This window comes from Metabacillus sp. 84 (assembly GCF_050107715.1).
Taxonomy (GTDB): Bacteria; Bacillota; Bacilli; order Bacillales; family Bacillaceae; genus Metabacillus_B.
The window spans coordinates 1-87,850 of record NZ_JBNILN010000014.1; the positions used below are offsets into that span (position 1 = coordinate 1).

An 87,850-nucleotide genomic window follows, 5' to 3' on the forward strand; every position below is an offset into this window, starting at 1 on the left:
GCACGCCGCCAGCGTTCGTCCTGAGCCAGGATCAAACTCTCCAAAAAGTAGTTTGACTAGCTCTTGTTTAAAACTTTAGAATTAACGTTGGCACTTCGATTTGTTTAGTTTTCAAAGATCATTTTTTGCACCGCCTCGTTTAGCGGCTTTAATAATATAACATGATGTTCCATCGCAGTCAACAAATTCTTTAAATGTTTTTTTAAACACATTTAGTTGTTTACAGCGACGCAAATAAATATACCACGCTGAAATATCAGCGTCAATACTCTTTTAAATTTTCGTGCCCTTCTTAAAATGGGGTGCCTATTTTCCCCTTGGGGGATCTCCGTACTCCCGCTTTCAATGGGCGTCCAGAACCTACACAGTCCTTTTCACTTTCCTGTATGTTCAGATGGCTGTATTCATTCATATAAACCTTATCCGAAAATCTGATTTGATTCATGGAATTCCTGTCCTTCGCATATCTATAAGACAAGACTGATACTGGACAAGGAGGCCTGCTGGCATGAATCGAATTTACGTCTTCCGGGCAAAAAAAATTAAGCAAGTCTTTATAATAGCGATAGCCGCTCTATTTACCGCCGGAATTTTATATGTAGAAAATGTTGTTCAATACCCCGTATTTTCCTCTGTCACCGGACCAAAGGCCATTTACAAAGGAGAAGCCGGCAGCAAAAAGATTGCGCTGACTTTTGATATCAGCTGGGGTGATGAAAAAGCCCTGCCCATTCTGGATACACTGAAAAGAAACCATGTAACGAACGCTACATTCTTTATTTCCGCTTCCTGGGCTGAGCGCCACCCGGGCATTGTAAAACGCATGGTTAAGGATGGGCATCAGATCGGAAGTATGGGCTACTCTTATAAAAACTATACGAATCTAAAGCCTGAAGAAATCAGGAGAGATTTGATGCTTGCACAAAAAACGTTCGATCAGCTGAATGTAAAAAAGATTCAATACCTGCGTCCTCCGACTGGACACTTCAATAAGCAAGTATTAGATATTGCTTCTGCTTACGGACTGTCCGTTGTCCACTACAGCATCGATTCGAACGACTGGACTAATCCCGGGGTGAGTAAAATTGTAGAAAATGTTACGGGCAACCTCGGCGGAGGCGACATCATTTTGCTGCACGCTTCTGATTCTGCTAAGCAAACGAAAGATGCTATCCCTAAAATTCTTAAAAATGTAACAGAGAAAGGCTACCGAAATGTAACCGTCAATGAGCTCGTAGCCAATACAGAATCCCGGTCCAAAGAAGTGAACTAGCTTTATCCTTTCCTCAGCTGCTCAGGCTGGGGCTTTTTATTGGACCGCATTCCGATACGAAACAGCAGTATTGCACAGCTTTCAGCCCTCCGCGGTTTTCCGCCGCTCCGTCTTCCTGGCAGCAGACCCGCTGAAGCGCGGAAGCATAATCAGCTGAAAAGCATTGCAGCACAGTAAGGATATAAGCATAAAGTACAGCCAGTTTTGATCATTTTCCCTAAGGGCAGGGAACCATTCAACAGCTGTTCCGACGAAAATAAAAAACAGCGCGGGAATAAAAGCTCCTTTATTTGTATCTTTTTGCTTAATATAAGCGATGATAAGGCTTACAAAAAAGAATCCGGCAGCCGGCCAAATATATGGAAGAACCGGTCCTGATTCTCCGAATGCCTGATAACGGAAATAAATTAAATCAAATAGAACAAACACAATTAAAACCATCTGAACCGGATTCCAAAGTGACCCAAAGATTCCCATTCCAAAGCGATGCAGCGTCAAATATGCAAAGAAGCCCATCTGGCTGATTATACTGAACATCATTCCCACTCCGACAAACCATACTAAGGAAGCGAGGACTTCATCTATTTGCCCTGATGCAAGCAGACCAGACTGCTGCTCCCAATTAATGATCATGCCGGATGCTATAGCTGCAGCCGCTCCCACGAGCAAGCCGGAAAAGAAAAAACGTACCCAGTCCCTGCTTTTCATTAACGCTCCCCCATCCCATTTCTCTGCTTTGATTTTATCAAGCCTCCTTTAAAATTGCTATACAGGGAATTTTTTTCAGTCATAAAAAAAAGCCTGTGCCCCATATTAAGGATAGGAACTTGTGAAAGGAGCCCTTTAATCATGAAACAATTTATCCTGCTCCTCACGATTAGTGCGCTTGCTATCGGTTTGAATGGCTGTGCTCCTAAAGCGGAGGGCGCAAGTGAAATGGATTATGAAAAGACGAAAAAAATGGTTGTCGATATATTAAAAACAGATGAAGGCAAAACCGCTCTGCAGGAAGTTTTAAAAGATGAAGAAATGAAACAGGCTCTCGTCATGGACCAGAAGATGGTATCAGAAACGATCAAAAAAACCCTTACATCCAAAGAAGGCGCAAAATTTTGGACAAAGATCTTTGAAGACCCTCAATTTTCAGAGGCCTTCGCCATGAGCCTGCAGAAGGAACATGAAAAGGTAATCAAGCAATTGATGGCAGATCCAGACTATCAAAAGATGATGATTGAAATCCTTCAAAATCCCGAAATGGAAAAACAAATTGGGACCGTAATCCAAAGCCAGGAATCAAGGAAGTACATTCAGGAAGTCATTACTGAAACCCTATCAAGCCCGCTTTATAAAACAAAAATGCAGGACGCTCTTTTGAAGGCAGCGCAGGAAATGGGACAGCAGCAGCAAGGCGGCGGCTCAAGCGGCGGCGGCCAGGAGCAGGGCGGATCATCTGGGGGTGGAGGAGAATCCGGCGGCTCTGGAGGTCAGTAAATCAGAAAAAACGCCCAATCAGTGATCGGGCGTTTTTTTCATTAGCTAATACTTGTCGGCACCAGGCTGGCCACCTTTTCTGCCATTGTTTCGTAAATTTTCCCAGTCGGATGATCTTGTGCATAAACCGAAGGAGCGAAGTCCTTTTCATTCCAATCCGGCTGGCGGAGAGGAATCCGTCCAAGAATCGGCACCTGCAATTCTTCTGCAAGCTTATCGCCTCCACCTTTGCCGAATACATATTCCTTCTCCCCGGTTGTCTGACTCTCAAAATACGCCATATTTTCTACTACTCCAATGACTTCATGGTCTGTGCGCAATGCCATCGCACCTGCACGGGCTGCAACAAATGCTGCAGTCGGATGCGGAGTGGATACGATGATTTCTTTGCAGGCCGGAAGCATCGAGTGAACGTCAAGCGCTACATCCCCTGTTCCAGGAGGCAAGTCAAGAAGCAGATAATCCAAATCTCCCCACTCAACCTCCTGGAAGAAGTTGTTCAGCATCTTGCCGAGCATCGGGCCTCTCCAAATAACCGGTGCATTATCTTCTACAAAAAAGCCCATTGAAATAACTTTTACTCCAAACCGTTCTACCGGAATGATGGAATCTCCCCGAAGGACCGGCCGATTGGTAATCCCCATCATATCAGGCACGCTGAAGCCGTATATATCGGCATCAATAAGCCCGACCTTTTTCCCCATTCGGGCAAGTGCCACTGCAAGGTTAACTGATACCGTGGATTTGCCTACGCCGCCTTTTCCGCTGGCTATCGCGATATACGTTGGTTCTTTTCCTCCAGCCATGAGACCTGCTGAAGACTCCTGCTTTGGCTGGAGAGATGCGACAACTTCCTGCGGCAGCTCTTCAAAACGCAAGCCGACAGTTTCCGCTCCAGCCTCCTTCAGTCTGGCGACAAGTTCCTGCTGGAGCTTCATTTGCTCTGGAGTATTAAGCTTGGCAATGGCGACTTTCAGACTGACATGGTTTTTTTCCGCCTTCACCTTCACTTCTTTAATCCCATTTACATCTTTCAGCGGTATATGTAAAAAAGGCTCTTGGATTTGTTCTGCTATCTGTCTCAATTTTTCTTCCTGCAACATGTGCTTCACCCTCTTTGAATTCGTTTACAACAGTATAACATATCCAGTAAATTTGGACTGGATTCCTGATCTGCATCGACGCATCCTCAGCCTGCCGTCCGCCCCGCTTCCCTAGCGGAAAAAGAACCTCCTTTACTCAGGAGGCTCCGTTTTATCCGTATAATATCTTAAAATCCCTTTATATACCGATCCGGCCACTTTATCTAAATAGTCAGGGTCAGAAAAGAGCTTCTCCTCTTCTCCATTTGATAAGAACCCGACTTCCACGAGGGCACCGGGTTTATTTGTGTATTTCACTAAATAGATGCCATGGATCGTCTTTGCTTTTCGATCGGTGTTTTCAAGATTGCTCCTCAGTTCATCCTGAATAAATTTTGCCATTCTGGCGTTTTCTTCGAACTTGCCGTCATAGAAGGTTTGTGCGCCTCGCCATTGTCTTTGCGGCAAAGCATTTAAGTGCAGACTTAAATACATATCAGCTGAAGATGAATTGATCATTTCCACCCGGTTGCGGAGATCCTCCGCCTTTTTCCTGCTATATCCTTTTGTGCCGATGGAAGACAGATCGATATCCGTTTCTCTCGTTAAAAGAACAAGGGCTCCCTGCTCCTGCAGATAATCCCTGGTTCGTTTGGCAATTTCGAGGGTCACATCTTTTTCCAGAAGTTTTGTGCCGACGGCCCCTCCATCCGGTCCGCCGTGACCCGGATCCAGGTAAATGACTTTACCGGCTAATGGCAAATTCCAGGACTCCCAGGAATCATCGTTTGCAAATTGAAATTGAAACAGCAGCAGCAATACAATAAATCCCGCTGCAAAAGCGATCCACCTCAGCTTAATTCTTTTCACGCCTCTTCCTCCCCGCCGCCCTTTCCTACTTCACTATATGGGACAGGGTCAGGGATTATGATTAATGGAGGCGTAATTTATACCGCTTCTGCCCTCTTAAAAACCCCTCTTTCCACCAATGCTGCATAAAGCACTCCGAGGCTATGTAAAGAGATTCATGGCAGATGACGCTCTCGTTTGGACAGCCCCAGCTGATGATGTAGTCATAAAAATCAGCTGTCAGCCTTGTTTCTTCTTTGCCGGACCGGTTTTGGACACAGGTCATGGATTCTCCTCTGAAACCAAATTTGCTGTACTTGGCTCCAAGTAAAAAGGATTCGATTGCAAAATCGGCACACCCTTCTTCAATGCTCCATTTCGATAACAATCCATAATGAAAGAAGGTGGCAAAGTGGATGTGGATCCCTTTTTTTAATTCCTTCACCGACACCTCTTTCAGCATGCTCCGTTCATACTTCATCTGCTTTTCCCGTCTTTTATCTTTAAGAAAAACCATGTTGCTCATCATGCGGCCCCCTTTACAGGTAGTATCTGCTTACAAGGCGCCGGCATTCATTGAGTGCAATAAAAAACCCGCCTCAGGCGGGTCAAAGTTCAAGGTCAGTATCTTTTAAATCAGTAATGAACATATGGCCGGGAGCATGGGTAATCATGAAATCGGGCTTTGATGCGATGGCAGCTGCCTGGGGGGTGACGCCGCACGCCCAGAATACAGGAATTTCATCTGCTTTAATCGTAACCCTGTCCCCGAAATCAGGATTATTCACATCAAGAATGCCAATCTGCTCCGGGTTCCCTATATGAACAGGAGCGCCATGCGACTTAGGCGATCTCGCTGTAATCTGCACAGCAGCTGCGGCTTGGTTTGCAGGAATTGGACGCATGCTGACAACCATCGTTCCCTTAAATAGGCCGCTTTGCCGGCATGGAAGATTTGTATGGAACATCGGCACGTTTACCCCCTCTTCAATATGCCGTACCGGGATCTCGTGAGCAAGAAGCGCTCTTTCAAATGTGAAGCTGCAGCCAAGCAGAAAAGCAACGAAATCTTCCTCCCACAGGTCTGTAATCGAATCTGGTTCGGATACGAGAATTCCTCTTTCATACACTCTGTATTTTGGCAAATCGGTTCTCAAATCCGCTCCAGGTGCCGTTAATTCCGGAATAAAGGAGCCGGCATCCGTCACATCCAAAACAGGGCAGGCTTTTTCATTTCTCTGGCAGAACAGCAAAAAATCAAAAGCCAGCTGCCTTTTTAAAACAACCAGGTTCGTTTGTACATACCCATCTGCAAGACCGGCGGTGGAGCGTGTCCATCTGTTTTCCCTGATCGCTTTGCGAAGCTCTTCAAGTGTTCCTCCCATGCTTATCACCTCCTACTCAATGTAACGAATTAAAGGACGTTTCTCAACAGTTCACTCCGTCCTTCCGCAGATCTCTTCTCCCGGTTTTGCCCAAACGAGATGAAGAGAGCCCAGCATATAACTCTCAATCCTTACCGTTTCAAGAGGGCTTTCCTCAATCAGCCCGATAATATCTCTATCGATATGGCAGCCCGTTCTTTTCTCCAGCCATCTATCCGCCATTTGCTGCAGACGCGCGCACATCTTATTTTTACTGATCCCGTGCTCAAAAAGAAGGACTTGCCCCTCATCCTTACACCAATGCGCTAAACGATGCAAAACCTTTTCAGGGTTAGGATAGGCGCATAGCGATAATGTAGAAACGACGGTATCATAGGCCCTCTCTTCAAAAACGAGCTCTTCTGCATTTCCTGTAATCAACTCCACTTCGAGACCTTGCTCTAAAGCTTCCGCCCTTGCTTTCTCAATCATGGCCGGGCTGAAATCACAAGCCGTTATCCCGGAAGCGTTATGGTAATACCTAAAATTCGCTCCCGCTCCGACGGATACCTCCAATACATTTCCGTGAACAAACTCGAAGAGCCTTTCCCGCAGCTTATGATCTCTCGTATTTTTCTTCAGCCTCTTGCTGTAAGCTTTAGCTTGTTTGTTGAACAGCTTTATTTGGTGATTGCGATCCATGCCCAGTCCCCCTTTTTTTCAGCCCCTTATCGTCCGGTCTCCGTTGAATACGGGGTTCAATACCCGCTTTCATTCATCTATATGTTTTCAGGAAATGTTGAAGTCTCTCTGAAGTGAATTGCGCGGACTGACGAATGCCTAACATTCAGGAAACACATAAGTGATCTATTGCAATTTGCTATTCACCGACAGACGGAAGCAGCCTCTCCAGTATGAATGTGATGAGAAATCGATTGAGTTGGAATGGATTTGATTATTGACTTAATCACTAGAGGAGATGTATTTTAGTAACCAGCACCACTAAAGTGCAGAACTAAGGTTTTTAGGAAGCTCAGGAAATAGTACACACGGGATGACGGTTTATATGAATGGAAATCAATTTCGTGTACTTACATATGTGACTGGGGTCTCATTTTATATCCTGAAAATTTTTAAATAGGGTGGAGAATAATTTATATAGAGGTGGAGTCACATTCCTAAAATTGACAATACATTAGCTATTCTATGGATGCTTCGTTCTGGTGAAAAAATCACAGCAAAACAGATTTCAGAAAAGCTAGAAATGAATATAAGGACTGTGTATCGATATATTGATACACTTTCAATAAGCGGCGTACCTATAATCTCAGAATCAGGACATAACGGTGGATATACTTTATTAGACAATTATATTGAAGCTCCTCTATTTTTTGATTATGAAGAGCAAATCTCACTTTATCATGCTGCTGTTTTTGCAGAAGAAGCCGGATATTATGGTGGTGAAGCTCTAAACAGGGCTATTTCAAAGCTAAGGAATTATTCAAATCAGGAGCAGGAAACGAAGATAAACCATCATTTAAACAGTCTTGAGGTTATAAGCCGATTAAATTCTCTTTCCAGGGATCCTTTCTTGAGTGAGTTGGAGAAAGCCGTAGCTGATGCACATACTGTAAAGATTCAATACAATAAAAATGCCGAAGAAAAATCAGCGTACAGAATATTCGATCCGTATAGAATTATCTATTGGAATAATAAGTGGTATGTGATTGGATTTTGTCATCTTAGAAATGAAATCCGCAGTTTTAGAGTAGATCGAATTCAAAGTCTGATGCTGACCGAAAACAAATTTAACCGGCCGGAAAATTTTTCAGCACGTGACTTTTTCATGAAAAACCTTCTTCCAGCTATAGAAGATAAGGAAGCAATCATTTCTTTAGTTATGAATGGAAATACAAGGACGTTGGATGATATTTGCCAACATTGGTTTTTAGGGCATTATTTACAAGAACGGACTTCAAATCAAGCGGTATTTCTTCTTGATAAAGATACAATCCATCAATATGTCCCTTATTTACTTTTACCGTACGGTAAATCTATCCAAGTTATTGAGCCAATAAGTCTTAAGAAAAGAATTATTGAAGTTCTATCGGAATTAATAAAATTTCATCAAGTATGAAAACTTCCCTGACGCTAACTGTCAGGGAAGTTTTATTATAATAAGCTATATCAATTGTGATTGGAGTGTTATTGGATGCACACAAAAAAAGCGTTTCTATATGTATTTAATACAATGTCGGACTGGGAATATGGATATTTAATCGCTGAACTAAATTCAGGAAGATATTTCAAAAAAGATTTAGCACCTTTAAAAGTAATTACAGTAGGAGCTAATAAAGAAATGATTGCTACTATGGGAGGACTGAGCATAAAACCAGATCTTTCACTTGATGAATGCACTCTTGAGAGTAAAGATCTTTTAATCTTGCCAGGAGGGACTACTTGGAGTGAAGAAATTCATAAGCCTGTCTTAGAAAGAATTGGCGAAGCTTTAAAGCTTGGCACAATTGTTGCTGCAATTTGCGGTGCAATTGAGGCCCTTGCGAATATGGGATACTTAGATACTAGAAAGCATACAAGCAACAATCTGGAATTCACTAAAATGGTATGTCCCGACTATAAAGGGGAAAAGTTCTTTGAATTCGGTTCTGCGGTATCTGATGCAAATTTAGTTACTGCATCAGGAATAGCGCCCCTCGAATTTGCAATGGAGGTACTGAAAAAAATAGATGTATTTACACCGGATGCATTACAATCATGGTATAGCCTAAATAAGACACATAAACCTGAATACTTCTTCCAGTTAATGAACTCAATAAGTAAATGAAGGTACTGAAAAGCTCAAATTCTCTATTCAGATTTGAAGAGATGCCGGGCTTTTTAATTTGGAATTTCCTTATCGTTTTAAATCTGCATTTTCCTGACGCTGCCCTCATTTGAGTTGAAATCACTTGATTGGGCTGCCAATCAATGGATATGTATTAACAGATAAAAACACAGGTTCGTCATGGTACAACGCGAGTCACTCAAATATAGCCTGGAATCACCTTGACATCTCCCCAGCCATTACCGTTGTCGTAAGTATGTAACGTACATCGAATCAAAGAAGCGAAAGGAAAGACAGCGGAGAAGTATATGAGATTTTATCTCGGGGTATTCATTTCCATCTTCAGACATGAAAAAACCCTCCTCGCTCCATAGGAGCAAAGAGGGTAAACATTGATATACCAAGTATATTAACGTTTTGAGAACTGAGGTGCACGGCGTGCGCCTTTAAGTCCGTATTTTTTACGCTCTTTCAGAGGTGAGTTAATTTACCATTATTTAACAATTGATAAACCGTATTAAATCAACGTTTTCCCCATTTTATGTCCTGCGGGGTTGTTACTGATTTTTCGCAAAGGGTATTCAAGGGGTATTCAAAAGGTAGCTGAAATAAAATACGCTGGCAGGCTATATAAAGGAAATTTTTCAGCTCTAATATATCATCCAATATTAATACATAGTTTCTATTAGATCCGTGTTTGCTATTATGTAGAGTATAGGATCGTTAACCATACGCTCTATCCACTACACTTCCTCCATTTCAAACTTCCAATTAGTGGATTGAACCTCCTTTTACTTTTCCCTGTTCTAGAATGAATAATACTGATGCCAATTTTATAATTACAATAAAAAAAGGAGTGACTACTTATGAAGTATTTGATGATTGATACAAATATATATATTGATATGATTGTAGCTAGAAACCAATCCCATAAACCTGAGTCATATAATCATTTAATGAGTTTTTTAAATTATGGCGAAATTCGACTAATTGTTCCTAAAATTGTAAAAACAGAAGTATTTAGACACCTTGAAAATGAAATTGATAAAATCGAAAAAGTAATCAATGGAATTAAAAGTAATATTAACAGTCTTTACTGGGTAAACAAAATTGAAGAGATAGAACAATTCAACGAAAAACTTAAACCAGTTAGAATGGGAATAAATAATTTATACGATGAATTTGAAAAAAATAAAAAGAGATACAAGGAAGACTCAAAGGATTTATTTAACAAACTATTCCAACATCAAAACACAATTATAATAGATGAGACAGAGAATATAGTTTTTAAGGCTACTCAACGTAGAATACATAAGTTACGGCCTTTTCATTATGGAAAAGACAAGGATTCAATAGCTGACTCAATTATAATTGAAACATTAATTAACATCGAAGATTTAATGACTTTTAATAATGACGATAGAATATATTTCCTGTCACGAAATACCAAAGATTTTTCTGCGGAGGATAATAATAACCTATTACATAAGGATATTAGTTCAAGCCTAGGATCAAAACAAATCCATGATCAAATTCATTACAGAATATTATTTACAAGAACATTATTAGTGGATTTTAAAGACGAAACAGAACACGTTGGGCTGATTGAAGAATTAAAAGCAGAAGAAAAATGGGAACAAGATAGACAAATCCATGAGAGTGAAGACTTTGAAATAGAAATAAGGAGAGAAGCCGGAGGTCTGTCATCATTAAATGCAGATTTTGAAGAAAGAATAGGAGAGCTTAATGAAATTCAAGATTTGTTAGATAATCTTGAAAATTTTAAGGTAGAGCTTGTAGGTGAATATGAGACCTATTCTGAACTCTATTTCTCATTATATGAGGAGTTAGGTAATAGACATTTCGAAGAAATAATGAATTTAATATCCAATTTCAATCGTCAAAAGCTTTTACTAGAATTTGATACAGAAGGTTGCAAAGATGAAGCTGATCTTGTGAATGAAATCTTTTCACTTGTTCATAAGTTTTGTTACAACAGTGATGAAATCCAAATTGATGAAATGATTAAATATCAAGACTTTTTTGGATTGAATAATACTTTAGCAGAGTTTAAAGGTTTTGATGGTTCCCAATTTAGAATTGATATAAATGGTGGTTTAAATCCTAATGATGCGGGAACAGATTTGATTTTCATTGAATTTTATATGAATAATCGGAAAATTGAAGATGGTAGGATTACTTTAAATTATGGATATCTGGAGTTTGATGAAGATGGTAATGTAGGGGATGCGTTAGATGAGAGTATAGATATAGAGATTACAAGTGTCATTGGAAAAATTGAATGTGTTAAAAATGAAATTATAAGGGGAATTGTCGAGAATACAAAAGTATTAAAAAGGATAATTGATGGACTTGGTATAGAGATAGATGTTTAAACATATAGTTCTATTAAAATGATTCTTAGTTTTGAAAAGGGATGGATTTAGTTTAAAGATTCTTACTTATACCCTCCGTTCTTCTGATTTGTAATTCTTGATATCATATACGGCCGCATCACCCTAATAAAAAAAGATATATTTTATATTTTCTAAAAATTAAAATTATATAGAATAATTTGAATAAAATGCAATGGATAATTTTAAAAAATATTGTGATGCTTCTGTAAGGGGCTAGGAGGAAATAGCTTGTACGATCAAAAAATAAAACTATTTAATTTTAAATATATTATTGTTACTTCGGAAACTCAGAATGTTCCCGATACGTTATTTAATAGATTTGACAACAATATTATAGAATCTATTCATTTTTTAGAAACTATTGCTAAATTACCAGTTGAATTTAACGAACTAATACAGGAATGGCCTTTAACAGCCACAGGATTTAACCATAATATTATATATCTAAATGAAAGGCAGCTAACTCCACAACTATTATCCTCATTTTATCCCTACATATATGGTGCCTTTTTTATTTTAGATGAAGTAAGGATAAAGACAATTAAACTAATTAGACAGTACACTAGACTTCCGGTTATAAGCAATAAGAAAATAACAATGACGATAGAATACAATGGAGATTTAATTTCAAATTTATATAGTTATTGGAGCAAATCAACGAAAGAAATATTTGATAATGTTTCTAACGAAAACGAGTTACAAGATTACTTTAATTTAGAAAGATTGAATTCAATCAATGGTTACTCAACCTTGTCTACCAATTTCATTAGACCATTGCATAATACGATAAATCGTCTGAGAGGGCTAAATCAGGATCTAAATAATGGATTATATACCCCAGAACCTTTGAGTCCAGAAAATTATGATAAAAAGGAAGCAGAAGCTGATGAGGAAATAGTAAGAGCTTTAAAGCAACTGATAATAGAGAAATATGTAACTTTGACAGTTGGCTTTTTTGCTGAAGGTAGTTTTGACAGCAATGATGAGCGAATACTTTCTAATTTTGGAGTGAGAAAAGAAGAAATTAAAGATTTATACGAACAAAAGGATGAATCTAATTATCATAAAATTGTGTCTAGAATCTCATCTAACTTTGAATCGCTTAAATTTAAGACAAATATGGTACTTTGTTTCCCATCTATAAATTACCATCTATTAATGAAAATTAATGGAATGGCAGGAAAAAATAAATTACCCAAAAAGATATTACGGTTATTATATAATTCGTCTTCTTATTATCAGTCGTTTGATTCAACTATACTTGATGGTGCTAGTGATAACCGAAAAGATTTTAATTTTGCTACATTTTATTATACTAGCTCACAAAGGGCTAAAGAACTTGCACTCATTAGTAGTCTACACACAATTTTTTCATTGGGTAAGCAAATCCCCTTTATTCGAACACGAAATGTACCTTCTCAGGAATTCTACAGAAAAACCTATGCTCTTTCTCGGTACTCGGAAAAAATGGAAGAGAGAAATAAGATCTCAGACTTTGTAAGAACTTTTAAAAAATTGAGCTCCATTATAACGGATGTGGTTCCTGATGAGCAGTGGGAGATAATTTTAAATCATGGAAATCATATAAAAGTTCTGTCGGATATGCCAGTTGAATGGGCAAATTATAGAGGGCTGCCATTATGCGTTGAAAAGAAATTTAGTAGAGTTCCAATCACACCAGGAAATGGATTAATTTCTCACTCCTATGTATTAAATAATGAGTATGTGATCTCAAAGGATAATTTAAGTATCCTAATAGTAAATACGTTAAATAAAAATGACCAGCTATATCCTTTAGGGATTGGTCTAAAAAGAGAAGTAGATAAATATTTGAAACTGATTGATAGAAATTGTGTTTACAAAGAAGCATCAACTAAGGATGACTTTATTTCTATAATAGAAGAAATTCAACCTGTAATTCTGATATTTTATGGTCACGGTTCATATGATGCTATTGAAGATATAGGCAAACTACATATAAGTAATGAGTATATTACATCTGTGGAAATTGAAAAAATTGAACATAATCCACTCATCACAATACTAGGTGCGTGTGAAACACAAGTTCTTCATGGTACCCATATGAACACAGCTTCACTATTTTTAGGAAATCTATCTGTATCCGTATTGGGAACTTTTTTTCCTATTGATGGATTGAAAGCTTTTAGTTTTATTAGTGGTCTTATCAGAAACTTAGTTAACACTTTGAATGGCACTGCTCCAGCAAACTATTTTAAGCAATGGAATGATATAATTTTACAAACTTATAGGGCTCATTATTTATTAGAGCCTATTCATTCTATGGATTCGTATTTGATTAAACGAGGTAGTCGCTTAAAAAACTATATTGAAGACCCGCTAGCGGAATTTATGCAATTGTCTGACGATAGAAAAATTTATGATTTTGTAGAGCGATTACGAAATAGAGATGTTATTTATAAAGAAATATTCTCCAAACATAACAAATTAGAGGTTGCTTATCAAAGTATATTAAAAAATAATTTATTACTCCCAGATTCGTTATTTTATTCATCTCTTGGCTCACCAGAAATAATTAAAATAAAAAGAGAAAAAACAAGTGAGATAATCTAAGATTTCTAATATGAGTATTAGGATTGCTTTGGTAAAAAAAGTTCAGTCGATTGATTTAAGAAGCTGATGGGGTGCAATAAGGTCCATACCTCTTCGTAGCCATGCAACCAGAGTTTGAACACAACTAAACCACAAGGACCATCCGGCCGGAACTGTACGCGTTTCATGACATTTTGGACAACGTAAGCAAGAATAAGACAAGCTCGCATCTTAAAAGCTACAAAAGTTCGCTGAATGACCTACTTTCTCTTATGGATTAATCTTTCTCGGGTATGCTGGTGGTAGATACACTTTTCTCGCAGGGCAACATTTAAGACTGCTTTGTCAAAGTGGATGCATCCCGTAAGGGTATACAGCAACTCATGCATCCAAAACGACCCGGACAGCCTGGAAGCAGGCGTTTTGGCCTCCGCACAGAAAAAGCTCTTGCTGAAAGGACTTTCGATTTAAGACCTGACGAACTCACTCATGTGAGTTCGTTTTTTTGTCAGCAGATGCCCATCTCATGTGAACAGGACCGTACGGCATGTGATATACCATGCGACGGAAACCGATGCGTATGACGTGCCGCATCCCGTGCCGTATGTCATGCTGGATACGATAAGCATTTTCCTGCACACCGAATCGGCACGGGATATGCATTGCACGGCATTACGTATCTCATGCGTACGCCGTGCGCAATGCGGTGCCGCATCTCATGATAAACCCGGTATGTGCACGGCATGTCATACCGTATGCGTATGCGGTGCGGGATGTCGTGATAGAGGAAGATGGTTGCGCACGTCGTGTCATATGGCGTACCGCATGACATGTGAGAATGATGGCGCATGGGACGCACTGGTTTATCGGATGCCGATTTCATGCGTACGCCATGCGATATGGTATACGTCATAGAATGCGCACCGCATTTCACATCAAAGACAGCTCCGGGATGACGGTCTTTTTTTTGGCCAGCAGAGGCACTTGACCGTAAGACCAGAGCGCCGGACAGCGTTTCTGAGTGCAGCGCGCGCCATCGGGGCGGGTCCCGCGCCCGTCGGTGGTTCTTCCCGCCTTCTCTCGCTATCGCTCGTATAACCGCTCCGGGCTTCCCGCCCCGTTGTCACGCAGAAAAGCTGTTAAATCAAGGGCAGCAAGGCTTTTCGAGCGGGTCCCGCGTCGGTCGGTGGTTCTTCCTGACTCTCTCGCTTTCGCTCGTATAACCGCTCCCTCCTTCCCCCTCGAAAAGCCTTAAAATCCTTGTGCCCGACGAGCGCGGAGCCTTCCTCCGCTCGGTGGTTTTTCCTGCCTTTTTTGCTCGCACGTTGTGCGTACAAGAATCGACTTTTTGACATACAACCGCCTCGCGTCGTCCGCGCTGTCGGACTCCAGGATCCCTTTTCTGAGTGTCTCTCCTGATGACCCGCTCCCTGTTCAGTCCGCGTCTCGACCGTCTTTTCTGGCAGCTTCCCCCTACCTGATTTTCTGGCAGCTCCTGACCGCCTGTGAGCGCCAAATCCCGGCACGAAAACTCCTGCCCTATTCAGGCCCTCCGCTCTCGCAGTCGGGCTGAAATCGGGCCGGGAGGTGCCTCGGAACTCGTCATACGCTGCTGCGCTGATTGGCTGACCGATGGAACTCGGCCGACCGCATAACGGCGCGGTTTATCGACACGTGAGTTCCTCGGGAACTCGGCACGATGTCCGCCCCGATGTGGCACAACGCCAGTCGCCGCAATGGATTGAGGATGGTTTGATGTACGCGGCGGAATTGCGGTGCGGTACGGGGGAAAGAGCATAAGGGGGACGTATGACAAGCTACGCTTGTCAGTCAGCATAGCTGACCGTCCCCCTTACTGCGTCGGCTTCGCCTCCTTGCCCCTGCGCTTACGCTTGGGGTGCTCATTCGAAATCGGCTCCCGCCGCTTTCTAGTCTGATAAATCCTCTCCTGCAGAAAAGCAGCGACAAATCGTTGTCGCTGCTTTCCTTCCGGTAAAGGTCTATTGAAGGATCGGTGCGTTCCCCTCAAAGCTCGCGCTTCGAGTGTACACACACTAGAGAAAAGTCTGTACGCACACCGGTCTGAAGGACGGCTAATTTGGCAGTATATATCCATTGCTATTCATCCCAGATAATTTGACATAAATGAATATGCGATAAGCAATGCTGTTTTTATTATTCGATAAATCAGGCTATTCTTTGATATACTTCTGTTCATTTAAACTCTACAAAATGTCGAAATTTGACTAATGAATGAAGTAGGAAACTTATTCCACCACCCTTACAATAAATACGGCGAGATGAATTATCTTGTACGACTGCAAGTTGGAAAGGGAAATGAACAAGTGCAAGTAAAACTATGGCAGAAGTGGATGAGTTATCTATTGGCTTTTACTCTCATTCTCACTTCCATTCCGTTAACCGCTTTAGCTGAAGTGGTTAATTCCAAAGAGGGAAAAAACGTAAAGGAGCTGTCGGTTTCTGGTGAACCAAATGATCAAATTCCAGAGCCGAAGGAGCCTCCTGTAGGAGAGTTAGTTGAACAACGGACAGAAACGACGAAAGTTTTTTACAAGGGAGACGGGGAATACACAAAAGAAGTCTACTTGGAACCGATCCATAAAAAAGAAGAGGGAAAAAAGCATTTAGAAGAAATATCTGCTGAATTGGAACAGCCTTCTGCAGGGGAGAATGAAATTGAAACAGAAAACACCCCTATTGAAACAACGTTTCTAAAAGAAATCCAGAATGGAACGTATGCTACTTTTGCCATCGGGAAAAACCAATTGACGTATACTCTTCTAGAAGCTTCGGGTGAGGGCATGGATGCCATCCGTCCACAGGATGCAGAAGCCCAAATTAAAGAAGAGACAAATAAAATTACACATCATAATATTTATCCTGACATTGATTTGCAGAATTTAACCTTTGATCAAAACACGAAGGAAGATCTCGTCTTACACCGTTTCAATGGATATCATCAATTTAAATTTATGTTGACGACGGACATGGAAGCCATGGAAAAGGAAGATGGATCTATCCAATTTTTAGATGAGAAAAAACGCAGCGTCTTCATCCTGCCAAAACCTTTTATGACAGACTCAAACTATGATGATAAAAAAGGGGAAATGGCACGGTCCGATCAGGTGGACTATCAGCTTGAAAAAGCAGAAAAAGGATATGTCCTCACAGTGGCTGCGGATAAAAAGTGGCTAGAAAGTGAAGACAGGGTATACCCTGTCTATATTGATCCTACAACTTCTGTAACGGCCTCCAATGACACCTTTGCCATGAGTGCCTATCCCACGACCAATTATTATTCAGCCTCAAGTAAATGGGATTCAGGCCAAAACCAGTATGTTCTAAAAGTTGGGTACTATGATGGAACAACCGGAACGAACTATGCCTTTTTAAATCATAGCTCTAATCCTTTCAAAGATATGAACGTGACAAGTGCAACCTTTAATGCTTACGTTACTCATTCCTATTCTGCTTCAACTCCTACTACCATATGGCTTGATAAAGTGAACAGTGCTTGGACTGCATCTTCGTTAACCTGGAACAACAAACCGAGTTCCACAAATATTTCCTCTGATAGCGTTGGAAGAGATCAGTGGGCTCAGTTTAATGTAACAGACACAGTAAAAGCATGGGCAGCGGGAACTGCCAGCAATTACGGATTTAAGCTCCATGCTAATGGAAATGGAAAAGAGTACTGGAAAAAGATTGTTTCTTCCACAAATTCAGAAAATAAACCGTATCTTTCTGTGAATTACACCATTCCTAAAGCTGGTAAACCTGTTGGGGAGGCGTATTCAAACGGGGATGGAACAGGATATGTAGACCTTGAGTGGCCAGCTGTAAAAGGAGCGACCAGTTACAAAATCTGGCTGTTCAATGGGGTCGACTACGAATATTTTAATGTAGGAAACACGACTAAATGGTCTACACGGGGACAGCGTATCTGGCCGAATGCAACAGATATCCAAAACGGCAAATTTGATATCTATCCACCCAATCCGAATGGTGCCGGTACCGAATTGGCTGTAGATCCAAGACCTGTGTATGTGAACTCAAAAGGGAGTTATCCAAACAACCAAAATTACTGGTTTCGAGTGAGTGCAGTCTTCCCTCAGGGTGAAGGGGAAACATCGGACGCTTATACACCGACTCTTCCCAAACTAACGAAACCGGACGTGCCGGCAGCTGCTTCTTTCTCGAATGGAAATGGAACAGGATATATTGATGTAAACTGGGAGTCAGTCCCTAATGCATCAGGATATAAAGTTTGGCTATTTAACGGAAAAGAGCATGAGGCTTTTGATGCCGGCAATGTAACCTCTTGGACAACAAAAGGGAAAAGGATCTGGCCAAAAGACGGGGACTATCGTCTCGAACATTCAGGTGGCGGCACGGAATTGCCAATCGACCCTTCTGCCAACTATCAATTAGCAAACGGGAGCTATGGGCATGCGACGAACTATTACATTCGCGTCAGTGCCTATAACGCTCAGGGAGAAACCGTTTATTCTGATGTGACACGGTCTTATATCACATCATTGAATAAACCGAATGCACCTGCCGGGGTAGCTTATACGAATCTTAAAGACAGCAACTCCGGTTATGTAAAATTAAATTGGGAAAAGATTGAAGGGGCTACTGGATATAAAGTCTGGCTTTTTAACGGGGAAACGTATGAAGGCTTTGACGCAGGAAATTCGACTACTTGGACCACACAAAACCGGGGAATATGGCCTCATGCTGGAGATGGCAGCCATAAGTTATACCACGATGTAAAAGGAAGCGAGCTGGCAATCGACCCTTCTCCCATCTACAAATTAGCAGCAAAAGGCTATGAAAAATATAAAAATTATTGGTTCCGCTTGAGTGCGTACGATGAAAAAGGAGAAACGGTCTACTCCAGTGACACCTTCCGTCCCATTATCGGACAGCCGGTAGAGTTTTTAGGGACTGAAGAATATTGGTCGTTTGCAGAAATTCCAAATGGACAGGTGAACATCGCAACCGGGAACCTCATTGTCGATGAAGGCGATTTCTCCATATCCGGAAGAGGACCTGGACTCGGTTTACAAAGAACGTATAACAGCCTTATGAGCAAGACCGGTATGTTTGGGATGGGATGGCATGCCGATGCAGAAATGAATATGGTGACGTCAGGAAGTGAGGTTCGTTTTACAGATGAGGATGGAACTCTCCATACCTTTACGAAAAAGTCAGATGGAACCTTTCAAGCTCCTACAGGTGTCTATCTTGAGCTCGAGGAAAACGCGAGCGAGTACATTCTAACGTCTAAAGACCAATCAAAAGCGCATTTCTCCAAAACCAGCGGTCAGTTGATCAAGCAAGTAGACGGTCATGCGAATACGACCTCCTATACGTATTCAAGCGGACGTCTTTCAAAGATTACAGATGCTTCTGGGCGAACTTTAAACTTTGCCTACAATACAAACGGAAACGTCACTTCCGTAACAGGCCCTGAGAATCGAAACGTTCGCTATGAATATTCAGGGGACAAGCTCGTTAAAGTCACCCAAACAGCTGGAGAGGTGACTGCCTACGAATATGATGAAAGCCATCAGTTAACCGGTGTGCTTGAACCAACCCACACAGCAGAAAAACCTGTTAAAAATCGCTATGTGTACTCAGGTGGGAAAGTCATCGAAGCCTATGATGCCAAAAACCATAAATATGCACTAACTTATGACGCTCCTAAACGGAAAGTGATGTATACGGAACCAAATGGGAAGAAAACTTCCTATCTGTATAATGAAGCGGCCAACCCTATTGAAGTCATAGAGGATACAGAAGGCCTGCAAATAAAGACCACATCTGTTTTTGAAGGCAACAATTTGGTGGAATCGGTAGACCCGAATGATCAAGGGTCTTCTCAACCAACAGAGACCTTCCAATATGACAGCAACGGGAACGTCACCTCTTCCCAAGATGCCTACGGGACAGAGAGTTATACCTATAACCAAAACAATGATGTCACCTCAGTTATCGATACAGAAAACGATGAAACCACTATTTCCTATGACGGACTGGATGCCGTTTCCGAAACGGATCAAGCGGGGAAAAGCTCCTCCGTATCGCGTTACGACTCGTACGGGAATGTCATTGAATCCAGTCATGAGCTTGTTTCAGGCACGAATCTGCTTGCCAATCCGAGTTTTGAAGCAGGGGTCGCCTCATGGAAGCTCCTCGGAAGCAGAGATTCCGGAACCATGTCTGAGGACGCTCAGTCAGCTGTCAATGGGCTTTTGGGAAGAAAAGCCGTGAAACTCAGCTCTCGTTCTACTTCAAGCGGAACGGAACATGGGTATGTTTCCGCAACGCAAGAGCTCTCCGTTCAGGGGAACACGGCTTATACATTAAGTGGCCATATCAAAACCCAGCTGTCTAAAGCTCATGCATTCTATAATGTAGAATTTTTCGATGCACAGAAATCCAGACTGGGCTGGGCATACAATCGTTATAGCCAGTTGACAGGCACGCAGCCTTGGACTGAACGTCAGCTTACGTTTACGACGCCGGAAGGAACGTCTTCCATACGGATCTATCTGGAAGTTGATCATAAAGATCCGAATACTTCGGGAGAGGCATGGTTTGACGGGCTGCATCTTGAAAAAGGAGAAGCGTCTTCCAGTTACAACCCGGTCGTAAACAGCAGCTTCGAATCAGGTGCAGCCAGCTGGACAGGTTCAGGAGGAAGTGTTGACACTACTACCGGATTTGATGGCTCCAGCTCTCTGAAGGTTGTCCGAACCTCCGCTGCACAGGCAGTTTCTCAATACAAGCAAACCATTACCATCGGTCAGCCAGCAGGAAGCACCCCGTTCTCCTTTACCCTGACCGGCTTGTCAAAAGCAGATCAGGTGAATGGAACGCCCGGGAACGGAAATTATTCTTTAATCGCCAAGGTGTACTACACAGATGGAACAACAGGCAGCTACACAGCTGATTTCCCAGCCGGAACCCGGGAGTGGAACCGCGGTGCGGTGACGGTGCCAAAATCAAAACCGGTCGATCGCGTGGAGGTCCTTTCCTCCTTTGGCGGAAACACCACTGGTACCGCATGGTTTGATGCCATCCGTTTAATCAAAGGAAGTGTCATTGCCAAAAGCAAGTATGATGCAGCCGGCAACAATGAGACCGAGACTGAAGATGAAACAGGGAATAAGGCGATCATGCAATACGATTCATTCGGGAATGCCGTAAAGGAAACCAATCCGAAAGGCTACAGCAAATCCTTCACGTACGACCTGTCGGATCAGCTGAAGAAACTGCAGCTCCAAAACGGCACTGATGTCAGCTATGAGTATGATGATAATGGAAACATGCTTTCCAAGGCTATCACTTCTTCTGGAGGGGTCAAGCAGACCTTTAGCTACCAATACGATGAATTGGGGCAGCTGTTCGAAACCAAGGGCCCATTGCAAGATGTGACGCGGAATGAATATGATCCAAATGGAAACAAAATCAAAACGACGCTTCCGAATGGAACCATTGTCAACTGGACGTACGACGGGACGAACCGGGTCAAATCTATTGGCTATAATGGCACCCCTGTTTATGAATACAGCTATGACCGGAACGGGAACGAATTGTCCGTAAAAGATCTGGCATCCGAGGGAACGAAAACCCGTACTTTTGACAAAGCCAACCGGGTAACGTCCCTTACCGACCGGGGCAGCAGCCAAACCTGGACCTATCCAACCGAAACCGATAAACTGAAGTCATTCCAGTTCACGCATGGCGGATTTACTCAGACGAACACCTTCGAGTACAATCAAAAGGATCAGAATACCGAAGTTAAGGACGGAACCAGCACCTACCGTTTCGACTATGACGAGCAAGAAAACGTTGGGACCTTTATTACAGGAAACGGAGCCGGGGCTTCTTTCCAATACGACTCGACAGGTCTGGTACAACAAATCCACGTCGGTCTGCAGGACGGAACGTCGATCTTAAGCGAAAGCTATACCTATGACGCCAATGGAAACCGGACGAAAATTGAATCCGGCAACGGGTCCAATGTAAACTATCAATATGATGAACTCGATCAGCTGACGAAGGAAACTTACTCCAATGGAACGGTCAAAGAGTACAACTATGACGGATTCGGGAACCGCATCTCGATCAAAGAAACAAACGGCGGACAAACCTCCACCGTCGATGCTCAGTACAACCTGGCCAATCAGCTGACCCGTTTCGGCTCGGAAGCGATCACTATGACCTTAACGGAAACCGAACCCAGGATGCCCGATATCAGTACACCTGGGACAGCCGCGATCAGCTGACCGCCGTCACGAAAAAAGGCGAATCCCAACCGTTTGCCACTTACAAATACAACGAAGGCGGCAAACGCATCCAAAAAACCGTGAACGGAACCGTCACGAACTATTTCTACGACGGGGACAGCCTGAACGTCCTCTACGAAACCAACGGCAGCAACCAAGTCGTCCGTTCCTACACCTATTCAGAAGGTGGCCAGCTGCTTTCAATGAAGAAAGGGTCAAACCAATACTTCTATCACTACAATGCCCGCGGGGACGTCATCGCGTTAACAGACGCCCAGAGTAATATTGTGGCATCCTATGAGTACGATGCATGGGGAAAAGTACTGAAAGAAGTAGAACAAGATTCAGTAAAGAACAACCCTTACCGGTATGCAGGGTATCAGTATGATAAAGAAACAGGCATGTATTATCTGATTGCCCGGTATTATGAGCCGAAACACGGTGTATTTTTAGCCTTAGATCCATATCCCGGGGATGATAACGATCTGCTTACTCAAAATGGGTACAATTATGCCAATAACAACCCTGTGATAATGATAGACCCTGATGGCTGGATGTCAAAAAACCAGGATCATGGAGGAGCAGGCGGTGGAGGAGCTTTTGGATGGGCTAGGACGCCAAAAAGTGTTCCGTCAAATATGAATCCAAATATTAAAAGTTCTTCATCTAGTTATAGAAATGTAACTAATAATAATTCTATTCATAATAGGCAAACAAATATCACTAAATCTAGTTTTGAAAGAAGCCTAATTAATCAAGGTTGGAAAAAATCAAAATCTAAAGATGGAAAAGTAACAATACTAACAAAAAACGGGTCTAAATATATCACTAGAAGCTTCTCAAAATCTGGTGGTCCTACAGCAGAATTCATTCCAAAAGGAAAGAAAAAACCCACACTCAAAATTAGATTGAAATGATGGAGGAAGAAAAATGGACACTAATTTACTATTCGTGAAGAACTATAAAGAGTTTTTCGAACTTAAGAAAATGGTAACCGACACCTTTCTCATAGAAAATAATCTTCCTTACAAAGTTTTTCAACCCCAATTTAGTTCTTTTTTGTTCGAAGAATTCGATTGGTGCATGAGTAATGAATTTTGGAAAACCATCCGAAAAATAGCAGATATTACAGATGAATCGTATATTATTTCTGCAGTTCTAGACCCTGATCCAATAGAGTATTTTTTTAAAGAGTTTAATTATTATAACTGGATCAAAATACCAAAGGATCTTCCAGATGATAGTTACGAGGAAACGTTAGAATTAGGTCCAAAAGAAAGTCCAGCAGACGCAATACTATACAATTCTTTTACTATAGTTTGGTTATCTCCCTCAAAGAAATGGGGAATTTGGGGAGATAGAGAATATGGAGTTTCTGTCATGGGTTTTCAGAATGAGGAAGTGAAAAAGAGTTTAATGCCATTTTTGTATTCCTGGCGTTCATTAGACGAAACGGTACTTTCGCGCATCGGAATAAATTTTAGGAACCAAAAAACCCACCAAGAGTTCGGTGAAATTTTAAAACTAAATTATTCTTAAAATTAAATATAAATCGAACAGTAGCTTCATAATAGGAGAAAATATATTTAAGGATTCAGCTTCACGCTAGCAACACTGTTTATCGAAATCATCAAAGCAAACTTCTAGAACAGGAGAAGGTTAGCCTTCTCTTTTTTTGTGAACTAAAGTAGACAAAATAAACAGGTTAATTGTCAAAATATTAAGAACTCAGAAAAATCATGGAATAGGTATGAAAAGCGACAAAAAGAACATGCAAAAAAGGGGCGATACACTTTTAGAGTTTTATCTAGGACAAAACCAGGTCGACAAGCAAGAAGGTATGAGCAAAAATGGATAAATAGATTAGGTGGGCCAAACAACTTTTTAGAAAACAAGAGAAATGAGATTAGCCGAAAAAAATGGAGGAAGTATAAAATATAATTTGAAACAGGTGAAAAAAATGGAAAAAATACTTTTAGGTGCTGTTACGATCAATTTTCCTGATGAAACTATTTCTTACTTTTATATATCGCAAGATTTCGTCTCAGTTCTAAATGCAGAAACTAATTTCAATGCTTTAAAAGACATTAGAAGTATTTTGAGAAATCGTCTGGAAGCAAGAGTGTATAAGAGACTAGATTTTGACTCCGAAAGCGATTCTGTAGTGATAACAACGTCTAAAGGCGAACTTATTCTAAAAGTTGCCATCTTAATTAACCAACTTGCAAATATAGAGATTTCTAATCAAGAAGTTGAAAAAGCAAAAAGTCTAATAAACACTTACAAAAGACCAAAAAAGCAAAAATGGAAAGAAGGTACCGTTTTTACTGTACCTATGAAAAACAATTCATTTGTGCTCGCTCAAGTCTTAGAAAAAATAAATAGTTTTACAGCGTTTTGCGCATTTTATAATAATAGTTATACGGAATTGCCCAATGTTCATGATGAACTTTCAAGATTAAAGCCTAGCCTATTAATTACTATATTCACAGACAACTTAGATAATCATGTGTACAAAGTAATCGATCATTTCTCCCCTATTGCTGTGGTTCCAGACAATGAAACAACCGAAGTGATACGTCTTTCATATTTTTACAGTTCCATATTAATAGAATTTGCTGAAGCTATGAATGGTATAAGACAATTCGAGCCCCATCATGAGGAGATATTGGAGATGCAGCAAGAACATTGAGGAACGTATTTTGTGACATGGGGACAGGTTCCTCTAGTAAAGCTCTAAAGAGAGAAATTCTCTGCGGGGCTTTTCTTTATGTATATAAGTTAAGCATTGGCCTTGAGAAAAGAAGGACAGGGACCCCGCCCTTAAGTTTGAGTACAACTAGAATTAGGTGACATTGATATATAGTTCTAAATAGACCTAGTTTTGTCACCCAGCATTGATCCAAGACTTCACCATTAGCTTTTATATACTTCGGTACATTAGACGGTGATTATGATTACACTCAACTGAAAAGTCCTTGTTCGGGCGGAAGTAAGGAATAACCCTCCTACATTCAAATTTCAGATGGTCCTACATACACATGGGAATGCATACGGACGCAAAATTTGATGATGAGATGTATCACTATTTAACTGGTTTAATTGCAAAAGTTTCTGGAAAAGATTTAAAACAGAAACTCTATAGCCATTCCATCTGTACAGGAAAGTATCCCTGTTTGATAAGCTCTTTCTATACATTTTCACCAATAATTCGGATAATTTCTTTCACCTCTTTTCCCAAGCTCTCCCCCTAAGTTGTTATCATTTACCAAAATCAAAACAAGTATAAAGAGGTATTATAGAAAATTAAGGGGTAGAAAAGATGGCGGAATCAGGAGTTATTGATAGAAAAGGCTAAAAATGATTAAGAAATATCTTAGAAAGGAACGGTAACAGTGCCTCAAGAGGTAATTGACAAAAATATGATTCATCCAAAAATTAAACACTTAAATGATAAACAAATTCAAAAATTGATAGAGAGATACTACAAGGAAGAAAGAATACAGTCCCTTATTGATGAATACAAGATAGACATAAGACCAAACGGGCTCGTAACGTTATTCCCGCCTATCATTTCAGAAAAAGTCTGTCCTTACTGCATGTCACACCTAGTAGAAAAACGCCGTTCTAGAAGCACGACAAGATCGCAAGAATGTTTGGAGTGTGGGCATTATGAAGGGCAGGCTACATGCATGTGCGATAATTGCTTCCAAATGCGAAAAAAAGAAATAGAAAACGAGAAGTGTATAAAATGCGAAAAAATAAAAGTGGCTTATGATCCTGAAAAGTTTAAAGCCATTACGGAGGAAAGTTTAACGAAAAAGCAACGTCTCTATCTGGCAAGTGTACTGAGGGCAGCGGTAAGCGAAGATTTTGGCTACATAAATCCTCTCAATGAATTTGCCGAGGTTATTTCGCCGACTCCAACATTAGCAATAGAGATGGTTACGGAGTTATTAGATTACCATATCATTATTCCTTATAGTGGTTCGACTTTGACTGCGTATAAAGAATCAAATCTTTTACCGAATATTTACAATGCTTTTAGTGTTTACTATTTATTGAATGTTGAATCTCCCAAAGAAAAGGAACATCTTATCCACTGTTTGTTGAATCCTGAACCAGCCATTTTTATAGAGGATCAGGAGTTTCGGTATGTAACATGGAAACGCATTGCCCGTGAAGAATGCATGCAATACTTAATTCACAGTCTAAAAAAAGTGGGTTTTGAATTTAATCCTGGCAAAAAAACGATTGCAGTTGTGAATGGGCTTCTTGATTACTTTTCAACATCCCAGATTTTCGGAATTATATTTCGGTCAATGGCTAACGGAACGAAATTATATCAGGAAAAAAAAATAGAAAAAGAAAACGCAGCGAATTTCGTCATCAATCAATGTCAAACATATGGAGAACGAGCCATAGCGGAAGGATGGGATCTCACCCGATACAGAAGGGATTTTGATCTTCCACAAACTAAAATCAGTGAAATTTTTTATGATCGTTTGTTACAAATTGGATCTTTGGGCTTTGATCAGGTACCTACAAAAGACATCTGAAGCTAAAGAACTAAAAAAATTTCCTCACTCTGGAGTTCTGCGTGAAAAGGCATTAAGGAAGGCCTTTTTTTAAAAGGCTCTTTTCGCATAGGTTGTTGCTATTTTGCCCAGCTTATAGGAGGTGTAGATTCATTGCTCAAAAGGCTGGAAAAGGTCTTGTTAAAGCAAAAGAAATTGATGCAGTTATCGGAAGCTATATTGACCCGTCTTCATTGTTATGCACAGATGCAGCCAAAGCAGATAGACCATATGCTCCTCAACGCTTGCCAAAATTCCATTACTGTCTCTTACGTAGGTATAAAAAACAGCCATTCCAATTAGAAACGGCTGTTGTATTTAATCTCTTATTTACCTAAAAATCCACCTTCTGATTTGATAATTTGACCAGTAATCCATTCAGAGTCATTACTAGCCAAAAAGCAAATTAGTTTTGCAGCATCTGAAGGAACACCTACTCTACCCATTGGGAATAGATTTGATAAATGAGCTTTAATATCTTCATCCATCCAACCCGTATCAGTAGGACCAGGGTTAACAGAATTCACTGTTATTCCAATAGGAGCTAAACCTACCGATAATGGCTCAGTAATGGCAATAATGGCTCCTTTAGTGGCAATGTAAGCTAAGTTGTTAGGGTCTGGTCCACCTGAAACTAAGTTAATAATCCTGCCACCTTTTTGTCCTGAGAAGGTTTTTTCATACCTTTTTGCAAATTCTGTGCTTAATAAGATAGTGCCATAATTATTCACCTGATAATGTTGGTGAAGAATGTCAGCATTTAAACTTTTAAAGTCTGATGGCGATTCGTAAGTTGCATTATTTACAAGAATTGAGGGAGTCCCCATAGTTCTCTCTACTTCATTTAGTAGTTTCACTGAAGAGTCGGGTTCTGATAAATTCAATTCCATGTGGTAGCATCTAGTGCCTATAATGGCTAGTTTATCAGCTAAAAGCTTTGGAAACTCTAGTTCAATTCCATTTCCTTCATTCTCATCGAAAGGACTCCAATGAGTAAAGAAAATATCTGCACCAGCCTCTGCTAAAGACAAACAAACGGCTGCTCCAATTCCATTAGCTCGACTTGCTCCAGTCACAATCGCTATTTTACCTTTGAGATTTGTCAATATATACCCTCCAATAAGTAAAGTTAAATTAAGAGTAGATTATAGACATACTTTACTAATATTAGAGAGTTGCCATAAACAAATTCTCCTTCCTTACCTTTTATTAAGGCTTAGTATTATTTCATCACTATTATATAAGACAAGGAATATAAATACTCTTTATTTAATCCAATTAGCAACAATGCTTACGAAAAGAGCCTTTTTATAAAACGATGTAGCCAGAATAAATGAGCACGGTTTGTCAGAAATCATTCGGATTTAAGGTTGTGTATGATTTAGGAAAATGAAAAACATAACTTATATAAATTGCAGTTAGTGGAGGTGTAATAATGTCTGGTTCAAACGGAGATTTTCACACTAAAAATGAAATAAAAAAACTTTCACACAATCAAAAGAGGGTGAAACACATGACCACAGTCCAAAGTTGGGAAACTGGTTTAGGGGTTCGTATTCCTAGCCAATTCGCAAAAGACCTTTCCATACAAAACGGTTCTCAAATTGAACTTGAACTCTTAGAACGCGGATTGATCATGCGCCCTACCATAAATAAACCAACGTTGGATGATTTGTTAGCACAAACGAAAGGAAAACCAAATCCACACTTAGATTATGACTTTGGACTTCCAAAGGGGAAGGAATTTAATTAAGTACACTCGGCATCTCAAGTCGCGACACAAAAAATTTAGAGGTGAAAAGTATCTATTGTATTGTTTTAACCTATAGGCATATAATCGGAAATCGGACTGTTTACAGTCAGACAGTCAACAAAAGATATGTAATAACAGCCCAAGTTAAATCACAGGTAGGAAGACGGGTATAGCAGGCACGAAACATCAGGAATACAGATCAGAATTACCATAATTGCTCATTTCGCACTTGTACTAACAGGAGCGATCTTTTATCAGGTCGCTTCTGTTTTTTAACTGTTTTTTAACACAATAGAACAGTCTCTGCAAAGGCAATTAGGCCATTACCGGTGTCGTATGTGTGTAACGTACAGTGAATAGCGGATCAATCTGATAATGGAACGTCGTAATCGCTCTATTTTGCTGTTGAAGTTGCTGGATTACCTCTGTGATCTCTTGGTTCGCTTCATCCGTCCCATGAGTGTTGACCTGATCTATCGATGCGCCCGTAGGGGTCAACACGGCCAAATCAACTTTACTTCCATTTCCCATCACCGTTCCATCAAACGGCAGACGGATTTGAAATTCAAATGTGTTCTGATCAGCTGGATGAACGTTATAAATCTTGTAATCATAATGAATCTCGTATACATGTTGACTCCCTACTTTCGCCAGCAATTGAAGCGGGGTCTTTATAAGTGCTGAACGAAGTAGCAACCGGGCTATATCCTGAGAGGTCTCCAGTGTATTACCAGAGGTTGCAGCCTCTACCACGTTGTCTGTGCCTGTCATTAGTTCAGAAGCGAGATACGGCCTGAATTCAAGTCCTTCCGACTTAATTAGAGCCATATGTACGTCTGACAATGAGTTACCGTTCGGAACATAATAATCATCCACCAATGGTCCATCTGTCATAATCGTGGTAAACACCGTAACCATGTCATGATTCCCACCATTAAAACGAGAATGGTCACGTACTAAAACTGTTGCTTGCTGAGAAATCAAATTCACCAAACCAATCACTCCTTATTTGTTACGTGGTAAAAGGAGACTGAAAATATGCAAAATGGTTAACTTTACCATATATAGCATAACTTATATGTAAAAAAAAGTAAACTGTTTAATAGATTGCAATGTTCCTGGTTTGTTCCTTTTTAGGGTCAAAATGTTCCTTTTTACCCCCGAAATGTTCCTTATTTGGACCAAAACAGGCCGGATTTCGAAGAAATGCGCAGCGAACCGGCCCGGTCTGGGCTGCCCGGAGTCACGCCAAAAAGGGTCAGATGCTACCATTTGTTCCTTTTTCACCCCGAATGTTCCTGCATTGCTCCTGGTTTTTCACGCCAAAAAGGAACGACTAAATCCTTATACATCAAGGGCTCAGAGAAACGTGTTCCTTTGTTCCTTCTTTTTTTAATCAAAGACTAGAAAAAATAAATATATATAGATGCATGTTACGCATATAAAGGTTTCCCGAAAAAACCAGGAACTAAGGAACATATCTCGATTCTAAACCATTATTGGCCTTTTAGTTTCCGTTTAATCGGAGATACCCTATGACTTCTTGAGAGCTATTCACCGCGTAAGTCCATAATTATTCAAGTGGTTTGCCCAATTGGTTTCTCAACTCGCTCGGCGTGAACCTCAATCTATATGATGTGACTCGTACATTTGTAAAACTAATCGAACATTCCTCTAAAATTTGTCTACTGGTTAAAAGCAAAATAAAGAGCAGTGAAAATATCGTACACTGCTTTTTCTCTAGCATATAGGTTGTTCAAGCACTGTCACTTTTATTGGTAGTGAAACACCCACTTTTAGAGCTCGCATTTTTGGCAGCGAAACGCCCTCTTTTAAAAATCACCTTTTCGGTTTCATAACAGGATAATTACATTCTCTTTAGATTATTATGATTTCCCTGCATTATTCAGTCAAGAGAAAAAACAAGTGTTAGTTAAAAAGAATTGCGCTCTGTAAGCATCTAAAACAACTGTAATGTATCTTTCCACTTCAATTCAAATTTAGTCTGTGAATATACCGTGCTCTTACGGATATACTTCGATCTTTCTCTCTGCACCGGGCCGCTGAATCAAAGCATTTTTGTTCACAAAAAAAGCTGGGCTAAACCAACCCGGCTTTTTCAGTATTTTTATTTACGGATATTGTTTATTTATGTTCCAGCCTTTTGTACGTAAGATACCGCCTGCCAGCGATTAATTTGTTTTAAATATAGTGTCACTTTTTATATTTACACATAAATTTTACTACATCCTCACGATCTACCAGCACCTTTCCTTCCAGCTCGATAACCGGTAATCCAAGCTTCTCTAATTTTTGCAAATAACAGAATGAAATGCCTATAAATTCACAGCATTGCTTTTTGGTCATGAATCTCCTCACTCCGCTATCCCGTTTAGCAGCTTCAAATGCCTCTTGACTAAGTTCATAAAAAAATTCGAAATATTTACCTTTAAACTCTTCTGAGACCTCCAGAGGAATGAATCCATCCATTCGTTTATCTCACCTCCCCCTATTATCTATCTTTACTTATTAAGTAATTTATTTGCTAACTTTATTATACAATAAATACCATTTATATACAATACTTTAGTTAGAAATATATTTACTTAGTAAATTAAATATGTGATAATAATTATATAAACTTAAAGGCGAGGTAACCTTAATGGACGCAAAAGAATTTGGCGCCAAACTTAAAGACATCCGGAAAGAGAAAAAACTAACACTGCTTGATTTAAAGGCGCGTACTGGCTACTCTGATTCATATTTATCACAAATTGAGAATGGCTATAAAGATTTGCCTAAACCTCCACTGTTAAAAAAGATCGCTGAAGGATTAGATGTATCCTACATCTACCTGATGAACTTAGCAGGTTATTCGGATTCATACGTAGGTGAAGACGACCTTTTTAAAGAAGAAAGATTCTTGAATAAAAGAAAAAACGTTAATGTGAAGCTCCCTTGCACTGAGGAATTGATATCACCAAATGGAGAGCAAAGTATTAGAGAATTATCAGACGACGAATTAAGAAGAAGATTATTTGACCTTAGCGATCTTCTAAATCTCAAGGTTGACTTGTATTATAAAAATGCTTATTTAACAGATGAGAAACGCAGAAAAGTTAAACTTATGCTTGAGTTAATCCTTGAATAAAGCACCTTCCTTTTCCTGTATATAGCCTGCCAGCGTATTGGAAAGGGACCTAATATGGCAAATATTAAAAAGTATACGAAGAAAGACGGTACAACCGCATATATGTTTAATGTGTATCTCGGCAAGGATCCGCTCACAGGTAAGAAAAAACGCACCACTCGGCGAGGATTCAAAACAAAAAAAGAAGCAAATATTGCGCTATCTAAATTAATGGTGGAAGTTAATGAGCTCGGGCTCCGTCAAAATGATCGAGTGACCTTTAAGGAAGTTTTTGAGGAATGGTTTAAGCAGCATCAGAAGGAAGTAAAGCCAACTACGGCGTACGCAATGGAGAGTAAATTCAGCCGGAGAATTCTCCCACTCTTCGGTCCAATTAAAATGAAAGATATTTCCCGTTCGCAATGTCAAAAAGCCATTAATACATGGGCCGAGGAGCTTAAGACCTTCAACGATTACAAGATCCAAGCAAACCAGGTCTTTCGTTATGCTATGAAAATGGATATTATAAAGCGCAACCCAATGGATTATGTCACGTTGCCTAAATTAAAGCATGAGTTGGAATATGATTCAGAACTTGAAGAGAGAAAGTATTACTACACACGAGAAGAGCTCAGGAACTTCCTGGAGGCGATTAAGGACGATGATATGTGTTATGCCATGTTTCGAGTTCTCGCCTTCACAGGGGCACGCAAGGGGGAGCTGTGTGCTCTGCATTGGTCCGACGTGGACTTTCATCACAAGAAAATCAGTTTGAAAAAGACACTTATTCACACTGGAGGCAAGAAGCAGCTTCAGACCTCGAAAACAAAGGCCTCTCGGCGAGTTGTTCGAGTGGATGATGAAACCCTAGCGATTTTGAAAAAATGGCGCAGCAGGCAAATACAGCGCTACCTGACGTTACAACTTGCCGATTGCTTTGAATCTGATGAAAAACAGCCTGTCTTCACAATCTATAACCAATCAAAACATAAAATGGATTATTGCCGACTGGCATTTTTGAACGAAAAGCTTGAGAGTATTTATCAAAAAAATCCGGATCTGCCTCAAATAAATGTTCACGCATTCAGGCATACACATGCCAGTTTGCTATTTGCAGCCGGTGCTTCCATCAAAGATGTACAAGCCCAGCTAGGTCACACAGATATTAAAACCACAATGGATATTTACACTCACGTGACTGAGGAAGCGAAAGAAAAAACTGCGGAAATGTTCCAGAAATATATGAAATTTTAGCTCGGGGTATTCAAGGGGTATTCAATTCCATCTCCGGACATGAAAAAACCCTCCTCGCTCCACTGGAGCAAAGAGGGTAAACATTGATATACGGGGTATATTAACGTTTTGAGAACTGAGGTGCACGGCGTGCGCCTTTAAGTCCGTATTTTTTACGCTCTTTCATACGTGCGTCACGAGTAAGAAGTCCTGCGCGCTTAAGAGTTGCACGGAATTCCGGATCTGCTTGAAGCAATGCACGAGAGATACCGTGGCGGATTGCGCCTGCCTGGCCTGCAAATCCACCGCCGTTTACGTTCACTAGTACATCGTAAGAAGAACCAGTTTCAGTCAAGTTAAGCGGCTGTTTTACGTCCTCGATTAGAGCTGCGAATGGGATGTATTCTGTAATGTCGCGTTTGTTAACAACGATTTTGCCTTCGCCGGGAATTAGGCGTACACGAGCAACGGAGCTCTTGCGGCGGCCAGTACCGTAATATTGAACCTGTGCCAAATTGATAACCTCCTTAATAATTAACCGCGAAGTTCGTAAACTTCAGGCTGTTGTGCTTGGTGTGGATGCTCTGCACCCGCGTAAACGTGCAATTTCTTGAAGATCTGACGGCCAAGGGAATTCTTTGGAAGCATTCCTTTGATCGCAAGTTCAAGCATTTTTTCAGCGTAGTTTGTACGCATTTCAAGAGCTGTTCTTGATTTAAGTCCGCCAGGGAATTGGCTGTGACGGTAGTAAATTTTATCAGTCAATTTCTTACCAGTCAGTTCAATTTTCTCAGCGTTGATGATGATCACGTGATCTCCAGTGTCTACATGTGGTGTAAAAGTCGGCTTGTGTTTGCCGCGAAGAATAGATGCAACTTCAGTAGAAAGACGGCCTAGAGTCTTGCCGGCTGCATCTACTACGTACCACTTACGGTCAACTTCGCTAGCTTTCGCCATATACGTTGTACGCATTAAATTTTCCCTCCTAATATCTTTCCATAAACGTTAGTTCCATTTTTATTTCAAAACACGATGAGCTTTCCGGGGCTTTATCGTGGGGATGAAATACATACCATATGATAGTTTATCTCAGTAATACCGCAATGTCAAGACAATGTTACACCTGGTTTAGTTGTCATAGAAAACTTTATACAGATACAATCCATGCCCCGGTGCGGTTTTCCCAGTTATCCTGCGATCCCCCGAGAGAATCATTCCAGGAATTTCCTCAGGATCGGTTAATCCGGTACCTGCGTCGATCAGCGTGCCCATGATAATCCGGACCATGTTATACAGAAAGCCATTGCCCCTTATGGACATAGTGAGCCGGGTGCCTTCTTCTGAAAATTCAATGGTGTCTATCGTCCGGACACGGTCCACTACCTCGGTTTTGGCTGAGCAGAATGCAGTGAAATCATGTGTCCCAAGTAAATGCTCTGCCGCCGCTCTCATCGCTTCAATGTTTAAAGGATGAGGATAGTGATACGCATAGTTTCTAAGAAACACATTCTGGACGGCAGAACGGTCTATCACGTACCGGTATTCCTTCCCTGTGGCTCCAAACCTTGCGTGGAAGCTCTCAGTTGTTTCTAAGGCCTCCAGGACCCTTATATCCTTTGCCAGAATGGTGTTGAGGGCCTTAGGCCATTTCTCCGCCGGAATGACGAGTGGTGTGTCAAAATGGATAACCTGCCCATATGCATGCACCTTTGCATCCGTCCGTCCGGAGGCAGAAACTTTGACCGCTTCCCCTTTATGGAGCTTCCCTAATGCCTGCTCCAGCTCTTCCTGTACAGTCCGGCCATTGGGCTGAACCTGATATCCGCTGAAATCCGTACCGTCGTATGCAATGATCATCTTTATTCTCATAGCGTGCCGCCTAGGATCGGAACAGAAGGAGCAGAATGGTAAGGACGAGCAGCAGGACCATCAGGAACGAATCCTGCCTGTCCCATTTCAGCTGTCTGTACTTGGTGCGGCCTTCTCCACCCTGATATCCTCTTGCTTCCATTGCAGTGGCCAGCTCTTCCGCTCTTTTAAAAGCACTGATAAAGAGAGGAACGAGCAGTGGCACAATAGACTGAACTCGCTTTGCGATCGGTCCGGAGGAAAAGTCTACCCCGCGCGCCATCTGAGCCTTCATAATTTTGTCCGTTTCATCCGTCAGTGTCGGAATAAACCGTAAGGCTATGGACATCATCAGGGCAAGCTCATGAACAGGGAGCTTCATTTTTTTGAACGGATCCAAAAGATTCTCCATCCCGTCAGTCACCTCAATGGGGGTTGTTGTCAAGGTCAGAAGCGTTGTCATCAGGATGAGATACAAAAAGCGAAGCGAGATGAATATCCCTTGCCTCAAGCCCCCTTCATGCACAGACAGGAAGGAAAACTGGAAAAGGACCGGGCCTTCCTTTGTCAGGAAAATATGCAAAACAAAGGTGAAAAGAATAATCCATAGAATCGGCTTTAGTCCTGATGCAAGAAACCTTGGCGGAAGTTTTGAGAGCGACACAACGAAAAGGGTAAACAGCCCTAATATCGCATAGGTAAGAATGTTGTTCGCTAAAAAGACAATGAATACAAAGAGAAATACGAGCAGGAGTTTCGAACGCGGATCAAGTTTATGAACAAATGAATGTCCTGGAACGTATTTTCCGATAATAATGCCGTTCACTGGCCTCCCTCCTTTATATAAAAGGATTGAATGGCCCGAACCGTTTCCTCCATAGTAAGAGGATTGCCTTCAAGCTGGATGCCTAGCTTTGACTCAACAGCATGTTTAAACTGGACGGTCTCCGGAAGCCTTAATCCTGTTTCCCTCACTTTTTCAGAGGAAGCAAATACCTCTTGGGGCTTTCCTTTTAGCTTAACGGTTCCTTGATGAAGGACGATCAATTCATCAGCATAACCAGCTGCGTCCTCCATGCTGTGCGTGACAAGAATGGTCGTCAGCCCCTTATCCATATGAAGCTGATAAAACATGTTCATAATATCATGGCGGCCCCTGGGATCGAGTCCCGCCGTAGGCTCGTCCAAAACAATGACCTCCGGCTCCATTGCCAGCACTCCCGCTATTGCCGCTCTTCTCATCTGGCCTCCGCTTAAATCAAAGGGAGAACGTTCAAGAACTTCTTCCGGCAGGCCGACCATTTTGGCCATATGTCTGGCTTTTACCCTTGCTTCTTCTTCCGGCATGCCGAAATTCATAGGACCAAACATGATATCTTTTTCTACCGTTTCTTCAAAAAGCTGATGCTCTGGAAACTGAAATACAATTCCAACTTTTTTCCTTACGGCTTGTAATTTCTTAGCTTTCTCATTGGCCTGAATGGTTCGTTCCCCGAGGGTGATCGAACCGGATGTTGGCTTTAACAGCCCGTTTAGATGCAGCAGAAGCGTCGACTTCCCGGAGCCGGTGTGGCCGATGATCGCCGTATAGGAACCAGATTGAATGTGCATATCGATATCATAGATGGCACGTTTTTCAAAAGGGGTACGCGGATTGTACGTATGTTCTAAGCTTTTCGCTGTAATGTCCATAGCTCATCCACCAATCCTTGTTCTGTGAGGTGATTTTTCTGCAGCGGAATGCCCGCTTTTCGCAGTTCACGGCTCAGTTTATATGAAAACGGGAGATCGAGTCCAATCCGGGACAGCTCCTCTCCCATAGAGAAAATAGTTTCAGGTGTTCCCTCTTTCAGCTTCCTTCCCTTGTTCATCACAATGATGCGGTCTGCTTTCGAGGCCTCTTCCAGATCATGGGTAATGGAGATGACGGTAACGGCGCTTTGTTCATTCAAAAGGCGGACAGTGTGCATGACATCGCTTCGTCCGGCAGGGTCAAGCATAGAGGTTGCTTCGTCCAGAATCATAATCTGCGGTTTCACGGCCAGTACGCCTGCAATGGCAACACGCTGCTTTTGACCGCCTGACAGATGGTGCGGCTCTTGATCGAGAAAAGCATCCATCTTAACTTGCTTTGTTGCCCAATCCACCCGTTTAATCATCTCATCCCGGGGGATTCCGTTGTTTTCCAGACCAAAAGCCACATCATCCTTGACTGTAGTTCCCACAAACTGATTATCGGGGTTTTGAAAGACCATGCCGACTTTTTTTCGAACATCCCATATTGTATGTTCTGAAAGCTCGGTCCCATCAATGCTGACTTTTCCTTTAGAAGGCAGCAGCAATCCGTTCAGGATCCGGGCAAGGGTCGATTTTCCTGAACCGTTATGGCCTACAACAGCGAGCCATTCCCCTTCATAGATGCTCATGCTCACCTCATCTAAAGCAGGTTTTTCACGTTCCGGATAGGAAAAGGTTACATGTTCCACTCTTGCAATCTCTTTACGCATAGCCTGCTCCTCTCAACTCTTTTCTAAAAATCGCTGTAAATAAAAAAAAACTCTACTAACTGGGATTGGCGGACAGAATCTGTCCGCCATGTTCTCAGTCGTATTCGGCTCCTTACAGCGTTACTGCTGTCTATCCGCCTATGAAGACCATGATGCTTCGGTCTCCATCGTAAAAAAGGGCAAATCAGCTTAAAGCTGTCCCGCCCTCTTTACATTACTTACACAAGCTCAATGATGACCATTGGAGCTCCGTCTCCGCGACGAGGTCCAAGTTTCATGATGCGAGTGTATCCGCCTTGACGTTCACCATAACGGCCTGCGATATCAGAGAAAAGTTTTTCCAAAGCATATACAGCTTTTTCTTTATCTTTTCCGTTTTTATCTTGACCTGCTGGTACCATTTCAGCAATTTCGTTGCGAACGAATGAAGCTGCCTGGCGGCGCGCATGAAGATCTCCGCGTTTTCCTAGAGTAATCATTTTATCAACAACGGAACGCAATTCTTTTGCACGAGCTTCAGTCGTTTCGATGCGCTCGTTGATAATTAGATCAGTAGCCAAGTCACGAAGCATTGCTTTACGTTGTGAGCTAGTGCGGCCCAATTTTCTGTATGACATGTGATGTCCCCTCCTTTGAATAGGCTTTGCGTGTGTTTAACACACAAATGACTAGCGAACCGGTCAGTCGTCTTTGCGAAGACCCAATCCAAGTTCATCTAGTTTCGCTTTAACTTCTTCAAGAGATTTGCGTCCAAGGTTGCGAACTTTCATCATATCTTCCTCTGTTTTGTTCGCAAGTTCCTGAACCGTATTGATTCCGGCACGTTTCAGACAGTTGTAGGAACGTACGGAGAGATCCAATTCTTCAATTGTCATCTCTAATACTTTCTCTTTTTGGTCTTCTTCTTTTTCAACCATAATCTCAGCATTTTGAGCTTCATCAGTCAAGCCGACAAAAATGTTCAGATGTTCAGTCAAAATTTTGGCGCCTAAGGCAACTGCCTCTTTAGGTCCATTGCTTCCGTCAGTCCAGACGTCAAGTGTAAGCTTATCAAAGTTAGCCACTTGTCCTACCCTGGTATTTTCTACTTGGTAGGATACGCGGGCAACCGGTGTATAGATAGAATCGATCGGGATGACTCCGATAGGCTGATCTTCGCGCTTGTTAGCATCAGCAGGAGTATATCCGCGTCCTCTTCTTGCAGTCAATCTCATTCGAAGCGTGGCATCTTTCGCCAGCGTTGCGATGTGAAGGTCAGGGTTCAGGATTTCAATATCGCTGTCATGAGTGATATCGGCTGCTGTAACAGCACCTTCTCCTTGAATATCAATCTCAAGTGTTTTTTCTTCTTCGGAATAGATTTTAAGAGCAAGCTTCTTAACGTTTAAGATAATAGAAGTAACATCTTCTACGACGCCTTCAATCGTCGAAAATTCATGCAGGACACCGTCGATTTGGATCGATGTTACAGCAGCACCTGGGAGTGAGGACAACAAAATACGACGTAAGGAGTTACCCAAAGTTGTACCATATCCGCGCTCGAGTGGTTCGACGACGAATTTGCCGTACTTGGCATCTTCGCTGATTTCAACCGTTTCGATTTTTGGTTTTTCAATCTCAATCATTCAATAAAACCCTCCTTCAAAACGTCGAAACCCCGGTTAGAGATTTAGCAGCTAAACCCAACCGAAATTCCCCATTGTAATGTCCCGATTGTGCACAGCAGCAGAATTGGGAAATTCTGCTTTCAATTATATACTGTATCATAACCCATTATAGACAGGGATACGAAATCTATACAGAAAATTTACACACGACGGCGTTTTGGCGGACGGCATCCATTATGAGGAACTGGAGTAACATCTCTGATTGCAGTTACTTCTAGACCAGCAGCTTGAAGAGCACGGATTGCAGCTTCACGGCCGGCACCAGGACCTTTAACGGTTACTTCCAAAGTTTTCAAACCATGTTCGATGGAAGTTTTTGCTGCAGTTTCAGCAGCCATTTGGGCAGCAAAAGGAGTAGATTTACGTGAACCTCTGAATCCTAAAGCACCTGCGCTTGACCAAGATACCGCGTTTCCGTGAGTATCAGTGATCGTAACGATTGTATTGTTAAACGTTGAGCGGATATGAGCAATACCAGCTTCAATATTCTTTTTTACACGGCGTTTACGAGTGTTTGTTTTACGTTGTGCCATAGAGCTTTAACCTCCTTTACCTTATTTCTTTTTGTTCGCAACAGTACGGCGTGGGCCTTTACGTGTACGAGCATTGTTTTTAGTGTTTTGTCCGCGAACAGGTAAACCGCGGCGGTGGCGAAGACCACGGAAGCTTCCGATTTCGATAAGACGCTTGATGTTAAGGGAGATTTCGCGGCGAAGGTCTCCTTCTACTTTCAGCTTATCAATTACTTCACGGATTTTTCCAAGTTCTTCTTCGGTAAGATCGCGTACACGAGTATCCTCAGAAACTCCAGCTTCAGCAAGAACCTTCTGAGCAGTTGTACGGCCAATCCCGAAAATGTAAGTTAATGAAATTACAACGCGCTTTTCGCGTGGAATATCTACACCAGCAATACGAGCCATTTGTCAGTGCACCTCCTTATGTTTTATCCTTGTTTTTGTTTATGCTTTGGATTCTCACAAATAACCATGACTTTTCCTTTTCTGCGAATAACTTTACATTTTTCGCAAATCGGTTTCACGGACGGTCTAACCTTCATGTGTTTTCCAACCTCCTTGATAGTTCGGAGTGCTTTTATTTAAAACGGTACGTAATTCTGCCACGGGTCAAATCGTACGGAGATAATTCTACCGTAACTTTGTCTCCAGGTAAAATACGAATGAAATGCATGCGGATCTTTCCTGAGACATGCGCCAAGACTGTATGACCGTTCTCAAGTTCTACTTTAAACATCGCATTAGGCAGCGTCTCTTGGACAGTACCTTCAACTTCAATTACATCATCTTTAGCCATTAAGTTGTTCTCCCTTCTTCAAATCAGCAACCTGACAAACTGGCAATTCCATATAGCCGGCAGCTATAGAAGGATTGCCGCTTTATTTACACTGCTCTGAACTTCCGGAGATACGCAATTAAAGAACTTAAAGTGGTGGATGTGTTCTGGGGAGAATGAAACTTCCGTTTGTCTCCATCTGCCACTATAACGAGACTCAAACTTCCGGAGTTCTGCTTCCGTCTGCAGTCTGTTAAAGCGTCATCGCCTTTTTTTGCATTTAAGCTTTTGTTAGGATTTCATAACCAGTTTCAGTGATGGCAATCGTATGCTCAAAATGAGCGCACTTTTTACCATCGACAGTTACAACCGTCCAGTTATCCTGAAGGGTTCTAACGTATCTTGAACCCGCGTTGACCATCGGTTCAATTGCCAGAACCATGCCGGGTTTCAGCCTAGGCCCTTTGCCTGGCGGTCCAAAGTGAGGAATTTGCGGATCTTCATGAAGTTCCTGTCCTACACCATGCCCAACATATTCTCTGACGATTGAAAATCCTTCGCCTTCTGCATAGAGCTGGATAGCATGAGAGATGTTTGATAAACGATCTCCAGGCTTAGCTTCATTCAGCCCTCTATATAAAGACTCTTCTGTAACGTCCAGCAGCTTTTGCGTTTCTTCGGAAATGGCGCCTACCGGATATGTCCAGGCTGAGTCACCGTGATAGCCATTATACTTAGCACCGATATCGATGCTGATAATGTCTCCTTCATTTAACACCCGGTCGCCCGGAATGCCGTGAACGAGCTCTTCGTTGACAGAAGCACATATGCTTCCGCGGAATCCATTATACCCTTTGAAGGAAGGAATTGCATGATGCATGCGTATAAACTTTTCGGCAATACTATCCAATTCTTTCGTCGTAATACCGGGCTGGATATGTTTTTTTAATTCCTGATGGGTCAGTGCAACGATCCGGCCAGCTTCCTTCATGATTTCAATCTCACGCGGAGTCTTGCAGATGATCATTCAGCTGATCCCCCAAGCAGGGCTTTGATATCTGTAAACACTTTACGGATATCCTGCTGCCCGTCGATCTGTCTTACATAGCCTTTCTGGCTATAGTAGTCTAGAAGCGGCTTGCTTTGTTTCACGTTAACTTCCAAACGGTTAGAAACCGTTTCTTCGTTGTCATCGGCGCGCTGATAAAGCTCTCCGCCACATTTGTCGCAAACACCCTCTTTTGCAGGAGGATTAAAGACTAAGTGGTAAGTAGCTCCGCAATCTTTGCATATGCGGCGGCCGGTCAATCGTTCCATAAGGATGCTCTTATCCACATCGATATTAATCACGTGGTCAAGCTTTTTGCCAAGATCAGAGAGAATCGTTTCCAGTGCCTCTGCCTGTGCTACGGTACGGGGAAAACCATCAAGCAAGAAACCTTTTTCACAATCATCTTTGCCCAATCTTTCGCGAACAATACCGATTGTCACTTCGTCAGGTACAAGCTCGCCCTTATCCATGAAGGATTTTGCCTGAAGACCTAATTCCGTTTCTTCCTTTATTGCTGCTCGGAACATATCTCCAGTTGAGATATGAGGGATTTGATATTCTTCTGTGATTTGTTCTGCCTGAGTTCCTTTACCGGCACCGGGCAGACCCATTAATACTAGATTCATCCGATTTCCCCCTCAGTCTCTATATAAAGGGAATGGGCGCAGCTGCGTCCCATTACCTTACTGTTTAATAAAGCCTTTGTAATTACGTTTTACAAGCTGGCTTTCCAGCCCTTTCATTGTCTCAAGCGCAACTCCGATTACAATCAGCAAGCTTGTTCCGCCAATCTGTGCGGATTGGGGAAGACCGGCAAATGCAATAAACAGAGTAGGAAGAGTGGCAATGACTGCAAGGAAAATAGCGCCGACAAATGTTAAACGGTACAAAACCTTTGTTAAATATTCCTGTGTGCTTTTTCCGGGACGAATCCCTGGAACATATCCGCCCTGCTTCTTTAAGTTATCGGCCATCTGTTCAGGATTAACCTGGACGAACGCATAGAAATACGTGAAGGCGACAATCAAAGCAACGTAGATGGTGGCTCCAATCGGATGAGTTGTTGTGAGATTGGTCGTGATCCAGCTCGTCACAGCATTTTCTCCGAAGAAATTAGCGATCGTCGGCGGTGTAATCAGGAATGATACCGCGAAGATTACAGGAATTACGCCTGCAGGATTCACTTTCAGCGGAAGGTGAGTGGACTGGCCGCCACCTTGCGGACCTGAACCTGATGCCCTTTTAGCGTATTGAATAGGGATTTTGCGAAGTGCCTGCTGCACGAAGATTGTTCCGACAATAATAGCCAGGACGGCAATCACAAGCAGGATCAGGATCACTATTCGCAAGAACAGCTGATCTCCCGCATCAGTAAATAACTGAGCATAAATCTGGTTGAGAGTAGTAGGAATTGCTGCAACAATTCCGGCAAATATGATGATGGAGATACCGTTCCCCACACCCTTTGCCGTGATCTGCTCCCCAAGCCACATCAAGAAAGCAGTACCTGCTGTTAGGACCACTGCTATCAGGAGATAGGAAGGTACACCAGCGTTCTCAATCAATGTGCCGCCAAGCAGGTTGTTAAACCCGATCGACATACCAATTGCCTGGATGAAACCAAGAACAATGGTGAAATATCTCGTAAATTGAGCCAATTTACGTCTTCCAACTTCACCTTGCTTAGACCACTCCGTGAACTTCGGTACTACATCCATTTGAAGGAGCTGAACAATAATGGAGGCGGTGATATACGGCATAATTCCCATTGCAAGAATGGAGTAATTAAACAGTGCTCCCCCGCCAAATGTGTTCAAGACTCCGAAAACGCTCATTTGATCCTGGGCAGCAAGGGCTTCCGTGTTGACTCCAGGAACAGGGATGAATGTCCCGATACGAAATACGATAAGCATTAAAAGAGTGAATATAATTTTGTTTCTTATATCACTCACGCGCATGAAATTGGAGATTGTTTTAAACATTAGATCACCTCAGCTGTACCGCCGGCAGCTTCAATTGCTTCTTTCGCGGAAGAGGAGAATTTGTTCGCTTTTACAGTGAGTTTCTTCTCGATGCTGCCTTCGCCAAGAATCTTCACGCCGGCTTTTGTGCTGCTAAGCACGCCAGTTTCAAGAAGAAGCTCAGGAGTAACTTCTGCACCATCCTCGAAACGGTTCAGTCTGTCAAGGTTAACAACCGCGTACTCTTTGCGGTTGATATTCTTGAATCCGCGTTTAGGCAAACGTCTGAATAGTGGAGTTTGACCACCCTCGAATCCAGGACGAACACCTCCGCCAGAACGGGCGTTTTGACCTTTATGACCTTTACCAGCGGTTTTACCGTTGCCAGATCCGATTCCACGGCCTAAACGATTGCGTTCGCGGCGTGAACCTTCTGCTGGTTTCAATTCATGAAGTTTCATCAGGACACCTCCTTATTTATCGAACAAATACGATTATTGTTCTTTTACTGATACCAAGTGTGATACTTTGTTGATCATGCCGCGGATAGCCGCGTTGTCTTCGTGTACCACTGTTTGGTGCATTTTGCGCAAGCCAAGTGTTTTAACTGTTACACGCTGGTTTTCAGGACGTCCGATAACACTGCGAGTAAGGGTGATCGCTAATTTGTTTGCCATTATCTTTCCCCCCTTATCCTAACAGTTCTTCTACAGATTTTCCACGAAGCTTAGCAACTTCTTCAGCTTTCTTAAGTTGCTTTAAGCCTTCAAGTGTCGCACGAACCATGTTGATTGGTGTGTTGGAGCCCAGGGATTTAGATAGGATGTCACCTACACCTGCAAGCTCAAGCACTGCACGAACTGGTCCGCCTGCGATAACTCCGGTACCTTCTGAAGCAGGCTTCAGCAGAATGTTGCCGGCTCCGAAACGTCCGATCACTTCGTGTGGAATGGATGTACCTACCATTGGTACAGTAACTAGGTTCTTTTTCGCATCTTCAATTGCTTTACGGATTGCTTCTGGCACCTCTTGCGCTTTACCTGTACCGAATCCAACTCGGCCATTCTTGTCGCCTACAACAACAAGTGCAGCAAAACGGAAGCGACGACCACCTTTAACAACCTTAGCAACGCGGTTTACGGTAACTACACGTTCTTCAAACTCTGATTTAACTGAGTCATTACGACGCATACTGTGTTTCCCTCCTTTTCCTATTAAAATTCAAGTCCAGCTTCGCGGGCAGCGTCAGCAAGAGCTTTGATACGACCGTGGTAAAGGTATCCTCCACGATCAAATACGATAGATTTATGACCTTTATCAACAGCACGCTTTGCAACAAGCTCTCCAACTTTTTGAGCTGCATCAAGGTTTGCAGTAGATTCAAGATTTAAATCTTTCTCCATGGAAGAAGCACTAACGATGGTTACACCGTTTGTATCGTCGATCAGTTGAGCATAAATATGTTTATTTGAACGGAACACATTCAGACGAGGTCTTTCAGCTGTCCCGAATAGCTTTGAACGTACGCGGGCATGTCTTCTTTTACGCACAGAATTTTTGCTAGCTTTAGTGATCATCAGGGTCACTCCTTTCTTAGCCATTAAGCGGCATTACTTCGCAGTTTTACCTTCTTTACGGCGTACAAATTCACCTTCATAGCGAATACCTTTGCCTTTGTAAGGCTCAGGCGGACGAGTAGCACGGATGTTAGAAGCGATAGCTCCTACGCGCTCTTTGTCTGTACCTTTAACGATAACTTTCGTTTGAGTAGGCACTTCGATTTCGATTCCTTGTTCTGGTGTAATCTCAACAGGGTGAGAGTAGCCAACGTTCAGGATCAGTTTGTTTCCTGATTTAGAAGCACGGTAACCTACACCGACAAGCTCCAAGCCTTTTTCAAACCCTTTGGAAACACCTTCTACCATGTTTCCGATGATGCTGCGGGTTGTACCGTGAAGGGCACGGTGATCTTTATGATCGGAAGGACGGCTGACCGTTAGTACGTTTTCCTCGATGGAAATCGTAATGTCCGGGTGGAATGTGCGAGTCAATTCCCCTTTAGGACCTTTAACGGTAACCGTGTTCTCGTTCATTTTGATTGTAACATCAGATGGGATCTCAAGCAGTTTTTTACCGACACGAGACATAATTTACACCTCCATTCTTATTAACTTATTACCAAACGTATGCTAGTACTTCTCCGCCAGCTTGTTTAGCACGGGCTTCTTTGTCAGTGATGACACCTTGAGAAGTTGAGATGATTGCGATTCCAAGGCCGTTAAGTACGCGAGGTACTTCAGTCGCTTTCGCATAAACGCGAAGACCAGGCTTACTGATTCTTTTTAGACCAGTGATAACGCGCTCGTTGTTTGAACCGTATTTAAGGAAGATGCGGATAACACCTTGTTTGTTGTCTTCGACGTATTCTACGTCACGGACAAAACCTTCACGCTTCAAGATTTCAGCAATCTCTTTTTTGATTTTTGAAGCAGGAACTTCCAGCTTCTCATGACGTACCATATTCGCATTACGGATGCGAGTAAGCAAATCTGCAATCGGATCTGTCATAACCATTGTTAAATTACCTCCTTCCCGTTATGGGGTATTACCAGCTAGCTTTCTTAACGCCAGGAATTTGTCCTTTATAAGCAAGTTCACGGAAACAAATACGGCAAAGTTTAAATTTGCGAATCACAGAATGTGGACGTCCGCAGCGTTCGCAGCGAGTATATGCCTGAACGTTAAACTTTGGAGAGCGTTTTTGTTTCGCGATCATAGATTTTTTGGCCACGATTTCGCCTCCCTTTACGATTATTTTTGGAATGGCATTCCAAACTGGGTAAGTAGTTCACGAGCTTCTTCGTCTGTATTAGCAGTTGTAACAATAACGATATCCATACCGCGAACCTTAGTAACTTGATCGTAATCAATTTCAGGGAAGATCAATTGCTCTTTAACACCTAGAGTGTAGTTGCCGCGTCCGTCGAAAGACTTTTTGGAAATTCCGCGGAAGTCACGTACACGTGGTAAAGAAACAGATACCAATTTGTCCAGGAATTCGTACATGCGCTCGCCGCGAAGTGTTACTTTCGCACCGATCGGCATGCCTTCACGAAGACGGAAACCGGCGATTGATTTTTTCGCACGGGTGATAACCGGCTTTTGACCAGCGATCGCAGTAAGCTCTTCAACAGCGTTGTCCAAAGATTTGGAGTTTGCTACTGCTTCACCCACACCCATGTTAATCACGATTTTTTCAAGTTTAGGAACTTGCATTACGGATTTATAGCTAAACTTGCTCATTAGAGCAGGAGTTACTTCTTTTACAAACTTTTCTTTAAGGCGGTTCATATGATAGACCTCCCTTCCTTAGTTACTATTTATCTAGAGATTCACCAGATTTTTTTGCAACACGTATTCTTTTGCCGTCAACCATTTTAGAACCTACACGAGTTGGTTCTCCGCTTTTAGGGTCAATCAGCATTACGTTGGATACATGGATTGGCGACTCTTGGCTGACGATTCCGCCTTGAGTGTTTGTTTGTGTTGGTTTAGAGTGTTTTTTTACAACATTCACACCTTCAACCAGCACACGGTCTTTCTTAGGGTAAGCTTCAAGCACTTTACCTTGCTTGCCTTTATCCTTACCAGAGATAACCATTACATTATCACCTTTTTTAACATGCATCTTGTCCGCACCTCCTTAGTAAGGCAATAAATTTTAATTAAAGAACTTCTGGAGCCAGGGAAACAATCTTCATAAAGCTGTTTTCACGCAGCTCACGAGCAACTGGTCCGAAAATACGCGTTCCGCGCGGGCTTTTGTCATCACGGATGATTACACAAGCATTTTCATCGAAACGAATGTAAGAACCGTCAGTACGGCGTGCACCGCTCTTTGTACGAACGATAACAGCCTTAACTACGTCTCCTTTTTTAACAACGCCTCCTGGTGTTGCTTGTTTAACCGTACACACGATTACATCACCAATGTTAGCTGTTTTACGTCCGGATCCGCCAAGGACTTTAATTGTTAGTACTTCACGTGCTCCAGAGTTGTCAGCAACTTTTAAGCGAGATTCTTGTTGAATCATTCACGTTACCTCCCTTCGGAATTCACTATCCGAACATTTATTAGATAATAACAGCTTCTTCAACGATTTCTACAAGACGGAAACGTTTTGTCGCAGATTGCGGACGAGTTTCCATGATTCTTACGATATCGCCAATTTTAGCTTGGTTTTCTTCGTCATGCGCTTTGAACTTCTTAGAGTACTTTACTCGTTTGCCGTATAGAGAATGAGTTTTGTAAGTTTCAACTAGAACAGTGATGGTTTTATCCATTTTGTCGGATACAACACGGCCAGTGTATACCTTACGCTGGTTGCGTTCACTCATTTTGCAAACCTCCTCTCGGGTTTATCGATTATTAGAAGCGATCTCTCTCTCGCGGATTACAGTTTTCATACGAGCGATTGCTTTACGTACTTCACGGATGCGAGCAGTGTTTTCAAGCTGGCCGGTAGCAAGCTGGAAACGAAGGTTGAAAAGCTCTTCTTTAAGGGATTTTACTTTTTGTTCGATTTCGGCAGTGGTTAAATCACGGATATCATTAGCTTTCATTTGATTCACCACCAATTTCCTCGCGTCTCACGAATTTTGTTTTAATCGGCAGTTTGTGAGATGCAAGACGCAATGCTTCACGAGCAACTTCTTCAGGTACACCTGCAATCTCAAACAATACTTTACCTGGTTTAACTACAGCGACCCATCCCTCAGGAGCACCTTTACCGGAACCCATTCGGACTTCTAGAGGCTTAGCAGTATAAGGTTTGGAAGGGAAAATTTTGATCCATACTTTACCGCCACGTTTCATGTAACGAGTCATCGCGATACGAGCTGCCTCGATTTGACGGTTTGTGATCCAAGATGCTTCCAAAGCTTGAATGCCGTATTCACCAAAGTGTACTTCCGCACCGCCTTTTGCACGGCCGCGCATTTTTCCGCGATGCTCTCTGCGATACTTAACACGTTTAGGCAATAACATATTATTTTCCTCCTTCCTCAGATTTCTTCTTAACAGGAAGAACTTCTCCACGATAGATCCATACTTTGACACCTAGTTTACCGTAAGTAGTGTCTGCTTCTGCTGTACCGTAATCGATGTCAGCGCGAAGTGTGTGAAGTGGAACAGTTCCTTCACTATAATGCTCAGAGCGAGCGATGTCAGCTCCGCCAAGACGGCCTGAAACCATTGTTTTAATTCCTTGTGCACCAGCGCGCATTGTGCGTTGAAGTGCCTGCTTTTGAGCACGGCGGAAAGAAATACGGTTTTCCAGCTGACGAGCGATGTTATCAGCTACAAGTTTAGCATCAAGATCTGCTCTTTTAATTTCAAGGATGTTGATGTGCACGCGTTTACCAGTGAGTGAGTTAAGAGCTTTACGAAGCGCTTCAACTTCAGTACCACCTTTACCGATAACCATTCCTGGCTTAGCAGTGTGGACTGTTACGTTAATGCGGTTAGCAGCACGCTCAATTTCCACTTTGGAAACAGATGCATCATTCAGGCGTTTGTTGATGTATTCACGAACTTTGATATCTTCGTGTAAAAGATCAGCGTAGTCTTTGCCTGCGTACCATTTTGATTCCCAATCACGAATCACACCGACACGGAGACCGACTGGATTTACCTTTTGACCCACAGCTTATCCCTCCTTCTTTTCTGATACGATAATAGTGATATGACTCGTACGTTTGTTAATCGCACTTGCACGGCCCATTGCACGCGGACGGAATCTTTTCAAAGTCGGTCCTTCGTCAACGAATGCCTGTGAAATGACAAGGCTGTTAATGTCCATTTCATAGTTGTGCTCAGCGTTAGCAACTGCAGAGTTTAATACTTTTTCAATAACCGGAGAAGCTGCCTTCGGAGTGTGACGAAGGATTGCAACTGCTTCACCGACTTGCTTTCCTCGAATTAAGTCCATTACCAAACGTGCTTTACGAGGAGCAATACGAACTGTTCTAGCGACAGCTTTAGCTTGCATTTAAATGCCTCCTCTCATTAGCGTCTTGTTTTTTTATCGTCGTTACCGTGGCCTTTGTAAGTACGAGAAGGTGCGAATTCACCTAACTTGTGGCCAACCATGTCTTCCGTTACATAAACAGGAACGTGTTTGCGTCCATCATAGACTGCGATCGTGTGACCAATGAATTGAGGGAAGATTGTAGAACGGCGAGACCAAGTTTTAATAACTTGTTTCTTTTCAGTTTCATTCAATTTTTCCACTTTAACCATCAAGTGATCATCCACGAAAGGTCCTTTTTTCAAGCTGCGACCCATGCGAGTACCTCCCTTCGTGATTGCGCTACGGTTCGGTCGAACCGTAGTTCAACCCCGTTATTTTTTACGACGACGTACGATAAACTTATCGGATTTGCTGCTCTTTTTACGTGTTTTAGCTCCAAGAGTCGGTTTGCCCCAAGGAGACATAGGTGATTTACGTCCAATTGGTGAACGTCCTTCACCACCACCGTGAGGGTGATCGTTAGGGTTCATTACAGATCCGCGGACTGTTGGGCGTTTGCCTAACCAGCGTGAACGTCCTGCTTTACCAATGTTGATCAGTTCGTGCTGCTCGTTGCCGACCTGGCCGATTGTAGCACGGCAAGTAGCAAGAATCATGCGAACCTCACCGGAATTCAAACGGACAAGTACGTATTTGCCTTCTTTACCAAGGACCTGTGCAGATGTTCCTGCAGAACGTACAAGCTGTCCGCCTTTTCCAGGCTTAAGCTCGATGTTGTGTACCACTGTACCAACTGGAATGTTTTGAAGTGGAAGAGCGTTACCCACTTTAATGTCAGCTTCTGTGCCGGACATGATTTCCATTCCAACTTTAATGTTTTTAGGAGCAAGAATGTATCTCTTTTCTCCATCTGCATAGTGAATCAATGCAATGTTTGCAGAGCGGTTTGGATCATACTCGATTGTAGCAACGCGGCCTGGTATACCATCTTTGTCGCGTTTGAAATCAATAATACGATATTGGCGCTTATGGCCACCGCCATGATGACGAACCGTGATTTTACCTTGGTTGTTGCGTCCAGCTTTTTTGCTTAACGGAGCAAGCAAGGATTTTTCCGGCTTATCAGTAGTGATCTCTGCAAAATCAGATACTGTCATACCACGTCGACCGTTGGAGGTCGGTTTGTATTTTTTAATCGCCATCTCAATTTCCCTCCTTCACTTATATAGTATTAAACTTCAAAAAGTTCGATTTCTTTAGAGTCAGCAGTCAATGTAATGATAGCTTTTCTTCTGCGATTTGTAAGTCCGCTGTAACGGCCAACACGTCTGAATTTACCTTTGTAATTCATAACGTTGACTTTCGCTACTTTCACACCGAAAATTGCTTCTACAGCATCTTTAACTTCCGTTTTATTAGCTCTTACGTCTACTTCAAACGTGTATTTTCTGTCAGCCATAATGTCAGTAGAATTTTCAGTGATCACGGGGCGCTTAATAATATCACGAGGATCTTTCATTATGCAAGCACCTCCTCTACTTTTTGCACCGCAGCTTTCGTCATCACAAGCTTTTCATGATTCAGTACATCAAGAACGTTGATGCTGTCAGCTGCAACAACAGTGATTCCCTGGATGTTACGTGTAGAAAGATCGACTTTCTCGTTAACATCAGCAGTAACAATCAATGCTTTTTTCTCAACAGAAATAGCTTTAAGAATGTTAACCATTTCTCTTGTTTTTACAGCATCCAGTGTCAGATCTTCAAGAACAACAAAATTGCTGTCCTGTACTTTAGATGACAAAGCAGATTTGATAGCCAAACGGCGCACTTTTTTAGGTAGTTTGTAAGCGTAAGAACGAGGTGTCGGTCCGAAAACTACTCCTCCTCCGCGCCATTGCGGTGAACGGATAGACCCTTGACGGGCACGTCCTGTTCCTTTTTGGCGCCAAGGTTTGCGTCCTCCGCCACGAACTTCAGAACGATTTTTTACTTTAGCATTTCCTTGTCTTAAGGAAGCTCTTTGCATGATAACCGCTTCGAAAAGAACAGCTTGGTTTGGCTCGATACCGAAGATCGAATCATTCAGTTCGATTTCACCAGCGTTATTTCCGCTTTGGTTTAACATAGTAACTTTTGGCATGATCCATTTCCTCCTTTCCCGGAAAAGTTATTTGGATTTTACTGCAGCTTTTACAGTAACTAAAGATTTTCTTGGACCCGGTACGTTACCTTTGATCAAAAGAAGATTGCGTTCTGCATCCACTTTAACGATCTCAAGGTTTTGTACTGTAACGCGCTCTCCACCCATACGTCCAGGGAGAAGTTTGTTCTTGAATACACGGTTTGGAGCAACAGGACCCATTGAACCCGGGCGGCGATGGTAGCGTGAACCGTGGGACATTGGTCCGCGGGACTGTCCGTGGCGTTTAATGGCACCTTGGAACCCTTTACCTTTTGAAATACCTGTTACATCTACTGTGTCTCCAGCAGTGAATAATTCAACTTTGACTTCCTGACCAACTTCGTAGTCTGCTGCGCTTACTCCACGAAATTCCTTAATGAAGCGCTTAGGCGCAGTATTTGCTTTTGCAACGTGACCTTTTGCCGGTCTGTTTACAAGCTTTTCACGTTTGTCATCAAAACCAACCTGAACTGCTTCGTAACCGTCGATTTCAGCCGTTTTCACTTGAAGAACTACGTTTGGAGCAGCCTCTACAACTGTTACCGGGATTAAATCGCCGTTTTCAGCAAACACCTGCGTCATACCGATTTTTCTACCTAAGATTCCTTTGGTCATTCGTCACACCTCCTATTTTTTTCTTCTATATAATATTGAACATTAAAGTTTGATTTCGATATCGACACCGGATGGTAAATCCAAACGCATTAACGCATCAACAGTTTGTGGTGTTGGGTTAATGATGTCGATTAGACGTTTGTGCGTACGCATCTCGAATTGCTCACGAGAGTCTTTGTACTTATGCACCGCACGAAGAATTGTGTAGATAGACTTTTCAGTCGGTAGCGGGATCGGACCAGATACGTTAGCACCTGAACGTTTCGCTGTTTCTACGATTTTTTCGGCAGATTGATCAAGAATCCTGTGATCATATGCTTTCAAACGAATACGAATTTTTTGTTTTGCCATTATTTTCCCTCCTTTTCGCCTACTTATTATAGACAGTTCTCAGTGAGAATTTCCCTCACACACTCGCCATGGCAAAGCGGCCGGGTGTGTCAGCAACCTCTCACATCATCGCAGTCAAAGACCAACATTCACTATTATATAAAAAATGAGCGTCAGTTGCAAGAAGAAATATAAATTTCTTCGTCTTTTACGCACCTCAAATATTATAACTTTTTTTAGGCAAAAAAACAAGGGCTGCTTTAAACTAACCAATTGTTCTTAATGAATTAGCATATAAATAGAAGAGCATAAAAAAAACGAGCGATTTCTCGCTCGTTTTTAGTAAGCAATTACTCAGTGATTGTAGCAACTACTCCGGCACCTACAGTACGTCCACCCTCACGGATAGAGAACTTAGTACCTTCTTCGATTGCGATTGGAGCGATTAGTTCAACAGTCATTTCGATGTTGTCTCCAGGCATAACCATTTCTACACCTTCAGGAAGGTTGCAGATACCAGTTACATCAGTTGTACGGAAGTAGAACTGAGGACGGTAGTTAGTGAAGAATGGAGTGTGACGTCCACCCTCTTCTTTAGAAAGTACATAAACTTCTGCTTTGAACTTTGTGTGTGGAGTGATTGTTCCTGGCTTAGCAAGAACTTGTCCACGTTGGATATCTTCACGAGCTACTCCACGAAGAAGTGCGCCGATGTTGTCTCCAGCTTCAGCATAGTCAAGAAGTTTACGGAACATTTCAACACCTGTAACAGTTGTTGATTTTGGCTCTTCAGCAAGACCGATGATTTCGATAACGTCACCGACTTTAACTTGTCCACGCTCAACACGTCCAGTTGCAACAGTTCCACGGCCAGTGATTGAGAATACATCCTCAACAGGCATCATGAATGGTTTTTCGATATCACGCTCAGGAGTTGGGATGTATTCGTCAACTGCGTTCATCAGTTCAACGATTTTCTCTTCCCACTCAGCTTCTCCTTCAAGAGCTTTAAGAGCAGAACCTTTGATTACTGGAATGTCGTCGCCAGGGAAATCGTACTCAGAAAGAAGGTCACGAACTTCCATTTCAACTAGTTCTAGCAATTCTTCGTCATCAACCATGTCACATTTGTTCATGAATACAACAAGGTAAGGTACACCTACTTGACGAGAAAGAAGGATGTGCTCACGAGTTTGAGGCATTGGGCCGTCAGCAGCAGATACTACTAGGATTCCGCCGTCCATTTGAGCAGCACCAGTGATCATGTTTTTAACATAGTCAGCATGTCCCGGGCAGTCAACGTGTGCATAGTGGCGTGTATCAGTTTCGTACTCAACGTGTGCAGTTGAGATTGTGATTCCGCGCTCGCGCTCTTCTGGAGCAGCATCGATCATATCATATGCCATCGCTGCACCTTTACCGCTGCGTTTAGCAAGTACAGTAGTGATTGCAGCTGTTAGAGTTGTTTTACCGTGGTCAACGTGTCCAATTGTACCGATATTGGCATGTGTTTTGGAACGGTCGAATTTTTCTTTACCCATTCGAAATGCCTCCTTAGAAAATTGAGTTAGTTATATTGATTCAGAAAGCAGGCAGGACCCGCCTTCTGAGCTTACATAAGTAGTTATACTTGAATAAAAGGGTAAAATCAATTACTCACCTTTATTTTTTTTGATGATTTCTTCTGAAATGGATTTTGGAACCTCTTCGTAGTGGTCGAAGTGCATAGTGAATGTTCCGCGTCCTTGTGTATTGGAACGCAACGCAGTTGCATAGCCAAACATTTCGGAAAGAGGAACCATTGCACGGACAACTTGAGCGTTACCGCGTGCTTCCATACCTTCAACGCGTCCACGGCGGGAAGTTACATCACCCATGATGTCTCCCATGTACTCGTCCGGAACGACCACTTCAACCTTCATAACAGGCTCAAGGATTACCGGGTTGCACTTGGAAACAGCGTTTTTCAGAGCAAGGGATGCCGCTACTTTAAATGCCATCTCACTGGAGTCGACATCATGGTAAGATCCATCCACAAGTGCTGCTTTAACGTCGATTAACTGATATCCTGCAAGGACACCGTTTTTCATTGAATCCTCTAGACCGGCTTGAACAGCTGGTACGTATTCACGAGGAACAACTCCACCGACGATCTTGTTTTGGAATTCGAACCCTTTACCTTCTTCGTTTGGTTCAAATTCGATCCAAACGTGTCCGAATTGTCCGCGTCCACCGGATTGGCGGGCAAACTTACCTTCGACTTTAGCTGAACCGCGGAAAGTCTCACGGTATGCAACCTGCGGAGCACCAACATTTGCTTCTACTTTGAACTCGCGACGCATACGGTCAACGATGATATCAAGATGAAGCTCACCCATACCAGAGATAATGGTTTGTCCAGTCTCAGGATCAGTATGAGCGCGGAAAGTTGGATCCTCTTCAGAAAGCTTAGTCAGTGCTGTAGACATTTTGTCCTGGTCAGCTTTTGACTTTGGCTCTACTGACAGGGAGATAACCGGCTCTGGGAATTCCATGGATTCCAAGATTACAAGGCTCTTTTCATCACACAGAGTATCACCAGTTGTCGTATCTTTCAATCCTACTGCAGCTGCGATATCCCCGGAGTATACAGTAGCAATTTCTTCACGGGAGTTAGCATGCATCTGCAGGATACGTCCTACACGCTCACGCTTGCCTTTCGTGGAGTTTTGCACGTAAGAACCAGAGTTAAGCACTCCAGAGTACACACGGAAGAAAGTAAGCTTCCCAACGTATGGATCTGTCATAACTTTAAACGCCAGAGCAGAGAACGGCTCATCGTCACCGGATTTACGAAGTACTTCCTCTTCAGAATCCGGAAGAATTCCTTTGATGGCAGGTACATCAGTTGGTGCAGGCAGGTAATCAAGTACCGCATCCAGCATCAATTGTACACCTTTGTTTTTGAAAGCAGATCCGCAAAGAACTGGGTAGAATTCAACGTCACAAGTACCTTTTCGGATAGCTGCTTTGATTTCATCAATCGTAAGCTCTTCACCGTCAAGATATTTCATCATTAATTCTTCATCAAGTTCTGCTACGGCTTCGATCAATTTGCTGCGCCATTCTTCAGCAAGTTCTTGATACTCTTCAGGAATTTCTTTTGCTTCGGAACGTGTTCCTAAGTCATCTTCGTAGAAATATGCTACGTTTTCTACTAGATCGATAATTCCCTCGAATTGATCCTCAGCACCGATTGGAAGCTGGATTGGATGCGCATTGGCCTGAAGGCGCTCATGCATCGTTTTTACGGAGTAAAGGAAATCCGCACCGATTTTATCCATTTTGTTAACGAATACGACACGAGGCACGCCGTATGTTGTAGCCTGGCGCCAAACTGTTTCAGTTTGAGGCTCAACTCCGGATTGTGCATCAAGAACAGCTACGGCACCATCAAGTACACGCAGGGAACGTTCAACCTCAACAGTGAAGTCTACGTGTCCCGGTGTATCGATAATGTTTACACGGTAACCTTTCCATGATGCAGTTGTAGCTGCAGATGTAATCGTGATTCCGCGTTCCTGCTCCTGTTCCATCCAGTCCATTTGTGAAGCTCCTTCATGAGTTTCACCAATTTTGTGGATACGTCCAGTGTAGAACAAAATCCGTTCTGTAGTCGTCGTTTTACCAGCGTCGATGTGAGCCATGATCCCGATATTACGAGTGTTTTCTAAGGAGAACTCTCTTGCCATCTTGGTAACTTCTCCTTCCTATAAAGAGGATTAGTGGGTTTTTTGTTTCGATCTTACCAGCGGTAGTGAGCGAATGCTTTGTTCGCTTCTGCCATTTTGTGTGTATCTTCGCGTTTCTTAACAGCAGCACCAGTGTTGTTGGCTGCGTCAAGAATCTCATTAGCCAAACGCTCTTCCATGGTTTTTTCACCGCGAAGACGAGCGTAATGCACTAACCAGCGAAGTCCAAGTGTAGTACGGCGGTCAGGACGCACCTCTACTGGTACTTGGTAGTTTGCTCCACCTACACGGCGAGCTTTTACTTCTAGAACTGGCATGATGTTTTTAAGCGCTTGTTCGAACACTTCCATTGGCTCTTTTCCGCTGCGTTCCTTGATTGAATCAAGTGCAGAGTAAAGAATGGTTTGTGCTTTTCCTCTTTTACCGTCAACCATAATGCGGTTTACCAAACGAGTGATAAGTTTGGAATTGTAAAGCGGATCAGGCAATACGTCTCTTTTTGTAACAGGACCTTTACGAGGCATGTTTTTTCCTCCTTTCACGAAATGATTCTATTTTTAGTTGAATTATTTTTTTGCAGCTTTCGGGCGTTTTGTTCCGTATTTGGAACGTCCTTGCATACGGCCGTCAACACCAGCAGTATCAAGCGCACCGCGAACGATGTGATAACGTACTCCCGGTAAATCCTTTACACGTCCGCCGCGGATTAGTACGACACTGTGCTCTTGAAGGTTATGTCCGATACCAGGAATGTAAGCTGTAACCTCGATTTGGTTGGTCAAGCGTACACGGGCATATTTACGAAGCGCGGAGTTCGGCTTCTTCGGAGTCATTGTACCCACACGTGTGCAGACACCGCGTTTTTGTGGTGATGATACGTTCGTGTGCTCTTTTTTGAAGCTGTTGTACCCTTTGTTCAATGCAGGAGACTTGGATTTTTCAATCTTGCTGATACGTCCCTTGCGAACTAGTTGATTAATAGTAGGCATGTTTTTTCCTCCCTTCTCAATTTCTAAACCCACACATCCAGGTGGTTCATATTTGGGCAAAAACAAAGTCTTTACTTGATTAATCAGGTAAAAACACGTTTGCTTTTATTAGGTAATGGCTACTGCTGCGGCCCCAACTTCAATTCCGCAAGCTTTTCCAAGCTTTTTCATAGAGTCAACCAGCATGACAGGAACCTGTTTTTCCCTCGCCATCTGAGCAACGGCAGATGTAATCCTGGGATCAGCGTCCTCTGCAATGATGAGCTCCTTTACGGAACCTTGCTGTAGTGCCTTCAGCGTTTGCTTTGTACCAACAATAATAGTTGCTGCCTGTGATACTTTTTCATAAGACATTGAAGTATATCCTCCAAAGCAACAGGTAGAATCGAGCACCTTGAATAGCTTAACATTGGAAGAGATGGATGTCAACAGAGTTTCAGAAGAAACATCTGCCGGCATCCATCTCTCATATTAATCTACAGTAACCGTGTCCTGGCTCGATTGAACTTGTGAGATTGGCTGTACTTTACGGTAGCGGTTCATACCTGTACCGGCAGGAACCAATTTACCGATGATTACATTCTCTTTTAGTCCGAGAAGCTCGTCACGTTTTCCTTTGATTGCTGCATCTGTCAGGACACGAGTTGTTTCCTGGAAGGATGCGGCAGACAGGAAGGAATCTGTTTCAAGTGATGCTTTCGTAATTCCAAGAAGGATTGGACGGCCTGTAGCAGGACGCTTCCCTTCAATGAGAACCCGCTTGTTTGCATCTGTAAACTGATGAATATCCAACAGTGTTCCAGGCAACACATCCGTATCTCCGGCATCAATCACCCGGATTTTGCGGAGCATTTGGCGGACCATAACCTCTACGTGCTTATCGCCGATTTCTACCCCTTGCATACGGTATACTTTCTGCACTTCACGAAGGAGGTATTCCTGCACAGCCTGAGTATCTTTTACTTTCAGAAGTTCTTTCGGATCGATTGAACCTTCAGTAAGCTCCTGGCCGCGTTTCACTTTATCACCCTCTGCAACTTTCAGACGGGCATTGTATGGAGCAGTGTACGTACGGGATTCAACGTCTCCCTGAACGACAATCTCCTGCTGTTTTTCCCTGATTTCATTTACTTCGGTTACGACACCGTCAATTTCAGAAATCGTAGCCTGACCTTTAGGGTTACGGGCTTCGAACAGCTCCTGGATACGAGGAAGACCTTGAGTGATGTCATCCCCCGCAACTCCTCCGGTATGGAACGTACGCATAGTAAGCTGTGTTCCAGGCTCACCGATGGATTGGGCAGCGATGATTCCGACAGCCTCACCGACCTCAACGTCAGACCCGGTCGCAAGGTTGCGGCCGTAGCATCGTTTACACACACCATGGCGTGTGTTGCACGTAAATGCAGAACGGATCCATACTTGCTCAATTCCTGATTCTACAATCTGCAGAGCAATATCTTCCGTAATCAGTTCATTTTCCTCAACAAGAAGAGCTTCTGTTTCAGGGTGGTGAATGTTTCTGCGTGCATAGCGTCCGATAAGACGTTCTTCAAGTTTTTCAATGACCTCTGTACCTTCTTTGATTGATTCTGCAAGAAGTCCGCGGTCTGTACCGCAGTCGTCATCACGGATGATAACATCCTGGGCAACATCAACAAGGCGGCGTGTCAGGTAGCCTGAATCGGCAGTTTTAAGGGCGGTATCGGCAAGACCTTTACGCGCACCATGGGTGGAAATAAAGTATTCCAATACCGTTAAGCCTTCACGGAAACTGGACTTGATCGGAAGTTCGATGATTCGTCCAGCCGGGTTAGCCATCAATCCGCGCATTCCGGCAAGCTGTGTAAAGTTAGATGCGTTACCACGGGCTCCCGAGTCACTCATCATGAAGATCGGGTTGCGCGTATCCAGGGTTTTCATCAATTTGCCTTGAATGGTATCCTTCGCAGCACTCCAGATCGAAATCACGCGCTCATAGCGCTCTTCTTCTGTAATCAGACCGCGTCGGAACTGCTTAAGAACGTTATCTACCTTCGCTTGCGCTTCAGTCAGAATTTCTTCCTTCTCACGCAATACGACGATATCCGCCACACCAACCGTAATACCGGCTTTTGTAGAATATCTGAATCCCAAATCCTTTAGACGGTCAAGCATCCTGGACGTTTCAGTAATCTGGAACTTTTTAAAGATCTCAGCGATGATGCTTCCAAGGATGCCTTTTTTAAATGGGGGCACCAATTCCTGCTTGGAAATGTATTCTTTTACATCAACGGTAGAATCAACAAAATACTTTTCAGGCGTTTTCTCTTCAATATTCCCCTTGCTCGGTTCATTCATATAAGGGAATGAGCCTGGAAGGATTTCATTGAAGATCAATTTCCCTACAGTCGTCAGAAGAAGCTGTTTTTCCTGCTCTTCTGTGAACGTTTGATTGCTAAGAGATGATGCAGCTACTGCAATACGGGAATGCAAATGGACGTATCCATTCTGGTAAGCAATAAGAGCCTCGTTTGTATCTCTGAAGATCATCCCTTCTCCGACTGCATCTTCGCGCTCCATCGTCAGGTAATAGTTACCGAGAACCATATCCTGGGACGGCGTTACAACCGGTTTACCATCTTTAGGGTTCAAGATGTTCTGGGCTGCCAGCATAAGGATGCGGGCTTCTGCCTGAGCTTCAGCTGAAAGCGGTACGTGGACAGCCATTTGGTCACCGTCAAAGTCAGCGTTGTATGCTGTACATACGAGCGGGTGAAGACGGATGGCACGGCCTTCAACAAGAGTCGGTTCGAATGCCTGAATCCCCAATCTGTGAAGCGTTGGTGCACGGTTCAATAGAACAGGGTGCTCCTTAATAACGGATTCAAGTACATCCCAGACTTCAGGCTGAACGCGCTCGATTTTGCGCTTAGCACTTTTGATGTTGTGGGCAAGACCTTTTTCAACAAGCTCTTTCATAACAAAAGGCTTAAACAGTTCAAGTGCCATCTCTTTTGGAAGTCCGCACTGATACATTTTCAGATTCGGTCCGACAACGATTACGGAACGGCCTGAGTAATCAACACGCTTACCAAGCAAGTTCTGGCGGAAACGCCCTTGCTTCCCTTTAAGCATGTGGGAAAGCGATTTGAGCGGACGGTTACCCGGACCTGTTACCGGACGGCCTCTTCTTCCATTGTCAATTAAAGCATCTACAGCTTCCTGCAGCATGCGTTTTTCATTTTGAACGATAATGCTTGGAGCCCCAAGGTCAAGCAGGCGCTTCAGCCGGTTGTTCCGGTTGATTACCCGGCGGTAAAGGTCATTCAGGTCAGACGTAGCAAAACGTCCGCCGTCAAGCTGTACCATCGGACGCAGTTCAGGAGGAATAACAGGAAGGACATCAAGAATCATCCAGGAAGGGTTGTTTCCGGATCCGCGGAACGCTTCCAAAACTTCCAGACGTTTGATTGCACGTGTACGGCGCTGGCCTTGTGCAGTTTTTAAGTCTTCCTTCAGCTGCTCTACATCCCGATCCGGGTCAATATCCATAAGAAGCTTTTTGATGGCCTCAGCTCCCATGGAAGCCTGGAACGTGCTGCCGTATTTATCACGGTAGGCGCGGTACTCTTTCTCAGAAAGAAGCTGTTTCTTTTCAAGAGGAGTGTCACCCGTATCCGTTACTACATAAGAAGCAAAGTAGATTACTTCTTCAAGAGCACGGGGAGACATGTCCAGTACAAGACCCATACGGCTCGGAATTCCTTTAAAATACCATATGTGGGATACAGGAGCTGCCAGCTCAATATGTCCCATGCGCTCACGGCGAACCTTGGCGCGTGTTACTTCAACTCCGCAGCGGTCACAGACTACACCTTTATAGCGGACACGTTTGTATTTACCGCAATGGCACTCCCAGTCCTTTTGAGGGCCGAAAATACGCTCGCAGAACAAACCGTCTTTTTCAGGCTTAAGTGTCCGGTAGTTGATTGTCTCCGGCTTTTTCACTTCACCGAAAGACCATGAACGAATCTTATCAGGTGATGCAAGTCCGATGTTCATATACTCAAAATTATTAACATCTAGCAAGGGGCCTACCTCCCTTTTCATCTTCAGGTTATACCCTTATATCCTGGAGAGTTACATTAAAAACTAAAGGCTTCAGCATCCGCCTCACAGGTAGAGACCGGACGCTAAAGCCCGGTTCTGAACCCTAAGGCTGCAGGTGTTTTGCGCGCCTGCTGCTTTGCAGCCATTCCATAATCTATTCTTTCGTAACAGCGTCCTTCTCTTTTTCAGTCGCGACAGCTGCTTCTTCTTCCATTTCTTCTCCGAGAGACAGGCTTTCAGAGGCTTGAGGATCTTCATCGTCTTCAAGATCTCTCATTTCAATTTCTTTTTCATCGCCGGAAAGAATTTTAACATCCATACCCAAGCTTTGAAGTTCTTTAATCAATACTTTGAAGGACTCAGGAACTCCCGGTTCCGGAACGTTTTCACCTTTGACGATGGCTTCATACGTTTTCACACGTCCTACGACGTCATCCGACTTAACCGTCAGGATCTCCTGAAGTGTATAGGCGGCTCCATAAGCTTCAAGCGCCCAAACCTCCATCTCTCCGAAACGCTGTCCGCCGAATTGCGCTTTACCTCCGAGAGGCTGCTGTGTAACGAGTGAGTAAGGTCCGGTAGAACGGGCATGAAGCTTGTCATCAACCATGTGAGCCAGTTTGATCATATACATGATCCCAACGGATACCCGGTTATCAAACGGCTCGCCTGAACGTCCGTCATACAGGACTGTTTTTGCGTCTCTTGCCATTCCGGCTTCTTCAAGCGTAGACCACACATCTTCCTCGCGCGCTCCATCGAATACCGGTGATGCCACATGAATGCCCAGGTAGCGTGCGGCCATACCGAGGTGAAGCTCGAGTACTTGCCCGATGTTCATACGGGATGGTACACCCAGTGGGTTAAGCATGATATCTACCGGTGTGCCATCTGGAAGATACGGCATATCTTCTTCCGGAAGGATACGGGAGATAACCCCTTTGTTACCGTGTCGTCCGGCCATTTTATCTCCTTCAGAGATTTTACGCTTCTGAACGATATAAGCACGTACGAGCTGGTTAACTCCAGGTGGCAGTTCGTCTCCATCTTCACGGTTGAAGACTTTCACATCAAGGATGATTCCGCCTCCGCCGTGCGGCACTCTAAGGGAAGTATCACGAACCTCACGTGCTTTCTCACCAAAGATGGCGTGAAGAAGCCGTTCTTCAGCAGTCAGCTCTGTTACACCTTTAGGTGTTACTTTACCGACAAGCAAGTCGCCATCTTTCACTTCTGCACCGACACGGATGATTCCGCGTTCATCAAGGTTACGGAGTGCGTCTTCCCCAACGTTTGGAATATCTCTTGTGATTTCTTCAGGTCCAAGCTTCGTATCACGTGCTTCGGACTCATATTCTTCAATGTGAATAGAAGTGTAAACATCGTCTTTCACAAGACGTTCGCTCATGATGATGGCATCTTCATAGTTATAGCCATCCCATGTCATGAACGCAACCATAACATTGCGGCCAAGAGCCAGTTCGCCTTTTTCCATAGAAGGTCCGTCAGCAAGAATTTCCCCTTTTACTACTTCATCGCCTTCACTTACGATCGGACGCTGGTTGTAGCAAGTCCCCTGATTGGAACGGATAAACTTCAGCATGCTGTATTTATCAAGGTTGCCCTTTACTTTATTGCCGTCCACTTCATCATAGCGGCGGACATAAACGTTCTTCGCTTCTACTTTTTCAACGATCCCTGGGTGCTTACAGATAACAGCGGCACCTGAATCTTTACCTGAAACGTATTCCATACCCGTCCCGACAACAGGTGCTTCCGGCTGCATCAATGGAACAGCCTGACGCTGCATGTTCGCTCCCATCAGGGCACGGTTGGAGTCATCGTTTTCAAGGAAAGGAATACATGCTGTTGCAGCAGATACTACCTGCTTAGGAGATACATCCATATAATCGACGCGGTCACGTGCTACAACCGTGTTTTCACCACGGAAACGCGCAACGATTCCGTCGTCTAGGAATGTACCGTCATCACCAAGGCGGGCATTTGCCTGCGCCACTACATAGTTATCCTCTTCGTCAGCTGTCAGATAATCAATGCGGGCCGTCACTTTTCCTGTATCCGGATCTACACGGCGGTAAGGCGTTTCAATGAATCCGAAGCGGTTTACCTTTGCGTAGCTGGACAAGGAGTTGATCAAACCAATGTTTGGTCCCTCAGGCGTTTCAATAGGACACATACGGCCGTAGTGGGAATAGTGAACGTCACGCACTTCGAAGCCGGCACGCTCACGAGTCAGACCGCCGGGTCCAAGCGCTGACAGACGGCGTTTATGCGTCAGCTCAGCAAGCGGGTTCGTCTGATCCATAAACTGAGAAAGCTGAGAGCTTCCAAAGAACTCTTTAATGCTTGCAATAACCGGGCGGATATTAATCAGCTGCTGAGGTGTGATTGTATTTGTATCCTGAATGGACATACGCTCGCGCACCACGCGCTCCATACGGGACAGCCCGATGCGGAATTGATTCTGCAGCAATTCTCCAACTGAGCGGAGACGGCGGTTCCCAAGGTGATCGATATCATCCGTGTCGCCTACTCCATGAAGAAGGTTAAAGAAATAGCTGATTGAGGAGAGAATATCTGCCGCAGTGATGTTCTTGACCGTTTCCTCCACATAAGCGTTTCCGATTACGTTAATCACGTGCTCGCCTTCCGGATCATTTGGAGAGTAAATTTTAATAGATTGAAGAGTTGTTTCGTCTGTCACCACTCCGTTTGAGGGGTTAACAGATTTGAATCCCACTCCGCTCTCAAGGTTAGGAATAATGCGGTCCAGGGTTCTGCGGTCAATAATCGTACCCTTTTCAGCGATGATTTCCCCTGTTTCAGGGTCAGCCAATGATTCTGCAAGGCGCTGATTGAAAAGGCGGTTCTTTATATGAAGCTTTTTATTAATTTTATAGCGTCCAACACTCGCAAGGTCATAACGCTTCGGATCAAAGAAGCGCGACTCCAAAAGGCTTTTCGCATTATCAACTGTAGGAGGTTCTCCCGGACGAAGGCGTTCATAGATTTCAAGGAGCGCTTTTTCCGTAGTCTCTGTGTTATCTTTTTCAAGAGTGTTGCGTAAGTATTCATTCTCACCGAACAGCTCGGCGATTTCTTGATCAGAGCCAAACCCTAGGGCACGCAAAAGAACCGTAACTGGCAGTTTCCGAGTACGATCAATCCGTACATATGCTACATCCTTTGCATCGGTTTCGTACTCCAGCCAAGCGCCACGGTTTGGAATGACTGTTGCTGTAAAGCCTCTTTTACCATTCTTGTCGACTTTACCGCTGAAATATACACTCGGCGAACGAACCAGCTGAGATACGATAACACGCTCAGCTCCATTAATTACGAAAGTTCCCGTTTCGGTCATTAGAGGGAAATCCCCCATGAAGACGTCCTGGTCTTTCACTTCGCCTGTTTCTTTGTTGATCAAACGGACTTTCACGCGTAACGGAGCAGAAAAGGTTACATCGCGTTCCTTAGATTCCTCAACGGAATACTTTGGCTCACCAAGGCTGTAATCAATAAACTCTAGCGAGAGGTTGCCGGTGAAATCCTCAATTGGAGAGATATCCTGAAACATCTCTCTGAGTCCCTCATCAAGAAACCACTGATAGGAAGCGGTTTGGATCTCAATGAGATTCGGCAATTCTAATACTTCGCTAATGCGTGCATAACTTCTGCGTTGGCGGTGCCGTCCATACTGAACTAGTTGACCTGTCAACTGATTCACCCCTCAGTTCATGCATATTGGATCTGTAAAAAGCATCAAACTAGTCACCCTAGCAAATCATGCTTCTACAAGTAAATAACAAAACAAAAAAGGGTTTCTGTTAAGAAAACCACATTTTTTTGAACGAACAGATTCTATAAGTTTTCCCACATATGCTAAATTTATACATTTATTATGTAATTTAGACATTTGCAGAAATTTAAACATTGGCATTTTATAATATTAACATGCCCAAAAATACGAGTCAATCTTTTTTAGCTCTAATAATATAGTAGCCTTTTTTCTTCTGCACGACGCCGACTTCTTCAAAATGCTCTTCCAATTTAGCGACAGCAGATGGAGCGCCTTGTTTTTTCTGAATCACAGCCCAAAGTTCTCCGCCGCTGACCAGGTGATCAAAGCCTTTTTCCAAAATTTCATGGACAACTTTTTTCCCTGCCCTTATCGGAGGATTCGTTACGATCGCGGCATACCGTTGATCTTTGGCTTGCGTGTACAAATCACTTTGAAAAATCGAGACATTTGAAATTTGATTAAGCGCTGCATTTTCTTTTGCAAGCTCTATCGCTCTTGCATTAATATCCGCCATATCCACATGGCGGCTTGGAAACTTTTTCGCAAGCGCCAGTCCAATTGGACCGTAGCCGCATCCCATATCAAGGATGCTTCCAGCCGGCTCCGGCATTTCAAAAGCATCAATCAGAACTCTCGAACCAAAATCGACTTCATTTTTTGAAAACACACCTGAATCACTGCGGAATGTAAAGGAATGGCCAGCCAGTTCAAATGCCCAGCTCTTCTTGCTGCTTTGTACAGCAGGATTCTCAGAGTAGTAATGATCGCTCATTGTCTTACCTCCTCATGGGAGCTTTGAGAGTATATTCTATCATTTCGGGGAAGCAGCTTGCCAAGATTTTAGCCCGCGCTCTAATAGGGAAGTTCTTTCTTTTGGTAGAAAAAAGCCCGCCTTTGAACAGCGGGCTTTTTCTTATATAGAAAGGAATTACTTAACTTCTACGCCAGCGCCAACTTCTTCAAGTTTAGCTTTAAGCTCTTCAGCTTCTTCTTTAGCAATGCCTTCTTTGATTGCTTTTGGAGTGTTGTCAACCAATTCTTTTGCTTCTTTAAGACCAAGACCAGTGATTTCACGAACCACTTTGATAACCTTGATTTTTTGAGCTCCAGCAGATTCAAGGATCAGGTCAAATTCAGTTTGCTCAGCAGCAGCTTCACCAGCTCCAGCTCCGCCCATCATAGCTACAGGAGCAGCAGCAGTTACACCAAATTCTTCTTCGATAGCTTTAACAAGATCGTTCAGTTCTAGAACTGTCATATTTTTGACAGCTTCAATGATTTGTTCTTTAGACATTATATTTTCCTCCTTATTTTTCAATCAAATTTTATAGAAATACGGGATTAAGCGCCTTGTTCTTCTTTTTGCTCAGCAACTGCTTTGTTGACAAGAGCAAAGTTGCGGATTGGAGCTTGAAGAACGCTAAGCAACATAGAAAGCAAGCCTTCGCGGGAAGGAAGTTCAGCAAGAGCTTTAATTTCCTCAACGGATGCAATGTTGCCTTCAATGACACCAGCTTTGATTTCCAAAGCTTCGTTCTTTTTCGCAAATTCGTTCAAAACTTTTGCAGGAGCTACAACGTCTTCTGTGCTGAATGCGATCGCATTCGGTCCAGTAAGCGCGTCGTTAAGGCCTGAAAGTTCAGCTTTTTCCACTGCACGGCGAGTCATCGTGTTTTTGTAAACTTTGAATTCTACGCCAGCTTCACGAAGAGATTTACGAAGTTCAGTCACTTGTGCTACAGTCAGTCCGCGGTAGTCCACTACAATTGTAGATTTGCTGTCGCGGAACTTTTCTGTGATTTCATCAACGATTTGTTTCTTTGATTCGATAATGCTGCTCATTGTTACACCTCCTGTAGAATGATTGTCATTATACCGTTCGGTTCGCATGAAAAAGCCCCCATGCTAGACATGGAGGCGCCGTTTATACATGAGCATAGAATGCAGTCTGTACAATATGGTCACACCTCGGCAGGAAATTAAGCTAAAATCAGCACCTGCTGTCTGCGGTATAATTATCTTATTAAGTTATCGTTTTTAAACAACAATGTGAATTATATACGAACTTCTATAAGAAGTCAACAATTATTTTGCAGAGAAGCTGGAAGAATCAACTTTGATTCCAGGGCCCATAGTGGACGTTACAGCAACACTCTTCATGTAAGTGCCTTTCGCTGCAGCTGGCTTCGCTTTGATCATGGTGTCATAAACTGTCGTGAAGTTTTCAACAAGCTTGCTGTCTTCGAAAGAAACCTTACCGATTGGAACATGGATGATACCGGCTTTGTCAACGCGGTATTCCACTTTACCAGCTTTGATTTCATTAACAGCTCTTTCAACTTCAAATGTTACAGTTCCTGTTTTCGGGTTCGGCATAAGTCCTTTTGGTCCCAATACGCGGCCAAGCTTACCAACTTCACCCATCATGTCAGGAGTCGCAACGATTACATCAAAGTCAAACCAGCCTTGCTGGATTTTCGTGATGAACTCGGAATCTCCAACATAATCTGCTCCTGCAGCTTCTGCTTCTTTCGCTTTTTCGCCTTTAGCGAAAACCAAAACTTTTTGAGTTTTACCAGTTCCGTTTGGAAGCACAACTGCTCCACGGATTTGCTGGTCATTTTTACGAGGGTCTACTCCAAGACGGAAAGCAACCTCTACTGTTGCGTCAAATTTCGCCGTGTTTGTTTTCTTAACCAAATCAACAGCTTCTGTTACAGGGTACGTTTTCGAACGGTCTACAAGCTTTGCAGCTTCTGTATACTTCTTGCCTTTTTTAGCCATTTTCATTTTCCTCCTTATGTGGTTTTAGCGGAAATAACCTCCCACAGGTAAAAGCGCAGCTGGCCGGATGTCCGGACAGTGCGTTCGGATGGGGCATTTTAAAGCCTGATCCATCCAGGTCACAAATCTGTAAACGAGAATAAAGGCTGCGAACTTGTGAATCCAAACCCGCAACCCTCAAAAATCATCAATTAGTCTTCGATCACAATTCCCATGCTGCGTGCAGTACCTTCAACCATCAACATAGCCGCTTCAACGCTTGCTGCGTTTAAGTCAGGCATTTTTGTTTCAGCGATTTCACGTACTTTGTCACGCTTAACTGTTGCCACTTTATTACGGTTTGGTTCACCAGAACCAGACTCAATTCCAGCTGCTTTCTTAAGCAATACAGCAGCAGGCGGAGTTTTTGTAATAAAAGTGAAGGAACGATCTTCAAAAACAGTGATTTCAACCGGGATAATCAACCCAGCTTGTTCAGCTGTGCGTGCGTTAAATTCCTTACAGAATCCCATGATATTCACACCAGCCTGACCCAATGCAGGACCTACTGGAGGAGCCGGATTTGCTTTGCCGGCAGGAATTTGCAATTTAACCATTTTAATTACTTTTTTAGCCACGAGACACACCTCCTTAAGTCCGTGATGTGGTAATAGGGCCTTGCCCTCCCACTCATAACCTCATTCTTTATGTGAATGATTAGGGAAAATCAAGTTATCTGCCCCACTTTGAGTGAGACACACTGACTTATGAAATATTATCACTTTTCCCAATCCATTTCAAGTTATTTTCTGATTATAATTTATCGACCTGTGAGAACTCCAGTTCAACAGGGGTTTCCCGTCCAAACATGTTGACGAGAACCTTCACTTTTTGCTTATCTTGATCAATGTCCTCGATCATTCCGGTGAAGTTCGCAAATGGACCTTCAATAACTTTTACTGTTTCTTTCAGTTCGAAATCAATTTCTACACGGCGTTCGTCCATGCCCATGCGTTTCAGAATTACTTCTACCTCTTCAGGAAGCAGGGCCGTCGGTTTTGAACCGGAGCCTGCAGAGCCGACAAAGCCGGTTACACCCGGCGTATTCCGGACAACATACCAGGAATCATCTGTCATTACAATTTCTACGAGGACATAGCCCGGGAATACCTTTTTCTTCAAAACTTTCTTTTTGCCATTCTTAATATCTGTTTCTTCTTCTTCAGGAACAACGACTCTAAAAATCTTGTCTTGCATTGCCATTGATTCAACACGTTTTTCGAGATTTGCTTTTACTTTATTCTCATAACCGGAATACGTGTGAACAACATACCAATTTTTCTCCATACCTTCAGGACTTTTGTCCTTCCCTCCCAGCATTCATTTATTTTATAGTGTGCTGATCATGCGTATATCCAGGAAGCCCTGGAAGTACGATGCTTTTATAATCACTCTGTTAACCCCATCTGCCGGGGAGTTCCCGTTAGACGCTAAAACGTCCGTGCACCGCTTCTCCGCAGGAGACTTCGCCCTTCTCCCCTGTCAGCATGATGCTCTAACACAGCTTTAAAGAAAAAACCGCAAATTAAAAAACCCGCTGAACGGGTCTTTTCGAACAAAGCTTTGGATTATCATTTATTATAACACGGAAAACCCAGTTTTATTCAATAATCAGCGAACAATTAATCGAACCAGTTCAGAAATGCCCAAGTCTACGACTGCGAAGAATACAGCAGCGAAGACGACAGTTGCTATAACAACGATCGTATATCTAGTAAGCTCTTTGCCTTTAGGCCAGCTTACTTTTTTCATTTCACGACCGACATCCCCAAAAAACTTAGAAATACGTCCCATTTCGTTACCTCCAAAATAAAGAAAATACTAAAGCGGCCTCTCCGGTTTTCTTTCTAATTTGAAAGAGGATGGCTGGATCCGGTCGGACCTTCAAAAAAACAGCTGTACCTGATATTCATTGCTCAGGCAAAATAATTACGGCATAAAAGGGAAAGAAGTCCTATTTCGTTTCGCGGTGATTCGTATGGGCATTGCATACGCCGCAGAATTTCTTCATTTCCAGGCGCTCTGCTGTGTTAGCAGTGCTTTTCATTGTTGTATAGTTGCGGCTGCCGCATTCTGTACAGCCTAAAATTACTTTTTTTCGCATGCTGGACACCTTCCGCCATGTTTCATATTCCTACAAAATGTATCATAGCGTGGTTTTTCCTGTCAATAAAGGATCGAATTTGTCACAGACTCAGTTCCCTGAGTTCAAGGTATCTTTCAAGCTTTCTTTTCACACGCTGCAGCGCATTGTCAATCGACTTTACGTGGCGGTTCAGTTCTTCAGAGATTTCCTGGTAGGACCTCCCGTCCAGGTAAAGCGAAAGTACCTTTCTCTCAAGATCACTTAAGAGCTCAGCCATTTTCACTTCAATGTCGTCAAATTCTTCCTGGTTGATAAACAGCTCTTCAGGATCCATAATTTTCGCACCGGAGATGACATCCATCAAAGTCCGGTCTGATTCGTCGTCATAAATAGGCTTGTCCAGAGAAACATAGGAGTTGAGCGGAATATGTTTTTGGCGGGTTGCTGTTTTGATAGCGGTAATAATTTGGCGGGTAATGCATAGTTCTGCAAAAGCTTTGAATGAAGTAAGCTTGTCCTCTCTGAAGTCACGAATGGCTTTGTAAAGGCCGATCATTCCTTCCTGGACGATGTCTTCCCTGTCAGCGCCAATCAAGAAATAAGACCTTGCCTTGGCCCGGACAAAATTCCTGTATTTCGTAATCAAATAGTCCAGTGCATCACTTTCTCCGTTATGAACCAACTCTACAATCTGCTCGTCATCCAGAAACTGAAATTCTTCCTTGCTGAGATACCCCTTGCTGAATTGTGTATTCAAGCCGATCCCCCCGACCGCACATAGATAGCCATATTATACAGCACAAAAATTGGAATCGCAATACGGTTACAGGTCTCCGCGGCGCCATTTCTCAAAGGTTTTTATGACATCTTCCGACAATAAAATCTTCGATGGCGGCCGCTGGTTTTCCATTCGCTTCACTTTTTTCTTGATGCTCTCCTCTATTGCTTCCATCTCGTTCAGGAGCTCGCGGGCAGATTTCCTCAAGGCGCCTTGGCCGAAAATGGCCCATTGTTCTGTATAGTCCGATGTAGCTACATGAATCTGAGTCCGAATATCGTTCAATTCAGAGGCAAGCTTTTCAATCCGCTCATCCGCTGTTTCGTTCTCTTTTGTGAAGATGACCTCCACCCGGTAATTTTTATGCTTTTTTTCTATTCCTTTTACAAGGTGCGCATCAAAGATGATAATGACCCTGTACTTAGTGAAAGCTTGGTATTCCGCCATTTTTTGAATAAGGAGGTCTCTGGCCTGGGCAAAGTAATCTTTTCTTAAGACCCTGAGCTCCGGCCAGGCTCCTATTATGTTGTATCCATCTACAAGCAGAATATTCATGGCCCTCAGTCCCCGAGAGGATGCCGTTTTCTGAATACCTCGTACATCAGCAGGCTTGCTGCAACCGATGCATTGAGAGAAGTAACGTGCCCCGCCATTGGAAGATTGATAAGAAAATCGCACTTCTCTTTTACGAGCCGGCTCACACCTTTTCCTTCACTTCCGATAACAAGGCCGATTGGCATCGTGCCATCCAGGGTACGGTAATCATCCGCACCCTTCGCGTCTGTTCCTGCAATCCATAATCCCTTTTCTTTAAGCTCTTCAATAGCTCTTGTAAGGTTGGTCACCCTTGCAACCGGCACATATTCAATTGCGCCTGTGGATGCTTTGGCGACTGTAGCTGTAAGGCCGACGGATCTTCGTTTCGGAATGACAATCCCGTGAGCGCCCACTGCATCAGCCGTTCTCATAATGGATCCGAGATTATGTGGATCTTCAAGCTCGTCCAATAGGAGAATGAACGGAGCCTCTCCCTTTTCTTCCGCTGCTTTCAGCAAATCATCCAGCTCCGCATATTCATAGGCAGCAACCTGAGCGACGAATCCCTGGTGGTTTCCCTCGACCATCTGGTCAAGCTTTCGCTTAGGAACGGTTTGGATGATGATTCCTCTTTCTTTTGCAATGGCCGTTATTTGCAGTGCAGAGCCTTTCACGGAATTCTCCGCCATCCACACTTTATTGATTTCCCTTTCTGACCTGAGGGCTTCCAGAACAGGGTTGCGTCCAATAATATAATCTTCCTGGTTCATCCTCTTTGCCTCCTTTCCTCAAGCAGTCTGATCGCTTCTGCGGCTATTTCATTGAGCCGCTCCTCTTTTTTTTCTAAAAAAAGAAAGCCGATCAGCGCTTCAAAAGCGGTGCTGTATTTATACGTCATCAGTTCCGTGTTTTTCGGAACAGTACCTGATTTGGCATTTCTGCCCCTCCGGAGGATATCCTGTTCCTCCTCCGTAAAGAACCCTGCTTCAGTCATGCTTTGAAGAGCATCAGCCTGAGCTTTTGCAGATACGAATTCTTTTGCATAACGATGCAAATCATTGGGCTTTCCGAGACCCTTGGCCAGAAGGTGATGCCGGATATAAACCTCATATACGGCATCCCCCATATAGGCAAGAGCAAGGCTGTTCAGCTGTTTTGCCTGTTTAATTTTTTCCAGTTCTAGCATACAGTTAACCTCTTTTCCATCTGGTTCCCTGTGCTGTGTCTTCCAAAATGATATTTAAGTCCTTCAGCTGGCCGCGGATTTGATCTGCCTTGGCAAAGTCCCGGTCCGCGCGCGCCTGAATTCTTTTCTGGATCAGCTCATCGATTTCTTCATCCAGCAGCTCCTGCTCTCCGAATGAAATTCCCAATACGGCTGCAAGTGCATCAAATTCCAACAGCAGCGCCTCAATCACTTCCTCTGACGTATGGGTTTCCTGAAGGTAATAATTGGCCAGCTTTGCCAGTTCAAAAAGAACCGAAATGCCGTTCGCCGTATTAAAGTCATCATCCATTTCCTTAATGAACATTTCGCGCAGTCCCTTAATTTTAAGGAGCCAGTCACTGTTATTTTCCGTAAGGTTCGTGCTGCTTTCTTTCCGGTGCTTTAAATTCGCATAAGCTGTTTTCAGGCGTTCAAATGCATTTTTTGTACTCTCCAGCAGCTCAACTGAATAATTGATTGGATGGCGGTAATGAACGGAAAGCATAAAGAACCGAAGCAGCTGCGGATCGAATTCTTTAATGATGTCGTGAACCAGAACAAAATTGCCGAGTGATTTCGACATTTTTTCGTTATCAATGTTGATATAGCCATTATGAAGCCAGTATTTGGCGAACGGTTTTCCGGTTAAAGCTTCTGATTGGGCAATTTCATTTTCATGATGGGGGAAGGTCAGATCCTGTCCGCCTGCGTGGATATCGATGCTGTCCCCCAAATATTTCCGGGCCATGGCAGAGCACTCAATGTGCCAGCCCGGCCGGCCATTTCCCCAGGGGCTTTGCCACGAAATTTCCCCTTCCTTAGCCGCTTTCCAGAGAACAAAATCCAGCGCATCCTGCTTTTTTTCGCCAACCTCAATCCTTGCTCCCGAGCGCAGCTCGTCAATGGATTGGTGAGAAAGTTTGCCATAGCCTTCAAAGGCACGGGTTTTGTAATACACATCTCCCCCTGATTCATAAGCAAATCCTTTATCGATTAATGCCTGAACAAAATCAATAATGATGTCCATGTTTTCCGTCACACGGGGATGGACATCGGCATGGCTGCAGCCAAGTGCTGTTACGTCTTCAAAGTAGGCGTCAATGAAACGCTCTGCAATAGCCGGAACATCTTCGCCCAGCTCATTTGCTGCTTTGATAAGTTTATCATCTACGTCTGTGAAATTTGATACATACTGAACGTCATATCCGCGAAACTCCAGATATTTTCTGACTGTATCGTATACAATAGCCGGACGTGCATTGCCGATGTGGATATAGTTGTAAACGGTGGGACCGCACACGTACATCTTCACTTTGCCTTCTTCAAGCGGTTCAAATTGTTCTTTTGCGCGGGTTAGCGTGTTATATAGCTTAATGCCCATGTTCGTTCTTCCCTTCTCTTACTGATTCCAGTTCTGCTTTCAGCTTCAGAATTTCTTCTTCCAGCGCACGGAATTTATCATTCACCGGATCCGGAAGATCGGTATGATTTAAATCCCGCTTGATTTTCTGTCCATTGCGGATCACGACGCGGCCGGGAATTCCGACAACGGTAGAGTGGTCCGGTACATCCTGAAGCACGACGGAGCCCGCTCCGATTTTTGAATTCTCTCCTATTGTAATCGAGCCGAGAACTTTTGCTCCTGTGGCTATTAAGGCATTATCCATGATCGTCGGATGTCTTTTTCCTTTTTCTTTCCCGGTCCCTCCCAGGGTCACGCCCTGAAAAACTGTAACATTGTTTCCGATTTCGCATGTTTCCCCTATAACAACACCCATCCCGTGATCAATAAAAAATCGTTTTCCAATTTTCGCACCGGGATGGATTTCAATTCCGGTAAAAAAACGGCTGATTTGTGAAATAGCCCTGGCGCCAAAGAACAGCTTCCGCTTGTAGAATGCATGGGCCAGCCGATGAGCCCAAACCGCGTGAAGCCCTGAGTAGGTCAGAAGGACTTCCAGATAGCTCCGTGCGGCCGGGTCCTGATCAAATACAACATCCACATCTTCCTTCAGCAGCTTAAACAATGCTTCTCCCCTCCTGTTTACCCCTGTCTGTGCGTTTTACGGCATAAAAAAGACGCCTCTGCCTACTGACAGAGACGCCTTATCGCGCGGTTCCACTCTGTTTAGGGCCTTTATACTGAGCCCTCAACTTTATACTCCTTAACGCGGAGCAGACGCTTCTGCCTACTGAACATTTCAGCAAAAGACTCAGGAGGTGCAATTCAAGATCAGCTTCACTTTAACCTCTCTCAGCCAATGGAGGTTTTCTCTGGAAAGGAAATCCGATCTCTACTATCCTCTTCAACGTTTTACTTATTATCTATACTATATAATATTTTATGCGAAATGTTAACGTATTAAACTTTCTACACGGGATAAAACTTTTTCTTTGCCAATCAGTTCAATAGACTGGGGAAGCTCCGGTCCGTGGGTCTGGCCTGTGACGGCAACGCGGATCGGCATGAACAGCTTTTTCCCTTTATGGCCGGTCGTTTTTTGAACCGCTTTAATTGAGGCCTTAATTTCGTCAGCTGTGAAGTGGTCCAGCTTCTCAAGCTCTTCTTTAAAGGCGGCCATTACTTCAGGCACCTGCTCCTCATCCAAAACGCTTCTGGCCTCCCGGTTATACTCAAGATCTGTTTTGAAAAACAAATCAGACAGCTCGACAATTTCCGCACCGTAGCTCATCTGCTCCTGATAGAGGGCAATCAGTTTTTTCGCCCATTGCAATTCCCCGTCTGATGGGTTTTCACTTAGCTTCCCTGCTTTAACGAGGTGCGGAAGGGCAAGATCCGCAACGGTTTCAGGATCCAGCTGTTTCATGTACTGATTGTTCATCCACATTAGCTTTTGCGTATCGAAAACCGCGGGTGACACAGACAGGCGGTTCGGATCAAAAATTTCTGTAAACTGCTCCCTGGAGAAAATTTCTTCCTCTCCAACCGGAGACCAGCCCAGCATCGCAATGAAGTTAAATAGGGCTTCAGGCAAATAGCCGAGGTCTTTATATTGCTCAATGAACTGAATGATGGATTCATCCCGTTTGCTCAGCTTTTTGCGGCTCTCATTTACAATCAGGGTCATATGACCGAATACAGGAACCTCCCACCCGAGCGCTTCATAAATCATAATTTGCTTAGGGGTGTTGGAAATATGGTCATCTCCGCGCAGGATGTGAGTGATTTTCATAAGATGGTCATCCGCTGCTACAGCAAAGTTGTAAGTAGGTGTTCCGTCTTTTTTCACGATAACAAAATCGCCGATGCCGTCGGATTCAAATGACACGTCTTCTTTTACAAGATCATGGAATGTTATCATCTGTCCTTTTGGTACGCGGAAGCGGATGCTCGGCTGGCGGCCCTCTGCTTCAAGCGCTGCACGCTGTTCATCGGTCAGATTGGAACATTTTCCGGAGTAGCGGGGCATCTCGCCGCGCGCCGTCTGCTCCTCGCGCTCCTTCTCAAGCTCTTCTTCTGTGCAATAGCATTTGTAAGCAAGATCTTTTTCCAAAAGCTCCTCATAGTACTTCTTGTAAATTTCAGTCCGTTCAGACTGGCGGTACGGTCCGTATTCACCGCCGACATCGATGCTTTCATCCCAATCCATTCCGAGCCATTTCAGATGCTTCAGCTGGCTTTCTTCGCCGCCTTCAATGTTTCTCTTCCGGTCTGTATCCTCAATGCGGATAATGAATTTTCCGTTCTGGCTTCTTGCGAAAAGATAATTAAACAACGCAGTTCTTGCATTTCCGATATGTAAATGTCCTGTAGGACTTGGCGCATAGCGCACGCGGATTTCACCTGTCATCCTCTTCTACCTCCGTAAATCCTGATTGTGTTTCACAATTTTAGAATACCCTTATTTTATCACTATTTAGAACGCCGTACAAAGCGGATTATCCCTTGATGAGCAGCACGGCAGCCTGTGAAGCGATGCCTTCCCCGCGGCCCGTAAATCCAAGCTTTTCAGTCGTGGTCGCTTTTACATTGACCTGTGAAGGATCGGCTTCAAGAAGGGAAGCGATTCTTTCCTGCATCTGCCCGATGTAAGGAGCCATTTTAGGCTTCTGGGCGATAATTGTACAATCGGCGTTCCCAAGTCTGTAGCCTCTATCCTTTACCAGATTCCATACATGCTGAAGAAGCTTAGCGGAATCTGCATCTTTAAACTCGGGATCTGTATCAGGGAAATGCCGGCCGATGTCCCCTTCCCCAATTGCACCGAGGCAAGCATCTGCTACTGTATGGAGAAGAACATCCGCATCGGAATGGCCAAGCAATCCCTTTTCATAAGGTATTTCAATTCCTCCAATGATTAGCGGCCTTCCCTCTGTCAGTTGATGAACGTCAAATCCCTGTCCTATTCTTATCATCGCTTTTTTCCTCTTTTCTTTGTTTGAGTATCGCCTTTGCAATCAGCAGATCCTCCGGTGTCGTAAGCTTCAAGTTGGCATACGAGCCGGGGATGACCTTAACTTTCTGGTTCAACCGTTCAATCAGACTGGCATCATCTGTCCCTTGATAACGGCTTCGCTCCGCGTCTTCATGGGCATGAAGGATAGCAGAAAGACGAAAAGCCTGTGGGGTCTGTACCGCCCACAAGCTTGATCGTTCTACTGTTTCCAGCACTTCCCCTTGATCCACTCTCTTAATCGTATCCTTTACAGGCACAGCAAGCGTCGCAGCCCCTTCTCTTTGAGCCGCTTCTGCCAGCTCTTGCAAGACCGGATACTCGATGAACGGGCGGGCCCCGTCGTGAATGAAAACAACCGGCTCTTCAGCGTGCTTCAAGCCATTGTAGACACTCTCCTGCCGTTCGGCTCCCCCGCCTGTCATCTTCTTAATTTTCGTGAAAGAAAAGCGCTGGATCATATCCATGAATTCGTCCCGCTCAGCCTCATTGATCACAAGGATGATTCCGCAGCAGGCAGGGTCTGCTTCAAAAACGGATAAGGTATGAGCAATGACAGGCTTCCCTTCGAGCTCAATAAACTGTTTGTTCTTTCCCGCATTCATTCGTTTCCCCTGACCAGCAGCCGGTATGACGACTTCATAGTTCATGTTGTTTCTCCTTCGTTAAAGAGCTTTTTCAAGCAGCTTCGGTTTGGCGAAAATCATCCGCCCTGCAGAGGTCTGCAAAACAGATGTTACCAGCACGTCAATATGCTTGCCGATGTAATTGCGTCCATCTTCGACAACAATCATCGTTCCGTCATCCAGATAAGCTACACCCTGATTGTGCTCTTTTCCATCTTTAATTACTTGCACTTTCATCTCTTCACCCGGAAGAACAACCGGTTTGACGGCATTTGCCAGGTCATTGATATTGAATACGGCCACATTTTGCAGCTCACACACTTTATTTAAGTTAAAATCGTTCGTTACGACTACACCGGATGTAAGCTTAGCCAGCTTTACAAGCTTGCTGTCCACTTCCGAGATTTCTTCAAAATCGCCTTCGTAGATTTCAACTTTGATCGCGAGCTCCTTTTGGATTCGGTTCAAAATATCAAGGCCCCTGCGTCCTCGGTTTCGTTTGAGTACATCCGATGAATCAGCGATATGCTGAAGCTCTCCGAGGACAAACTGAGGAATGACAATGGTTCCTTCAAGGAACCCGGTCTGACAGATATCCGCAATCCTTCCATCGATGATGACACTTGTATCAAGAATCTTCAATTTTTTGGATTCAACCTCTGATTCCTCTTCGCCGCTCCCTTTTTTCTTGTTAATGCGGCCGGGCAGTGAGAATAGACCGATCAGTTCTTCCTTCTTCTTAAACCCTACCTGAAATCCGAGATAGCTTAACAGCAGTGTCAGAAAAACAGGAATGATCATGCTGAACACTTGATACGGAATATCTTTAAACGGAATAACATTAACAACCAGAAAAGCAATTATGAGTCCAAAAACCAATCCGAGACTTCCGAAAAGCACATCTGTTACCGGAGCTTTTACAAGGGACTCTTCCCACTTTTTAATCCAATTAACAGCGTAATCCACAAGCCAGAAAGTAGCCAGGAAGAAAATCACGGCTCCCAGTATCGCAAGTGTATACGGTGTATTTAAAAAAGGTATGTCCTGTAGATTCATAAGTTTTAGTAAAGCGGGCATAAAAAAGATTCCCAATACTCCTCCTGTAATCAGAAAGAAGATTTGAACGATTCGCTGTAACATACCTTCACCTCCTTTTAACCATTATAAACAGAATACAAGAATTAAAACGTATAGCCATTATATTTTCAATATTTGTAATCAGAATGAAACTAGTCTGACAATTGTTTCTGTTAAACAGAATTTTTATACCCGTTTTTCAGAAAGATAAAACGTCAACGGTCCAGCAAAGCCTGCTGCTGCATCCGTTTCAGGCCGTCTTTAATTTTTTTCGCCCTGATTTCGCCGATGCCCTCCACCTCATCCAGCTGTTCTACGGTCGCATGAAAAATAAGTTTCAGATTCAGGAATTTCGTCACAAGATTGTCAATAATGGAGGGCGGAAGCCGCTGAATTTTACTTAAAATCCTGAATCCCCTCGGCAAAATTTGTTCTTCTGTATTTGTATAGTGCGGATGTCCGAGCAGCTTAAACAGCACGCTATCTTCAAGTAAATCAAAGTTCGCCAGCTCCTGCAGCTGTTTAAGAACAGCCCGCGGATCCTGAAGCCGGTTCAAGCTGTAGTCCTTTATTAAAAGGATGGTTTCCCCTTCAATGTCTGTGACCAGCTCACTCATCTGGAGGCGGATGAGGCGTCCTTCCGTTCCGAGCTCATTGACATAAGTGATGATCTCATTCTTGATCCGCAGCACCATTTCAATCCTGTGCAGGACATGCAGCACTTCCCCGTAGGTGACGAGCTCTTCAAACTCAAGTGCATTTAAATTCGCGATGGACTGGTCGAATACCGTTTTATATTTTTCAAGGGTTTGAATCGCCTGATTGGCCTTTACTAATATGACTCCAATGTCCCTGAGCGAATACTTATGCTCCCCATGGTAGAGAGTGATGACGTTGCGGCGCTGGGAGATGGCAATGACAAGGCAGCCCGTCTGCTTAGCCGCTCTCTCTGCAGTCCTGTGCCTCATCCCCGTCTCAGACGAAGGGATGGAGGAATCGGGAACGAGCTGTGCATTGGCAAAAAGGATTTTCTGGCCGGAGTCACTCAAAATTATCGCCCCGTCCATTTTGGCCAATTCGTACAAATGTGCCGGAGAAAAAGGAGAATGGATATAAAAACCGCCGTCCACGATTTCCTTTATTTTTTCATTGTAGCCAAGGACAATCAAGCCGCCCGTTTTTGCCCTCAGGACGTTCTCAATGCCTTCGCGGATTGGTGTCCCCGGAGCTATAAATCTTAGAATATCCTTTAAGTATCTGGCCGATTTCTGTTTGTCCAACATGCCGGTCACCCCCCGAGTGAATGCTGAAGAGCCTCTGATACACTCTTGACTCCGATTATTTTAATACCAGCAGGCGGTGTCCAGCCCCCGATATTGGCTTCAGGAAGAATGACCCGTTTAAACCCGAGCTTGGATGCTTCCTGAACTCTTTGCTCAATTCTTGATACTCTTCTGACTTCTCCGGTCAGACCGACCTCGCCAATGATAATATCCATCGGGTTGGTGGGCACGTCCCTAAAACTCGAGGCAATGCTTACGGCCACAGCCAGATCAATTGCCGGTTCATCGAGTTTAACGCCGCCTGCAACCTTTAAATAAGCGTCCTGATTTTGAAGCAGCAGCCCGACACGTTTTTCCAGAACGGCCATCAGCAGGGGAACTCGGTTATGATCAATCCCTGTTGCCATCCTCCTTGGATTGCCAAAGCTTGTCGGGGAGATTAATGCTTGTATTTCGACGAGAACAGGTCTTGTTCCTTCCATAGATGCCACAACAGTTGATCCCGCAGCACCTTTTGACCGCTCTTCAAGGAAGATCTCTGACGGGTTCAAAACCTCCGTGAGCCCCGCTTCCTTCATTTCAAAAATACCCATCTCATTCGTTGACCCAAAACGGTTTTTCACAGCCCGGAGAATCCGGTACGTATGGTGCCGTTCTCCCTCAAAGTACAAAACCGCATCCACCATATGTTCCAGAAGCCGGGGCCCGGCAATGGATCCTTCTTTTGTAACGTGGCCGACAATAAAGATGGCAATCCCCTTCGTTTTGGCGATTCTCATCAGCTCAGCTGTACATTCCCTTACTTGGGAAACACTCCCAGGTGCAGAAGTAATCTCACTTTGATAAACGGTTTGAATGGAGTCGATTACAACAAACGCAGGCTCCGCCTCTTCAATGGCCTTTGTAATGAATTCCATGTCCGTTTCAGCCAAAACCAGGAGCTGGTCCGATGAGACATCCAGGCGGTCCGCTCTCAGCTTCGTCTGTTTTACCGATTCCTCGCCGGATATATATAAAACCCGGTTCCCTAAATCCGCAAGCTGGGAGGATACTTGGAGAAGCAATGTGGACTTCCCGATACCGGGGTCGCCGCCAATTAAAACAAGAGAACCTTTCACAATGCCGTTCCCGAGCACGCGGTTTAGTTCCTTCATCTTTGTCTTAATACGGGGTTCAGCCGTCGTCTCGATCTTGGTGATCGGTGCAGCTTTTTGGGCTGTCTGGGCAGAATGCTGAAAGGAGGTCCTTCTCGTGCCGGTCCCAGCTCCAGTTTTAAAGGTTTCTTCGTTCATCGTATTCCATTGGCCGCAGCCCGGACATTTCCCCATCCACTTGGCAGATTCATAGCCGCATGACTGGCACATAAATTTTGTCTTTGTTTTTGCCATGGTTCTACCTCTCTTTTTCTCTGTCTGAACGAAGAAAGCGAGGCATACCGTTTATGCTGTATGCCTCTGCTTCAATCTTTACTGATTCAGTTTTTCAGCCTGCTTTACGGTGAACTCATTGTCCTGAACATCAAGCGTTATGTTCTGGCCTTTTTCGATATTGCCTCTCAGCAATTCTTCAGACAGACGGTCTTCTACATGCTTTTGAATGGCTCTGCGGAGAGGTCTCGCCCCGTATTCCAGGTCGACACCCTCCTCCGTAATCTTGTCAATGGCAGCATCAGTAAGCGTCAGGGACAAGTCCTGTTCAGCCAAACGCTTTGTGAGCTGACCCGCCATGAGCGTTACGATTTCTTTCAGATGTTTTTTCTCTAATGAATGGAAAACGATGATTTCATCAATCCGGTTGATAAATTCCGGGCGGAACGCTTTCTTCAGTTCGCCCATCACTTTTCCTTTCATGTCCTTATAATTCTGGTTCTCATCCTGAACGTTAAAGCCAACATATTTATTGCGCTTCAGCTCGCTTGCTCCTACATTGGACGTCATGATGAGAATCGTGTTTCTGAAGTCGACCGTTCTTCCTTTAGAATCCGTCAGGCGGCCGTCTTCCAGAACTTGAAGCAGGATATTGAAAACATCCGGGTGGGCTTTCTCGATTTCATCTAGAAGGACTACGGAATAAGGCTTTCTTCTAACCTTCTCCGTCAGCTGTCCTCCTTCATCGTAACCGACATATCCGGGAGGAGAACCGACCAGTCTTGAAGTTGAGTGTTTTTCCATATACTCAGACATATCAATGCGAATCATCGCATCCTCGTCTCCGAAGATGGATTCTGCAAGAGCCCTGGCAAGCTCTGTTTTACCAACACCTGTCGGACCAAGGAAGACAAATGAGCCGATCGGGCGCTTCGGATCCTTTAATCCCGCTCTCGCTCTTCGTACAGCTTTCGCCACTGCGACGACCGCTTCGTCCTGGCCGATCACACGGGAGTGAAGGAGCTGCTCCATATTCAGAAGCTTATCCGTTTCGGTTTGGGCGAGCCGCGATACCGGAACTCCTGTCCAGTTGGAAACGACCATGGCAATATCTTCAACAGTCACTTCTGAATTTTCCTGACCCTGTTTTTCTTTCCACGTTTTCTTCGTTTCATCCAGCTGTTCACGAAGCCGCTGCTCGGTATCTCTAAGGGATGCTGCTTTTTCAAATTCCTGGCTTTGAACTGCTGCATCCTTCTCCTTGCGCACTTCCTCCAGCTTCATTTCTAATTCCTTTAAATTAGGAGGAGTGGTGAAAGAACGGAGTCTTACTTTAGAACCGGCTTCATCAATCAAATCAATCGCTTTATCGGGAAGAAATCTGTCTGAAATATAGCGGTCTGACAATTTTACCGCAGCATCTATCGCTTCGTCCGTGATGGATACGCGGTGATGGGCCTCATACCGGTCACGCAGGCCGCTTAAAATCTGGATGCTTTCCTCTACCGTCGGCTCATCTACTGTAATTGGCTGAAAACGGCGCTCAAGCGCTGCATCTTTTTCGATGTATTTACGGTACTCATCAAGGGTTGTCGCCCCGATGCATTGAAGCTCTCCCCGGGCAAGAGAAGGCTTCAGGATGTTGCTCGCGTCAATAGCCCCCTCCGCTCCGCCTGCCCCGATAAGGGTGTGGAGCTCATCGATGAAGAGGATAATGTTGCCCGCCTGACGGATTTCATCCATCACTTTCTTCAGACGGTCCTCAAACTCACCCCTGTATTTCGTTCCGGCTACAACCGTTCCCATGTCGAGCGTCATTACCCGCTTATCGCGCAGGATCTCAGGCACTTCATTCTGAACAATCTGCTGGGCAAGGCCTTCAGCGATGGCTGTTTTACCTACTCCAGGCTCCCCGATTAAAACAGGATTGTTTTTCGTTCTGCGGCTCAGCACCTCTATTACGCGCTGAATCTCTTTTCCCCGGCCAATTACAGGGTCCAGGCTGCCTTCACGGGCGATTACCGTTAAATCACGGGCAAGGCTGTCAAGCGTCGGGGTATTGGCATTTGTCATCCCCCCACCCTGATGGCCGGATGAAGATTCATTGCTGCCAAGAAGCTGAAGAACCTGCTGTCTTGCTTTATTCAAGCTTACGCCTAGATTGTTAAGTACACGGGCTGCAACCCCTTCTCCTTCACGGATCAGTCCGAGAAGAATATGCTCTGTTCCCACATAAGAGTGGCCGAGTTTACGGGCTTCATCCATTGAAAGCTCAATGACTTTTTTGGCGCGGGGGGTATAGTGGATCGTCTGGGAAATATCCTGCCCTCTGCCAATCAGGCTTTCTACTTCTTTTTGAATCTTTTCTGAGCCAAGACCAAGTGCATTCAGCGCTTTCGCTGCAATTCCTTCCCCTTCGCGTACGAGACCCAAAAGAATATGTTCTGTTCCTATGTTGTTATGTCCAAGTCTTACTGCCTCTTCCTGGGCAAGTGCAAGTACTTTCTGTGCTCTTTCAGTAAATCTTCCGAACATCATACGTATCAGCCTCCATCTATCTCCATTTTTAAACGTTCACGAATCAAAGCGGCTCTGCGGATATCTCTCTCATTCGGCTGTAGTACTTCTCCCGAATACTGCTGCAGAAAACCAGGCTGAGTCAAAATCATCAATTCATTTAAAATATTTCTGGAAACGTTTTGTATTAGTCCTAAGTCAATCCCCAGCCTCACATCCGACAGACACCTGGCCGTTTCTTTCGATTCAATGATCCGGCTGTTGGCAAGCACTCCGTAAGAACGGTAAATTCTGTCTTCGAGCTGAATCTTTGATGTCTGCAAAACCGCTTCCCTTGCCGAACGCTCCTGGGCAATCAGCTGCTGGACGACACTTAAAAGATCTTCTGCAATATCCTCTTCTGATTTTCCAAGGGTGATCTGGTTGGAGATCTGGAACAGGTTACCTAAAGCTTCGCTGCCCTCGCCGTAAATTCCTCTAACCACCAGGCCAAGCTGGTTAATCGCCGGAACAATCCGGTTCATTTGCTTCGTTAGAGCGAGAGCGGGCAGATGCATCATCACAGAAGCTCTCATTCCAGTGCCCACGTTCGTCGGGCAGCTGGTTAAATATCCTCTATTTTCATCAAAAGCATAATCCACTTCTTTTTCTATCCAATCATCGAGCCTGCCCGCCACTTCCAGAGCCTCTTTGACCTGCAGACCCGGGAACAAACATTGTATTCGAACATGGTCCTCTTCATTCACCATAATGCTGACTTCCTCATTTACAGAAAGCAGGCATCCGGAGAAAGACGAATCTTCAGCCAGATTGGGACTGATTAAATGCTTTTCAACCAGGACTCTTTTTTGCACATGTTCCAGGTCACTCATTTTCAGAAGCACAAAAGATCCAATGTCAGGAAAAGATTGTTCGGAAAACCTTTCTTCAAACAATGACAATATGTTCTGTGACTCTTCATCGGACGCTAAAGCCGGAAACCGAAACTGCTCAATATTCCGCGCCAGCCGGATCCTGCTGCTTAAAACAATATCTGAATCCGGTCCTTCCTGACTCATCCAGGCACTCATTGCATTGTTCATAAAATCCTGCAATGACATAGTCTATGCTTCCTCCCCTCTACCCATATTGATCTGCCTGACAATCTCTTTAATCTCATCCCGGAGCTCTGCCGCCTTTTCAAACTCCTCTTGAGCGATATGATGCTGCATCAGTTTTTTCAGATCCTCCATGCGTTTTTGAAGGTGAATGCTCCCACCGATCCGCTTTGGAATTTTACCTCCATGAACAGTGTTGCCGCTATGAACCTTTCTTAAAATAGGTGTAATCTCATTTTGAAACGTTTTATAGCATTCTGAACACCCAAACCGGCCGGCTTTGCCAAACTGTCTGTACGTCATGCCGCATCGGGGGCAATGCTGGATCTCCTCTGCCCTGTACATGGAAGAAGCATCGGATTTTGCAAGCTTCGTCTCGAAATTAAGCAGGCCTGATAAAAGAGAGTTTATGGAAAATCCGCCATCACTTCCGAATACCATCATATTACTATTCTCTTTCGCACATTGTTCACAAATATGAACCTCTGCTTTTTCTCCATTGATCACTTTCGTAAAATGGAACGTTGCCGGTCTTTCATGACATTCCTGACACACCATGAGGATCACCGCCTTGCAATTAGTTATATTTTAGGGACGTTAGCATAGCCTTCAGCATCCTTGACCTTAATTCATCCCTTAAGGGCAAATCCACATAAAGAACTGAACGGTCCATGACACTCAGCATAATTTTGGCTTCTCTGGGTGTAATGACATTTTCAGCTGCCAGCCTTAAGACAATATCCTCCGCCGGAGCCTGGGGCAATCTATCGCCCGCCAGTTCAATCATCTGCTCCAGTAAATGGGCATCGTCATTGGACTGTACTTTGATGATGCGTATATATCCGCCTCCGCCGCGCTTGCTCTCCACCATATAGCCTCGTTCTACAGTAAAACGAGTGTTAATGACATAGTTGATCTGAGACGGTACACATTGGAACTTATCAGCAATCTCGCTCCGCTTAAGTTCTACAATTTCTTGCTCACTCATATCGAGAACCTGCTTTAAATACTGCTCGATTACGTCTGATATGTTTCTCATCAAGCCTCCTCCTCACTTGACTTTGACTATATTTGACTAATATAAATATATGATGTTCCCGTCTTTTTTTCAACTATTTCAAACTTGAACTTTCTGTATTACGTTTCCCATTCATTCCGTTTCGTCACTTCCAGGGTATACGTCGAAGCATTTTGATCCTTTTCATCTTGTTTTACCTTCATTTTATACACCACTAGGTCATTTTGATCTAATGTCTTCAAGACTTCTTCGAGGTCGTTTCCTTGCTGCACCTTTACTTTCATTGTTTCCCTTTCTTCCTTTTTCCTAAAACTCCAATGCACCCGATTCAGGAAAGAAAGACTCAGCCAGACTGCCAGTGCGGTAAAACCCGCGAGGATATACATACCTGCGCCTATAACCAGACCCAGTCCTGCAGAGATCCAGATGGATGCAGCTGTCGTTAATCCATGAATGCTGCCGCCTTTCACCAAAATCGTTCCAGCTCCGAGAAATCCAATGCCGCTGATCACATAAGAAGGAATACGGGAGGGGTCAAACTGAGTATGAGGGTACTCATCCAAGTACTCTTTAAAGCCGTAAAGGGATAGCAGCATAAGCAGACAGGCTCCGATTCCCACGATTAAGTGGGTCCTGAACCCTGCCGGATGCCCGTTGATTTCCCGCTCGGCCCCAATAAAGCCGCATATAATAGCTGTAAAAACAATCCGGATCATCATCGTAACTTCATCTGATCCTATAATATCTTTCATCGTTTCCATTAATCTTCACCTGCAAACTTCCCAAATAAAAAATTTGATTCTTCTCTTATACCCTTTCTGGAGAGGATAGAAACTTTTGATGGGGGTGGGCTGGGGGAGTGGGCTGAAGGGCTGAGGGTATCTCTGGGGGGACGAGGGGACGAGGGTGCATTGGAGGAATGCGGGAGGCTTGAGGGTAGTCACGAAGGACGAGGCTGGATTGGGGGAGTGCGGGGGGGCTTGAGGGTAGTCACGAAGGACGAGGCTGGATTGGGGAGTGCGGGGGGGCTGAGCTGGCGCGTATTTGGCCTGGTATGGTCCAAAGGAACAGGGCTTGGATGGGGAACGGGGGGCTGAGCAGAGGAATGGGGACTGGTTTTGGAAGGACGATACTCTTTTGTATTTGTGGCGGGTGAAACTGTATGGATATGTTTTGGTTTTGTGGTGGGTGATTGGTCAATTAGGGTGCCTGAATAGTCGATTATCATCTAATTTTCAGCATTTTGAAGTCGTTTTAGAGGGAAAGCGGAGAACATTATTGGATTTATGTAGACGATGGCGTTAAAACATTGGAAGGATAGAGGCAAATGCTTGCTAGATATCTACTCTTTCGAATTTATCGGCGGTATTTTCATTATATCGGCTATTATTGAAAGATATCGGCTATTTTTCCAATATATCGGCTATTTTTTACTTTTATCGACCGAAACGGGGCGGATATCGACTTTTCGGGAGGATTCGACAAAGTTGGCATCTCCGGCATCCCCGGGCCCCCGGCAGCCAGGCTCCAGGTGGCGTTCCCACCAGCATCGGCTAAGGCGGTTTCGGGTATCCGCCTCGCCCTCATCCCTCCCGCCAATCCAGGCGTATCCGTCCCCTTCCCCCCAAACCCAAACAAAAAAAGGACCCCCCCGTTCAAAACGGGCGGATCCTTTTCACTTGTACCTGGCAACATCCTACTCTCGCAGGGGGAAACCCCCAACTACCATCGGCGCTGAAGAGCTTAACTTCCGTGTTCGGTATGGGAACGGGTGTGACCTCTTTGCCATAATCACCAGATATAAGGTTGAAAGATTGCTCTTTCAAAACTAGATAACGATTGGTTCACGAGTCAAACGCCTTACAAATATGGTTAAGTCCTCGACCGATTAGTATCCGTCAGCTGCACATGTCGCCACGCTTCCACCTCGGACCTATCAACCTGGTCATCTTCCAGGGGTCTTACTTCAAAGAATGGGAAATCTCATCTTGAGGGG

The 87,850-nt window shown here is 43.7% G+C and carries 89 protein-coding genes, 2 rRNA genes, 3 pseudogenes and 2 other annotated features; of the genes and pseudogenes, 14 read left to right on the plus strand and 80 right to left on the minus strand.

Translation table 11 applies throughout. The features are described from left to right. Nucleotides 1-508: 508 nt before the first annotated feature. A complete protein-coding gene (gene pdaB, locus ACQCV8_RS17400; RefSeq protein WP_426846611.1) occupies nucleotides 509-1,273 on the plus strand; it encodes a polysaccharide deacetylase family sporulation protein PdaB in 765 nt (254 codons plus the stop codon). Nucleotides 1,274-1,354: 81 nt separating this feature from the next. Here pdaB and ACQCV8_RS17405 read toward each other — a convergent pair whose 3' ends face one another. Continuing rightward, a complete protein-coding gene (locus ACQCV8_RS17405) occupies nucleotides 1,355-1,981 on the minus strand; it encodes a KinB-signaling pathway activation protein (protein WP_426846613.1) in 627 nt (208 codons plus the stop codon). A gap of 141 nt (nucleotides 1,982-2,122) precedes the next feature. Between ACQCV8_RS17405 and gerD the strand changes: the two genes are divergently transcribed. After that, the gene (gene gerD / locus ACQCV8_RS17410; protein ID WP_426846615.1) at nucleotides 2,123-2,764 is read left to right on the plus strand and encodes a spore germination lipoprotein GerD; all 642 of its coding nucleotides are present in this window, start codon (nucleotides 2,123-2,125) and stop codon (nucleotides 2,762-2,764) included. 41 nt (nucleotides 2,765-2,805) lie between these two features. Here gerD and ACQCV8_RS17415 read toward each other — a convergent pair whose 3' ends face one another. From ACQCV8_RS17415 to ACQCV8_RS17435, 5 genes are all read right to left on the minus strand, one after another. After that, on the minus strand, nucleotides 2,806-3,570 hold the full coding sequence (locus ACQCV8_RS17415; RefSeq protein WP_426846765.1) for an Mrp/NBP35 family ATP-binding protein: 765 nt from the start codon (nucleotides 3,568-3,570) through the stop codon (nucleotides 2,806-2,808). Nucleotides 3,571-3,999: 429 nt separating this feature from the next. After that, nucleotides 4,000-4,716, minus strand: a complete 717-nt coding sequence (gene cwlD / locus ACQCV8_RS17420; protein WP_426846617.1) for an N-acetylmuramoyl-L-alanine amidase CwlD — start codon at nucleotides 4,714-4,716, stop codon at nucleotides 4,000-4,002. 61 nt (nucleotides 4,717-4,777) lie between these two features. Then, on the minus strand, nucleotides 4,778-5,221 hold the full coding sequence (locus tag ACQCV8_RS17425) for a DUF2521 family protein (protein WP_426846619.1): 444 nt from the start codon (nucleotides 5,219-5,221) through the stop codon (nucleotides 4,778-4,780). 82 nt (nucleotides 5,222-5,303) lie between these two features. Then, the gene (locus ACQCV8_RS17430; RefSeq protein WP_426846621.1) at nucleotides 5,304-6,080 is read right to left on the minus strand and encodes a putative hydro-lyase; all 777 of its coding nucleotides are present in this window, start codon (nucleotides 6,078-6,080) and stop codon (nucleotides 5,304-5,306) included. A 51-nt stretch (nucleotides 6,081-6,131) separates the two neighbouring features. Continuing rightward, on the minus strand, nucleotides 6,132-6,761 hold the full coding sequence (locus ACQCV8_RS17435; RefSeq protein ID WP_426846623.1) for a class I SAM-dependent methyltransferase: 630 nt from the start codon (nucleotides 6,759-6,761) through the stop codon (nucleotides 6,132-6,134). Nucleotides 6,762-7,233: 472 nt separating this feature from the next. Between ACQCV8_RS17435 and ACQCV8_RS17440 the strand changes: the two genes are divergently transcribed. Then, entirely contained in the window at nucleotides 7,234-8,196 is a 963-nt protein-coding gene (locus tag ACQCV8_RS17440) for a helix-turn-helix transcriptional regulator (protein ID WP_426846767.1), read from the plus strand. A 75-nt stretch (nucleotides 8,197-8,271) separates the two neighbouring features. Beyond that, the gene (locus ACQCV8_RS17445) at nucleotides 8,272-8,904 is read left to right on the plus strand and encodes a type 1 glutamine amidotransferase family protein (RefSeq protein ID WP_426846625.1); all 633 of its coding nucleotides are present in this window, start codon (nucleotides 8,272-8,274) and stop codon (nucleotides 8,902-8,904) included. A 409-nt stretch (nucleotides 8,905-9,313) separates the two neighbouring features. Here the strand turns inward: ACQCV8_RS17445 and rpsI (ACQCV8_RS17450) are convergent. After that, nucleotides 9,314-9,379, minus strand: a pseudogene (gene rpsI / locus ACQCV8_RS17450) (30S ribosomal protein S9); the annotation flags it as partial. 391 nt (nucleotides 9,380-9,770) lie between these two features. Between rpsI (ACQCV8_RS17450) and ACQCV8_RS17455 the strand changes: the two are divergent. From ACQCV8_RS17455 to ACQCV8_RS17485, 7 genes and pseudogenes are all read left to right on the plus strand, one after another. Next, nucleotides 9,771-11,300 (plus strand): PIN domain-containing protein, encoded by a 1,530-nt coding sequence (locus ACQCV8_RS17455; RefSeq protein ID WP_426846627.1) that lies wholly within the window; start codon nucleotides 9,771-9,773, stop codon nucleotides 11,298-11,300. Between the two features lie 249 nt (nucleotides 11,301-11,549). Next, on the plus strand, nucleotides 11,550-13,913 hold the full coding sequence (locus ACQCV8_RS17460) for a hypothetical protein (RefSeq protein WP_426846629.1): 2,364 nt from the start codon (nucleotides 11,550-11,552) through the stop codon (nucleotides 13,911-13,913). A 2,297-nt stretch (nucleotides 13,914-16,210) separates the two neighbouring features. Continuing rightward, nucleotides 16,211-23,130, plus strand: a pseudogene (locus ACQCV8_RS17465) (DNRLRE domain-containing protein). 13 nt (nucleotides 23,131-23,143) lie between these two features. Beyond that, entirely contained in the window at nucleotides 23,144-23,752 is a 609-nt protein-coding gene (locus ACQCV8_RS17470) for a hypothetical protein (protein WP_426846631.1), read from the plus strand. A 361-nt stretch (nucleotides 23,753-24,113) separates the two neighbouring features. Continuing rightward, nucleotides 24,114-24,905, plus strand: a complete 792-nt coding sequence (locus ACQCV8_RS17475; protein WP_426846633.1) for an Imm26 family immunity protein — start codon at nucleotides 24,114-24,116, stop codon at nucleotides 24,903-24,905. 703 nt (nucleotides 24,906-25,608) lie between these two features. Further along, nucleotides 25,609-26,772, plus strand: a complete 1,164-nt coding sequence (locus ACQCV8_RS17480) for a hypothetical protein (RefSeq protein ID WP_426846635.1) — start codon at nucleotides 25,609-25,611, stop codon at nucleotides 26,770-26,772. Between the two features lie 116 nt (nucleotides 26,773-26,888). Beyond that, nucleotides 26,889-27,026, plus strand: a pseudogene (locus ACQCV8_RS17485) (IS1595 family transposase); the annotation flags it as partial. A gap of 90 nt (nucleotides 27,027-27,116) precedes the next feature. Here ACQCV8_RS17485 and ACQCV8_RS17490 read toward each other — a convergent pair. Then, nucleotides 27,117-27,896, minus strand: a complete 780-nt coding sequence (locus tag ACQCV8_RS17490; protein ID WP_426846637.1) for an SDR family oxidoreductase — start codon at nucleotides 27,894-27,896, stop codon at nucleotides 27,117-27,119. Between the two features lie 329 nt (nucleotides 27,897-28,225). Between ACQCV8_RS17490 and ACQCV8_RS17495 the strand changes: the two genes are divergently transcribed. Next, nucleotides 28,226-28,543, plus strand: a complete 318-nt coding sequence (locus tag ACQCV8_RS17495) for an AbrB/MazE/SpoVT family DNA-binding domain-containing protein (protein ID WP_426846639.1) — start codon at nucleotides 28,226-28,228, stop codon at nucleotides 28,541-28,543. A 315-nt stretch (nucleotides 28,544-28,858) separates the two neighbouring features. Here ACQCV8_RS17495 and ACQCV8_RS17500 read toward each other — a convergent pair whose 3' ends face one another. Together ACQCV8_RS17500 and ACQCV8_RS17505 are read right to left on the minus strand one after the other, a co-directional pair. Next, the gene (locus ACQCV8_RS17500; protein ID WP_426846641.1) at nucleotides 28,859-29,536 is read right to left on the minus strand and encodes a hypothetical protein; all 678 of its coding nucleotides are present in this window, start codon (nucleotides 29,534-29,536) and stop codon (nucleotides 28,859-28,861) included. Between the two features lie 1,221 nt (nucleotides 29,537-30,757). Then, nucleotides 30,758-31,033 (minus strand): hypothetical protein, encoded by a 276-nt coding sequence (locus ACQCV8_RS17505; RefSeq protein ID WP_426846643.1) that lies wholly within the window; start codon nucleotides 31,031-31,033, stop codon nucleotides 30,758-30,760. Between the two features lie 172 nt (nucleotides 31,034-31,205). On the opposite strand from ACQCV8_RS17505, the gene ACQCV8_RS17510 reads away from it, so the two are divergent. Beyond that, nucleotides 31,206-31,694 carry a helix-turn-helix domain-containing protein gene (locus tag ACQCV8_RS17510; protein ID WP_426846645.1) on the plus strand — a complete coding sequence of 163 codons (489 nt, stop codon included), beginning with the start codon at nucleotides 31,206-31,208 and terminating at the stop codon, nucleotides 31,692-31,694. A 54-nt stretch (nucleotides 31,695-31,748) separates the two neighbouring features. Continuing rightward, the gene (locus ACQCV8_RS17515) at nucleotides 31,749-32,927 is read left to right on the plus strand and encodes a tyrosine-type recombinase/integrase (RefSeq protein WP_426846647.1); all 1,179 of its coding nucleotides are present in this window, start codon (nucleotides 31,749-31,751) and stop codon (nucleotides 32,925-32,927) included. Nucleotides 32,928-33,027: 100 nt separating this feature from the next. On the opposite strand, the gene rpsI (ACQCV8_RS17520) is transcribed toward ACQCV8_RS17515, so the two are convergent. From rpsI (ACQCV8_RS17520) to ACQCV8_RS17865, 70 genes are all read right to left on the minus strand, one after another. Continuing rightward, the gene (gene rpsI / locus ACQCV8_RS17520; protein WP_426846649.1) at nucleotides 33,028-33,420 is read right to left on the minus strand and encodes a 30S ribosomal protein S9; all 393 of its coding nucleotides are present in this window, start codon (nucleotides 33,418-33,420) and stop codon (nucleotides 33,028-33,030) included. A 20-nt stretch (nucleotides 33,421-33,440) separates the two neighbouring features. After that, nucleotides 33,441-33,878 (minus strand): 50S ribosomal protein L13, encoded by a 438-nt coding sequence (gene rplM, locus ACQCV8_RS17525; RefSeq protein ID WP_123913243.1) that lies wholly within the window; start codon nucleotides 33,876-33,878, stop codon nucleotides 33,441-33,443. A 156-nt stretch (nucleotides 33,879-34,034) separates the two neighbouring features. Further along, nucleotides 34,035-34,775: a tRNA pseudouridine(38-40) synthase TruA gene (truA, locus tag ACQCV8_RS17530; protein ID WP_426846651.1), complete on the minus strand. Its 741-nt coding sequence runs from the start codon at nucleotides 34,773-34,775 to the stop codon at nucleotides 34,035-34,037. Nucleotides 34,776-34,785: 10 nt separating this feature from the next. After that, nucleotides 34,786-35,580 (minus strand): energy-coupling factor transporter transmembrane component T family protein, encoded by a 795-nt coding sequence (locus ACQCV8_RS17535; protein WP_426846653.1) that lies wholly within the window; start codon nucleotides 35,578-35,580, stop codon nucleotides 34,786-34,788. Then, nucleotides 35,577-36,446, minus strand: coding sequence for an energy-coupling factor ABC transporter ATP-binding protein (locus ACQCV8_RS17540; RefSeq protein ID WP_426846655.1), 870 nt, complete (start codon nucleotides 36,444-36,446; stop codon nucleotides 35,577-35,579). The genes ACQCV8_RS17535 and ACQCV8_RS17540 overlap by 4 nt, the downstream gene beginning before the upstream one ends. Continuing rightward, nucleotides 36,422-37,261 (minus strand): energy-coupling factor ABC transporter ATP-binding protein, encoded by an 840-nt coding sequence (locus tag ACQCV8_RS17545; RefSeq protein ID WP_426846657.1) that lies wholly within the window; start codon nucleotides 37,259-37,261, stop codon nucleotides 36,422-36,424. Before ACQCV8_RS17545 ends, ACQCV8_RS17540 begins: the two co-directional genes overlap by 25 nt. A 218-nt stretch (nucleotides 37,262-37,479) precedes the next feature. Continuing rightward, complete coding sequence (gene rplQ / locus ACQCV8_RS17550) at nucleotides 37,480-37,878, minus strand: 50S ribosomal protein L17 (protein WP_426846659.1); 399 nt, start codon at nucleotides 37,876-37,878, stop codon at nucleotides 37,480-37,482. Between the two features lie 63 nt (nucleotides 37,879-37,941). Continuing rightward, entirely contained in the window at nucleotides 37,942-38,886 is a 945-nt protein-coding gene (locus tag ACQCV8_RS17555; RefSeq protein WP_123913237.1) for a DNA-directed RNA polymerase subunit alpha, read from the minus strand. 182 nt (nucleotides 38,887-39,068) lie between these two features. After that, a complete protein-coding gene (rpsK, locus tag ACQCV8_RS17560) occupies nucleotides 39,069-39,461 on the minus strand; it encodes a 30S ribosomal protein S11 (protein WP_035406857.1) in 393 nt (130 codons plus the stop codon). A gap of 21 nt (nucleotides 39,462-39,482) precedes the next feature. Continuing rightward, nucleotides 39,483-39,848 (minus strand): 30S ribosomal protein S13, encoded by a 366-nt coding sequence (rpsM, locus tag ACQCV8_RS17565; RefSeq protein ID WP_426846662.1) that lies wholly within the window; start codon nucleotides 39,846-39,848, stop codon nucleotides 39,483-39,485. 23 nt (nucleotides 39,849-39,871) lie between these two features. After that, nucleotides 39,872-39,985, minus strand: a complete 114-nt coding sequence (gene rpmJ / locus ACQCV8_RS17570) for a 50S ribosomal protein L36 (RefSeq protein WP_003156543.1) — start codon at nucleotides 39,983-39,985, stop codon at nucleotides 39,872-39,874. A 35-nt stretch (nucleotides 39,986-40,020) separates the two neighbouring features. Further along, nucleotides 40,021-40,239 carry a translation initiation factor IF-1 gene (infA, locus tag ACQCV8_RS17575; RefSeq protein ID WP_028390440.1) on the minus strand — a complete coding sequence of 73 codons (219 nt, stop codon included), beginning with the start codon at nucleotides 40,237-40,239 and terminating at the stop codon, nucleotides 40,021-40,023. Nucleotides 40,240-40,498: 259 nt separating this feature from the next. After that, a complete protein-coding gene (gene map / locus ACQCV8_RS17580) occupies nucleotides 40,499-41,245 on the minus strand; it encodes a type I methionyl aminopeptidase (protein WP_426846666.1) in 747 nt (248 codons plus the stop codon). Next, entirely contained in the window at nucleotides 41,242-41,895 is a 654-nt protein-coding gene (locus ACQCV8_RS17585) for an adenylate kinase (RefSeq protein ID WP_426846668.1), read from the minus strand. The genes map and ACQCV8_RS17585 overlap by 4 nt, the downstream gene beginning before the upstream one ends. A gap of 57 nt (nucleotides 41,896-41,952) precedes the next feature. Further along, nucleotides 41,953-43,251 (minus strand): preprotein translocase subunit SecY, encoded by a 1,299-nt coding sequence (gene secY / locus ACQCV8_RS17590; RefSeq protein ID WP_426846670.1) that lies wholly within the window; start codon nucleotides 43,249-43,251, stop codon nucleotides 41,953-41,955. Next, entirely contained in the window at nucleotides 43,251-43,691 is a 441-nt protein-coding gene (gene rplO, locus ACQCV8_RS17595) for a 50S ribosomal protein L15 (protein ID WP_426846672.1), read from the minus strand. The genes secY and rplO overlap by 1 nt, the downstream gene beginning before the upstream one ends. A 33-nt stretch (nucleotides 43,692-43,724) precedes the next feature. Then, complete coding sequence (gene rpmD, locus ACQCV8_RS17600) at nucleotides 43,725-43,907, minus strand: 50S ribosomal protein L30 (RefSeq protein ID WP_426846674.1); 183 nt, start codon at nucleotides 43,905-43,907, stop codon at nucleotides 43,725-43,727. Between the two features lie 13 nt (nucleotides 43,908-43,920). Beyond that, complete coding sequence (gene rpsE / locus ACQCV8_RS17605; RefSeq protein ID WP_426846676.1) at nucleotides 43,921-44,421, minus strand: 30S ribosomal protein S5; 501 nt, start codon at nucleotides 44,419-44,421, stop codon at nucleotides 43,921-43,923. Between the two features lie 23 nt (nucleotides 44,422-44,444). Continuing rightward, a complete protein-coding gene (gene rplR, locus ACQCV8_RS17610) occupies nucleotides 44,445-44,807 on the minus strand; it encodes a 50S ribosomal protein L18 (RefSeq protein WP_426846678.1) in 363 nt (120 codons plus the stop codon). Between the two features lie 33 nt (nucleotides 44,808-44,840). Continuing rightward, nucleotides 44,841-45,377 (minus strand): 50S ribosomal protein L6, encoded by a 537-nt coding sequence (gene rplF, locus ACQCV8_RS17615; protein ID WP_426846680.1) that lies wholly within the window; start codon nucleotides 45,375-45,377, stop codon nucleotides 44,841-44,843. 28 nt (nucleotides 45,378-45,405) lie between these two features. Then, entirely contained in the window at nucleotides 45,406-45,804 is a 399-nt protein-coding gene (gene rpsH / locus ACQCV8_RS17620) for a 30S ribosomal protein S8 (protein WP_123913230.1), read from the minus strand. Between the two features lie 31 nt (nucleotides 45,805-45,835). After that, the gene (locus ACQCV8_RS17625) at nucleotides 45,836-46,021 is read right to left on the minus strand and encodes a type Z 30S ribosomal protein S14 (RefSeq protein ID WP_082883739.1); all 186 of its coding nucleotides are present in this window, start codon (nucleotides 46,019-46,021) and stop codon (nucleotides 45,836-45,838) included. Nucleotides 46,022-46,041: 20 nt separating this feature from the next. After that, the gene (gene rplE, locus ACQCV8_RS17630; protein ID WP_426846683.1) at nucleotides 46,042-46,581 is read right to left on the minus strand and encodes a 50S ribosomal protein L5; all 540 of its coding nucleotides are present in this window, start codon (nucleotides 46,579-46,581) and stop codon (nucleotides 46,042-46,044) included. Between the two features lie 25 nt (nucleotides 46,582-46,606). After that, entirely contained in the window at nucleotides 46,607-46,918 is a 312-nt protein-coding gene (gene rplX / locus ACQCV8_RS17635) for a 50S ribosomal protein L24 (protein ID WP_426846685.1), read from the minus strand. Nucleotides 46,919-46,955: 37 nt separating this feature from the next. Beyond that, on the minus strand, nucleotides 46,956-47,324 hold the full coding sequence (gene rplN, locus ACQCV8_RS17640; RefSeq protein WP_426846687.1) for a 50S ribosomal protein L14: 369 nt from the start codon (nucleotides 47,322-47,324) through the stop codon (nucleotides 46,956-46,958). Nucleotides 47,325-47,364: 40 nt separating this feature from the next. Continuing rightward, a complete protein-coding gene (rpsQ, locus tag ACQCV8_RS17645; protein ID WP_035406815.1) occupies nucleotides 47,365-47,628 on the minus strand; it encodes a 30S ribosomal protein S17 in 264 nt (87 codons plus the stop codon). A 21-nt stretch (nucleotides 47,629-47,649) separates the two neighbouring features. After that, entirely contained in the window at nucleotides 47,650-47,853 is a 204-nt protein-coding gene (gene rpmC / locus ACQCV8_RS17650; protein WP_426846689.1) for a 50S ribosomal protein L29, read from the minus strand. Further along, nucleotides 47,843-48,277, minus strand: coding sequence for a 50S ribosomal protein L16 (gene rplP / locus ACQCV8_RS17655; RefSeq protein ID WP_426846691.1), 435 nt, complete (start codon nucleotides 48,275-48,277; stop codon nucleotides 47,843-47,845). The genes rpmC and rplP overlap by 11 nt, the downstream gene beginning before the upstream one ends. 1 nt (nucleotide 48,278) lies before the next feature. Beyond that, nucleotides 48,279-48,935 carry a 30S ribosomal protein S3 gene (gene rpsC, locus ACQCV8_RS17660; RefSeq protein ID WP_426846693.1) on the minus strand — a complete coding sequence of 219 codons (657 nt, stop codon included), beginning with the start codon at nucleotides 48,933-48,935 and terminating at the stop codon, nucleotides 48,279-48,281. Between the two features lie 3 nt (nucleotides 48,936-48,938). After that, a complete protein-coding gene (gene rplV / locus ACQCV8_RS17665; protein ID WP_426846695.1) occupies nucleotides 48,939-49,280 on the minus strand; it encodes a 50S ribosomal protein L22 in 342 nt (113 codons plus the stop codon). Nucleotides 49,281-49,297: 17 nt separating this feature from the next. After that, nucleotides 49,298-49,576, minus strand: a complete 279-nt coding sequence (rpsS, locus tag ACQCV8_RS17670; RefSeq protein ID WP_035406800.1) for a 30S ribosomal protein S19 — start codon at nucleotides 49,574-49,576, stop codon at nucleotides 49,298-49,300. 57 nt (nucleotides 49,577-49,633) lie between these two features. Continuing rightward, complete coding sequence (rplB, locus tag ACQCV8_RS17675) at nucleotides 49,634-50,464, minus strand: 50S ribosomal protein L2 (protein WP_426846697.1); 831 nt, start codon at nucleotides 50,462-50,464, stop codon at nucleotides 49,634-49,636. 29 nt (nucleotides 50,465-50,493) lie between these two features. Continuing rightward, nucleotides 50,494-50,781 (minus strand): 50S ribosomal protein L23, encoded by a 288-nt coding sequence (gene rplW / locus ACQCV8_RS17680; RefSeq protein WP_035406795.1) that lies wholly within the window; start codon nucleotides 50,779-50,781, stop codon nucleotides 50,494-50,496. Beyond that, entirely contained in the window at nucleotides 50,781-51,404 is a 624-nt protein-coding gene (gene rplD, locus ACQCV8_RS17685) for a 50S ribosomal protein L4 (protein WP_426846699.1), read from the minus strand. Before rplD ends, rplW begins: the two co-directional genes overlap by 1 nt. Nucleotides 51,405-51,431: 27 nt before the next feature. Then, nucleotides 51,432-52,061: a 50S ribosomal protein L3 gene (rplC, locus tag ACQCV8_RS17690; RefSeq protein WP_426846701.1), complete on the minus strand. Its 630-nt coding sequence runs from the start codon at nucleotides 52,059-52,061 to the stop codon at nucleotides 51,432-51,434. A gap of 42 nt (nucleotides 52,062-52,103) precedes the next feature. Beyond that, the gene (gene rpsJ / locus ACQCV8_RS17695) at nucleotides 52,104-52,412 is read right to left on the minus strand and encodes a 30S ribosomal protein S10 (RefSeq protein ID WP_029282834.1); all 309 of its coding nucleotides are present in this window, start codon (nucleotides 52,410-52,412) and stop codon (nucleotides 52,104-52,106) included. Nucleotides 52,413-52,741: 329 nt separating this feature from the next. Then, nucleotides 52,742-53,932, minus strand: coding sequence for an elongation factor Tu (tuf, locus tag ACQCV8_RS17700; protein ID WP_426846704.1), 1,191 nt, complete (start codon nucleotides 53,930-53,932; stop codon nucleotides 52,742-52,744). A 111-nt stretch (nucleotides 53,933-54,043) separates the two neighbouring features. Further along, nucleotides 54,044-56,122, minus strand: a complete 2,079-nt coding sequence (fusA, locus tag ACQCV8_RS17705) for an elongation factor G (RefSeq protein WP_426846706.1) — start codon at nucleotides 56,120-56,122, stop codon at nucleotides 54,044-54,046. 53 nt (nucleotides 56,123-56,175) lie between these two features. Continuing rightward, complete coding sequence (gene rpsG / locus ACQCV8_RS17710; protein WP_426846708.1) at nucleotides 56,176-56,646, minus strand: 30S ribosomal protein S7; 471 nt, start codon at nucleotides 56,644-56,646, stop codon at nucleotides 56,176-56,178. A gap of 42 nt (nucleotides 56,647-56,688) precedes the next feature. Continuing rightward, nucleotides 56,689-57,111: a 30S ribosomal protein S12 gene (gene rpsL / locus ACQCV8_RS17715; protein WP_426846710.1), complete on the minus strand. Its 423-nt coding sequence runs from the start codon at nucleotides 57,109-57,111 to the stop codon at nucleotides 56,689-56,691. Between the two features lie 108 nt (nucleotides 57,112-57,219). Next, on the minus strand, nucleotides 57,220-57,465 hold the full coding sequence (locus ACQCV8_RS17720; RefSeq protein WP_426846712.1) for a 50S ribosomal protein L7ae-like protein: 246 nt from the start codon (nucleotides 57,463-57,465) through the stop codon (nucleotides 57,220-57,222). Nucleotides 57,466-57,582: 117 nt separating this feature from the next. Next, nucleotides 57,583-61,182, minus strand: a complete 3,600-nt coding sequence (gene rpoC / locus ACQCV8_RS17725) for a DNA-directed RNA polymerase subunit beta' (protein WP_426846714.1) — start codon at nucleotides 61,180-61,182, stop codon at nucleotides 57,583-57,585. A gap of 175 nt (nucleotides 61,183-61,357) precedes the next feature. Next, the gene (gene rpoB / locus ACQCV8_RS17730) at nucleotides 61,358-64,939 is read right to left on the minus strand and encodes a DNA-directed RNA polymerase subunit beta (RefSeq protein WP_426846716.1); all 3,582 of its coding nucleotides are present in this window, start codon (nucleotides 64,937-64,939) and stop codon (nucleotides 61,358-61,360) included. A gap of 253 nt (nucleotides 64,940-65,192) precedes the next feature. Beyond that, the gene (locus ACQCV8_RS17735) at nucleotides 65,193-65,795 is read right to left on the minus strand and encodes a class I SAM-dependent methyltransferase (protein ID WP_426846717.1); all 603 of its coding nucleotides are present in this window, start codon (nucleotides 65,793-65,795) and stop codon (nucleotides 65,193-65,195) included. Between the two features lie 156 nt (nucleotides 65,796-65,951). Further along, nucleotides 65,952-66,317: a 50S ribosomal protein L7/L12 gene (gene rplL / locus ACQCV8_RS17740; protein WP_426846719.1), complete on the minus strand. Its 366-nt coding sequence runs from the start codon at nucleotides 66,315-66,317 to the stop codon at nucleotides 65,952-65,954. Between the two features lie 47 nt (nucleotides 66,318-66,364). Continuing rightward, a complete protein-coding gene (gene rplJ / locus ACQCV8_RS17745; RefSeq protein ID WP_426846721.1) occupies nucleotides 66,365-66,865 on the minus strand; it encodes a 50S ribosomal protein L10 in 501 nt (166 codons plus the stop codon). A gap of 39 nt (nucleotides 66,866-66,904) precedes the next feature. Beyond that, nucleotides 66,905-67,051 (minus strand) — a sequence feature (ribosomal protein L10 leader region). Nucleotides 67,052-67,108: 57 nt separating this feature from the next. After that, nucleotides 67,109-67,807 carry a 50S ribosomal protein L1 gene (gene rplA, locus ACQCV8_RS17750; RefSeq protein ID WP_426846723.1) on the minus strand — a complete coding sequence of 233 codons (699 nt, stop codon included), beginning with the start codon at nucleotides 67,805-67,807 and terminating at the stop codon, nucleotides 67,109-67,111. A 191-nt stretch (nucleotides 67,808-67,998) separates the two neighbouring features. After that, nucleotides 67,999-68,424 carry a 50S ribosomal protein L11 gene (gene rplK, locus ACQCV8_RS17755; RefSeq protein ID WP_035406751.1) on the minus strand — a complete coding sequence of 142 codons (426 nt, stop codon included), beginning with the start codon at nucleotides 68,422-68,424 and terminating at the stop codon, nucleotides 67,999-68,001. A gap of 175 nt (nucleotides 68,425-68,599) precedes the next feature. Then, nucleotides 68,600-69,133: a transcription termination/antitermination protein NusG gene (gene nusG, locus ACQCV8_RS17760; protein WP_426846726.1), complete on the minus strand. Its 534-nt coding sequence runs from the start codon at nucleotides 69,131-69,133 to the stop codon at nucleotides 68,600-68,602. Nucleotides 69,134-69,457: 324 nt separating this feature from the next. Beyond that, a complete protein-coding gene (gene secE / locus ACQCV8_RS17765) occupies nucleotides 69,458-69,640 on the minus strand; it encodes a preprotein translocase subunit SecE (RefSeq protein ID WP_426846728.1) in 183 nt (60 codons plus the stop codon). Between the two features lie 160 nt (nucleotides 69,641-69,800). Beyond that, nucleotides 69,801-69,950 carry a 50S ribosomal protein L33 gene (gene rpmG / locus ACQCV8_RS17770; protein ID WP_426846730.1) on the minus strand — a complete coding sequence of 50 codons (150 nt, stop codon included), beginning with the start codon at nucleotides 69,948-69,950 and terminating at the stop codon, nucleotides 69,801-69,803. Between the two features lie 82 nt (nucleotides 69,951-70,032). After that, nucleotides 70,033-70,689 carry an RNA polymerase sporulation sigma factor SigH gene (gene sigH, locus ACQCV8_RS17775; protein ID WP_426846732.1) on the minus strand — a complete coding sequence of 219 codons (657 nt, stop codon included), beginning with the start codon at nucleotides 70,687-70,689 and terminating at the stop codon, nucleotides 70,033-70,035. Between the two features lie 66 nt (nucleotides 70,690-70,755). After that, the gene (locus tag ACQCV8_RS17780; protein ID WP_426846734.1) at nucleotides 70,756-71,265 is read right to left on the minus strand and encodes an NYN domain-containing protein; all 510 of its coding nucleotides are present in this window, start codon (nucleotides 71,263-71,265) and stop codon (nucleotides 70,756-70,758) included. Between the two features lie 5 nt (nucleotides 71,266-71,270). Beyond that, nucleotides 71,271-72,017 (minus strand): 23S rRNA (guanosine(2251)-2'-O)-methyltransferase RlmB, encoded by a 747-nt coding sequence (gene rlmB, locus ACQCV8_RS17785; RefSeq protein ID WP_426846736.1) that lies wholly within the window; start codon nucleotides 72,015-72,017, stop codon nucleotides 71,271-71,273. After that, nucleotides 72,014-72,433, minus strand: coding sequence for a Mini-ribonuclease 3 (locus ACQCV8_RS17790; protein ID WP_426846738.1), 420 nt, complete (start codon nucleotides 72,431-72,433; stop codon nucleotides 72,014-72,016). Before ACQCV8_RS17790 ends, rlmB begins: the two co-directional genes overlap by 4 nt. A gap of 4 nt (nucleotides 72,434-72,437) precedes the next feature. Then, nucleotides 72,438-73,835 (minus strand): cysteine--tRNA ligase, encoded by a 1,398-nt coding sequence (cysS, locus tag ACQCV8_RS17795; protein WP_426846740.1) that lies wholly within the window; start codon nucleotides 73,833-73,835, stop codon nucleotides 72,438-72,440. Then, on the minus strand, nucleotides 73,825-74,481 hold the full coding sequence (cysE, locus tag ACQCV8_RS17800; RefSeq protein WP_426846741.1) for a serine O-acetyltransferase: 657 nt from the start codon (nucleotides 74,479-74,481) through the stop codon (nucleotides 73,825-73,827). Before cysE ends, cysS begins: the two co-directional genes overlap by 11 nt. A gap of 67 nt (nucleotides 74,482-74,548) precedes the next feature. Next, nucleotides 74,549-74,773 (minus strand) — a binding site (T-box leader). A 35-nt stretch (nucleotides 74,774-74,808) separates the two neighbouring features. Further along, nucleotides 74,809-76,266, minus strand: a complete 1,458-nt coding sequence (gene gltX, locus ACQCV8_RS17805) for a glutamate--tRNA ligase (RefSeq protein WP_426846743.1) — start codon at nucleotides 76,264-76,266, stop codon at nucleotides 74,809-74,811. Nucleotides 76,267-76,354: 88 nt separating this feature from the next. Then, on the minus strand, nucleotides 76,355-76,831 hold the full coding sequence (gene ispF / locus ACQCV8_RS17810; protein ID WP_426846745.1) for a 2-C-methyl-D-erythritol 2,4-cyclodiphosphate synthase: 477 nt from the start codon (nucleotides 76,829-76,831) through the stop codon (nucleotides 76,355-76,357). Continuing rightward, nucleotides 76,806-77,519, minus strand: a complete 714-nt coding sequence (gene ispD, locus ACQCV8_RS17815; RefSeq protein WP_426846747.1) for a 2-C-methyl-D-erythritol 4-phosphate cytidylyltransferase — start codon at nucleotides 77,517-77,519, stop codon at nucleotides 76,806-76,808. Before ispD ends, ispF begins: the two co-directional genes overlap by 26 nt. A gap of 15 nt (nucleotides 77,520-77,534) precedes the next feature. Then, nucleotides 77,535-78,635 (minus strand): PIN/TRAM domain-containing protein, encoded by a 1,101-nt coding sequence (locus tag ACQCV8_RS17820; RefSeq protein ID WP_426846749.1) that lies wholly within the window; start codon nucleotides 78,633-78,635, stop codon nucleotides 77,535-77,537. Between the two features lie 152 nt (nucleotides 78,636-78,787). Next, a complete protein-coding gene (disA, locus tag ACQCV8_RS17825; protein ID WP_426846751.1) occupies nucleotides 78,788-79,855 on the minus strand; it encodes a DNA integrity scanning diadenylate cyclase DisA in 1,068 nt (355 codons plus the stop codon). Nucleotides 79,856-79,860: 5 nt separating this feature from the next. After that, nucleotides 79,861-81,243, minus strand: a complete 1,383-nt coding sequence (gene radA, locus ACQCV8_RS17830) for a DNA repair protein RadA (protein WP_426846753.1) — start codon at nucleotides 81,241-81,243, stop codon at nucleotides 79,861-79,863. Nucleotides 81,244-81,321: 78 nt separating this feature from the next. Then, complete coding sequence (clpC, locus tag ACQCV8_RS17835) at nucleotides 81,322-83,760, minus strand: ATP-dependent protease ATP-binding subunit ClpC (RefSeq protein WP_426846755.1); 2,439 nt, start codon at nucleotides 83,758-83,760, stop codon at nucleotides 81,322-81,324. 5 nt (nucleotides 83,761-83,765) lie between these two features. After that, nucleotides 83,766-84,839, minus strand: a complete 1,074-nt coding sequence (locus ACQCV8_RS17840) for a protein arginine kinase (protein WP_426846757.1) — start codon at nucleotides 84,837-84,839, stop codon at nucleotides 83,766-83,768. A 3-nt stretch (nucleotides 84,840-84,842) separates the two neighbouring features. Continuing rightward, the gene (locus tag ACQCV8_RS17845; RefSeq protein ID WP_426846759.1) at nucleotides 84,843-85,394 is read right to left on the minus strand and encodes a UvrB/UvrC motif-containing protein; all 552 of its coding nucleotides are present in this window, start codon (nucleotides 85,392-85,394) and stop codon (nucleotides 84,843-84,845) included. Nucleotides 85,395-85,413: 19 nt separating this feature from the next. Further along, complete coding sequence (locus tag ACQCV8_RS17850) at nucleotides 85,414-85,875, minus strand: CtsR family transcriptional regulator (RefSeq protein ID WP_426846761.1); 462 nt, start codon at nucleotides 85,873-85,875, stop codon at nucleotides 85,414-85,416. Nucleotides 85,876-85,973: 98 nt separating this feature from the next. Next, nucleotides 85,974-86,615 (minus strand): MgtC/SapB family protein, encoded by a 642-nt coding sequence (locus ACQCV8_RS17855; protein WP_426846763.1) that lies wholly within the window; start codon nucleotides 86,613-86,615, stop codon nucleotides 85,974-85,976. Nucleotides 86,616-87,537: 922 nt separating this feature from the next. Further along, nucleotides 87,538-87,653 (minus strand): 5S ribosomal RNA (gene rrf, locus ACQCV8_RS17860). A gap of 69 nt (nucleotides 87,654-87,722) precedes the next feature. Then, nucleotides 87,723-87,850: ribosomal RNA gene (locus ACQCV8_RS17865) — 23S ribosomal RNA — on the minus strand; the annotation flags it as partial.

Coding starts and splice junctions, on each gene's coding strand:
- pdaB (WP_426846611.1), top strand. CDS start 509: ATGAATCGAATTTACGTCTTCCGGGCAAAAAAAATTAAGCAAGTCTTT.
- ACQCV8_RS17405 (WP_426846613.1), bottom strand. CDS start 1,981: ATGAAAAGCAGGGACTGGGTACGTTTTTTCTTTTCCGGCTTGCTCGTG.
- gerD (WP_426846615.1), top strand. CDS start 2,123: ATGAAACAATTTATCCTGCTCCTCACGATTAGTGCGCTTGCTATCGGT.
- ACQCV8_RS17415 (WP_426846765.1), bottom strand. CDS start 3,570: ATGGCTGGAGGAAAAGAACCAACGTATATCGCGATAGCCAGCGGAAAA.
- ACQCV8_RS17425 (WP_426846619.1), bottom strand. CDS start 5,221: ATGAGCAACATGGTTTTTCTTAAAGATAAAAGACGGGAAAAGCAGATG.
- ACQCV8_RS17430 (WP_426846621.1), bottom strand. CDS start 6,080: ATGGGAGGAACACTTGAAGAGCTTCGCAAAGCGATCAGGGAAAACAGA.
- ACQCV8_RS17435 (WP_426846623.1), bottom strand. CDS start 6,761: ATGGATCGCAATCACCAAATAAAGCTGTTCAACAAACAAGCTAAAGCT.
- ACQCV8_RS17445 (WP_426846625.1), top strand. CDS start 8,272: ATGCACACAAAAAAAGCGTTTCTATATGTATTTAATACAATGTCGGAC.
- ACQCV8_RS17455 (WP_426846627.1), top strand. CDS start 9,771: ATGAAGTATTTGATGATTGATACAAATATATATATTGATATGATTGTA.
- ACQCV8_RS17470 (WP_426846631.1), top strand. CDS start 23,144: ATGGACACTAATTTACTATTCGTGAAGAACTATAAAGAGTTTTTCGAA.
- ACQCV8_RS17475 (WP_426846633.1), top strand. CDS start 24,114: ATGAGATTAGCCGAAAAAAATGGAGGAAGTATAAAATATAATTTGAAA.
- ACQCV8_RS17495 (WP_426846639.1), top strand. CDS start 28,226: ATGTCTGGTTCAAACGGAGATTTTCACACTAAAAATGAAATAAAAAAA.
- ACQCV8_RS17505 (WP_426846643.1), bottom strand. CDS start 31,033: ATGGATGGATTCATTCCTCTGGAGGTCTCAGAAGAGTTTAAAGGTAAA.
- ACQCV8_RS17510 (WP_426846645.1), top strand. CDS start 31,206: ATGGACGCAAAAGAATTTGGCGCCAAACTTAAAGACATCCGGAAAGAG.
- ACQCV8_RS17515 (WP_426846647.1), top strand. CDS start 31,749: ATGGCAAATATTAAAAAGTATACGAAGAAAGACGGTACAACCGCATAT.
- rplM (WP_123913243.1), bottom strand. CDS start 33,878: ATGCGTACAACGTATATGGCGAAAGCTAGCGAAGTTGACCGTAAGTGG.
- truA (WP_426846651.1), bottom strand. CDS start 34,775: ATGAGAATAAAGATGATCATTGCATACGACGGTACGGATTTCAGCGGA.
- ACQCV8_RS17540 (WP_426846655.1), bottom strand. CDS start 36,446: ATGGACATTACAGCGAAAAGCTTAGAACATACGTACAATCCGCGTACC.
- ACQCV8_RS17545 (WP_426846657.1), bottom strand. CDS start 37,261: ATGCGTAAAGAGATTGCAAGAGTGGAACATGTAACCTTTTCCTATCCG.
- rplQ (WP_426846659.1), bottom strand. CDS start 37,878: ATGTCATACAGAAAATTGGGCCGCACTAGCTCACAACGTAAAGCAATG.
- ACQCV8_RS17555 (WP_123913237.1), bottom strand. CDS start 38,886: ATGATTGAGATTGAAAAACCAAAAATCGAAACGGTTGAAATCAGCGAA.
- rpsK (WP_035406857.1), bottom strand. CDS start 39,461: ATGGCACAACGTAAAACAAACACTCGTAAACGCCGTGTAAAAAAGAAT.
- rpsM (WP_426846662.1), bottom strand. CDS start 39,848: ATGGCTCGTATTGCTGGTGTAGATATTCCACGCGAAAAGCGCGTTGTA.
- rpmJ (WP_003156543.1), bottom strand. CDS start 39,985: ATGAAGGTTAGACCGTCCGTGAAACCGATTTGCGAAAAATGTAAAGTT.
- infA (WP_028390440.1), bottom strand. CDS start 40,239: ATGGCTAAAGATGATGTAATTGAAGTTGAAGGTACTGTCCAAGAGACG.
- map (WP_426846666.1), bottom strand. CDS start 41,245: ATGATCATCTGCAAGACTCCGCGTGAGATTGAAATCATGAAGGAAGCT.
- ACQCV8_RS17585 (WP_426846668.1), bottom strand. CDS start 41,895: ATGAATCTAGTATTAATGGGTCTGCCCGGTGCCGGTAAAGGAACTCAG.
- secY (WP_426846670.1), bottom strand. CDS start 43,251: ATGTTTAAAACAATCTCCAATTTCATGCGCGTGAGTGATATAAGAAAC.
- rplO (WP_426846672.1), bottom strand. CDS start 43,691: ATGAAACTTCATGAATTGAAACCAGCAGAAGGTTCACGCCGCGAACGC.
- rpmD (WP_426846674.1), bottom strand. CDS start 43,907: ATGGCAAACAAATTAGCGATCACCCTTACTCGCAGTGTTATCGGACGT.
- rpsE (WP_426846676.1), bottom strand. CDS start 44,421: ATGCGTCGTAATGACTCAGTTAAATCAGAGTTTGAAGAACGTGTAGTT.
- rplR (WP_426846678.1), bottom strand. CDS start 44,807: ATGATCACTAAAGCTAGCAAAAATTCTGTGCGTAAAAGAAGACATGCC.
- rplF (WP_426846680.1), bottom strand. CDS start 45,377: ATGTCTCGTGTCGGTAAAAAACTGCTTGAGATCCCATCTGATGTTACA.
- rpsH (WP_123913230.1), bottom strand. CDS start 45,804: ATGGTTATGACAGATCCGATTGCAGATTTGCTTACTCGCATCCGTAAT.
- rplE (WP_426846683.1), bottom strand. CDS start 46,581: ATGAACCGCCTTAAAGAAAAGTTTGTAAAAGAAGTAACTCCTGCTCTA.
- rplX (WP_426846685.1), bottom strand. CDS start 46,918: ATGCATGTTAAAAAAGGTGATAATGTAATGGTTATCTCTGGTAAGGAT.
- rplN (WP_426846687.1), bottom strand. CDS start 47,324: ATGATTCAACAAGAATCTCGCTTAAAAGTTGCTGACAACTCTGGAGCA.
- rpsQ (WP_035406815.1), bottom strand. CDS start 47,628: ATGAGTGAACGCAACCAGCGTAAGGTATACACTGGCCGTGTTGTATCC.
- rpmC (WP_426846689.1), bottom strand. CDS start 47,853: ATGAAAGCTAATGATATCCGTGATTTAACCACTGCCGAAATCGAACAA.
- rplP (WP_426846691.1), bottom strand. CDS start 48,277: ATGTTATTGCCTAAACGTGTTAAGTATCGCAGAGAGCATCGCGGAAAA.
- rplV (WP_426846695.1), bottom strand. CDS start 49,280: ATGCAAGCTAAAGCTGTCGCTAGAACAGTTCGTATTGCTCCTCGTAAA.
- rpsS (WP_035406800.1), bottom strand. CDS start 49,576: ATGGGTCGCAGCTTGAAAAAAGGACCTTTCGTGGATGATCACTTGATG.
- rplB (WP_426846697.1), bottom strand. CDS start 50,464: ATGGCGATTAAAAAATACAAACCGACCTCCAACGGTCGACGTGGTATG.
- rplW (WP_035406795.1), bottom strand. CDS start 50,781: ATGAAAGATCCTCGTGATATTATTAAGCGCCCCGTGATCACTGAAAAT.
- rplD (WP_426846699.1), bottom strand. CDS start 51,404: ATGCCAAAAGTTACTATGTTAAACCAAAGCGGAAATAACGCTGGTGAA.
- rplC (WP_426846701.1), bottom strand. CDS start 52,061: ATGACCAAAGGAATCTTAGGTAGAAAAATCGGTATGACGCAGGTGTTT.
- rpsJ (WP_029282834.1), bottom strand. CDS start 52,412: ATGGCAAAACAAAAAATTCGTATTCGTTTGAAAGCATATGATCACAGG.
- tuf (WP_426846704.1), bottom strand. CDS start 53,932: ATGGGTAAAGAAAAATTCGACCGTTCCAAAACACATGCCAATATCGGT.
- fusA (WP_426846706.1), bottom strand. CDS start 56,122: ATGGCAAGAGAGTTCTCCTTAGAAAACACTCGTAATATCGGGATCATG.
- rpsG (WP_426846708.1), bottom strand. CDS start 56,646: ATGCCTCGTAAAGGTCCTGTTACAAAAAGAGACGTATTGCCTGATCCG.
- rpsL (WP_426846710.1), bottom strand. CDS start 57,111: ATGCCTACTATTAATCAACTAGTTCGCAAGGGACGTATCAGCAAGATT.
- ACQCV8_RS17720 (WP_426846712.1), bottom strand. CDS start 57,465: ATGTCTTATGAAAAAGTATCACAGGCAGCAACTATTATTGTTGGTACA.
- ACQCV8_RS17735 (WP_426846717.1), bottom strand. CDS start 65,795: ATGAGCGATCATTACTACTCTGAGAATCCTGCTGTACAAAGCAGCAAG.
- rplL (WP_426846719.1), bottom strand. CDS start 66,317: ATGTCTAAAGAACAAATCATTGAAGCTGTCAAAAATATGACAGTTCTA.
- rplJ (WP_426846721.1), bottom strand. CDS start 66,865: ATGAGCAGCATTATCGAATCAAAGAAACAAATCGTTGATGAAATCACA.
- rplA (WP_426846723.1), bottom strand. CDS start 67,807: ATGGCTAAAAAAGGCAAGAAGTATACAGAAGCTGCAAAGCTTGTAGAC.
- nusG (WP_426846726.1), bottom strand. CDS start 69,133: ATGGAGAAAAATTGGTATGTTGTTCACACGTATTCCGGTTATGAGAAT.
- secE (WP_426846728.1), bottom strand. CDS start 69,640: ATGGGACGTATTTCTAAGTTTTTTGGGGATGTCGGTCGTGAAATGAAA.
- rpmG (WP_426846730.1), bottom strand. CDS start 69,950: ATGCGAAAAAAAGTAATTTTAGGCTGTACAGAATGCGGCAGCCGCAAC.
- ACQCV8_RS17780 (WP_426846734.1), bottom strand. CDS start 71,265: ATGAATATTCTGCTTGTAGATGGATACAACATAATAGGAGCCTGGCCG.
- rlmB (WP_426846736.1), bottom strand. CDS start 72,017: ATGAACCAGGAAGATTATATTATTGGACGCAACCCTGTTCTGGAAGCC.
- ACQCV8_RS17790 (WP_426846738.1), bottom strand. CDS start 72,433: ATGCTAGAACTGGAAAAAATTAAACAGGCAAAACAGCTGAACAGCCTT.
- cysS (WP_426846740.1), bottom strand. CDS start 73,835: ATGGGCATTAAGCTATATAACACGCTAACCCGCGCAAAAGAACAATTT.
- gltX (WP_426846743.1), bottom strand. CDS start 76,266: ATGACAGGTGAAATCCGCGTGCGCTATGCGCCAAGTCCTACAGGACAT.
- ispF (WP_426846745.1), bottom strand. CDS start 76,831: ATGATAAGAATAGGACAGGGATTTGACGTTCATCAACTGACAGAGGGA.
- ispD (WP_426846747.1), bottom strand. CDS start 77,519: ATGAACTATGAAGTCGTCATACCGGCTGCTGGTCAGGGGAAACGAATG.
- ACQCV8_RS17820 (WP_426846749.1), bottom strand. CDS start 78,635: ATGTTACAGCGAATCGTTCAAATCTTCTTTCTGATTACAGGAGGAGTA.
- disA (WP_426846751.1), bottom strand. CDS start 79,855: ATGTTGGACAAACAGAAATCGGCCAGATACTTAAAGGATATTCTAAGA.
- radA (WP_426846753.1), bottom strand. CDS start 81,243: ATGGCAAAAACAAAGACAAAATTTATGTGCCAGTCATGCGGCTATGAA.
- clpC (WP_426846755.1), bottom strand. CDS start 83,760: ATGATGTTCGGAAGATTTACTGAAAGAGCACAGAAAGTACTTGCACTT.
- ACQCV8_RS17840 (WP_426846757.1), bottom strand. CDS start 84,839: ATGTCATTGCAGGATTTTATGAACAATGCAATGAGTGCCTGGATGAGT.
- ACQCV8_RS17845 (WP_426846759.1), bottom strand. CDS start 85,394: ATGGTGTGTCAGGAATGTCATGAAAGACCGGCAACGTTCCATTTTACG.
- ACQCV8_RS17850 (WP_426846761.1), bottom strand. CDS start 85,875: ATGAGAAACATATCAGACGTAATCGAGCAGTATTTAAAGCAGGTTCTC.
- ACQCV8_RS17855 (WP_426846763.1), bottom strand. CDS start 86,615: ATGGAAACGATGAAAGATATTATAGGATCAGATGAAGTTACGATGATG.